This window comes from Streptomyces sp. NBC_00442 (assembly GCF_036014195.1).
Classification (GTDB): Bacteria; Actinomycetota; Actinomycetes; order Streptomycetales; family Streptomycetaceae; genus Streptomyces.
On record NZ_CP107918.1, the window covers coordinates 5,080,852 to 5,196,194 of the forward strand.

General features: G+C 71.0%; 91 protein-coding genes and 4 tRNA genes (1 of these 95 running past the window's edge). 68 read left to right on the forward strand and 27 right to left on the reverse strand.

The features are described 5' to 3' along the window. Positions 1-2,296 carry the 5' portion of a beta-N-acetylglucosaminidase domain-containing protein gene (locus OG432_RS22685; protein ID WP_328312786.1) on the reverse strand. It extends 755 nt beyond the left edge of the window, so only the first 2,296 of its 3,051 coding nucleotides appear in the window; it begins with the start codon at positions 2,294-2,296; its stop codon lies off the left edge, out of view. Positions 2,297-2,421: 125 nt separating this feature from the next. Here OG432_RS22685 and OG432_RS22690 point away from each other — a divergent pair, with 125 nt between their 5' ends. The 3 genes from OG432_RS22690 to OG432_RS22700 all read left to right on the forward strand — a co-directional run bounded on the left by OG432_RS22690 (position 2,422) and on the right by OG432_RS22700 (position 5,096). Then, positions 2,422-2,706 (forward strand): hypothetical protein, encoded by a 285-nt coding sequence (locus OG432_RS22690; RefSeq protein ID WP_328312787.1) that lies wholly within the window; start codon positions 2,422-2,424, stop codon positions 2,704-2,706. A gap of 4 nt (positions 2,707-2,710) precedes the next feature. Next, positions 2,711-4,741 carry a 4-alpha-glucanotransferase gene (malQ, locus tag OG432_RS22695; protein ID WP_328312788.1) on the forward strand — a complete coding sequence of 677 codons (2,031 nt, stop codon included), beginning with the start codon at positions 2,711-2,713 and terminating at the stop codon, positions 4,739-4,741. A gap of 115 nt (positions 4,742-4,856) precedes the next feature. Beyond that, on the forward strand, positions 4,857-5,096 hold the full coding sequence (locus OG432_RS22700; protein WP_328312789.1) for a hypothetical protein: 240 nt from the start codon (positions 4,857-4,859) through the stop codon (positions 5,094-5,096). Between the two features lie 97 nt (positions 5,097-5,193). On the opposite strand, the gene OG432_RS22705 is transcribed toward OG432_RS22700, so the two are convergent. Next, positions 5,194-5,718, reverse strand: a complete 525-nt coding sequence (locus OG432_RS22705; protein WP_328312790.1) for a MarR family winged helix-turn-helix transcriptional regulator — start codon at positions 5,716-5,718, stop codon at positions 5,194-5,196. Between the two features lie 135 nt (positions 5,719-5,853). Here OG432_RS22705 and OG432_RS22710 point away from each other — a divergent pair, with 135 nt between their 5' ends. The 4 genes from OG432_RS22710 to OG432_RS22725 all read left to right on the forward strand — a co-directional run bounded on the left by OG432_RS22710 (position 5,854) and on the right by OG432_RS22725 (position 10,407). Next, the gene (locus tag OG432_RS22710) at positions 5,854-7,233 is read left to right on the forward strand and encodes an MFS transporter (RefSeq protein ID WP_328312791.1); all 1,380 of its coding nucleotides are present in this window, start codon (positions 5,854-5,856) and stop codon (positions 7,231-7,233) included. A gap of 267 nt (positions 7,234-7,500) precedes the next feature. Further along, positions 7,501-8,508: an EamA family transporter gene (locus OG432_RS22715; RefSeq protein ID WP_328312792.1), complete on the forward strand. Its 1,008-nt coding sequence runs from the start codon at positions 7,501-7,503 to the stop codon at positions 8,506-8,508. A gap of 38 nt (positions 8,509-8,546) precedes the next feature. Further along, positions 8,547-9,470 carry a DMT family transporter gene (locus OG432_RS22720; protein WP_328312793.1) on the forward strand — a complete coding sequence of 308 codons (924 nt, stop codon included), beginning with the start codon at positions 8,547-8,549 and terminating at the stop codon, positions 9,468-9,470. Positions 9,471-9,504: 34 nt separating this feature from the next. After that, positions 9,505-10,407 carry a LysR substrate-binding domain-containing protein gene (locus OG432_RS22725; RefSeq protein WP_328312794.1) on the forward strand — a complete coding sequence of 301 codons (903 nt, stop codon included), beginning with the start codon at positions 9,505-9,507 and terminating at the stop codon, positions 10,405-10,407. A 214-nt stretch (positions 10,408-10,621) separates the two neighbouring features. Here the strand turns inward: OG432_RS22725 and OG432_RS22730 are convergent, their stop codons facing one another. Beyond that, a complete protein-coding gene (locus tag OG432_RS22730) occupies positions 10,622-11,533 on the reverse strand; it encodes an aldo/keto reductase (RefSeq protein WP_328312795.1) in 912 nt (303 codons plus the stop codon). A gap of 187 nt (positions 11,534-11,720) precedes the next feature. Here OG432_RS22730 and alc point away from each other — a divergent pair, with 187 nt between their 5' ends. Further along, on the forward strand, positions 11,721-12,869 hold the full coding sequence (gene alc / locus OG432_RS22735; protein ID WP_328312796.1) for an allantoicase: 1,149 nt from the start codon (positions 11,721-11,723) through the stop codon (positions 12,867-12,869). Between the two features lie 98 nt (positions 12,870-12,967). Here the strand turns inward: alc and OG432_RS22740 are convergent, their stop codons facing one another. Then, positions 12,968-13,174, reverse strand: coding sequence for a DUF397 domain-containing protein (locus OG432_RS22740; RefSeq protein ID WP_328312797.1), 207 nt, complete (start codon positions 13,172-13,174; stop codon positions 12,968-12,970). Continuing rightward, positions 13,171-14,007, reverse strand: a complete 837-nt coding sequence (locus OG432_RS22745) for a helix-turn-helix domain-containing protein (protein WP_328312798.1) — start codon at positions 14,005-14,007, stop codon at positions 13,171-13,173. The genes OG432_RS22740 and OG432_RS22745 overlap by 4 nt, the downstream gene beginning before the upstream one ends. A 250-nt stretch (positions 14,008-14,257) precedes the next feature. Between OG432_RS22745 and OG432_RS22750 the strand changes: the two genes are divergently transcribed. Both OG432_RS22750 and OG432_RS22755 read left to right on the forward strand, forming a co-directional pair. After that, positions 14,258-14,581, forward strand: a complete 324-nt coding sequence (locus tag OG432_RS22750; RefSeq protein ID WP_328312799.1) for a hypothetical protein — start codon at positions 14,258-14,260, stop codon at positions 14,579-14,581. Positions 14,582-14,741: 160 nt separating this feature from the next. Continuing rightward, a complete protein-coding gene (locus OG432_RS22755; protein ID WP_328312800.1) occupies positions 14,742-15,935 on the forward strand; it encodes a methyltransferase domain-containing protein in 1,194 nt (397 codons plus the stop codon). A gap of 148 nt (positions 15,936-16,083) precedes the next feature. On the opposite strand, the gene pepN (OG432_RS22760) is transcribed toward OG432_RS22755, so the two are convergent. Together pepN (OG432_RS22760) and OG432_RS22765 are read right to left on the reverse strand one after the other, a co-directional pair. Continuing rightward, positions 16,084-18,657, reverse strand: a complete 2,574-nt coding sequence (gene pepN / locus OG432_RS22760) for an aminopeptidase N (protein ID WP_328312801.1) — start codon at positions 18,655-18,657, stop codon at positions 16,084-16,086. Between the two features lie 803 nt (positions 18,658-19,460). Next, positions 19,461-20,477, reverse strand: coding sequence for an aspartate-semialdehyde dehydrogenase (locus tag OG432_RS22765; protein WP_328312802.1), 1,017 nt, complete (start codon positions 20,475-20,477; stop codon positions 19,461-19,463). Positions 20,478-20,730: 253 nt separating this feature from the next. Here OG432_RS22765 and OG432_RS22770 point away from each other — a divergent pair, with 253 nt between their 5' ends. Then, the gene (locus OG432_RS22770) at positions 20,731-22,200 is read left to right on the forward strand and encodes a M28 family metallopeptidase (RefSeq protein ID WP_328312803.1); all 1,470 of its coding nucleotides are present in this window, start codon (positions 20,731-20,733) and stop codon (positions 22,198-22,200) included. A gap of 103 nt (positions 22,201-22,303) precedes the next feature. On the opposite strand, the gene OG432_RS22775 is transcribed toward OG432_RS22770, so the two are convergent. Then, positions 22,304-25,630: a S8 family serine peptidase gene (locus OG432_RS22775; protein ID WP_328312804.1), complete on the reverse strand. Its 3,327-nt coding sequence runs from the start codon at positions 25,628-25,630 to the stop codon at positions 22,304-22,306. Between the two features lie 230 nt (positions 25,631-25,860). Between OG432_RS22775 and OG432_RS22780 the strand changes: the two genes are divergently transcribed. Then, positions 25,861-26,334 (forward strand): NUDIX hydrolase, encoded by a 474-nt coding sequence (locus OG432_RS22780; RefSeq protein WP_328312805.1) that lies wholly within the window; start codon positions 25,861-25,863, stop codon positions 26,332-26,334. A 66-nt stretch (positions 26,335-26,400) separates the two neighbouring features. Here OG432_RS22780 and OG432_RS22785 read toward each other — a convergent pair whose 3' ends face one another. Both OG432_RS22785 and pepN (OG432_RS22790) read right to left on the reverse strand, forming a co-directional pair. Beyond that, a complete protein-coding gene (locus tag OG432_RS22785; RefSeq protein ID WP_328312806.1) occupies positions 26,401-27,444 on the reverse strand; it encodes a hypothetical protein in 1,044 nt (347 codons plus the stop codon). A 137-nt stretch (positions 27,445-27,581) separates the two neighbouring features. Next, positions 27,582-30,161 (reverse strand): aminopeptidase N, encoded by a 2,580-nt coding sequence (gene pepN / locus OG432_RS22790; RefSeq protein WP_328312807.1) that lies wholly within the window; start codon positions 30,159-30,161, stop codon positions 27,582-27,584. 179 nt (positions 30,162-30,340) lie between these two features. Here pepN (OG432_RS22790) and OG432_RS22795 point away from each other — a divergent pair, with 179 nt between their 5' ends. After that, the gene (locus OG432_RS22795) at positions 30,341-30,991 is read left to right on the forward strand and encodes a DsbA family protein (protein WP_328312808.1); all 651 of its coding nucleotides are present in this window, start codon (positions 30,341-30,343) and stop codon (positions 30,989-30,991) included. Between the two features lie 349 nt (positions 30,992-31,340). Here the strand turns inward: OG432_RS22795 and OG432_RS22800 are convergent, their stop codons facing one another. The 3 genes from OG432_RS22800 to OG432_RS22810 all read right to left on the reverse strand — a co-directional run bounded on the left by OG432_RS22800 (position 31,341) and on the right by OG432_RS22810 (position 35,080). Continuing rightward, on the reverse strand, positions 31,341-31,982 hold the full coding sequence (locus OG432_RS22800) for a superoxide dismutase (protein ID WP_328312809.1): 642 nt from the start codon (positions 31,980-31,982) through the stop codon (positions 31,341-31,343). Positions 31,983-32,152: 170 nt separating this feature from the next. Then, positions 32,153-33,562: an amino acid permease gene (locus OG432_RS22805; RefSeq protein ID WP_328312810.1), complete on the reverse strand. Its 1,410-nt coding sequence runs from the start codon at positions 33,560-33,562 to the stop codon at positions 32,153-32,155. 150 nt (positions 33,563-33,712) lie between these two features. Then, complete coding sequence (locus OG432_RS22810; RefSeq protein WP_328315205.1) at positions 33,713-35,080, reverse strand: amino acid permease; 1,368 nt, start codon at positions 35,078-35,080, stop codon at positions 33,713-33,715. A 260-nt stretch (positions 35,081-35,340) separates the two neighbouring features. Between OG432_RS22810 and OG432_RS22815 the strand changes: the two genes are divergently transcribed. Together OG432_RS22815 and OG432_RS22820 are read left to right on the forward strand one after the other, a co-directional pair. After that, the gene (locus tag OG432_RS22815) at positions 35,341-35,928 is read left to right on the forward strand and encodes a biotin transporter BioY (RefSeq protein ID WP_328312811.1); all 588 of its coding nucleotides are present in this window, start codon (positions 35,341-35,343) and stop codon (positions 35,926-35,928) included. 211 nt (positions 35,929-36,139) lie between these two features. Beyond that, entirely contained in the window at positions 36,140-36,751 is a 612-nt protein-coding gene (locus OG432_RS22820) for a Uma2 family endonuclease (protein WP_328312812.1), read from the forward strand. Between the two features lie 89 nt (positions 36,752-36,840). Here OG432_RS22820 and OG432_RS22825 read toward each other — a convergent pair whose 3' ends face one another. Further along, entirely contained in the window at positions 36,841-38,310 is a 1,470-nt protein-coding gene (locus OG432_RS22825) for an amino acid permease (RefSeq protein WP_328312813.1), read from the reverse strand. A gap of 181 nt (positions 38,311-38,491) precedes the next feature. Here OG432_RS22825 and OG432_RS22830 point away from each other — a divergent pair, with 181 nt between their 5' ends. Continuing rightward, complete coding sequence (locus tag OG432_RS22830; protein WP_328312814.1) at positions 38,492-38,980, forward strand: ribose-5-phosphate isomerase; 489 nt, start codon at positions 38,492-38,494, stop codon at positions 38,978-38,980. Positions 38,981-38,989: 9 nt separating this feature from the next. Next, positions 38,990-39,799 carry an Fpg/Nei family DNA glycosylase gene (locus tag OG432_RS22835; RefSeq protein ID WP_328312815.1) on the forward strand — a complete coding sequence of 270 codons (810 nt, stop codon included), beginning with the start codon at positions 38,990-38,992 and terminating at the stop codon, positions 39,797-39,799. On the opposite strand, the gene OG432_RS22840 is transcribed toward OG432_RS22835, so the two are convergent. After that, complete coding sequence (locus OG432_RS22840) at positions 39,787-41,016, reverse strand: GNAT family N-acetyltransferase (RefSeq protein ID WP_328312816.1); 1,230 nt, start codon at positions 41,014-41,016, stop codon at positions 39,787-39,789. The two genes, OG432_RS22835 and OG432_RS22840, sit on opposite strands and share 13 nt — an antisense overlap. 116 nt (positions 41,017-41,132) lie before the next feature. On the opposite strand from OG432_RS22840, the gene OG432_RS22845 reads away from it, so the two are divergent. The 3 genes from OG432_RS22845 to OG432_RS22855 all read left to right on the forward strand — a co-directional run bounded on the left by OG432_RS22845 (position 41,133) and on the right by OG432_RS22855 (position 43,289). Then, the gene (locus OG432_RS22845; RefSeq protein ID WP_328312817.1) at positions 41,133-42,278 is read left to right on the forward strand and encodes a PP2C family protein-serine/threonine phosphatase; all 1,146 of its coding nucleotides are present in this window, start codon (positions 41,133-41,135) and stop codon (positions 42,276-42,278) included. Between the two features lie 304 nt (positions 42,279-42,582). Beyond that, positions 42,583-42,777: a hypothetical protein gene (locus OG432_RS22850; RefSeq protein ID WP_267053209.1), complete on the forward strand. Its 195-nt coding sequence runs from the start codon at positions 42,583-42,585 to the stop codon at positions 42,775-42,777. Between the two features lie 206 nt (positions 42,778-42,983). Beyond that, positions 42,984-43,289 (forward strand): hypothetical protein, encoded by a 306-nt coding sequence (locus tag OG432_RS22855; RefSeq protein ID WP_328312818.1) that lies wholly within the window; start codon positions 42,984-42,986, stop codon positions 43,287-43,289. 199 nt (positions 43,290-43,488) lie between these two features. On the opposite strand, the gene OG432_RS22860 is transcribed toward OG432_RS22855, so the two are convergent. Next, positions 43,489-43,559: transfer RNA gene (locus tag OG432_RS22860), tRNA-Gly, on the reverse strand. 161 nt (positions 43,560-43,720) lie between these two features. Between OG432_RS22860 and OG432_RS22865 the strand changes: the two genes are divergently transcribed. The 5 genes from OG432_RS22865 to clpX all read left to right on the forward strand — a co-directional run bounded on the left by OG432_RS22865 (position 43,721) and on the right by clpX (position 48,451). Beyond that, positions 43,721-43,797, forward strand: a tRNA-Pro gene (locus OG432_RS22865). Positions 43,798-43,995: 198 nt separating this feature from the next. Then, positions 43,996-45,384: a trigger factor gene (gene tig, locus OG432_RS22870; RefSeq protein ID WP_328312819.1), complete on the forward strand. Its 1,389-nt coding sequence runs from the start codon at positions 43,996-43,998 to the stop codon at positions 45,382-45,384. 253 nt (positions 45,385-45,637) lie between these two features. Beyond that, on the forward strand, positions 45,638-46,246 hold the full coding sequence (locus tag OG432_RS22875; protein ID WP_100579696.1) for an ATP-dependent Clp protease proteolytic subunit: 609 nt from the start codon (positions 45,638-45,640) through the stop codon (positions 46,244-46,246). 46 nt (positions 46,247-46,292) lie between these two features. Continuing rightward, on the forward strand, positions 46,293-46,982 hold the full coding sequence (locus OG432_RS22880) for an ATP-dependent Clp protease proteolytic subunit (protein WP_328315206.1): 690 nt from the start codon (positions 46,293-46,295) through the stop codon (positions 46,980-46,982). A gap of 176 nt (positions 46,983-47,158) precedes the next feature. After that, entirely contained in the window at positions 47,159-48,451 is a 1,293-nt protein-coding gene (clpX, locus tag OG432_RS22885) for an ATP-dependent Clp protease ATP-binding subunit ClpX (RefSeq protein WP_100579698.1), read from the forward strand. 77 nt (positions 48,452-48,528) lie between these two features. Here the strand turns inward: clpX and OG432_RS22890 are convergent, their stop codons facing one another. Then, positions 48,529-49,512, reverse strand: a complete 984-nt coding sequence (locus tag OG432_RS22890; RefSeq protein WP_328312820.1) for a hypothetical protein — start codon at positions 49,510-49,512, stop codon at positions 48,529-48,531. Positions 49,513-49,649: 137 nt separating this feature from the next. Between OG432_RS22890 and OG432_RS22895 the strand changes: the two genes are divergently transcribed. After that, positions 49,650-52,274, forward strand: coding sequence for a valine--tRNA ligase (locus OG432_RS22895; RefSeq protein WP_328312821.1), 2,625 nt, complete (start codon positions 49,650-49,652; stop codon positions 52,272-52,274). Positions 52,275-52,362: 88 nt separating this feature from the next. Here the strand turns inward: OG432_RS22895 and OG432_RS22900 are convergent, their stop codons facing one another. Further along, on the reverse strand, positions 52,363-52,929 hold the full coding sequence (locus OG432_RS22900; protein WP_328312822.1) for a vitamin K epoxide reductase family protein: 567 nt from the start codon (positions 52,927-52,929) through the stop codon (positions 52,363-52,365). A gap of 131 nt (positions 52,930-53,060) precedes the next feature. On the opposite strand from OG432_RS22900, the gene OG432_RS22905 reads away from it, so the two are divergent. After that, the gene (locus tag OG432_RS22905) at positions 53,061-54,221 is read left to right on the forward strand and encodes a sensor histidine kinase (RefSeq protein ID WP_328312823.1); all 1,161 of its coding nucleotides are present in this window, start codon (positions 53,061-53,063) and stop codon (positions 54,219-54,221) included. A 152-nt stretch (positions 54,222-54,373) separates the two neighbouring features. On the opposite strand, the gene OG432_RS22910 is transcribed toward OG432_RS22905, so the two are convergent. Beyond that, entirely contained in the window at positions 54,374-55,381 is a 1,008-nt protein-coding gene (locus OG432_RS22910) for a rod shape-determining protein (protein WP_328312824.1), read from the reverse strand. Between the two features lie 101 nt (positions 55,382-55,482). Between OG432_RS22910 and folC the strand changes: the two genes are divergently transcribed. From folC to galE, 24 genes are all read left to right on the forward strand, one after another. Beyond that, positions 55,483-56,988 (forward strand): bifunctional tetrahydrofolate synthase/dihydrofolate synthase, encoded by a 1,506-nt coding sequence (gene folC / locus OG432_RS22915; RefSeq protein WP_328312825.1) that lies wholly within the window; start codon positions 55,483-55,485, stop codon positions 56,986-56,988. A gap of 4 nt (positions 56,989-56,992) precedes the next feature. Then, positions 56,993-57,343, forward strand: coding sequence for a DUF4233 domain-containing protein (locus OG432_RS22920; RefSeq protein WP_328312826.1), 351 nt, complete (start codon positions 56,993-56,995; stop codon positions 57,341-57,343). 88 nt (positions 57,344-57,431) lie between these two features. After that, positions 57,432-57,845 (forward strand): nucleoside-diphosphate kinase, encoded by a 414-nt coding sequence (gene ndk / locus OG432_RS22925; protein WP_328312827.1) that lies wholly within the window; start codon positions 57,432-57,434, stop codon positions 57,843-57,845. Between the two features lie 267 nt (positions 57,846-58,112). After that, positions 58,113-59,132 (forward strand): rod shape-determining protein, encoded by a 1,020-nt coding sequence (locus OG432_RS22930; protein WP_053727412.1) that lies wholly within the window; start codon positions 58,113-58,115, stop codon positions 59,130-59,132. Between the two features lie 123 nt (positions 59,133-59,255). Beyond that, positions 59,256-60,380, forward strand: a complete 1,125-nt coding sequence (gene mreC, locus OG432_RS22935; RefSeq protein WP_328312828.1) for a rod shape-determining protein MreC — start codon at positions 59,256-59,258, stop codon at positions 60,378-60,380. Positions 60,381-60,392: 12 nt separating this feature from the next. Further along, a complete protein-coding gene (gene mreD, locus OG432_RS22940; RefSeq protein ID WP_328312829.1) occupies positions 60,393-61,067 on the forward strand; it encodes a rod shape-determining protein MreD in 675 nt (224 codons plus the stop codon). 19 nt (positions 61,068-61,086) lie between these two features. Next, a complete protein-coding gene (gene mrdA, locus OG432_RS22945; protein ID WP_328312830.1) occupies positions 61,087-63,309 on the forward strand; it encodes a penicillin-binding protein 2 in 2,223 nt (740 codons plus the stop codon). Positions 63,310-63,313: 4 nt separating this feature from the next. After that, complete coding sequence (rodA, locus tag OG432_RS22950) at positions 63,314-64,507, forward strand: rod shape-determining protein RodA (RefSeq protein WP_328312831.1); 1,194 nt, start codon at positions 63,314-63,316, stop codon at positions 64,505-64,507. 103 nt (positions 64,508-64,610) lie between these two features. Further along, positions 64,611-66,170 carry a CYTH and CHAD domain-containing protein gene (locus tag OG432_RS22955; RefSeq protein ID WP_328312832.1) on the forward strand — a complete coding sequence of 520 codons (1,560 nt, stop codon included), beginning with the start codon at positions 64,611-64,613 and terminating at the stop codon, positions 66,168-66,170. A 71-nt stretch (positions 66,171-66,241) separates the two neighbouring features. Next, on the forward strand, positions 66,242-68,173 hold the full coding sequence (locus OG432_RS22960; protein ID WP_328312833.1) for a TIGR03960 family B12-binding radical SAM protein: 1,932 nt from the start codon (positions 66,242-66,244) through the stop codon (positions 68,171-68,173). Between the two features lie 291 nt (positions 68,174-68,464). Beyond that, positions 68,465-68,860 carry a hypothetical protein gene (locus OG432_RS22965; protein ID WP_328312834.1) on the forward strand — a complete coding sequence of 132 codons (396 nt, stop codon included), beginning with the start codon at positions 68,465-68,467 and terminating at the stop codon, positions 68,858-68,860. A 51-nt stretch (positions 68,861-68,911) separates the two neighbouring features. Beyond that, entirely contained in the window at positions 68,912-70,546 is a 1,635-nt protein-coding gene (locus OG432_RS22970) for a hypothetical protein (RefSeq protein ID WP_328312835.1), read from the forward strand. Further along, entirely contained in the window at positions 70,543-71,202 is a 660-nt protein-coding gene (locus OG432_RS22975) for a hypothetical protein (protein WP_328312836.1), read from the forward strand. The genes OG432_RS22970 and OG432_RS22975 overlap by 4 nt, the downstream gene beginning before the upstream one ends. Positions 71,203-71,302: 100 nt before the next feature. Further along, positions 71,303-72,277 carry a hypothetical protein gene (locus OG432_RS22980; protein ID WP_328312837.1) on the forward strand — a complete coding sequence of 325 codons (975 nt, stop codon included), beginning with the start codon at positions 71,303-71,305 and terminating at the stop codon, positions 72,275-72,277. A gap of 405 nt (positions 72,278-72,682) precedes the next feature. After that, positions 72,683-73,045 carry a hypothetical protein gene (locus tag OG432_RS22985; protein WP_328312838.1) on the forward strand — a complete coding sequence of 121 codons (363 nt, stop codon included), beginning with the start codon at positions 72,683-72,685 and terminating at the stop codon, positions 73,043-73,045. Between the two features lie 57 nt (positions 73,046-73,102). Continuing rightward, positions 73,103-74,281: a hypothetical protein gene (locus tag OG432_RS22990; RefSeq protein WP_328312839.1), complete on the forward strand. Its 1,179-nt coding sequence runs from the start codon at positions 73,103-73,105 to the stop codon at positions 74,279-74,281. 132 nt (positions 74,282-74,413) lie between these two features. Beyond that, positions 74,414-75,193, forward strand: a complete 780-nt coding sequence (locus OG432_RS22995; protein ID WP_328312840.1) for a TIGR03936 family radical SAM-associated protein — start codon at positions 74,414-74,416, stop codon at positions 75,191-75,193. 237 nt (positions 75,194-75,430) lie between these two features. Next, on the forward strand, positions 75,431-79,423 hold the full coding sequence (locus OG432_RS23000) for an Rne/Rng family ribonuclease (RefSeq protein ID WP_328312841.1): 3,993 nt from the start codon (positions 75,431-75,433) through the stop codon (positions 79,421-79,423). 204 nt (positions 79,424-79,627) lie between these two features. Continuing rightward, positions 79,628-80,500 (forward strand): UTP--glucose-1-phosphate uridylyltransferase GalU, encoded by an 873-nt coding sequence (gene galU, locus OG432_RS23005; RefSeq protein ID WP_328312842.1) that lies wholly within the window; start codon positions 79,628-79,630, stop codon positions 80,498-80,500. 170 nt (positions 80,501-80,670) lie between these two features. Then, on the forward strand, positions 80,671-80,991 hold the full coding sequence (rplU, locus tag OG432_RS23010) for a 50S ribosomal protein L21 (protein ID WP_010062939.1): 321 nt from the start codon (positions 80,671-80,673) through the stop codon (positions 80,989-80,991). A gap of 14 nt (positions 80,992-81,005) precedes the next feature. Then, the gene (gene rpmA / locus OG432_RS23015; RefSeq protein ID WP_267053230.1) at positions 81,006-81,260 is read left to right on the forward strand and encodes a 50S ribosomal protein L27; all 255 of its coding nucleotides are present in this window, start codon (positions 81,006-81,008) and stop codon (positions 81,258-81,260) included. 146 nt (positions 81,261-81,406) lie between these two features. Then, positions 81,407-82,846, forward strand: a complete 1,440-nt coding sequence (obgE, locus tag OG432_RS23020; protein WP_328312843.1) for a GTPase ObgE — start codon at positions 81,407-81,409, stop codon at positions 82,844-82,846. 260 nt (positions 82,847-83,106) lie between these two features. Next, a complete protein-coding gene (locus OG432_RS23025) occupies positions 83,107-84,741 on the forward strand; it encodes a glycosyltransferase family 2 protein (protein WP_328312844.1) in 1,635 nt (544 codons plus the stop codon). A 16-nt stretch (positions 84,742-84,757) separates the two neighbouring features. Beyond that, positions 84,758-85,738, forward strand: a complete 981-nt coding sequence (gene galE / locus OG432_RS23030; protein WP_328312845.1) for a UDP-glucose 4-epimerase GalE — start codon at positions 84,758-84,760, stop codon at positions 85,736-85,738. Positions 85,739-85,814: 76 nt separating this feature from the next. Here the strand turns inward: galE and OG432_RS23035 are convergent, their stop codons facing one another. The 3 genes from OG432_RS23035 to OG432_RS23045 form a co-directional block, all read right to left on the reverse strand. After that, entirely contained in the window at positions 85,815-87,689 is a 1,875-nt protein-coding gene (locus OG432_RS23035; protein WP_328312846.1) for a glycosyltransferase family 2 protein, read from the reverse strand. A 255-nt stretch (positions 87,690-87,944) separates the two neighbouring features. Next, a complete protein-coding gene (locus tag OG432_RS23040) occupies positions 87,945-89,111 on the reverse strand; it encodes a glycosyltransferase (protein WP_328312847.1) in 1,167 nt (388 codons plus the stop codon). Further along, positions 89,108-91,978 (reverse strand): bifunctional glycosyltransferase/CDP-glycerol:glycerophosphate glycerophosphotransferase, encoded by a 2,871-nt coding sequence (locus tag OG432_RS23045; RefSeq protein ID WP_328312848.1) that lies wholly within the window; start codon positions 91,976-91,978, stop codon positions 89,108-89,110. The genes OG432_RS23040 and OG432_RS23045 overlap by 4 nt, the downstream gene beginning before the upstream one ends. Positions 91,979-92,279: 301 nt before the next feature. On the opposite strand from OG432_RS23045, the gene OG432_RS23050 reads away from it, so the two are divergent. The 3 genes from OG432_RS23050 to OG432_RS23060 are packed head-to-tail and all read left to right on the forward strand — an operon-like array spanning position 92,280 to position 96,282. Next, positions 92,280-94,862 carry a YfhO family protein gene (locus OG432_RS23050; RefSeq protein ID WP_328312849.1) on the forward strand — a complete coding sequence of 861 codons (2,583 nt, stop codon included), beginning with the start codon at positions 92,280-92,282 and terminating at the stop codon, positions 94,860-94,862. A 2-nt stretch (positions 94,863-94,864) separates the two neighbouring features. Continuing rightward, positions 94,865-95,854 (forward strand): glycosyltransferase family 2 protein, encoded by a 990-nt coding sequence (locus OG432_RS23055; protein WP_328315207.1) that lies wholly within the window; start codon positions 94,865-94,867, stop codon positions 95,852-95,854. After that, positions 95,854-96,282, forward strand: coding sequence for a GtrA family protein (locus OG432_RS23060; RefSeq protein ID WP_328312850.1), 429 nt, complete (start codon positions 95,854-95,856; stop codon positions 96,280-96,282). The genes OG432_RS23055 and OG432_RS23060 overlap by 1 nt, the downstream gene beginning before the upstream one ends. 107 nt (positions 96,283-96,389) lie before the next feature. Here the strand turns inward: OG432_RS23060 and OG432_RS23065 are convergent, their stop codons facing one another. Beyond that, positions 96,390-98,597, reverse strand: coding sequence for a PIG-L family deacetylase (locus OG432_RS23065; protein ID WP_328312851.1), 2,208 nt, complete (start codon positions 98,595-98,597; stop codon positions 96,390-96,392). Positions 98,598-98,903: 306 nt separating this feature from the next. Here OG432_RS23065 and proB point away from each other — a divergent pair, with 306 nt between their 5' ends. From proB to OG432_RS23090, 5 genes are all read left to right on the forward strand, one after another. Continuing rightward, positions 98,904-100,031 carry a glutamate 5-kinase gene (gene proB / locus OG432_RS23070; protein WP_328312852.1) on the forward strand — a complete coding sequence of 376 codons (1,128 nt, stop codon included), beginning with the start codon at positions 98,904-98,906 and terminating at the stop codon, positions 100,029-100,031. A gap of 153 nt (positions 100,032-100,184) precedes the next feature. Next, on the forward strand, positions 100,185-100,643 hold the full coding sequence (locus OG432_RS23075; RefSeq protein WP_328312853.1) for a hypothetical protein: 459 nt from the start codon (positions 100,185-100,187) through the stop codon (positions 100,641-100,643). A 459-nt stretch (positions 100,644-101,102) separates the two neighbouring features. Continuing rightward, on the forward strand, positions 101,103-102,404 hold the full coding sequence (locus OG432_RS23080) for a glutamate-5-semialdehyde dehydrogenase (protein WP_328312854.1): 1,302 nt from the start codon (positions 101,103-101,105) through the stop codon (positions 102,402-102,404). A 200-nt stretch (positions 102,405-102,604) separates the two neighbouring features. Further along, entirely contained in the window at positions 102,605-103,315 is a 711-nt protein-coding gene (locus tag OG432_RS23085; protein ID WP_328312855.1) for an SCO2584 family spore wall biosynthesis protein, read from the forward strand. Positions 103,316-103,469: 154 nt separating this feature from the next. Then, the gene (locus tag OG432_RS23090) at positions 103,470-104,552 is read left to right on the forward strand and encodes an SCO2583 family membrane protein (RefSeq protein ID WP_328312856.1); all 1,083 of its coding nucleotides are present in this window, start codon (positions 103,470-103,472) and stop codon (positions 104,550-104,552) included. 96 nt (positions 104,553-104,648) lie between these two features. On the opposite strand, the gene OG432_RS23095 is transcribed toward OG432_RS23090, so the two are convergent. Further along, positions 104,649-105,776 (reverse strand): M48 family metallopeptidase, encoded by a 1,128-nt coding sequence (locus OG432_RS23095; RefSeq protein ID WP_328312857.1) that lies wholly within the window; start codon positions 105,774-105,776, stop codon positions 104,649-104,651. A 116-nt stretch (positions 105,777-105,892) separates the two neighbouring features. Between OG432_RS23095 and OG432_RS23100 the strand changes: the two genes are divergently transcribed. From OG432_RS23100 to OG432_RS23135, 8 genes are all read left to right on the forward strand, one after another. Beyond that, on the forward strand, positions 105,893-106,075 hold the full coding sequence (locus OG432_RS23100; RefSeq protein WP_328315378.1) for a hypothetical protein: 183 nt from the start codon (positions 105,893-105,895) through the stop codon (positions 106,073-106,075). Positions 106,076-106,156: 81 nt separating this feature from the next. After that, the gene (locus OG432_RS23105; RefSeq protein ID WP_328312858.1) at positions 106,157-106,318 is read left to right on the forward strand and encodes a hypothetical protein; all 162 of its coding nucleotides are present in this window, start codon (positions 106,157-106,159) and stop codon (positions 106,316-106,318) included. A gap of 37 nt (positions 106,319-106,355) precedes the next feature. Further along, positions 106,356-106,973, forward strand: coding sequence for a nicotinate-nucleotide adenylyltransferase (gene nadD, locus OG432_RS23110; RefSeq protein ID WP_328312859.1), 618 nt, complete (start codon positions 106,356-106,358; stop codon positions 106,971-106,973). Positions 106,974-107,019: 46 nt separating this feature from the next. Beyond that, a complete protein-coding gene (locus OG432_RS23115; protein WP_328312860.1) occupies positions 107,020-108,759 on the forward strand; it encodes an LCP family protein in 1,740 nt (579 codons plus the stop codon). A 207-nt stretch (positions 108,760-108,966) separates the two neighbouring features. After that, the gene (rsfS, locus tag OG432_RS23120) at positions 108,967-109,404 is read left to right on the forward strand and encodes a ribosome silencing factor (protein WP_328312861.1); all 438 of its coding nucleotides are present in this window, start codon (positions 108,967-108,969) and stop codon (positions 109,402-109,404) included. Further along, positions 109,401-110,057: a histidine phosphatase family protein gene (locus OG432_RS23125; protein WP_328315208.1), complete on the forward strand. Its 657-nt coding sequence runs from the start codon at positions 109,401-109,403 to the stop codon at positions 110,055-110,057. The genes rsfS and OG432_RS23125 overlap by 4 nt, the downstream gene beginning before the upstream one ends. 112 nt (positions 110,058-110,169) lie before the next feature. Continuing rightward, positions 110,170-110,242: transfer RNA gene (locus OG432_RS23130), tRNA-Ala, on the forward strand. 231 nt (positions 110,243-110,473) lie between these two features. Next, entirely contained in the window at positions 110,474-110,644 is a 171-nt protein-coding gene (locus tag OG432_RS23135) for a hypothetical protein (protein WP_328312862.1), read from the forward strand. A gap of 120 nt (positions 110,645-110,764) precedes the next feature. Here the strand turns inward: OG432_RS23135 and OG432_RS23140 are convergent, their stop codons facing one another. After that, positions 110,765-112,105 carry a glycosyltransferase 87 family protein gene (locus tag OG432_RS23140; RefSeq protein WP_443058437.1) on the reverse strand — a complete coding sequence of 447 codons (1,341 nt, stop codon included), beginning with the start codon at positions 112,103-112,105 and terminating at the stop codon, positions 110,765-110,767. 116 nt (positions 112,106-112,221) lie between these two features. On the opposite strand from OG432_RS23140, the gene OG432_RS23145 reads away from it, so the two are divergent. Further along, a tRNA-Ala gene (locus OG432_RS23145) sits at positions 112,222-112,294 on the forward strand. Between the two features lie 182 nt (positions 112,295-112,476). Here the strand turns inward: OG432_RS23145 and OG432_RS23150 are convergent. Both OG432_RS23150 and OG432_RS23155 read right to left on the reverse strand, forming a co-directional pair. Continuing rightward, positions 112,477-114,036 (reverse strand): NADH-ubiquinone oxidoreductase-F iron-sulfur binding region domain-containing protein, encoded by a 1,560-nt coding sequence (locus OG432_RS23150; protein ID WP_328312863.1) that lies wholly within the window; start codon positions 114,034-114,036, stop codon positions 112,477-112,479. A gap of 28 nt (positions 114,037-114,064) precedes the next feature. Next, positions 114,065-115,240 (reverse strand): hypothetical protein, encoded by a 1,176-nt coding sequence (locus OG432_RS23155; protein WP_328312864.1) that lies wholly within the window; start codon positions 115,238-115,240, stop codon positions 114,065-114,067. Between the last annotated feature and the right edge of the window lie 103 nt (positions 115,241-115,343).

A 115,343-nucleotide genomic window follows, 5' to 3' on the forward strand; every position in this document is an offset into this window, starting at 1 on the left:
TCGCCCCGCCCGCCACCCGCACCGCGTCGGCCCGTACGCCGTGGGCCGCGATCTGCGTCCAGCCGGAGGCGTCGAGCGCGCCCAGGGTGTGCCAGGCCCCGCCCGGGGTGCGCGCCTGGACCTCGCCCGTGGTGTTGGGCTGCGCCAGCACGGTGAGCGCCTCGACCGGGCGGGCCGCGGCGGTGCGGGCGCCGGGCGGTGCGGTGGCCGTGCCGCCCAGGGCGACGGTGACGGCGTCCGGTGACGTGGTGACGCCCACCGGCGGATGGTCCGCGCCCGTCCAGGCGTCCGCCTCGCGCGCCGCCCGGTCGAGGAACGCGTCCAGGACGCCCTCACCCACGGTGACCGGTGCGTCCGTGACCGCCGAGCGCAGCGGATCCAGGGCGAGCGAGGCCCGCCAGGCCCCCGCGCCGTCCCCCGCCGACTGGGCCTGCAACAGATCGACGGCTACCTCGCCGGCCCGCCCGTAGCGCGCCAACTGATCGAGCCACGGCGCGAGTTCACCGCCCAGGGCCGTGCCGGCGAGGCACCGCGGAGCCCCGCGCAGCACCGTGAACGCCGCCCTCAAGGCCCCGGCCGCACGATCGCGCGCCACCGTGTCCGGGCCCGCGCGGTAGGACCAGAACGCGGCGACGAGCGGACGCAGGTACGCCGACTCGGGGCCGCCGAGGACGGAGGACGCGTCGTTTCCGGCCACCGCCGCGAGCGCCTCGCGGACCCGCGCGTCGCCGCCCGCCAGATCGTCGATCGCGGCACGCCAGGAGTCCCGCGGCCGGTAGCCGCCCGGGTTCCACGCGAAGTCGGCGGCGGTGAACAGCGCGATGCGGGACGCCACGGGTTGCCGCATCGCGTTGGCCAGCAGGGCCGCCGAGCCCGACGCCACGGCCGGATCGCGTCCGGAGACCGGTCCGAGGAAGACCCGGCGCGGCGCCCAGTCGTTCACGGGATAGTTGTCCATCGTGACGAGCGGATGCCCCAACACGGCTGCGGTGCGGGCTAGTTGACGTCCCGTGATGGTGCGCGGCACGACGCCGACGCCGGTCCAGGCGACCTGGACGCCCGGCGCGAGCGCGGCCGCGAGTGCGCCTCGGTACGCGGTGTAGCCGTCCTGGTAGTACTCGGCCGGCAGCAGCGACAGGGGCTCGGCGCCGGGGTGTGCCGCGGCGAGGTGGGCGGCGACCGCGTTCGCGACCCGGGCGTGCGCCCGCGCCGCGGCCGCCGGACCCGAGCCGAACGCCTCCTCGTCCGCGCCGCAGTGCCACTCGCTGTAGGACACGTCCTGGAACTGCAGCTGGAACGCCCGCATCCCGAGCGCCCACATCGCGTCGAACTTGGCGTTCAGCGCCGCGACATCCGTGTCCGAGGACAGACAGAGCTCCTGGCCGGGCGCCACCGCCCACCCCGGCGTCACATGCGTGCGGGCGGCCCGGTCGGCGAGCGCCCTGAAGTCCGCGCGCCGCCCGGCAGGATAGGGATCGCGCCAGCGGGCCTGGCGGAACGGGTCGTCGCCCGCCGCGTACAGATAGCGGTTCTGCTTGGTGCGGCCCATGAAGTCGAGCTGGTCCAGGCGCTGCCGGAGGCTCCAGGACTCGCCGTAGAAGCCCTCCGTGACGCCGCGCACCGGCGTCGCGGGCCAGTCGCGCACCGCGACCCCGGGGACGCCGGAGCGCCCGCCGACCTCGCTGATCAGCTGCCGCAGCGTCTGGACGGCGTGGAAGAGGCCGTCCGCGCCCGTCCCGTCGAGCGCCACCGTGTCCCGGCCGTCCACCCGGCCCACCCCGACGCGGTACCCGCCGGCCGGCAGGCCGTCCCGTCCGGGCACCCCGAGCGCGCGCAGCGCGTCGTCGGCGCCGGCCCCGCCGACCCGCACCACCGGCCCGCGGCCCGGCAGCCCGCGCCGCGGGGCGCGCACCCCGGCCGCCTTCAGGACGTCCTCGGCGGCCCGCACGGCGTACGGATCGGCTCCGGGCCCCGCGAGGAGCACCGCGGCCCCGTCGAACACGGCGGCCGCCCCGCCGAACCGCACCGACCGCGGACGGGGCCACACGGTGGGGAGCGCCGGCACGTGGGGTGAGGCGCCGACGGCCGGATCCGCCGATACCGGTCCGGGGACGACGGACGCGGAAGCGGGCGCCGGGGTGGGCCCGCCGTCCGGTCCCGGGGCGGTGCGCGCCGCCGCCGTCGCGCCGGGCGGTCCGTACGGCGCGGCGCCGAGCAGCCCGCCGGACACGGCGATCGCCAGCGCTGCCGCGACCGCCCCGGCCCGCTTTCTCCCCCTCCCGCGAGCGAACCGCACGGCCACCGATCCCCCTCACCCGACGCTGAGTAACCGTCACTTGACACTGTGTGAGGAGTGAGCCCATCACCCGTCTGCCGCGGGTGTCAACGCGAGTGGCCGATGTGTCTGATATGCCTGGTGCGATGGACTCGGTACGAGCTTGTGCGCGACGGCACGTCTGGGGCGCCGCCCACTGGGTAGGGCATCTTCTGTCCCTGCCGCCCACCCCTCTGGAGGCCCCCGTGGTCGCCCTCGCCCCCGAGCCGCCGCTGACCAGCGAGCCCCCGATGGCCGACGCCGAGCCCCTGATCAGCGAACCTCCCATGGCGGAGGTCACCCCGCTGACCAGTGAGCCCACTCCGGTCGCCGCTCACCTGACCAGCGAGCCCGTCCCGGTCGCGGCCCTCGCCGCCGCCGCGGGGTTCTGAGGCAGTGACCCTGGCCCGGCTGGCCGCCCGGCACGGCGTCGCCACGTCGTACTCCCCGTCGCCGGACGTCACCGTAGAGGTGCCGGACGCCACGGTGGTCGCCGTCCTCGCCGCACTCGGCGTCGACGCCTCGACCCCGGCGGCGCTGAGCCGGGCCCTCGCCGACGCCGAAGCCGCCGATGCGGACCGGCTGCTGCCCCCCACGCTGGTGCGATGGGGCGGCGCGCCCGGCCCCGGCCTGCCCGACGGGCTGACGGTCATCGGCACCCCGATCGAGCAACTCCCGCTCGGCGTACACCGGTTGGACGTGCGCCACCGGGACGGGCGTACCGCGTCCGCGACGCTCATCGTCGCGCCCGCCGGTGTCCCGCAGCCTCCCGACCGCGTCCACGGCTTCCTCGTGCAGCTGTACTCCCTGCTCTCCACGCGCTCGTGGGGCATGGGCGACCTCGGCGACCTCGCGGAACTCGCCGGATGGTCGGCCCGCGCCTTCGGATCGGGCTTCGTGCAGGTCAACCCGCTGCACGCGGCGGTACGCGGCACCCCCACCGACCCGTCTCCCTACCGGCCCTCCTCGCGCCGCTTCCCCGACCCCGTGCACCTGCGCGTCGAGGACGTACCCGAATACGCGTACGCCACCGACCGCGCCGCGCTCGACGCGCTGTCCGACCGGGCGGCCACCCTGCGCGAACAGGTCCTCGACAAGGGGGAGTTGATCGATCGCGACGCCGTGTGGGAGCTCAAGCGGGAAGCCCTTGACCTCCTGTACCGGGTGCCGCTCGCGCCGGGCCGCCGCGCCGCCTACTGCGACTTCCTCGCCGAGCAGGGCCAGGCCCTCGAAGACCACGCCACGTGGTGCGCGCTCGCCGAACGGTACGGGCCCGAGTGGCGCCGCTGGCCCGCAGGGCTGCGCGACCCCGCCTCCGCGGCGACCGCCCGCGCCCGGCGTGAACTCATCGACCGCGTCCACTTCCACTCCTGGCTCGCCTGGCTGACCGACACCCAGCTCGCCGCCGCCCAGCGCGCCGCCCGCGAGGCGGGCATGCCGGTCGGCCTGGTCCACGACCTCGCCGTCGGAGTGCACCCCGACGGAGCCGACGCCTGGGCCCAGCAGGACGCCTTCGCGCCCGGCATGTCCGTGGGGGCGCCCCCCGACGCGTTCAACGCGCTCGGCCAGGACTGGGGGCTGCCGCCCTGGCGCCCCGACGTCCTGGCCGCCCGCGGCTACGCCCCCTACCGCGGCCTGCTCCAGGGCCTGCTGCGGCACGCGGGCGCCCTGCGCATCGACCACGTGATGGGCCTGTTCCGGCTGTGGTGGGTGCCCGCGGGCCACCCGCCCACCGACGGGACGTACGTCCACTACGACGCCGAGGCCATGCTCGCCGTCCTCGCCCTGGAGGCGCACCGCGCGGGCGCCGTCGTCGTGGGGGAGGACCTCGGCACGGTGGAGCCCGGCGTGCGCGAAGCCCTCGCCGCGCGCGGTGTGCTCGGCACGTCGGTCCTCTGGTTCGAGCGCGACTGGGCGGGCGACGGGCGCCCGCTGGCCCCCGAGTCCTGGCGGCCCGGCTGCCTGGCCACCGCCACCACCCACGACCTGCCGTCCACCGCGGCCCGCCTCACCGGCGAACACGTCGGGCTGCGCCACCGCCTGGGCCTGCTCACGAGCCCGCTGGCCCAGGAGCAGAGCGCCGCGCGCGCCGAGGTGGGGGAGTGGCTCGGCCACCTCGAACGGCTCGGGCTGCTGCCCGACGCCCCCGGCGACGAAGAGGCCGAGGTCCGGGCCGTCTACCGGTTCCTGCTGCGCACCCCGGCGCGGATGGTCGGGGTGTGGCTGCCCGACGCGGTCGGCGACCGAAGACCGCAGAACCTGCCCGGCACATGGGACCAGTACCCCAACTGGCGCCTCCCGGTGGCCGGCCCCGACGCCCGCCCCCTGACCCTGGAGGACCTCACGGCCTCGCCCCGGCTGCACGCCCTGATGCGGATCTTCCCGCGCGGGGGGCCGGGGGCCGCGAGCGGCGACGGCACGGGGTGACACCGGGCCGCGCCGCGCGGCTCCGGCATCCTCGCCGTACGCGCGCCCGCCCGCGCGGACCCCGTACGGCACCCCCGGGCGCGCGGTGCTCTCGGGCGTTCGCTACGTTTGCTCCGTGGACAAGAACAACGCCCTGCGCGCCGGCGCCGTAGCAGCCGGTACGACGCTGATGATGCTGCTCATGTCGTCCCCCGCGCTCGCGCTCACGCGCGACGACGGCGACGACCCGGGTCACGGCCTGAGCGTGATCGACACGATCGGTCTGTTCGTGCTCGCGCCCCTCGCGCTGTTCGCGATCATCGCCGGACTGGTGATGGTGCTGGACAAGTCCCGTAAGACGGCGAAGAAGGCGTAGCCCTTCGCGGAACACGCGTCCCCCGCGTCTCCCCCCATCCGGGAGGGACGCGGGGGCTTCCGTGCGTGCCCGCCCCCCACCTGGGGGCACCCACTCTTCAGTGTGCGGCCAGCAACTTCCGCAGCAGCACCGAGAGTTGAGCGGCCTCCGTTGCGTCGAGGGCGGAGGTCAGCACCTCGGTCTGGGCGGAGAGGCCCGCGGTCACCGACTCGTCCACCAGCTTCAGTCCGCGCTCCGTCAGTGTCACCCGCAGCCCGCGCCGGTCCGTGGGGTCGGGGCTGCGCGCGAGCAGGCCCGCCTTCTCCAGTTTGTCCAGGCGCCCCGTCATCCCGCCCGTCGTGAGCATCAGCGTCCCCGAGAGCTGGCGCGGTGACAGCGTGTACGGCTCGCCCGAGCGGCGCAGCGTCGCGATGACGTCGAACTCCCCGCGCCCGATGCCGAAGCGCGCGTACTCCTTGTCCATCCGGTCGCCCATCGCCCGCGCGATCCGGTAGATCCGCCCGTACACCGCCATCGGCAGGGTGTCGAGGTCGGGCCGGACCGCGCCCCACTGCTCGGTGATCGCGTCCACCGCGTCCGCGGATGTCGTGCTGCCGCTGGTGGCAGTCGTGGGGCCAGTCATGGGACCAGTATCCGGACCATCTCGGTCGGACGCAAGAAAGTTGCTTGACGGAAAGTAGCTTACGAGTAAGCTACTTTCAGCTAAGTCACTTGCCAAGCCGCTTACTGCCCTTTCGTGGCCGGAGACGGAGTTCCCATGCGTACGTACCGCAGTCGTGCCCGCACCCCACGCATAGCCGGGGAGCGGCGGATGCTCGTGGCCATGGCGGTCGACGCGACCGGCTCGGGGATGTACGTGCCGTTCAGCCTGGTCTTCTTCCACCACGTCACCGGGCTGCCGTTCGCCACGGTGGGCCTCGTGCTCACGGTCGTCGGACTGCTCGGGCTCGGCGCGCTGCCGCTCGCCGGGGCGGCCGTCGACCGGTACGGCGCCCGGCGCGTCCAGCTCCTGCTGTACGGGGTGCGCGGCACCGGCTTCCTGCTCTACCCCTTCGCCCACTCACTGCCCGCCTTCGCGGCCGTGGCGCTCGCCACCGCCTTCGGGGACCGCGCCTTCCCCGCGGTCCAGCAGTCCCTCGTCGGCGAGGTCGCCCAGGGCGCGGACCGGGACCGGTTGCAGGCCTCCTCGCGGGCCCTGCGCAACGGCGGCCTCGGGGCGGGCTCGCTGCTCGCCTCGCTCGTCGTCGGATTCGGCGGCGACGCCGGATTCACCGCCGCGGCCTGGCTGAACGCGGCCAGCTTCGCCCTCGCCGCGTGCCTGATGCGCGGCGTACGGCCCGAACGGCGGGGCACCGTGACGCCGACGGCGTCCGGCGCGTCCGGTGAGGGGCTCAGGGGGGCCGGCGCCACACGGCCCGCGGGCTACCGGCAGGTCTTCGCCGACCGGCCCTTCCTCGGGCTCACCGCCGTCAACTTCCTCAACGCGCTGGGGTATTCGGCCCTGTCGGTGCTCTTCCCGTTGTACATCACGACCTGGCTGCGCGGGCCGCAGGCCCTGACGGGCACCGCGTTCACGCTCAACACCGTGATGTGCGCGGCGGGCGGGGTCGTGGTCGGGGCCCGGGTCCGCTCGCGCGGGGCCAGGCGCACCCGCTCCGCCGCGCTCGGCTCGCTCCTGTTCGCCGCCGCGTTCGCCGCGCAGATCGTGCTCGGTACGTTCCGGCCCGGCTCGGGGATCGTGCTCGGCGGGGCGCTGCTGATCATCGTGGTGCTGTACACGCTGGGCGAGCTCGTCCACAGCCCGTCGGCCGGGGCGCTCTCGGTGGCGGCCGCGCCGGACGCGCTGCGCGGGCGGTACCTGGCGGCGTACCAGCTGTCCTGGTCGCTGGCCGCGGCGGTCGCGCCGTCGCTCTTCACCGGGCTGATGGCGGTGGACGGGCGGATGCCGTGGGTTGTTCTGGTGGTGACGTCCATGGTGGCGGCAGGTGGTCTGGTGCGGCTTGAGCGGAGGTTGCCGCGGCGAGCGGTGCATGTCCCCACCCCGGCCCTCCCCGCTGTGACACTCTGCGGCTCCGCCGCGTGGCCTCCGGGGGCTGAAGCCCCTGGGGCTCCGCCCCAGACCCCGGTTCGCGCCTGAAGGGCGCTTGTCCTCAATCTCCCCCAAGGCCTGAGGGTCAGGGGGGACCCCATGACGGGCCGGGGTCGCCCATGCCGCCCGGCACCGCGTAGTTGAGGGGCGCGGGGAACCGCGCGAGAAGCGAGCACGGTCCGCACACGAAAGCCGGGTTCAAGGGGCGCGGGGCTGTGACTTTGCGCGGCTCCGCCGCAGTGGGCGCGAGCGGCCACGCACGGTCCGAACGCGCCCTCGGCCCGCACCCACCCGCCCCCGAAAGGGACCCATTCCATGAACATGAAGCCGAACCTGAAGCTGAAGCCGCACCACCGCCTCACCACCCCCGCCCTCACCGCCCTCGCCCCCATCTCCTGGGGCTCCACCTACTTCGTCACCACTCAATTCCTCCCCGCCGACCGCCCGTTGTTCACCGGCATGATGCGCGCCCTGCCCGCCGGCATCGCTCTGGTGGGGCTCACCAGGCGGCTGCCGCGCGGCGCCTGGTGGTGGAAGTCAGCCGTGCTCGGCGCGCTCAACATCGGCGCGTTCTTCCCGCTCCTCTTCCTCTCCGCCTACCGGCTCCCCGGCGGAATGGCCGCCGTGATCGGGTCGGTCGGGCCGCTCTGGGTGGCCGGGCTGGCCGCCCTGTTCCTGGGCGAGAGGCCCACCCGGCGAACCCTGCTCACCGGCATCGCCGCGGCCCTCGGCGTCAGCCTGGTGGTCCTGAAGGCGGCCGGCGCCTTCGACGCGATCGGGGTGATCGCCGCACTCGGCTCCTCCGCCTCGATGTCCGCGGGGACGGTGTTCACCAAGCGGTGGGGGCGCCCCGAAGGTGCGGGGCCGCTGGTCCTGACCGGCTGGCAGCTCACCGCGGGCGGACTCCTCATCGCGCCCGTCGCCTTCCTCGCCGAAGGCGCCCCGCCCGCGCTCGACGCACGCAACCTCGCCGGATACCTCTACCTCGCCCTGGTGAACACGGCCGTCGCGTACTGGCTCTGGTTCCGCGGCATCGGCCGCATGACCGCGACCTCCGTCACCTTCCTCGGCCCGCTCTCCCCGCTCAGCGCCGCCGTCATCGGCTGGGCGGCCCTGGGTCAGGCCCTCGCCCCCGTACAGCTTCTCGGGATGGCGATCGCCGTCGCCGCCACCCTCGCCGGGCAGGCCACCCGGGCCGCGGCCGCTCCCCGGAAGCTCCCCTCCGGGGACCCCGCCCAGGATGCGACACCACCATTCAGTTCTGCTGAATATAATCGCCGTAAACTTTCGATGGACGTGACCGTTCCTGCGGTGCGACCTTAGGGGCACACCCCACCCCGCCGCCCCGAAACGGAGTCATCGTGACCGCCCTGGACCACGTCCGCAGCACACCGCGCACCACCGCGGCCGGGAAGGCGGGCGGAGCCTCCGGGCTCGGGCTCGCCCTCGCGGCCGTCGCGACGGTCGTCTGGTCCGGGAGCTTCGTCGCGAGCCGGGCGCTGCACGACTCGGTGCCGCCCGTCCAGGCCGCCTTCTGGCGCTGGCTGATCGCCATCGTCGCCGTCGCACCGTTCGCCGCCCGCGAGGCCTGGCGCCAACGCGCCCTGATCCGACGCCACTTGGGCTACCTCACGATCGCCTCACTGCTCGGCATCACCGTGTACAACACCCTCGTCAACCAGGCCGGCACCTCCACGTCGGCCGGCAACATGGGCATGATCATGGCCGCGTCGCCGGTCCTGATGGCCGTCCATGAACGCCTCACCGGCGGCCGGCTCGGTGCGCGGCGCACCGTCGGCCTGCTCGTCGCCGTCGCCGGCGTGCTGCTCCTGGTCAGCAAGGGCTCGCTCGATCTCGACCTCGCCCCAGGCGACCTCTGGATGGTCGCGGCCGCCCTCAGCTTCGCCTCGTACAGCGTGCTGCTGCGCCGCCGCCCGGCCGAACTCGGCTCCCTCACATTCCTGTTGACCACCTTCGTGCTCGGCGCGCTCATGCTCGCCCCGGCCTACGGCATCAGCCTCGCCGTCCAGGGCGGCTTCGCCGCGACGACCGCCACCGTCGGCCCGCTCGTCTATGTCGGGGTGCTCTCCTCGGCCGTCGCCTTCTTCGCCTGGAACAAGGCGATCTCCCTCATCGGCGCCGCCCGCGCCGGCGTCGTCTACTACCTCCAGCCGGTCTGTGTGGCCCTGCTGTCCTACCCCCTGCTCGGCGAGTCCATGGGCCCCGCGCAGCTGGTGTGCATGGCGCTCATCCTCGGCGGAGTGGTCCTGGGAAGCCGCAGGTGAGCCGCGCCGTGGCGGCGCCGGTATGTTGCGTCCCATGAGCGAGTGGGACATCAAGAAACTCCACATCCTGCGGACCCTGCGCGAGCAGGGCACCGTGACCGCGACCGCCGAGGTGCTGCTCATGACGCCCTCGGCGGTCTCGCAGCAGCTGTCCAACCTCGCCAAGCAGCTCGGCGTGCCCCTGCTCGAAGCGCACGGCCGCCGCGTCCGCCTCACCGACGCCGCCCACCTCGTGCTGCGCCATGCCGAAGCAGTCTTCGCCCAACTGGAGCGTGCGGACGCCGAGTTGGCGGGCTATCTGCAGGGCGAGGCGGGGGAGGTGCGGGTCGGGGCGTTCTCGACCGCGGTGCCCGCCCTCGTCGTCCCCGCCGTGCAGCAGCTGCGCCGCAGCCATCCCGCCCTTGAGGTACGGGTACGGGAGGCCGAGGCGGCCGAGGCGTACGAGCTGCTCTCGGCCGGGTCGGTGGATCTCGCCCTGTCGCTCGCGGCCCACGCGCCGAGCGCCCGCGACCCCAAGTTCGCCCTCCTGCCCCTGCTCACCGACCCGCTGGACGTGGCCCTGCCCGCCGGGCACCCGCTCGCCGCCGAACCGGGCCTGCGCCTCGCCGACCTGGCGCACGAGGCATGGATCTTCGGCGGCAGCGGTCCCTGGTCGGAGATCACCACCGCGGCCTGCGAGGCGGCCGGATTCGTCCCGGAGCAGGCGCACAGCGCGGCCGGATGGACCGCGATCCTGGCCATGGTGGAGGCCGGGATGGGGGTGGCGCTCGTGCCTCGCATGGCGGCGGCGGACCGTCGCGGGGGCGTTGTCACGCGGGTGCTCAGTGCGGATCAGCCGCGGCGGCATGTGGTGGCGGCGGTGCGGCGGGGTGCGGAGGGGGGGCCGGCTCTGGCGCGCGTGCTGGGCGCGCTGCGGGATGTGGCCGCCGACGCGTAGGCGCTCCGCGGGGGGGTGGACCTTCAAGACCGGGCCACCCGCGCAGTGCCCCGCGCCCCTGGGAACCCCGCTTTCGTCTGCGGACCGTGCTCGCTTCTCGCGCAGTTCCCCGCGCCCCTAACGGGGCTCGGTAGAGGCCACCTCAGCCTGTCATGGAGGTCCCCCCCTGGCCCTTGAGGCCTTGGGGGCCCCGGCGTTTGCGTGCGGGTCGTCCCTACGGGTGGTGCGTGTCGAGGCGGGTCAGCTCGCCTGGCGTGAGCCGGAGCGCGCCCGCCGCCACGTTGTCGGCGAGGTGGGCCACGTCCCCGGTGCCGGGGATGGCCAGGACGTGCGGCCCCCGGTGCAGCGTCCACGCGAGACGGATCCGCGCCGCGCTCACCCCGCGCTCCCGCGCGACCGCCAGCACCTGCTCGCTCTCCGCGCTCTGCGCCCCACCCGCGCCCGCCTCGCGCCCCGCACCCGCGATCGCGTAGAACGGCACGAACGCGATGCCCCGCTCGCCGCACAGCCGCAGCATGTCCTCCTGCTCGGCGGACGCGCCGATGCCGTACGGATTCTGTACGCAGACGACCGGCGCGATGGCCAGCGCCTCGTCGAGGTGGGCAGGGCCCACGTTGGACAGGCCCAGGTGGCGGATGAGCCCGGCCTCGCGCAGCTCGGCAAGCGCACCGAAGCGCTCGGCGACCGAATCGGGCCCGACGACACGGAGGTTCACCACGTCCAGGTGGTCCCGGCCGAGCTGGCGCAGGTTCTCCTCGACCTGCCCGCGCAGCGCCCGCGGCGTCCTGGCGTGCTCACCCCACTCTCCCGAGGGCACGCGCGCGGGCCCGACCTTGGTGGTGATGACGAGCCCTTCGGCGTACGGGGCGAGCGCCCGGTTGATCAGCTCGTTCGAGGAACGCAGCGGGGAGAAATAGAACGCCGCCGTGTCGATGTGGTTCACGCCGAGCTCAACCGCCTTGCGCAGAACGGCGATTGCTTCCTCGCGGTCCCGGGGGACGGCGTCGGCGCGCAGAGCCGCGCCCCGCTGCGGCAGCCGCATCGTGCCGAAGCCGATCCGGTTGACGTCGAGGTCGCCGAGCTTCCAGGTGCCGGCGTCCGCCGCGTTGATCTTCTCCGCATTCATGCCGGGAGTATGGCAACGGCCGCGGGCCGTTCCGGGAAGTGGCCACAAGTGGCCAGACGGCCGCCCGGACGAGAGCCACCCGCCCGAGCCGACCGAATCAACCGCGGTCGAACCGTTCAGTAATCGCGAAAGGACTGTGCGGAAACATTCGATGGACGTGAGCTGTCGAGTGGCGGAGAGTCAAGACATGACTTCCGCCACCGAGAACCTCGCCCACGCATCCGAAGCGGACCCGCACGCCAACGACGCCGCGCCCTACGGCGGCGGCGACCCGTACGCCGACTACCGCTCGGGGGAGTTCTCCTTCACCGAGCTCGTCGACCTCGCGGACCGCAGGCTCGGCGCCGGAGTCATCGCCGCCAACGACGAGTTCTTCGCCGAACGCGAGAACCTCCTCGTCCGTGAGCGTGCCGTCTTCGACCCGGAGCACTTCGGGCACAAGGGCAAGATCATGGACGGCTGGGAGACCCGCCGTCGCCGCGGGGCCGACGCCGACCACGTCTTCCCCGCGCCCGGGGACCACGACTGGGCGCTCGTACGCCTCGGCGCGCCCGGCGTGATCAAGGGCATCGTCGTCGACACGGCGCACTTCCGCGGCAACTACCCGCAGCGGATCTCCATACAGGCCACGGCCGTCGAGGGCTCGCCCAGCCCCGAGCGGCTCCTCGCGGACGACGTGAAGTGGGACGAGATCGTCGCGCCGACGCCGGTGCGCGGCCACGCGGAGAACGGCTTCGAGATCACCACCGGCCGCCGCTACACCCACATCCGGCTCTGCCAGCACCCCGACGGCGGCGTCGCCCGCCTGCGTGTGCACGGCGAGGTCGTACCGGACCCGGAGTGGCTCGACACGCTCGGCACGATCGACCTCGTCGCGGTCGTCAACGGCGGTTCGTACGAGGATGCTTCGGACAAGTTCTACTCCTCGCCGACGCAGATCATCCTGCCCGGCACCTCCCGCAAGATGGACGACGGCTGGGAGAACCGCCGTCGCCGTGTCCGCGACACCAATGACTGGGTGCGCTTCCGGCTGGTCGCACAGGGGGCGATCAGGGCGGTCGAGATCGACACGGCGTACCTGAAGGGGAACTCGGCGGGCTGGATCGCGCTGAGCGGGCGCAACGGCGAGACGGGGGAGTGGTTCGAGATCATCCCGCGTACGCGTCTTCAGCCCGACACCCTGCACCGGTTCCGCCTCCCGGCCCAGGCGGTGGCGACCCATGTCCGTCTGGACGCGTTCCCCGACGGCGGGGTGGCCCGGATGCGGCTGCACGGCTCCCTCACGACCGAGGGTGCGGCCGAACTGCGCCGCCGCTACACGGAGTTGACCGGCTGACCTCGGTCCCTCCCCCTCCACCCCCGCCCGGCGGAACGGTTGCGCATCGACGCCCGTCCGCCGGGCGGCTTCCATGGGGGGGCCACACGCTCACCCCGTTACGCGCCGGCCCGCTTGGCGAAGTCCACGAGGCCGAGGAACGCGCCCGGGGTGAGGCGCAGGGTCGGGCCGTTGGGGTTCTTGCTGTCCCGGACGGGGACGACGCCGTGGCCGGCGAGGGCCAGGTTGGTGGCGACCTGTATGCACTGGCCGCCGTTGTCGCTGTACGAGGATGTGAACCAACGGGGGGAGGGTTCGGGTGTCACGGGGTGCCCCTTCGTATCTCGCTGATCATGGCCACGGACGCCGCTTGGGAGAGTGACTCCGCCTGTAGTTGATGGTAAGTGCGCAGCATGGGGAGAACCGCAGTGGATTCCCGCTCCAGGTGGCCTCGTTGGGACGACTCCGCGTACGACATGAGCGAGCGGTCGGCGCTCGTCAGCACGGTGACGGGCAGGTTGAACGGTCGGCGTTCTCCCATGCTGAACGGCGCGACTTGAAGGACGGTGTTCGGGAGCTCGGCAAAGCTCAACAACCGCTCGCACTGGGCATCCATGACAGCGGCACCGCCGACAGGCCTGCGTAGGCAACTCTCGTCCAGCACCACGAAGACCATCGGTGGTGGCGTCCTGGCGATCGCCGCTTGGCGTTCGGCGACGAGCTCCATGCGTTCCGCTGCCTGTTCGGGCGTGATGGCGCCCCGTTTTACGGCGCTCCCCGCGAGGACGGCCGCGTACTCAGGTGTCTGTAGCAGGCCGGGGACGATGCCCACCTCGTACAGACGGATCTCCGCCGCCCGGCTCTCGTGGCCCACGTACTCCGGGAACCCCTCCAGGAGCGAGCCGTGCCGGATCTCGCGCCAGTCGCGCTCGAACGTGTCGAGGGCGCCCACGAGGCCGAAGGCGACGTCGGCCCTGCGCGAGAAGCGCAGAGTTGGCATCTTGCGGCCGGTTTCGACGGCCGACACGTGCGTACCGGAGTACCCCATCTGTTCGCCGAGGTCCTCCTGCTTCCAGCCGCGTGCCTCCCGCGCGCTGCGCAGACGCGCCCCGAACGCGGCTTGAGGACTGGCGTCGGGCTGCAACTCCTTGCGGTTCACCGGGACTTCACCAACCTTCCGTGCGTGTTTGCCACGTTGATTGGTTCCCGACCCTAGGACACGCTGATGGCTCCTGGTAGTGAAACCACTACAGAGAGGAGTGATCGACTCATGGCTCAGCCCCTTCCTCCGCACCCATCACACCCTTCGCATCCGTCGCACCCCGCCGGCCCGCTCGACGCTGTTCCCGTGTCCGGCTGTGACACCTGCGGGGCGGCGAGCCGGGCGCGGGCGCGCGCCCACATGGCGGGTGACGCCGACGGTGTGGCGCGGGCCAGTTGGCGCCTTCGGTGTCACCCGCACGACCGCGACGACGCGTGCTGAGCGCAAGGGCGTCGTGCTGAACCCGGCCGCCGTGCGAGCCACGGACTTCATGAGGCCCCGGCCGGGTCCGATCGACCCGCGCTCCTGCCCGGCCTGCGCGTTGGTCAAGTCGATCGCCATCGAGGCGGCCGAGACCAGCGACCGGGAACTGGCGGTCCAATGGGTCGAACTCGCCTCGACGCACGCCCGGTTGGGGCACCCCCGGGATCCCCGGGTGGCCCCATCGGATCCCGCGGTGAAACCCCTGTAGATCCCTGTAGATCATTGTCATGGCAGAGGAGAACAGCATGAGTGCCACACTGGCCAAGGGCGGCGACAAGCTCCCCGGTACGCCGTACCCCGGTCCGCATCAGCCCCCAACTCCCGATGGGGGACCGGGAGTTCCGAACCCGCCGAAGGCCGGCTGACCGATGAACCCCGACGCACAGCAGGAGCGCCCCAGCCGTACCGGGCTGGGGCGCGCCCTCATGTCCGGCGGCGTGCTCACCTCGGACTGGGCGCCCTCCTTCGCCGCCGTTCCGCGCGCGGCCTTCCTGCCCGACCTCGTCTGGCCCTTCGACATGGAGACGGGGCGGAGCGTCGCCGTCTCCCGGGCGGAGGAACCGGACCGCTGGTATCAGTACGCCGACGCCGACGGGCCGATCGTCACGCAGTGGGACGACGGTGCTCACGTCGGCCGTGGGCCCGGACGTGCCGCGACGAGCTCGGCATCCATGCCCAGCGTCGTGTTCTCCATGCTCCGGGACCTGGACGTGCGGCCCGGGAACCGGGTGCTGGAGATCGGTACCGGCACCGGATGGAACGCGGCGCTGCTCGCCCATCGGCTGGGCGCCGTGAACGTCGTGACCGTCGAGGTGGACGCCGCCGTCGCGGCGGCCGCACGAGCCGCCCTGGCACGCTTCGGCATGGCTGGGGTTCGCGTGGTCCACGGTGACGGATTCAAGGGGTGCCCGCAAGGGGCGCGCTACGACCGCACCGTGGCCACCTGCGGGCTTCGGTCCGTCCCCTACGCGTGGGTGGAACAGTCCGTGCCCGGCGGGATCATCGTCGCCCCCTGGGGAACGCACTTCGGCAACGGGGATGCCGTCGCCCGCCTGGTCGTCGCCGACGACGGGGAGAGCGCCTCGGGGACGTTCACGGGGCCGGTCGAGTTCATGAAGCTCCGCGAGCAACGCCGGCCCGACGTGTCCCACTCCTCGTACGTTCCGCACGGTGTCGTCGACGGCGACGAGTCGGTCACCGCGATCACGGAGGAACACTTTGCGCGGGGACCGTTCAGTCCGCAGGACTTCGCCGTCGGCCTGTGCGTACGGGACTGTGTGCGGACGGTCGCCGAGAAGGACGAGGGAGCGCGGGCCGTCTGGTTCTACGCGTTGTCGGGCTGCCGCTCCTGGGCGTGCGTCCAGTTCCGGGACGGTGGCGGCACGCGCGTCTGGCAGTCGGGGCCCCGCCGGCTGTGGGACGAGGTGGAAACCGCTCTGCGATGGTGGGACGGGCAGGGGCGCCCCGGGTTCGACCGGTTCGGGCTGACCGTGGACGGCGCGGGAGAGCGGGCCTGGCTGGACACGCCCGGCCATCCCCTACCGGACGTGGCGGCCGGGTGACGCCGGCGGCGGGAGGCCGCGGCGCGGGGGACGGGCTGGCCGGGGTAGGGCGCGGGCCGGGGCAGGGGGACGGCGCCCCCTGCCCCTTTCCGTAACGCGGACTCCCGTACGCGGACTCCCGTACGCGGACTCCCGTACGCGGACTGCCTTACGCGGACTGCGCGTCGGCCGCCCTCGCCCGCAGGGCGCGCTCGATGCCCGAGCGGGACTCCGACATCAGGCGGCGCAGGGACGCGTTCGGCGCGGCCGAGGCGAGCCAGGCGTCCGTGGTGTCCAGGGTCTCCTGGGAGACCTGGAGCGCCGGGTACAGGCCCACCGCGATCTGCTGGGCGATCTCGTTGGAGCGGGACTCCCACAGGCCCTTGACCACCTCGAAGTACGACGAGGTGTACGGGGCGAGGAGCTCGCGCTGGTCGGTCTGGACGAAGCCGGCGATGACCGCCTCCTGGACCGCGTTCGGGAGCGTGTTGCTCTCGACGACCGACTCCCACGCCTCGGCCTTCGCCTCCGGCGTCGGCCGTGCGGCCCGCGCCGTCGCCGCGTGGCGCTCGCCCGCCGCCGTCTTGTCGCGCTCCAGCTCCGCCGCGATCTCCGCCTCGTCCAGGATGCCGGTCGCGGCGAGCCGCTCCACGAACGCCCAGCGCAGCTCGGTGTCGACGGTCAGGCCCTCGATGACCTCCGCGCCCGTCAACAGGGCCTGGAGCAGGTCGAGTTGCTGCGGGGTGCGGGCGGTCGCCGCGAAGGCGCGGGCCCACGCGAGCTGGTGGTCGCTGCCGGGCTCGGCGGTCCGCAGGTGCGCCAGCGTCGCCTCGGTCCACTGGGTCAGACCCGTGTCACGCCACTCGGGCGCCGCGTACAGGTCGATGGCCAGCTTCACCTGGCGGTGCAGGGACTGCACCACACCGATGTCGGACTCCTTGGTGACACCCGACAGGACCAGCGCCAGGTAGTCGCGCGTGGACAGTTCGCCGTCGCGGGTCATGTCCCACGCCGACGCCCAGCACAGGGCGCGCGGCAGGGACTCCGTGAAGTCGCCCAGGTGCTCGGTGACGACGCGCAGGGACTCCTCGTCGAGACGGACCTTCGCGTAGGACAGGTCGTCGTCGTTGAGCAGCACGACCGCGGGGCGTGCCTTGCCCACCAGGGCGTCCACGGCGGTGAGTTCACCGTCGATGTCCAGCTCGATGCGGTCGGAACGCACCAGCTTGCCCGCCGCGTCGAGGTCGTACAGGCCGATCGCGATGCGGTGCGGGCGCAGGGTGGAGGTGCCCTTCGCGCCGGCCGGCAGCGCCGGGGCCTCCTGGCGGACGGCGAAGGAGGTGACGACGCCGGAGTCGTCCACCGCGATCTCGGGGCGCAGGATGTTGATGCCGGCCGTCTCCAGCCACGCCTTCGACCAGGTCTTCAGGTCGCGGCCCGAGGTCTTCTCCAGCGCGCCGAGCAGGTCGGGAAGGCGCGTGTTGCCGAAGGCGTGCGCCTTGAAGTAGGCCTGCACGCCCTGGAAGAACTCGTCCATGCCGACGTAGGCGACGAGCTGCTTGAGGACCGAGGCACCCTTGGCGTACGTGATGCCGTCGAAGTTGACCAGGACGTCGTCGAGGTCGTTGATCTCGGCCATGATCGGGTGCGTGGACGGCAGCTGGTCCTGGCGATAGGCCCAGGTCTTCTCGGAGTTCGCGAACGTGGTCCACGCGTTCGGCCACTTCGAGCCCGGCGCGTGGGCCTGGCAGGCGACCGAGGTGTAGGTGGCGAACGACTCGTTCAGCCACAGGTCGTTCCACCACTCCATGGTCACGAGGTCGCCGAACCACATGTGGGCCAGCTCGTGCAGGATGGTCTCGGCGCGGCGCTCGTACGCGGCGTCCGTCACCTTGGAGCGGAACACGTACTGGTCGCGGATGGTGACCGCGCCCGCGTTCTCCATCGCGCCCGCGTTGAACTCCGGCACGAAGAGCTGGTCGTACTTGGCGAACGGGTAGGCGTAGTCGAACTTCTCCTGGAACCAGTCGAAGCCCTGCCGGGTGACCTCGAAGATGTCGTCCGCGTCGAGGAACTCGGCGAGCGAGGGGCGGCAGTAGACGGCCAGCGGCACGGTCTGGCCGTGCGGGCCCTCGTAGGAGGAGTGCACCGCGTGGTACGGGCCCACGATCAGCGCGGTGATGTACGAGGAGATGCGCGGCGTGGGCTCGAAGACCCAGAGGTCGTCCTTGGGCTCCGGGGTCGGCGAGTTGGAGACCACCGTCCAGCCGCTCGGTGCCTTCACGGTGAACTGGAAGGTCGCCTTCAGGTCGGGCTGCTCGAACGAGGCGAAGACGCGGCGGGCGTCGGGGACCTCGAACTGCGTGTACAAATAGGCCTGTTGGTCCACCGGGTCCACGAAGCGGTGCAGGCCCTCGCCGGTGTTGGTGTAGGCGCAGTCGGCCACCACCTTGAGCTCGTTGCGGCCCGCCGTCAGCCCGGTCAGGGCGATCCGCGAGTCGGCGAACACGGCGGCCGCGTCCAGGGCGGCGCCGTTCAGGACGACCTCGTGCACGGTCGGTGCGACCAGGTCGATGAAGGTCTCCGCCCCGGCCTCGGCGGCATCGAAGCGCACGGTGGTGGCGGAACGATAGGTTCCGCCCTCTTGTGCGCCGCTCAGGTCGAGCTCGATCTCGTACGAGTCAACGGTGAGCAGGGCCGCGCGCCGCTGCGCCTCTTCACGGGTCAGATTCGTGCCAGGCACCCGGTCATCTCCTTCAGATGCTTCAGTTCCATCAGATCGTGACGTTCCGGCCATCCTTGCACGCGGATTGCGGGCAGCGCGATGGCCGTTTTTGGCGGGTGAACGAGCGCCGTCCAGACGCGACGAAGGCCCGGGGCCGACCCCCGGGGACCCGCCCGCGCGGTTCCCCGCGCCCCGGACTGCTCGATGCCGGGCGGCCTGCGCATCTCCAGCCCGTCCGGCTCCGCCCCCGCGTTCGTCCGCGGACCGTGCCCGCGTCTCGCGCGGTTCCCCGCGCCCCTGACCTACTCGGCGCCGGCCGGCATGGGCATCTTCAGCCTGTCCGGCTCCGCCCCGCGTTCGTCTGCGGACCGTGCCCGCTTGCTCGCGCGGTTCCCCGCGCCCCTAGTGGGGCACCCGGTGTGGGGTGGTGGCGCTCACCGTGGCGGAGTCGCGCACGTGTCACGGCTCCGGGCCCCTGACCTACTCGGTGCCGGCCGGCATGGGCATCTTCAGCCTGTCCGGCTCCGCCCCGCGTTCGTCTGCGGACCGTGCCCGCTTGCTCGCGCGGTTCCCCGCGCCCCTAGTGGGGCACCCGGTGTGGGGTGGTGGCGCTCACCGTGGCGGCGCCGCGCACGTGTCACGGCTCCGCGCCCCTGACCTACTCGGCGCCGGCCCGCATGGGCATCTTCAGCCTGTCCGGCGTTTGAGGACGAGCGCCCTTCAGGCGCGATCGGGGTCTGGGGCGGAGCCCCAGGGGGCTGGGCCCACCCGGCCCCGCCGCACGGGCGGGTGGGCGGGTGGGAAGACGGGCGAAAGGGGGGTCAGGCCTTCAGCTCGGCTGCGACCAGTTCCGCGATCTGGACGGCGTTGAGCGCAGCGCCCTTGCGGAGGTTGTCGTTGGAGACGAAGAGCGCGAGACCGTTCTCCACGGTCTCGTCGACCCGGATGCGGCCCACGTACGAGGCGTCCTTGCCCGCCGCCTGGAGCGGCGTCGGGATCTCGGAGAGCTCGACGCCGGGCGCGTCCTTGAGGAGCTCGTACGCGCGCTCCACGCCGAGCGGACGCTCGAAGCGGGCGTTGAGCTGGAGCGAGTGGCCCGAGAAGACCGGCACGCGGACACAGGTGCCGGACACCTTGAGCTCCGGGATCTCCAGGATCTTGCGGGACTCGTTGCGCAGCTTCTGCTCCTCGTCCGTCTCGAAGGAGCCGTCGTCGACGATGCTGCCCGCGAGCGGGAGCACGTTGAAGGCGATGGGCCGCTTGTAGACGGCGGGCTCGGGGAACTCGACGGCCTCGCCGTCGAAGGTCAGCCGGTCCGCTTCGGCCGCCACCTTCTGCGTCTGGGTGTACAGCTCGGCCACGCCCGCCAGGCCCGAGCCGGAGACGGCCTGGTAGGTGGTGGCGACCAGCGCGGTGAGGCCGGCCTCGGCGTGCAGCGCGCGCAGGACCGGCATCGCGGCCATCGTGGTGCAGTTCGGGTTGGCGATGATGCCCTTGGGGCGGTTGCGGACCGCGTGCGGGTTGACCTCGGAGACCACGAGGGGCACCTCGGGGTGGCCGCGCCAGGCGGAGGAGTTGTCGATCACGACGGGGCCCTGCGAAGCGACCTTCTCGGCCAGGGCGCGCGAGGTGGCGCCGCCCGCCGAGAACAGCACGATGTCCAGGTTCGAGTAGTCGGCGGTGGACGCGTCCTCGACGGTCACGCCGTCCAGGACCGTGCCCGCGGAGCGCGCGGAGGCGAACAGACGCAGCTCGTCGATGGGGAAGGCCCGCTCGACGAGGATCCTGCGCATGACTGAGCCGACCTGCCCGGTGGCTCCGACGATTCCGACCCTCACGGTGACTCCTTTGTTGCTCACGTGCAGCTCACGTGGTCTTCGAACGACTCCGGCACACCCATGATGCGTCGGCGCCCGGCGGACTTGTCCAATCCATTGTCCGGGGTGTGGGACACCTGCCCACTTGTGACAAGTCCATGGCATCCGTGTTGCATCCGCCCCGAAATGCCCCACGGGGCCGTTTTTGCTGGCTACGGTCCTGGCAAGCCGGTCGATCATCGGCGACACCGCACCGCATTCCGGAGGATTTCCCGTGTCCGTATCCCGCCGCAGCCGGGCCATAGCCGCCCTCGCCGCCGCCCCCGTGCTGCTGTCCCTCGCGACACCGGCCGCCGCCCGGCCCGGACACGATCCGCATCTCGCGAGAAAGCTGGTCAAGGAGGCGTCCGGACAGAGCGCCTACCGCCACCTGGAGGCCCTCCAGAAGATCGCCGACGCCAACGGCGGCAACCGCGCCGCGGGCACCCCCGGCTACGACGCCTCGGCCGCCTATGTGTACGGGCAGCTGAAGCGGGCCGGGTACGACGTCTCGTACCAGGACTTCACGTTCTACGAGTCGAGGACGCTGCGCGAGAAGCTGACCCTGGACGGCCCCGGCGGGCGCCAACTGCCCACCGCGGCATTCCAGTTCAGCAAGGCCACCCCCGCCGGCGGGCTCACCGCGGAGGTGAAGGCGGCCCGCGTCGACGACACCCCGGGCTGCTCGCCCGACGACTACGCCTCGGGCTCCTTCACGGGCAAGATCGCTCTGGTCAAGCGCGGCAGCTGCACCTTCAAGGAGAAGGAGGCCGTCGCCGCGCAGGCGGGCGCGGCCGGTGTCCTCCTCTACAACCACTCCGGGACGGACCCGGTGCACGGCACGGTCGAGGCGCCGCAGAACGCGCACATCCCGGCCGCCGGGATCTCGCTGGCCGACGGCGAGGCCCTCGCCGGGCAGCTCGCCAGGGGCCCGGTGAAGGTCACCCTGGACGTGGCCACCGAATCCGTCGCCAAGAAGACCCGCAACGTGATCGCCGAGACCCGCACCGGCAACCCCGACAGCGTGGTCGCGCTCGGCAGCCACCTCGACTCGGTGCCCGCGGGACCCGGCATCAACGACAACGGCTCCGGCTCGGCCGGTCTGCTCGAAGTGGCGCTCAAGCTCGCCGATGAGACCAAGCAGACCCGCAAGCATCCCAAGGCGCTCCCCAACAAGGTGCGCTTCGCCTGGTGGTCGGGCGAGGAGCTCGGCCTGCTCGGCTCGGACCACTATGTGAAGAGCCTCACCGACGCGCAGGAGAAGCAGATCAAGCTGTATCTGAACTTCGACATGATCGGCTCGCCCAACGCCGCCCAGCTCGTCTACGACGGCGACGACTCCGACAAGAAGGGCGCGGGCCCGGGACCGGCCGGATCGGCCGGGATCGAAGGCCTGATCAACACCTACCTCGACCGGCGGGGCGTCCCGCACGAGGGCTACGACTTCGACGGCCGCTCCGACTACGGCCCCTTCATCGAGGTCGGCATCCCGGCGGGCGGCACCTACACCGGCGCCGAGGAGATCAAGACGCCCGAGCAGGCGAAGAAGTGGGGCGGCACGGCCGGCGAGGCCTTCGACCCCAACTACCACGCGAAGGGCGACACCCTGAAGAACATCGACAAGAAGTACTTCGACCTCAACATCGACGTCATCGCGTACGCGGTCGGCACGTACGCCTACGACCTGGGCTCGCTCAAGGACTGACCGGGCGCACTGGAAACCGGCGTACGGAAAAGGCGGCGTACGGAAAAGGCGGGGCGGGTGCTCGTGATGAGCGCCCGCCCCGCCGTCGTTCCCGCCGGGTCCGTTACTGCGTGACCTTCCCGATGATCACGTTGCCGGTGCCCGCCGCGGTGCCGCGCTCGTTCAGGAGCTGCACGGTGCCGAAGAACTGGCGTCCCTCGGGAGCCGCGCCCGCCGCGACGACATCCGCCGTGACCTGCGCCGAAGCGCCGCCGGCGAGCTTGACGGTCGTGCTCTCGTCGACCTTGACGGTGCCGAGCGAGGGCGCGAAGTACACGTCCTTGTAGGCGTACGTCGTCGACCCGGCCGGAACCGAGTAGCCGGCGACCTGGATCGTGTACGTGCCCGCGGCCGGCTTGGCCAGGCTGACGGCCTCGTCGGCGCTGCTCGTCGCGGCCTGCGCGACGACCTTGCCGCTCTGGTCGAAGACGTACAGGTCGAGGTCGGCGCCCGCGTCCGAGGTGGAGCCGATGGAGACGTCCAGGTGCTCGACGCCCGCGCCGATGGTGACCGTGCTGGTCTGCGTCTCACCGGTCTTGATGGTGGGGGTCGCGACCTTCGCCGAGCCCAGCGAGCCGCCCTTCAGCTTGCCGTCCAGAGCGGCGAAGTTGTTGGTGACCTTCCACTGCACGGGAGCCGCGGTGCCGGCCTTCGCCTCGGGCACCGTCTGGGTGGCCGGGTCGAAGGTGACGCCGAGCGCCGAGACGTCCAGCTTGAAGGAGTTGTCCAGGTACGGCGACGTACGGCGCGCCTCGACCTCGATCTCCCAGACGCCGGCCTGCGGGTTGGCGTACGACCGCAGGTCGGGACGGCAGGTGTTGGCCGGGTTGTCGTAGTTCGGGTAGCAGTTCGGCGTCGCCGTCGTGTCCAGGGCCACACCGTAGGGGTGGATGGAGATGAAGCGGGTCTGGCTGCCCGAGCGCAGCGCGCTCATGCGGACCTCCAGGTTCTTCGCGCCCGCCGGGACGGTCACGAAGTACGACTTGGTCGAGTTGCGCTGCACCGTCGAGGACGCCGAGAAGGTGTAGCCGGGGCCCGCGACCGGGGTCGAGACGACGACCGTGGCCATGATCTGCTGGTCGACGCCGACCGTCTTGGCGTCGTCGGCCTGGAGGATCGCGCTGTGCACGCCGCCGGACGTCGGCCGCGCCTGCACCTTGACGGTGACGGGCTTGCCGAGCGGCAGGCTCACCTCCTTCGCGCCGAGGATCGTGAACGTGCCGTCGTCGTTCTTCAGCGACAGCTTGTGCTTGACGTTCGCGTCCGGGCCCGTGGTGCGGGTGATCGTGACGTCGTACGTCTTCTTCTGGCCCGCCTTCAGGCCGCTCTCGCGGTCGTAGATGCCGGTGCCGACGTTCGGGGTCTTCAGCGCGAAGCCGAGCGCGCTGGAGACCGGCGCGGTGACCGTGTACTCGTGCGCGGGGGCGTGCTTCTTCGCGGTCTGCTTGACCGCGTCCCAGGCGCCCACGATGTTGATGAGGCCCGCGCCCTCGGCGTAGGACTGGGTGTTCTTGATGTGCTTGGCCGTCGACGTCAGCGCGGTGCGCAGATCGGCCGGAGGCAGGTCGATGCCCTGCTGCTTGGCGGCCGAGATGAGCAGCGCCGATGCGCCGGTCGCCTGCGGGGAGGCCATCGAGGTGCCCTGGAGCATCGAGTAGCCGGCCGGCAGGCTGTAGCCCGCCTCCTTGACCGGGCTGCCGGGCAGCCAGGTCTCGGTGGAGTTGATGGCCGCGCCCGGGGCGGTCAGGGTCGGCGTGAAGCCGCCGTCCTCACGCGGGCCGCGCGAGGAGAACGGCATCATCTGGTAGTCCGTGGAGACGCCGGAGCCGTAGTTGGCGGCCCAGGTGTCCTTGGAGATGCTCGCGCCGACGGAGATGACGTGGTCGGCGAGGCCGGGGTCGCCGATGGTGTTGACGCCCGGACCGTCGTTGCCGGCCGAGATGACCAGCTGGACGCCGTAGGTGTCGATGAGGCGCTTGTAGAGCTCGGCGCGCGCGTTGTTGCCGTCGTTGAGCGCCGGCAGCCCGCCGATCGACATGTTCACGATGTCGACGTGACGGTTGGTGACGAGGTCGATCATGCCCTCGGTCAGCGCGATGTTGGTGCAGCCGCCGTCCCAGTTGCAGGCACGCGAGGAGACGATCTTCGCGCCGGGCGCGGCACCGCTCATCTTGCCGCCGAACAGGCCGTTCGCGGCGGTGATGCCCGCGACGTGGGTGCCGTGCTCGGACTCGATGACGCCGATGTTGACGTAGTCCGAGGTGTGCCCGGCCGCGTCGTACACGACGTTCTTGCGGATCTCCACGGTGAACGGCACCCGCTCGACGACGTCGGTCGCCGGGTTGTCGGTACCGAAGTAGCCGATCTGGTAGCCGTCCTTGTACGGCTTCATCGGGGCGTCGTCCGAGAAGTCGTTGTTGTTGTTCAGGTCGACGCGGACCGTGCCGGCGGCCGGGTCGTAGAGCACGCCCCAGCTGTCGGTGGTGTCGCCGTCCCGGTTCAGGTCGCCGGCCGCGTCGCCGCCCTTGGTGACCTTCTCGGCGAAGGTGGAGAAGTCGTAGGAGCCCGCCGGGGCCGTCCACGTCTTGCCGCCGGCGGTGAACGTCGGCCCGGAGACGGCGGTGTTGGCGCGCAGCCAGGTGCCGTCGTTGTCCTGCACCGGGTCGGTCGAGGTGACCCAGTCGACGATCTTGCGTTCGCCGGTGGTGGTCTTCTGGAGCGCGGGGTGACCGAGGTCGACACCCGAGTCGAGGACGCCGATCGTGACCCCGCGGCCGTCCGCCGTGGGGTGCTGCTTGACGAAGTCGACCGCGCCCGTCTCGAAGTTCGGGTTGTACGGGTTCTTCGCGGGCGTGTTCTTGCCCGGCGCCGGGTAGCCGTTCGAGGTCCGCAGCTGCTTCGCGGACGTGGCGGTGTCGCCCGACGGCGTCGGGTCGTCCAGCTGAATGTCCTGCTTGAGGTCGATGCCGTGCACCGAGGGCAGCTTCGCGGCCGCCTTCAGGGCGGCTTCGGCCTTCGCGGTCGGCAGGGTCGCGCGGACGTAGCCGAGCTTGTCGTCCTGCTTGCCCACGGTCGCCCCCGCGACCGAGTGCAGCTGGCCCGAGACGGCGGCGGTGCCGCCCGGGGCGGTCGCCACCATGACGGTGACGCTCTTGTCGCCCTTGGCCTGCGCCTCGGCGAGACGCTGCTCGTCGGCCTTGCCGAGCTTGTCGTCGGCGGTCTTGGCCGGAGCGGTCTTCACCGGGGGCGCGGTCGTCGGGTCGCTTCCGCCGGTGGCGGCGAAGGCCGGGGCCGCGCCCGCCGTGACGAGCGCGGCCACCAGGCCGGCCGCCGCCGCTATTCGGGCCGTGCGTCTCGCCCCGGGTGCGGGGCGCGGGGATTCAGTGGTCATTCAGCATCCCTGTGAAGTGGGTAAGGGTCCGGCTTGTGAAAGACGGTTCGTATTTCGGTGCCGGATGACCGCTGAGCATTGCGTATATGACTGTTGTTTGTGGAGAGTTGACCGTTACGTGATGTGAACATGGCACATTCCCGCCAGGGTGCGCACCCCGCCACGACACCCCCGCGAACCCGTTCGCACAGAGACCGCCACCCGCGCGCACCGACCCGTAATCTCACCCAATGAACACGGAGTTGCGGGTGGCGGCCTACGCCATATGCGTACGGGAAACGGACGGCGTCCACGAGCTCCTGCTCGCGCGCTGGGTGGCCAGGGACGGCACCAAGCGGTGGACGCTGCCGGGCGGCGGCATGGACCACGGCGAGGACCCCCTGGAGACCGTGGTGCGCGAGCTCGACGAGGAGACGGGCTACGCCGTCGAACCGGTCCGGCTGCTCGGCATCGACTCCATCAACCGGCGCTATCCGCGCAAGCTCGGCCGCTTCGCCGACTTCCAGGGGCTGCGCATCGTGTACGAGGGCCGGATCACCGGGGGCGAACTCCGCCACGAGACCAACGGGTCCACCGACCTGGCCGCCTGGCACCCCCTGGAGCGCGTCGAAGACCTTGAACGCGTCGAACTCGTCGACGTGGGGCTTGAGTTGTGGCGCACCAGACCTCCTACGGGCAAGGCGCACCACCAGGCCGCGGACTGAGCCGGGCCTTCCGGTCGCCGGCGGCGGGCCGTTCCCCTCCCGAAGGCCCGCCGCCCGCGACCGGCGTCAGCGCGGCAGGACCACCACATAGGCGGCGGGCTCCCGTTCGGCGGACGCCATCAGGGCGGTGCGCACCACCGTGGCCTGCTGCTCAAGGGCCTCGCGGAGCTTCTTCGGCGTGATGTGTACGACGGTGATCCCGAGCCGCTCAAGGGCCTCGCGCTTACGGCTGCACTCCGACCACAGCGCGGCTTCCTCCTCACCGCCCTGCCGCGGCGCCCGGGTGTCCAGTTCGAGCGCCACCCCCTGCTCGGGCCAGTACGCGTCGAGGCCGCCCAGGTGCGGGCCGCCCGGCAGTCGCAGGTCCACGTTCCACAGCGGGGCGGGCAGGCCGAACCCGCTCACCATGGCGTACAGCCGGTCCTCGGCGATGGAGCGGCCCTCGGCGAGCAGCGCGTCCACCGCGTCCACCACATGGGCCCGGGTCAGCAGGCGCGCCTGCGTCAACTCCCGTACGACCGCAGCCGGTTCGGTGTGGCCGCAGCGCACCGCCTCGGTGAGCAGCCGGCGTACGGACTCGGCGTCGTCCAGGACCGCGACCGCGTCGGCGAGCGCCCGAGGCACCGGCGCCACCGGCACCCCCGCGATCATCTCCGCGCCGGGCATCGCCTGGGCCCGCACCAGCTGGACGCAGCCTGTGGAGCGCAGCCGCCGGGTGCGCGGCACCAGGATGTCGATCCGGTCGAGGGAGAGCAGGGGGGGAGCACAGGAGAACCGGTGCAGCGCGAGCGCCGCGAGCCCCGTCACGATCGCCGCCGGCGGCTCGGAGTGGGCCTGGCCCTGTGCCGGAATGGACTTGGCGCGCCCGGAGGCCGGCCAGCCCGCGTACAGCAGCGCCGCGTGGAGGCGCTCCTCGCTGGTGGCGGGCCCCGGATGCAGGACGTACACGCCCGGCAGAAGCTGCTGCCAGGGGCCGCCGGGCCGGCACTGGGCGGCGGCGCGCGCGGCCGAAACCCCGTGGGCGCGCAGCTGGTTGGCGGAGAGCACGCGCCGCTGGACGTCGGTGAGGTGGCTCAGGGGGCGGGGGGAGAGCGGGGTGTTGTGGTTCATGCCGCAGGGTTTTCCGCACCCGGACCGCCGGCTAACCGCTGTTACAAGCCCGTCGACAAATCCGGACAACCCCGTCCTAAAGTACGGGCGTTCGAGTGCCGATCAGGGGGCCCGGCGACCGGGCCCCCGAACGGGCGTCAGCGGGCGGCGGCCGCCGCGTCGCAGACCTGGCCGCGCAGGGTGCGCGCCAGGTCGTCGCGGGCTTCGAGAACGAGCCGGCGCAGCGCCGGAGCGGCGCCCTCGTGCGCGGCGAGCCACGCGTCGGTCGCCTCCAGCGTGGCCTCGTCGCCCTGGAGCCCGGGGAACAGGCCCTTCACGATGTCCATCCCGATCTGGATCGAACGCTCGGCCCAGACCCGCTCGATCACCTCGAAGTACCGCGCGGCGTACGGAGCGGTCAGCTCGCGCTGCGAGGGCTGGCCGAACCCCGAAATCGTCGCCTCCACCAGCGCGTTGGACAGCTGGTCCGACTCCACGACCTGCGCCCAGGCCTGCGCCTTGACCGCCGCCGAGGGGCGCGCGGCCAGGCAGCGCACGTGGTGGCGCTTGCCGGACGCGGTGTCGTCGCGGGCCAGCTCGGCGTCGATGGCGCTCTCGTCGACGACACCGTGCGCGGCCAGCGGTTCCAGGAGCGCCCAGCGCAGCTCCTGGTCCACCTCAAGACCGTCGATCTTCGCCGAACCGGCGAGCAGCCCCTGGAGGAGCTGGAAGTCGGAGCCGGAGGTGGCGCTCGCGGCGAAGAAGCGGGCCCAGGTGAGCTGGTGCTCGCTGCCCGGCTCGGCGAGGCGCAGCTCGTGCAGGGCGCCCGCGGACAGCAGCGGCCCGCCCTCGGCGCGCCAGGACGGCGCCGCGTAGTGCACGACCGCCGACCGGGCCCAGGAGTGCAGCATCTGGAGCACGCCGATGTCCGACTCGCGGCCCGCGTGCGCGAGGACCAGCGCGACGAAGTCACGCGCCGGCATGAGCCCGTCCCGCGTCAGGTTCCACAGCGCCGACCAGCACAGGGCGCGCGCCAGGGGGTCGGTCATGTCGCCGAGGTGGGCGCGGAGCGTGGTGAGCGAGCCCTCGTCGAAGCGGATCTTGCAGTAGGTCAGGTCGTCGTCGTTGACCAGGACGAGGTCGGGGCGCTCGGCCCCGGCCAGCTCGGTGATCACGGTGCGCGGGCCCTCGACGTCGGCCTCGGCGCGGGCGTACCGCACCAGCGCGCCCGCCTCGTTGCGGTACAGGCCCACCGCGACCCGGTGCGGACGCAGCTCCGGGTGCGAGGCGGCCGCCTCCTGCACCACGGCGAGCTCCGTGATCCGGTCCCCGGCGTCATAAGTGGCCACCGGTGTAAGGGAGTTGACGCCCGCCGTCTGAAGCCAGGAGCGCGACCAGGTCGCCATGTCGCGCCCGGAGACCTCTTCGAGGACCGAGAGCAGGTCGCCGAGGCGGGTGTTGCCGTAGGCGTGCCGCTTGAAGTAGCGCCGGGCGCCTTCGAGGAAGTCCTCCCGGCCGACGTAGGCCACGAGCTGCTTGAGCACCGAGGCGCCCTTGGCGTACGTGATCCCGTCGAAGTTGAGCTTGGCGTCCTCCAGGTCACGGATGTCGGCCGTGATCGGGTGCGTGGACGGCAGCTGGTCGGCCCGGTAGGCCCACGCCTTGCGGCCGTTGGCGAACGTCACCCAGCTGTTGGTGAAACGGGTGGCCTCGGCCAGCGAGAACGAGCCCATGAAGTCGGCGAAGGACTCCTTCAGCCACAGGTCGTCCCACCACACCATGGTGACCAGGTCGCCGAACCACATGTGCGCCATCTCGTGCAGGATGACGTTGGCCCGGCGCTCGTAGGAGGCCCGGGTCACCTTGCCGCGGTAGATGTACTCCTCGCGGAAGGTCACCAGGCCCGGGTTCTCCATCGCGCCCAGGTTGTACTCCGGCACGAACGCCTGGTCGTACTTCCCGAACGGGTAGGGGAAGTCGAAGTTGTCGTGGAAGAAGTCCAGGCCCTGCTTGGTGACCAGGAAGATGTCGTCCGCGTCGAAGTGCTTGGCGAGACCCTTGCGGCACATCGCGCCGAGCGGGATCTCCAGCGTGCTGCCGTCGTCGAAGGCGCGCGTGTAGGAGTCGGTCACGTAGTGGTACGGGCCCGCGACCACGCAGGTGATGTACGTCGAGATCGGCTCGGTCGCGGCGAAGCGCCACACACGGTCGGCCTCCTGGCCGCCCGCGCCGTTGGACCACACCGTCCAGCCCTCGGGGGCCTGTGCCTCGAAGGTGAACCGGGCCTTGAGGTCGGGCTGCTCGAAGTTGGCGAACACCCGGCGCGAGTCGGCGGGCTCGTACTGCGTGTAGAGGTAGACCTCGCCGTCCTCGGGGTCGACGAAGCGGTGCATGCCCTCGCCGGTGCGGCTGTAGGCGCACTGCGCGTCCACGACGAGGACGTTGTCGGCGGCCAGGTCGTCCAGGGCGATCCGGTTGCCGTCGAACACCTTGGCCGGGTCGAGCACGCGGCCGTTGAGTGTCACCGACGTCACCGACGGGGCGATGAGGTCGGCGAACGTCGACGCGCCGGGGCGGGCCGAGCGGAAGCGGATCGTGGTCAGGGACCGGAACGTGCGGGGCCCGTCCGGGGCGTCCCCGACCGCGGACCGCAGGTCGAGAGAGACGTCGTAGCCCTCGACGGACAGCAGCTCGGCCCGCTCACGGGCCTCGTCGCGGGACAGATTCTCACCGGGCACGGGCACTCCTTTGTGTCTCGTTCGAACGGCTTCGATCCTCCCATGCCGGGCAGGCGGCGGCCGAGCGGAAAGAAGACCGGCCGAACGGGGCCGGGGCGGAATGCTTTCGGCGGGTGCCGGTGTTCGCCCGTACAGAGGTCTGTTTGGCCCGCCCTTGCCGCAGTTGCCCGAGGAGAGACATGTCCGAGACCGCCAAGACCCCCGTCGACTTCTGGTTCGACCCGCTGTGCCCCTGGGCCTGGATGACCTCGCGCTGGATGCTGGAGGTCGAGAAGGTCCGCGACGTCGAGGTGCACTGGCACGTGATGAGCCTCGCCGTCCTGAACGAGGACCGCCTCGACGACCTGCCCGCCGAGTACGCCGAGAACATGCGGCCCGGCGGCAAGGCGTGGGGCCCCGTGCGCGTGGTCGCCGCGGCGCGCGAGCTGCACGGCGACGACGTCGTCGGCCCGCTCTACACCGCGCTCGGCACCCGCTTCCACAACGAGGGCCTCGGCGTGACCCGCGAGGCCGTCGCCGCCGCGCTCAAGGACGTGGACCTGCCCGCGGACCTCATCGACTACATCGACCGGGACACCTACGACACCCAGCTGCGTGCCTCGCACAAGAAGGGCATCGAGATGGTCGGCCAGGACGTGGGCACGCCGGTCATCGCGGTGCCGGGCGCCGACGGCGAGCAGATCGCCTTCTTCGGCCCCGTCGTCACCCCCGCCCCCCAGGGCGAGGCCGCGGCCAAGCTCTGGGACGGCACGCTGCTCGTCGCCGCGACGCCGGGTTTCTACGAGATCAAGCGCAGCCGCACGGTGGGCCCGGACTTCAGCAACCTCTGACCGGCAGCCGGGGTTCCTGGGGCTCCGCCCCAGACCCCGGTTCGCGCCTGAAGGGCGCTCGTCCTCAAGCTCCCTCAAGGCCTCAAGGGCCAGGGGGCACCCCCATGACGGGCTGACTATGCCCGTGCGGGGGCCGGTACCGAGTGGGCCAGGGGGCGCGAGGAACTGCGTGCTCAGCCGTGCACGGTCCGCAGCCGGGGTTCCTGGGGATGCGCCCAGGAGCCGTGCGCGGCCGGCCCCCGCGAGTCACGTCCTCGCGGGGGCCGGCCGTTTCCATCCGCCCGCACGTGAAGGTTGAGAAGACGATCACGAGCAGGACGCCGGGTCGCGCCGAGAGCGGCGCGCGGTGCTACGGGGCCAGGATCAGGTTGTTGCCGGCCTGCTTGGCGGCGACGTAACGCCGCGCCACGTCCTGCCAGTTGACGACCCGCCACATGGCCTCGATGAAGTCGACCTTCTGGTTCTTGTACTGGAGATAGAAGGCGTGCTCCCAGGCGTCGAAGACCAGGACCGGCGTCGAGCCCTGCCCCACGTTGCCCTGGTGGTCGTAGATCTGCTCGACCACGAGGCGACCGCTGACCGGCTCGTAGGCGAGGACGCCCCAGCCCGAACCCTGCGTCGTCGCCGCGGCCTTGGTCAGCTGGGCCTTGAACTTGGCGAAGGAACCGAAGGAGTCGGCGATGGCGTCGGCCAGCTCGCCGGTGCCGTCCTTCTCCAGGGGCTCGCCGCCGCCGTCGCCCGTCATGTTGTGCCAGTAGATCGAGTGCAGGATGTGGCCGGAGAGGTGGAACGCGAGGTTCTTCTCCAGGCCGTTGATCGAGCCCCAGGCGTCCTTGTCGCGCGCCTCCGCGAGCTGCTCAAGGGTGTCGTTCGCGCCCTTCACGTACGCCGCGTGGTGCTTGTCGTGGTGCAGCTCGATGATCTCCGGACTGATGACGGGTTCGAGCGCCGCGTAGTCGTACGGAAGTTCAGGAAGCGTGTAAATGGCCATGTCCGAGCCCTCCGACTGCTCACTGCAAATGCTTATTGCAATTGATGTGCAAGTGCACGCTACCAGCAGCAATGCGGGTTCGCAGGTAAGGGTGACCTCAGCGAAAAGCCCTGCGTCCCCGGGCGTAGGGCCCGGGGACGCAGGACAGTTGGCAGAGGAACGGCGCGTGGTCAGGCGTCGATCGGCGTCCGCGGCGACGTGCGCTGGCGGATGTAACCGACGATCGCGAGCACCAGCGTGAGGCCACCGGTGTAGTACAGCTGGACGCGCGTGCCGTCCTCGCGGGCCATCAGGACGAAGACCACGGCCATGCCGAGCAGCGCGATCCAGGTGAGCCACGGGTACAGCCACATCTTCACGACGAGCTTCTCCGGGGCCTCGCGCTCGGTGCGGCGGCGCAGCAGCAACTGCGAGGCGGCGATGAAGAACCAGACGACCAGGATGATCGCGCCGATCGTGTTCAGGAGCCACTGGAAGATGTCGTTGGGGCGCCAGTAACTGAGCAGCACGCACACGAAGCCGAACACGGAGGAGGTGAGGACCGCGACGCGCGGCACCCCGCCGGAGATCTTCCCGAGCACCTTCGGTCCCTGGCCGCGCGAGACGAGCGAACCGGCCATGCGGGACGCACCGTAGATGTTGGCGTTCATCGCCGAGAGCAGGGCGACCAGGATCACGACGTTCATGATGTCGCCGGCGTGCGGGATGCCGAGCCGGTCGAGGGTCGCGACGTAGGGGCCCTTGCCGACGATGTCCTTGCCGGTCCACGGCAGCAGCGTCACGACGACCGCCATCGAGCCGACGTAGAAGATCGCGATCCGCCACATCGCGGTGCGCACGGCCTTCGCGACGCCCTGGACGGGGTGTTCGGACTCGGCCGCGGCGATCGTGACCGTCTCCAGGCCGCCGTACGCGAAGACGGAGGCGAGCAGTCCGACGATGAGGCCCTCGCTGCCGTTGGGCATGAACCCGCCGTGGCCGGTGAGGTTGGTCAGGCCCGGGGCGCTCGTGTCCGGCAGCACGCCGACGATCGCGAGGACGCCGATGGCCAGGAACAGGACGATCGCGCCGATCTTCAGCGCGGCGAACCAGAACTCGAACTCGCCGAAGTTCTTCACGGCCGCCAGATTGGTGCCGCAGAACACCAGCATGAACACGGCGACCAGGGCCCACTCCGGGACGCCCGGCAGCCAGCCGTGCACGATGCCCGCGGCGCCGATGCCTTCGAGGCCGACGGCCACGCACAGCAGGAACCAGAAGGCCCAGCCCGCGGTGAACCCCGCCCACGGCCCCATCGCCCGCTCGGCGTGGACCGAGAAGGACCCGGACGCGGGATTGGCCGCCGACATCTCGCCCAGCATGCGCATGACGAGCATGACCAGGGCGCCCGATATCGCGTAAGCGAGAACGATCGACGGTCCGGCCGCGGCGATCGCCGTGCCGGAACCGACGAAGAGACCCGCGCCGATGACGCCGCCGAGGGCGATCATCGAGAGGTGGCGCTGCTTGAGGCCGTGCGTGAGGGGAGAGTCGGTCTTCTGCCGGCTGTCGTCCTGCACGGGCGCGGTTGTCCGAGACATGGGCATGCCCTGTTCAGTAGCTGATCCACCGGGGCGGCGGCACGGGCCCACAGTCTCAGGGCGGCCCCGCTCAGAGGGAACACCCGACCGCTATGCGGACACTCGACTCACACAGAGTGAAGGGCCCCGTGCGTTTTGTTTACGCCAGCTTCACACGCGGCGCGTGCGCAACTCCCGTACCCCTGCCACCGCGAGAACCACCGCGGTCGCCCCCGCCGACCACAGCACCTGCGGACGGGCCGAGGCGTCGAACAGCATCAGGACGAGCACCGCGGCCATCGCGGCGAGCGCCGCCCAGGTGAGGTAGGGGAAGGCCCACATCCTCAGCGTCAGCGTCTCGGGCGCCTCGCGTTCGATGCGGCGGCGCAGCCGCAGCTGCGACAGGGCGATCAGCGCCCACACGAACAGGAGCACCGCGCCCACCGCGTTGAGCATGTAGAGGAACACCGAGTCCGGCCACTTCAGGTTCAGCAGGACCGAGACGAACCCGAAGGCCACCGACGCGAGCACCGCACGGCGCGGCACCCCGCCGCCCGCCACCTTCAGCAGGCCCTTGGGCGCCTCGCCCCGCTCGGCCAGCGAGAAGATCATGCGCGAGGAGCCGTACAGGTTGGCGTTCAGGGCGGACAGCAGTGCCACGAACACCACGATGTTCATGATCCGGCCGGCCGAGGGGATGCCGATCGAGTCCAGGACCGCCACGTACGGGCTCCGGCCCGGCGTCATCGACGTCCACGGCAGCAGCGTCACGATGACCAGCATCGAGCCCACGTAGAAGAAGAGGATGCGCCACACCGCGCTGCGCACCGCGCGCCCGACCGCCCGCACCGGGTCGTCGGACTCGGCGGCGGCGATCGTGACGACCTCAAGACCGCCGAAGGCGAAGATCACCGCGAGCACCCCGGAGACCACCCCGCTCACCCCGGCGGGCAGGAAGCCGCCCTGCCCGGTCAGGTTGGACAGGCCCACCGCCGACGTGTCGGGCAGCACTCCGAAGATCGCGAGAAGCCCGAGCGCCAGGAACGCGACGATCGCGAAGATCTTCAGAGCGGCGAACCAGAACTCGAACTCGCCGAAGTTCTTCACCGAGGCCAGATTGGCGGCCGTGAACACCACCATGAAGATCAGCACCCAGGCCCACTGCGGCACCCCCGGCGCCCACCCGTTCGCGATCTTCGCGGCGCCGGTGGCCTCCACGGCGAGCACGACGACCAGCAGGAACCAGTAGAGCCAGCCCACGCTGAACCCCGCCCAGCGGCCCAGCGCCCGCTCCGCGTGCACCGAGAACGAACCCGACGCCGGCATCGCGGCCGACATCTCGCCCAGCATCCGCATCACCAGCATCGCGATGGCACCCGCGATCAGATACGACACGATGATGCCGGGCCCGGCCACCGCGATACCGGCGCCCGACCCCACGAAGAGCCCCGCGCCGATCACCCCGCCGAGGCCGAGCATGGTCAGATGGCGCTGCTTCAGCCCGTGCGAGAGGGGTTCGGCGGGCAGGGGATCGTGCATGGCGCTCGTCACGTTCGGTTTATGGGGAACCTACAGTCTCGCCCAGCAGTGCCTCCTGGCGCAAAAGGGGCAGTCGGCCCCACAGTCGTAGTGACGCGGGTCACGCCGTCCGGCGCCCGAACCCCCTCCTTTGTCCGGACCCGACCAAGGCTCCAACACCCGCTTTGTGGGCGGCTGCTGGTGATCCAGCGAGATTCCGTGGGCTAACGTCACCGTGTCCCCAGCACGTCCCGCTGTCCCCACCACCTGCCGGAGTTCCGATGAGCACTGCGTCCGCCGCCGCCCCCCGTACCGGATCGGTCCTCGCCGACCTGCTGCCCTCCTCCCGCACCCGGGACGTCGCGCTCGTCGTCGGCGGCGCCGCGCTGACCGGACTCGCAGCCCAGATCGCCGTGCAGGTCCCGGGCTCGCCCGTCCCGGTCACCGGCCAGACCTTCGCCGCGCTGCTCGTCGGCGCGGGCCTCGGCGCCGGCCGCGGCTTCCTCTCGCTCGCGCTGTACGCCCTGGTCGGCATGGCCGGCATGCCGTGGTTCGCGAGCGGCACCTCGGGCGCGGGCGGCGCCTCGTTCGGCTACGTACTCGGCATGCTGCTCGCCTCCACCGTGGTCGGCGCCCTCGCCCGGCGCGGCGCCGACCGCTCGGTGCCGCGCACCGCGGGCACGATGGTGCTCGGCTCGGCGATCATCTACGCGGTGGGCGTGCCCTACCTCGCCGCCTCCACCGGCATGTCCCTGACCGCCGCGGTCGCGGCCGGCCTCACCCCGTTCCTGATCGGCGACGCGCTGAAGGCCGCCCTGGCGATGGGCCTGCTCCCGGCCGCGTGGAAGCTGCTCGGCCGCCGCGGCTGAACCCCGCCACGCACCACACCGAAGAAGAAGGGCCCGGCTCGCGCCGGGCCCTTCGTGTTCCGCCCCCTGTGCGCAGGAAGGATCCTCCGCTCCCCGAACGGGTGAACGTCTCCCATGGCCGTGGCGGAGGGGCCATTACCTCCACCACGCTCCTGCTCGGGGCCGCCCACCGGGCGTAGCCTGACACCAGCGACGAGGGAGGAACGCCAGCATGAGCGCCGACCCCATCACCGAGCCGGTGAACGAGGCACAGGACCCCATCGACCTGTTGATCGAGTTCGAGAAGGCTTCCAAAGAGCCGATTCGGGCCGAGTACGTCGAGGGAATGGTGATTGTGCCGCCTCAGCCCGACCACAACCACAACCGCGCGGCTTACAAGCTGTGCGTTCAGCTCACCATGGCCGGGTGGGAACACGCCGGCATCGGCAACGGCTACCGCACCGGTGTGACGGCCGAGAAGACGCTGAGCCTGCTCGTCCCCGACTTCTACGTCATGCGGCGCGAACCGAGCGATCTGGACGAGGCGTACCGCAGGACCAACCGGGGCTGGTACCCGATCGAGCTGCTGCACCTCGCGGGTGAGGTCACCTCGACCAATCACGAGACCGACACCGGGCCCAAATACCGCAGTTACGCCGCCGCCGGGGTCCCGCTGTACGTGATCGTGCATCGCTACGAACGCAAGGTGTACGTCCACTCCGAGCCGGTGCCGGACAAGAAGCAGCCCACCAAGAGCCACTACCGGACGACGACGGTCACCGAGCTCGGCGGCACGTTCCCGCTGCCCGCCCCGTACCCGGCCCTGGACACCTCACGCCTGTAGCCCCGGCAGCACGGCGGACCGACCCCCCTGCCGGGAGGACCGGTCCGCGCGACGCCGGGGCGGGAGACGCGGCGCGCCGCCCGTGACGGCTATGCCACCGTGACGTCGTCCTTCGTGCCGCCGTAGGCGGGGGCGCGCCGGGCGAGGACCTTCTGCTTCACCAGAGCGATCACGATGACGATCGCCGCGACGAGCAGGGAGAGCAGCACCTGCTCGCGCCCCGACTTGTCGAACAGCATGTAGACGAGGACGAAGGAGATCATTCCGATCGTCAGCCAGGTGAGATAGGGGAAGCCCCACATCTTCACCGTCAGCTTCTCGGGCTGTTCGCGCAGGATGATCCCGCGCATCCGCAGCTGGGTGCAGCAGATCACCAGCCACACGAACAGGGCGACCGCGCCCGAGGAGTTCAGGAGGAACGCGAAGACGGTGTCCGGCCACTTGTAGTTGAAGAAGACCGCCACGAAGCCGAAGACGACCGACGACAGGATCGCGATCTGCGGCACGCCCCGCTTGTTGGTGCGGGCGAAGGCCTTCGGCGCGTCACCGCGCTCACCGAGCGAGAACGCCATCCGGGACGCCGTGTAGAGGCCGGAGTTGAGGCAGGACAGGACCGCCGTCAGGACGATCACGTTCATGATCTGGTCGGCGTGCGGGATGCCGATCGTCTTCAGGGCGGCGACGTACGAGCCGTCCGCGACGATCGAGGGGTCGCTCCACTTCAGGAGCGTGAGCACCACGAAGATCGAACCGAGGTAGAAGACCGCGATCCGCCAGATCACGCTGTTGGTCGCCTTCGTCACGGCCCGGCGCGGGTTCTCGGACTCGCCGGCCGCCAGGGTGACGATCTCGGAGCCCATGAACGAGAACACGACCATCAGCACACCGGTGAGGATGGCGCCGTAGCCCTTGGGGAAGAACCCGCCCGCGTCACTGAGGTGAGCGAAGCCGGCCCCCGGATTGTCGGAGCCCGGCAGCACGCCGAAGACGGCGAGCAGCCCGACGATCACGAAGGCGCCGATCGCGACGACCTTGATCCCCGCGAACCAGAACTCGAACTCGCCGTAGGAGGAGACCGAGGCCAGGTTGCTCGCGGTCAGGACCAGCATCACTATCAGCGCCCAGCCCCACTGCGGGACCCCCGGCACCCAGTCGTGCAGGATCTTGGCGCCGGCCGTGCCCTCGACCGCGAGGACCACGACCCAGAAGAACCAGTAGAGCCAGCCGATCGAGAACCCGGCCCAGCGGCCGAGCGCGCGGTCCGCGTACGCGGAGAACGAGCCCGACGAGGGGCGCGCGGCGGCCATCTCGCCCAGCATCCGCATCACGAAGACGACCATCACGCCGACGAGCGCGTACGAGAGCAGAATGGCGGGCCCGGCCGCGGCGATGCCGGAGCCTGAGCCCACGAACAGGCCGGCGCCGATCACGCCACCGATGGCGATCATGGACAGATGACGGTTCTTGAGGCCGGCCTTCAGGCCGCTGTCGGGAACCTGCGAATCCCCGGGTTCACCGGGCACGCGGTCTTCCTTCGCAAGGGACGGTTGCGAGGTCATGGACGCTTCCTTAAGTCTTCGGAGCACTCGGGTTGCGAGCCCGGGTATTCAAACCTGGACCGCTTCGGGACGGAAGGCCTGAATCCGGATCGTTAGACGGGGCCGAAGGTCCCCGGCGACCGGGACCATGGACTCCACCCCGCTCAGCCCTGCCCAGCGCCGCGCATGCCACACTCGGTACATGCGCGTGTACCTCGGCTCCGACCATGCCGGCTTCGAACTCAAGAACCACCTCGTCGAGTGGCTCACCGCCCACGGGCACGAGCCCGTGGACTGCGGTCCGCACATCTACGACGCCCAGGACGACTACCCGCCGTTCTGCCTGCGCGCCGCCGAGAAGACGGCCGCGGACCCGGACGCCCTCGGCATCGTGATCGGCGGCTCCGGCAACGGCGAGCAGATCGCCGCCAACAAGGTCAAGGGCGTCCGCGCCGCACTGGCCTGGAGCGAGCAGACCGCGGCGCTCGGCCGCGAGCACAACGACGCCAACGTGATCTCCATCGGCGGCCGGATGCACACCGAGGAGGAGGCGACCAAGTTCGTCGAGATCTTCCTCGCCACCCCGTACTCGGGCGAGGCCCGGCACACCCGCCGCATCGAGATGCTCACCGCGTACGAGACCACCGGCAAGCTCCCCGAGATCCCGGCCCACCACCCACAGCAGGGCTGAGCGCGGCCCATGCCCGAGGGCCACACCATCCACCGCCTGGCCGCCGACCACGACCTGAGGTTCGGCGGCCGGCCGCTGCGCGCGTCCAGCCCCCAGGGCAAGTTCTCGGACGGCGCGGCCCTGGTCGACGGCCAGGTCCTGGAAGGCGCCGAAGCCCACGGCAAGCACCTCTTCCTCGGCTTCGGCCCCTCGGGCTGGGTCCACATCCACCTCGGCCTGTTCGGCAAGTACGGCTTCGGCGACGCCCCCGCCCCGCCGCCGACCGACACCGTCCGGCTGCGCCTGCTGAACGACACCGGCTACGCCGATCTGCGCGGGCCCACGACCTGCGCCCTGATCACCGACGGCGAGAAGCAGGCGATACACGACCGTCTCGGCCCGGACCCGCTGCGGCCCGACGACACCGGCGACAAGGCCTGGCAGCGGATCTCGAAGAGCCGCACCACCATCGCCGCCCTGCTCATGGACCAGAAGATCATCGCGGGCGTCGGCAACGTCTACCGCGCCGAAGTCCTCTTCCGGCACGGCATCGACCCCTACCGGCCCGGCAAGGACCTCACCCGCGCCGCATGGGACACCATCTGGGCCGACCTGGTGGAGCTGATGCGCGAAGGCGTCCGGCTCAACCGCATCGACACCGTCCGCCCCGAGCACACCCCCGAGGCCATGGGCCGCCCGCCGCGCGTGGACGACCACGGCGGCGAGGTGTACGTCTACCGCAGGGCCAACATGCCCTGCCACCTCTGCGGCGCCGAGATCCGCACCGCCGGCCTCGCCGCCCGCAATCTGTTCTGGTGCCCCCGCTGTCAGAAGCCGTGAGGCAGCCACGGCGCGAGCGCGCTGCCGAACGCCGTCGAGGCCTCGGCGAGCGCCCCGGGCCGAAGCTCGCGCACCCGGCCCGCCCCCGCCAGTGAGGCGAGCGTGACGCCACCGAGGTAGGCCGCGCCCAACTCCCGTACGGACAGGGCGAGTTCGGCCGTGTCCTCGGTCCGCACGCAGGTCGCCCCCTTCGCGTCGCCGGTCAGCCGCCAGCGGCCCGCGTTCCACGGACAGAACGCGTCCTCGACCTCCAGGACCACATCCACGGGCGCCGCGTACGTCCGCGCCTCCAGGGCCGCGCCCACCTCGACCAGGCGTACGTGCAGCGAGTCCCGCAGCCGGATCCCGCAGCGGCGCACATCGGACACCAGGTGCTGGAAGGGGTCGTCGACCGGCCGGGTCTTCATCTTCAGGGTGCTCGTCAGATCGATCTCGAACAGATAGCGCCACAGTGTCGCGGCCACCGCCGGATCCTCGGCCTCCAGATCCTTCAGCATCACCGTGCCCTTCACACCCCCCGGCTCCGCCTCCATGGCAACCCGGTAGCGGGCGTACCCGGCCAGCTCGCCGTCGCGCTCGGCGAGGACGCACTGCAGCGGGGAGCCGCCGTCCCGATAGGACTCCGGGTCGATCGTGTTCAGCCGGTCCCAGCCCGGAATGCGGGCCAGCATGCCCGGCCGGCGCGGCACCAGGCGCGCGTACAGCTCCTCGCAGCGGGCCAGCGACTCGTCGACCTTCGCGTACCGCAGGCTCACCTCTTCGGCGCCGGGCGGCAGCTCGATGCGGACCCGGGCCGTGTCGATCTCGGCGGACAGGCTCATCGAGCCGATGCCGTACCCGAACCGCCCGTAGATCGCGGGCTCCGACGCGGTCAGGACGGCCAGCGCCTCGCCCCGCTCGCGCAGGTCGTCGAGCTGGCGCCGCATCATCGACGTGAGGATGCCGCGCCGGCGGTGTGTGCCCATGACACCGACCGCCGTCACGCCCGCGGCGGGCACCACGGCGCCGCCCGGCACGCTCAGACGGAACGGGAAGGTGCTGGTGGCGGCCACGCACGTCGAGCCGTCCCACACGGCGATCGAGCGCTCGGGATCGATCAGCTTGCGCCACCAGCCGGCCTCTTCGGGGTCGTCCGGGATCCCGCCGAAGGCGACCACGAGGGCGCCGTACCACTCATCCCACTCGGCCCGGTCCAGCACGCGCAGTTCGATCGTCATATGCCATGCCTAACAGGGACGCGCCTCACGGGCGACCGAATTTCAGGCTGCCCGTCCGGGTCGCGCGTCAGGGGCCACCTGCGCGCGACGCCACCGGCTGGATAGGGTCCTCGGCAATGGCACGTGCGATGAGAGCGGACTCGTTCAGCGCCCGGTGGCGCAAGGCGCTGCACCGGGTCCGCACCGCGGTGCGCAGATCGGGCGTCGACTACTTCCGCGGCGACGGCTCCGACTGGATCGCCCTGGCCGGGCTGCTCCTCACCATCCCCGCGATCACCTGCGCCACCCTGTTCGCCCCGGTGTGGTGCGCGCCCTCCGCCCTCGTCCTGCCGATCGTGGCGGGCGGCCTCCTGCTGCGACCCGCCAACCTGCTCGGCCTGTACGCGGCCGCCGCGACCGCCCTGATCGTGGAGTCGGTACGGCTCGGCCCGTACAGCGCGGGGCCCTCCCGGGTCACCCCGGGCATCGTCCTCGTCGTAGCGGCGTGCGGCCTGTTCGGGCTGCTCATCGCCCAGTTCAGGGCGCGGGTCGGGGTGCCCTGGCGGCGCGGCGGAACCATGCTCTTCGACCTGCGCGAACGCATCCGGGTGCAGAGCGCGCTGCCCCAGCTCCCCAAGGGCTGGCACCGCGAGATGGCGCTGCGCCCCGCGGGCGGCCAGTCCTTCTCCGGCGACTTCGTCGTCGCCGCGCGCACCGGCGGAGGCCGCACCCTGGAGATCGTCCTCACCGACGTGTCCGGCAAGGGCATGGACGCGGGATCGCGCGCCCTGCTGCTCTCGGGCGCCTTCGGCGGCCTGCTCGGCTCGCTGCCCCCGCACGCCTTCCTGCCCGCCGCCAACGGCTATCTGCTCCGCCAGGACTGGGACGAGGGCTTCGCCACCGCGATCCACCTCGTGCTCGACCTCGACTCCGGCGACTACGAACTCCTCTCCGCGGGACACCCCCCGGCGCTCCAGCTCCACGCGGGCTCCGGCCGCTGGCAGGAACAGGCCGCCGAGGGGCCCCTGCTCGGCGTCTACGACGGCGCGGAATTCCACCCCTCCAAGGGCTCCCTCGCCCCCGGCGACGTCCTCATGCTGTTCACGGACGGCCTGGTGGAAACCTCGGAACGCGACATCAGCGAAGGCATCGACCGCCTCACCGGCGAGGCCGACCGCTACGTCTCCACGGGCTTCGGCGGCGCGGCCTGGCATCTGATCGAGGCGGTGGCCAAGGACGTCAACGACGACCGGGCGCTGCTCCTGATCCGGCGGGACGCCTGACGCCGGCCGGCGACACCCCTTGCCCCTGGCCGGATCCCGCCGAACTGCCGTGCCAGGTGAGGTAATTGACGCTCGCCGTGACGCAACGGCCGCACGGGGCGCGGGAGTCGTACGCCGGGCGCATCCGGCCGCCGAAAGCGCCCCGCTAAGGCCCGGTTGGCCTGATCCGTCCGATCCATGGCGTTGGCGATGTGTCACCGGGGAACAACCACAGGGGTGTTGGTGGCACGATAGTCACCGTGGGGGTGTGGGCGGCATGCTCCCGGGCCGGCAAGGCGGACCGACCAAGGGTGTGTGATCAGTTGTGGCCATCTCACTGTCAGTGGTGCTGTTGTTGGCGGTCGTCCTCGTGGTGCTGATCCGCGGCGGCTCCATGAAGGCCGGCCCGGCCATCGTGGCGATACTTTTCGGCTTCTTCCTGGCCTCGACGGGCATGGCCCCCTCGATCCAGCACTTCCTCGACTCGATAGCTCAGTCGATCAACCAGATCAAGTTCTAGCCCACCAGGAAGAGCCGGTCTCCGCGTCACGCGGCCACCGGCTCCGACCTGCTGATTGCTGCTTCGAGCGGGCGACGGGAATCGAATCCGCGTAGCCGGTCCGGAAGATCTCCGTCGCTGTCGTGGTGCATCGGTGCTGCCGGTTCGCTCGCTCGGCCATTCCGGCCATGCCGGTCGTCCCGTGATGCAGACCGAGTTGGAGAACCATGCCGCGCTACATCCGCGTCAAGATCGTCACGCCCGAGGAAGAAGCTCGGGAGCGAAGGGCCGGCCTGTACGTGGCTCTGACGTCGGCAACCTGGGTCGTTCAGGCCGGGGGAACCATCTCCTTGTCCTTCGCTCTCAAGGATCAGCGCATGGGGGCGGCCGTTGTTGCGGCGCTATGTGCCGTCCTTGGTGCCTGGGGGATGGTGTACGTGGATGCCAAGGGGTTCCGCCGCCCGTTCCGGACGTGGCGATTCTTGACCAGCGCGTTGCTCTCGATCGTCCTGGGCTGCGTCATCGGCATGTAGGCGTCCCAAGCCAACGCCACCACACGCGAATTGATGACCGGCCCGGTCCCAGCTCGACCCGTGCGGCACGCCGGCCGAAGGGGCACGTGGCGTGCACAGGGGGCTGCACGTGGCGTACACGGGGGACTGGACGGGCTCCGGAACCGTCGAAGGCCCAGGAAGAGGGAAATGACCTCTCACCTGGGCCTTCGACGTGAAGAGCGGGCGACGGGAATCGAACCCGCGTAGCTAGTTTGGAAGACTAGGGCTCTACCATTGAGCTACGCCCGCAAGCACCGCGCCGCAGGTCATGGCGACCGCGGCACGTAGAGCATCGTAGCGGGTCTCCCCCCGCCCGCGCACACCGCGCCCCGGTGACCGCCGTGGGCCGGGGCGCCGGACAAAGCGAACGACGCGCTCCCCGCGGCCATGTACCCTACGTCTCGCACCGACGGGGTGTGGCGCAGCTTGGTAGCGCGTCCGCTTTGGGAGCGGAAGGCCGTGGGTTCAAATCCCGCCACCCCGACCACATAGCCGGCGTCCGATCGCCGTGTTCCGCGCCCATCGAGCGCACATCAAGATCGCATTGTGGGTGGCATCCCGCTTGCGGTTACTATGCAAGCTGCGTGCCCGTGTGTCTGATGAATCCGATGTACCGGGCCCCATCCGCTCCAGACCGTCGGTCTGCGGCAGAACCCCAAGAAGTCAGCCACAAGGAGACCGAACCGTGAAGAGCGCCGTGGAGACCCTGAACCCGACTCGGGTTCGGCTCACTGTCGAGGTGCCCTTCGAGGAGCTCAAGGACAGCCTCGACGCGGCGTACAAGAAGATCAACCAGCAGGTCACGGTCAAGGGCTTCCGTAAGGGCAAGATCCCGGCCCGAGTGATCGACCAGCGGTTCGGTCGTGGCGCCGTGCTCGAAGAGGCCGTCAATGACGCGCTTCCGAAGTTCTACACCGAGGCGATCAACGAGGCGGAGCTCAACCCGCTGGGTCAGCCCGAGGTCGACATCACCGAGCTGAAGGACGGCGAGACGCTGAACTTCACCGCGGAGGTCGACATCCGCCCGACCATCGAGATCCCGGACTACTCCGGCATCGAGGTCACCGTCGACGCCGTCGAGGTCAGCGACGAGGACGTCGAGAAGTCCGTGGAGCAGCTCCGCGACCGCTTCGCCTCGACCTCCCCCGTCGAGCGTGCCGCCGAGGACGGCGACGTCGTGACGATCGACCTGCAGGCCAAGGTCGACGGCGAGGTCCTGGAGGACGGCGTGGCCGAGGGTGTCTCGTACACCATCGGTTCCGGCGAGCTCCTCGAAGGCATCGACGAGGCCGTGAAGGGCCTGGAGGCCGGTGGCGAGGCCACCTTCACCTCCGAGCTCAAGGGCGGCTCGGCCGAGGGCAAGGAGGCCGAGGTCACCGTCAAGGTCACCCAGGTCGCCGCCCGTGAACTGCCCGCCCTGGACGACGACTTCGCGCAGCTCGCGTCGGAGTTCGACACCCTGGACGAGCTCAAGGCCGACAGCCGCAAGCGCCTCGAGAACATGAAGCAGTACGACCAGGCCACCCAGGCCCAGGAGCGCGTCCTCGACGAGCTCCTGAAGCTGGCCGAGGTCCCGATCCCCGAGAAGCTCCTCGCGGACGAGATCCAGACCCGCAAGCACAACCTCGAGCACCACCAGCTCGGCCAGATGGGCATCGACCTCGCCAAGTACCTGGAGATCCAGGGCAAGACCGAGGAAGAGTTCACCGCCGAGACCGAGGAGCAGGCGGTCAAGGGCATCAAGACGCAGTTCATCCTGGACGAGCTCGTCAACAAGGAGAAGCTGAACGTCAACCAGGAGGAGCTCACCGAGCACCTCATGCGGCGCGCGCAGTCCTCCGGCATGTCCCCCGACCAGTTCGCCCAGGCCGTCGTCGAGGGTGGCCAGGTCCCGATGCTCGTCGGCGAGGTCGCCCGCGGCAAGGCGCTCGCCGTCGTCGTCGAGGCCGCCAAGGTCACCGACACCAACGGTGAGGTCGTCGACCTCGAGGACGACGCCGAGGACGAGGCCGCGGAGGCCGCCGCCGACGCCGAGCCCGCCGAGGCCGAGGCCGCGGAGAAGACCGAGGCCTGAGCCTCGTCACGACCCGCGCAAGGGCCCGTACGCAAGCGCGTACGGGCCCTTGTCCGTAGCCGATTGAGCTTCAACCACCTTGCGCTCCGAGCGAACAGTTCGGGAACCGGGATGGCGTTGTCCCACCTGCGCGTTAGGGTCCATGAATACGAGGGTGGTGGAGTCTGGCGAGCCGGAGTCCGCGCCCCCGGAACGAAGACGCTGAGACGGCCGAAGCCGTCAGAGACGAGCAGGTGGATACGTGACGAATCTGATGCCTTACGCCGCCGGTGAGCCGTCCCTCGGTGGTGGCCTCGGTGACCAGGTCTACAGCCGACTGCTCAACGACCGCATCATCTTCCTCGGCCAGCAGGTCGACGACGAGATCGCCAACAAGATCACCGCCCAGATGCTCCTCCTGGCCGCTGCCGACCAGGACAAGGACATCTACCTCTACATCAACAGCCCCGGTGGCTCGGTGACCGCCGGCATGGCGGTCTACGACACCATGCAGTACATCCAGAACGACGTCGTCACCATCGGCATGGGCATGGCCGCCTCGATGGGCCAGTTCCTGCTCACCGGTGGTGCCGCGGGCAAGCGCTTCGCGCTCCCCAACACCGACATCCTGATGCACCAGGGCTCCGCCGGCATCGGTGGCACCGCCTCCGACATCAAGATCCAGGCCGAGTACCTGATCCGTACGAAGAAGCGCATGGCGGAGATCACTGCCGCGCACTCCGGCCAGACCGTCGAGACGATCATCCGCGACGGCGACCGCGACCGCTGGTACACGGCGGAGGAGGCCAAGGACTACGGCCTCATCGACGAGATCATCTCCGCCGCCTCGGGCGTTCCGGGTGGCGGCGGCACCGGGGTCTGATCCCCCGACCCGCACCGCTTCCCTCGCCCACTTGAACGCCACCAGGATGGTGAACACCCCCATGAGCAACTTCTCCGGCCTCCCGGCCAACGCGAGCGGCCTCTACACCGGTCCGCAGGTCGACAACCGCTACATCGTCCCGCGCTTCGTCGAGCGCACCTCGCAGGGCGTGCGTGAGTACGACCCGTACGCGAAGCTCTTCGAGGAGCGCGTGATCTTCCTCGGCGTGCAGATCGACGACGCGTCCGCCAACGACGTGATGGCGCAGCTCCTGTGCCTGGAGTCGATGGACCCGGACCGCGACATCTCCATCTACATCAACAGCCCGGGTGGTTCCTTCACCGCCCTCACGGCGATCTACGACACGATGCAGTTCGTGAAGCCCGACATCCAGACGGTCTGCATGGGCCAGGCGGCCTCCGCCGCCGCCGTCCTGCTCGCCGCCGGCACGCCGGGCAAGCGCATGGCGCTGCCGAACGCCCGCGTCCTGATCCACCAGCCCTCGGGCGGCACCGGCCGCGAGCAGCTCTCCGACCTGGAGATCGCGGCCAACGAGATCATCCGGATGCGCGCGCAGCTGGAAGACATGCTGGCCAAGCACTCGACGACGCCGATCGAGAAGATCCGCGACGACATCGAGCGCGACAAGATCCTCACGGCCGAGGACGCGCTGTCCTACGGCCTGGTGGACCAGATCGTCTCCACCCGCAAGACGACGACCTCCGCGGCCGCCTGAGCCGCTTCGGCGACCTTGGCGCGGTCCACGCACAAGTGAACCGCGCCAAGGGGGGCCCGAACGAGGGGCTCGGCAAGGTACCGTCGGTAGGGGGTCTGGGGGCGTCCCCCCGGAAAACGCAGTAGGCACCAGGAGGCGGCGCACATGGCGCCTCCCAGGCGAAGGGGAAGCACCTCGTGGCACGCATCGGTGACGGCGGCGACCTGCTCAAGTGCTCGTTCTGCGGAAAGAGCCAGAAGCAGGTGAAGAAGCTCATCGCAGGCCCCGGGGTGTACATCTGCGACGAGTGCATCGACCTCTGCAACGAGATCATCGAGGAGGAACTCGCCGAGTCCTCCGAGGTGCGGTGGGAGGAACTTCCCAAGCCGCGCGAGATCTACGAATTCCTTGAGGGCTACGTCGTGGGGCAGGAACCCGCGAAGAAGGCCCTCTCGGTGGCGGTCTACAACCACTACAAGCGCGTGCAGGCCGGCGAGAACGGCGGCGGCACGGGCCGCGACGACGCGATCGAGCTCGCCAAGTCCAACATCCTGCTCCTCGGCCCCACCGGCTCCGGCAAGACGCTGCTCGCGCAGACCCTGGCGCGCATGCTCAACGTGCCGTTCGCCATCGCCGACGCCACCGCGCTCACCGAGGCGGGCTACGTCGGCGAGGACGTCGAGAACATCCTGCTCAAGCTGATCCAGGCCGCCGACTACGACGTCAAGAAGGCCGAGACCGGGATCATCTACATCGACGAGATCGACAAGGTCGCCCGCAAGAGCGAGAACCCGTCGATCACGCGCGACGTCAGCGGCGAAGGCGTGCAGCAGGCCCTGCTGAAGATCCTGGAGGGCACCACCGCCTCCGTCCCGCCGCAGGGCGGACGCAAGCACCCGCACCAGGAGTTCATCCAGATCGACACGACGAACGTGCTGTTCATCGTGGGCGGTGCCTTCTCGGGCCTGGAGAAGATCATCGAGTCGCGGGCCGGCGCCAAGGGCATCGGCTTCGGCGCGACGATCCGCTCCAAGCGGGAGATCGAGGCCAGCGACCAGTTCCAGGAGGTCATGCCGGAGGACCTGGTGAAGTTCGGGATGATCCCCGAGTTCATCGGCCGCCTGCCCGTCCTGACCTCGGTCCACAACCTCGACCGCGAAGCGCTCCTGCAGATCCTGGTCGAGCCGCGCAACGCGCTCGTCAAGCAGTACCAGCGCCTGTTCGAACTCGACGGCGTGGAGCTGGACTTCGACCGCCCCGCCCTGGAGGCCATCGCCGACCAGGCCATCCTGCGCGGCACCGGCGCGCGCGGCCTGCGCGCCATCATGGAGGAGGTCCTCCAGTCGGTGATGTACGAGGTCCCGTCCCGCAAGGACGTCGCCCGCGTCGTCATCACCGCCGACGTGGTCCGCAACAACGTCAACCCGACGCTGGTCCCGCGCGAGCCGCGCATCGTCAAGAACGACGGGCGGCACGAGAAGAGCGCGTAGCGCTCACCCCGGCAGAGCAGAGGGGCGCCCGGTCAACTACCTTGACCGGGCGCCCCTTTGGCGTGTGCCGCGTGCGGCTATGCCTTCTGGCGGGCCGAGTTGTAGAGCGCGGCCGTCAGCTTGGCCACTTCCTCCTGGCTCGGGCCGCCACCGGTCGCGGCCTTGGCCACGTCCACCTCGTCCACGACGCCGTACGTGCTGTAGTCGGCCCAGACGCAGATCGGGATCAGGAGCTCCTTCGGCCCCTTGGCCGCCCCGTCACCCTCCGCGTTGTTCATCTTCATGTTCTGGCACTTCATCAGCGCGCCCGAGAACCCGGCCGGCTTGACGGCCTTCGCCTCGCCGACGAGCGAGACCGTGACGCCCGGCTGCTTGCTGACGGAGGCCTTGGCGTTCTGGAACGACGCGTCGATGACCTTGGCCGGATCGGTGATGTCACCCCAGACGCCCTGGAAGGTGAGCGCCTTGGTCGTCAGGCCGTCGCCGGACTGGTACTGCGCGCCGGTCTGCTGCGGGTTCTTGACGCCGAGGGCCTCGGCCTTCGACTTCTGCTCCGCGGTCATGGGCTTCGTCGTGTCGCCCGCTGCGGTCTTCTTGAAGTCCTCGACCGTCGCCGGCGGGACGATCTTGTAGCCCTTCGTGCTCGCCGACACGTCGCTGTTGCTCGCTCCGCCGTCCTTCGTGAGGAACCACACGCCGCCGCCGATGACCGCGACCGCCACGACGGCCGCCGTGATGATCAGGCCCGTCTTCTTCTTGGGCGCCGGGGGCACGGGCTGCATCGGGCCGCCGTACGGGGGCTGCTGGCCGTACGGGGGCTGCTGGGGCTGCTGGCCGTAGGGGCCGGGCTGCTGCTGCGGGTAGCCGTAGGGCTGCTGCGGGGGCTGCTGGCCGTACGGGCCCGGCTGCTGCGGCGGCACGCCCTGGGGGGCCTGCTGCGGATAGCCGTAGCCGGGCTGCGGCTGGCCGGGCTGCCCGTAGGGCTGCTGCGGAGGCTGCTGGCCGTACGGGCCGGGCTGCTGGGGCTGGCCGCCGTACGGGCCCGGCTGGTTGTGACTCATTGCTGGGTTCCCCCTAGGAATGCTTATCCGATCCAGACATCCTGACCGAAGAGCCGCTGGGGCGGTGCATCGGGGGGCCCACCGTTACCAAAGATTCCCGTTTCGGTGCGAGCCGGTGACACCCCTAAACTGGCCCGGTGACCGAGAACACTCAGCAGCAGAATCCAGCGCCCACGACCGACCTGCCGACCCAGTACGCGCCGGCCGAGGTAGAGGGGAAGCTGTATGAGCGCTGGGTAGAGCGCGGGTACTTCGAAGCCGACGCGAAGAGCGACAAGCCCGCGTACACGATCGTCATCCCGCCGCCGAACGTCACCGGTTCCCTCCACCTGGGCCACGCCTTCGAGCACACGCTGATCGACGCGCTGACCCGCCGCAAGCGCATGCAGGGCTACGAGACGCTGTGGCAGCCCGGTATGGACCACGCGGGCATCGCCACCCAGAACGTGGTCGAGCGCGAACTCGCCAAGGAGGGCAAGTCCCGTCACGACCTGGGCCGGGAAGCCTTCGTCGAGCGTGTCTGGGAGTGGAAGGCGGAGTCCGGAGGCCAGATCGCCGGGCAGATGCGGCGCCTCGGTGAGGGCCTGGCGTGGAGCCGGGACCGCTTCACCATGGACGAGGGGCTTTCGCGCGCCGTTCAGACCGTCTTCAAGAAGATGTTCGACGACGGCCTGATCTACCGCGCCGAGCGCATCATCAACTGGTGCCCGCGCTGCCTGACGGCCATCTCGGACATCGAGGTCGACTACCAGGACGACGACGGTGAGCTCGTCTCCATGAAGTACGGCGAGGGTGACGACTCCATCGTCGTCGCGACGACCCGCGCCGAGACGATGCTCGGTGACACCGCTGTCGCCGTCCACCCGGACGACGAGCGGTACGCGCACCTGATCGGCAAGCAGATCAGGCTGCCGCTGACCGACCGTACGATCCCGGTCGTCGCGGACACGCACGTCGACCCCGAGTTCGGCACCGGCGCCGTCAAGGTGACCCCGGCGCACGACCCGAACGACTTCGCCATCGGCCAGCGCCACAGCCTCGAATCCATCGAGGTGCTCGACGAGCGCGGTGTGATCACCGTCCACGGCCCCTTCGAGGGGCTCGACCGCTTCGAGGCGCGCTCCGCGATCGTCGCCGCCCTGCGCGCCGAGGGGCGGATCGTCGCCGAGAAGCGCCCCTATGTCCACTCCGTCGGGCACTGCTCGCGCTGCAAGACGACGTTGGAACCGCGCCTTTCGATGCAGTGGTGGGTCAAGGTCGAGACCCTCGCCAAGGCCGCCGGTGACGCGGTCCGTGACGGGCGGGTCGACATCCACCCGGCCGACATGTCGCAGCGTTACTTCGACTGGGTCGACAACCTCAACGACTGGTGCATCTCGCGCCAGTTGTGGTGGGGCCACCGCATCCCGGTCTGGCACGGCCCGGACGGCGAACTGGTCTGCGTCGGTCCCGACGAGGAGCCGCCGACGGGTGAGGGCTGGACGCAGGACACAGATGTCCTCGACACCTGGTTCTCTTCCGGCCTGTGGCCGTTCTCGACGCTCGGCTGGCCCGAGCAGACCCCCGACCTGGAGAAGTTCTACCCGAACTCCGTCCTGGTCACCGGCTACGACCTGATGTTCTTCTGGGTCGCGCGGATGATGATGTTCGGTCTGTACGCGATGGACGGTCAGGCGCCGTTCCGCACGATCGCGTTCCACGGCATGGTCCGCGACGAGTTCGGCAAGAAGATGTCGAAGTCGTTCGGGAACACGGTCAACCCGCTGGACTGGATGGACACGTACGGCTCCGACGCCCTGCGCTTCACCCTGGCCCGGGGTGCCAACCCGGGCGTCGACGTCCCGATCGGCGAGGACTGGGTCCAGGCGTCCCGCAACTTCACCAACAAGATCTGGAACGCGACCCGCTTCGCGCTGATGAACGGCGCGACCATCGAGGGCGAACTCCCGCCCGTGGAGCAGCTGTCGGCGACCGACCGCTGGATCCTGTCGCGTCTGAACAAGACCGTGGCCGAGGTCGACGCGTACTACGAGGACTACCAGTTCGCGAAGCTCAGCGAGGCGCTCTACCACTTCGCGTGGGACGAGGTCTTCGACTGGTTCGTCGAGTTGTCCAAGACGACGTTCTTCGCGGGCGGCGAGCAGGCGAAGGTCTCCGGGCGGGTCCTCGGCGAGGTCCTCGACGTGACGCTGCGGGTCCTCCACCCGGTCGTCCCGTTCGTCACCGACGCCCTGTGGACGACGCTGACGGGCGGCGAGTCCCTGGTCGTCGCCGACTGGCCGAAGGACAGCGGTTTCCGTGACGAGGCCGCCGAGCGAGAGATCGAGCTGGTCCAGCAGGTCGTCACCGAGGTCCGCCGGTTCCGCAAGGAGCAGGGCCTGAAGGACGGCCAGAAGGTCCCGGCCGCGTTCACCCTGACCGGCACCGCGCTCGCCCCGCACGAGGCCGCGATCCGTCAGCTCCTGCGGCTCCAGCCGGCCGGTGAGGACTTCCACGCCACCGCCTCGCTGCCGGTCGCGGGCGCCACGGTCGCGCTCGACCTGTCCGGCACCATCGACGTCGAGGCGGAGCGCAAGCGTCTGACGAAGGACCTCGGGGCGGCCGAGAAGGAGAAGGCGGACGCCAACAAGAAGCTCGGCAACGAGGCCTTCCTCGCCAAGGCCCCGGACAACGTGGTCGACAAGATCCGCGCGCGGCTCTCCAAGGCCGAGGCCGACATCGAGCGCATCAGCAACCAGATCGCCGGCCTGCCCCAGGCCTGAGGTCGGGCGAAGGGCCCCCGGAGCATCCCGCTCCGGGGGCCCTTTCCCGTATCTGAGCCCCCCGCGGCGCCCGGCACGGCTGTACGGGTCAGAACAGCCGGTCGCCGAGCTCCGCCCACACCAGGGCCGCCACCACCGCGTACATCGCGAGCGGCACCAGCCAGTGCGGCACCACCCGGCGCACCCAGGAGCGGGGCCGGGCGACGTGCCGGGTGACGTACCAGAACAGCGGGATCATCACCGCCCACACCAGCAGGCACCACGGACACAGCGCCCCGATGACGTACAGGCACTGGCCGATCAGCCACACCGTGAACGCGAAGCCCGTCGTGACGCCCGCCCGGATGCCCAGCCACAGCCAGCGGGGGAACTCCGCGCCCGCGAGCAGGGCGAGGCCCAGCGCCGAGAGCGCGGCGAACGCGCCGACGCCGAGCAGCATGTTGGGGAAGCCGAGCAGATTGCCCTGCCAGGTGTCCATCACGTCGCCGCAGCTGAGGACCGCGTTGATGGTGCAGCCGGGAGAGAAGGCCGGGTTCTCCAGGGTGTGGACGCGGTCGGCGGTCAGGACGGCGGAGGCGAGCGTGCCGAGCAGCCCGCCGATCAGCAGGAGCGGGGCGACGCCGCGCGCCGGGCGGCCGGAGGAGGGGGCGGGCATGACCACCACGCTAGGGAGCCGGGTGGCCGTCGGGGGAGGGCCGAACGGACAGGAGCGGCGTGCGACATATCACTAAATTTGGGCCGTTCGGCTTGGCCGTCCGGGTCCAAAGACCTTGGATGATGGAAGGCATGCACACCCCGCCCGCCCCCTCCGCGCCGCAGCGCGCGCTGGCGGCGGCGCGTGCCGCGAGCGCGCGCTGGGTGGGCGAGGACCGCGCGATGGACGTGCTGATCGCGCTGAGCTGTTTCGCCCTGATGGTCCTGGACGTGCCGGGCCTCGCCAAGGCCGACAACTCCCTCAACAGCTACACCGCGCCGCCCGTGCTCGCCCTGGGCGCGGCGACCCTGTTGTTCCGGCGCCGCTGGCCGTGGTTGCCGTATCTGGTCTCGCTGTTCTTCCTGGGCTGGCTGCACCAGCTCACCCTGGTGCAGTTCGCGCTGTACTCGATCGGCCGCTTCCGGGGCCGGCGCGCGGGCATCCTCGCCACCCTCGGCTACATCGCGGTCGCGTACGTGCTGTTCAACCTGCCGGGCTGGCCCGACACCCGGGGCGAGACGCTCAGTTCGTTCCTGGCGATCGTGGTGCCGGTGGGGGTGCTCGCCTCGGGCGTCGGCATCTCCGCCTACCGGCACGACCTCGTCCACGAACTGGAGGTCCAGCGCGCCGAGAGCGCGGCCCTGCACGCCGTGCAGGCCGAGCGGGTCTCGGTGGCCAGGGACGTGCACGACATGGTGGGCCGCGAGCTGACGATGCTCGCGGTGCGCTCCGAGGTGCTGTCCGTGCGGGCCAGGAACGAGCCGCACCACAAGGACTTCGAGGAACTCGCCGACAGTGCGCGCCGGGCCCACCTGATGCTGAACGAGATCATCGTGCGGCGCGCCGACGAGCGCACCGCGACGCCGGGCCTCGACGGACTGCCGTCGCTCGCCGAGGAGAGCCGCCTCGCGGGCACCCCGGTGGGTCTCGACATCGAGGAGGCCGCGCACCGGCTCTCGCCGCTGCGGCAGGCGGCGGTGTACCGGGTGGTCCAGGAGTGCCTGACCAACTCGGTCAAGCACGCACAGGGCGAGCCGGTCGCGGTGACGATCCGGCTGGTCGCGGGCGACCTCGTGGTCACCGTGCAGAACCCGCTGCCGCGCTCGGCACCGCTGAAGGCGCCGGTCTCCACGGGGACGGGGACGTTCTCGATGCGCGAGCGGGTGGAGAGCATGGGCGGCTCGCTGGCGACGACCCGTACCGACACCACGTACGAGGTGCGGGCGACGCTCCCGGCGGGTGCGGTGGGCTGACCGGCCGGCCCCAGGACGGCCCGGGGCGACCGGGGCGACCGGTGGCGGCCGGGGCGGCCCGGCGGGGCCGGCATCCCGCGCCCGCCGGGAGCGTCGCCCGCGCCCATCCGCCCTCCGCTCGCCCGCCCCGCCGCGTCTACGCCCCGCCGCGCCTACGCCCCGGCGAGCAGCTTCTGCAGCTGGTCGAAGTCCTCCACGCACTTGCCCGCGCCCAGCGCCACGCAGTCGAGCGGCTCGTCCGCCACGAACACCGGGATGCCGGTCGCCGACGCGATCCGCAGGTCGAGGCCCGGCAGCAGCGCGCCCCCGCCGGTCAGCACGATGCCGTGCTCCATCACGTCGCCGGCCAGCTCCGGCGGGCACTCCTCCAGGGTGACCCGCACCGCCGCGATGATCGCCTCGACGGGCTCGTCGAGGGCGGCCCGCACCTCGCGTGTGCCGAGCGAGAGCGACTTGGGGAGCCCGCGCACCTTCTCGCGGCCCCGAACCGTGAACGTCCGCTCCTCCAGCTCCTCCTGGCCCGGCACCGGCCACGCCGACCCGATCGCGCACTTGACGTCCTCGGCGGTGCGCTCGCCCATGAGCAGCGAGTGCTCCTTGCGTACGTAGTCGATGATCGCGGTGTCCAGACGGTCGCCGCCCACCCGCAGGGACTGCGACGTCACGATGCCGCCGAGCGAGATCACGGCGACCTCGGTGGTGCCGCCGCCGATGTCCACCACCATGGAGCCGCGCGGTTCCGCGACCGGAAGGCCGGCCCCGATCGCCGCCGCCATGGGCTCCTCGATGAGGTGCACGGCCTTCGCCCCGGAGCGCTGAGCGGCGTGCACGATCGCGCGCCGCTCCACCGGGGTCACCCCGCTCGGCACGCACACCACCATGCGGGTGCGCGGGCGGCGGCCCGGCACGGCCTTCTTCACGAAGTGGCGGATCATCTCCTCCGCCGCCTCGTAGTCGCTGATCACACCGTCCCGCAGCGGCCGGATCGCGGTGATCGAACCGGGGGTGCGGCCGATGGTCTCCTTGGCCTCCGTGCCGACGGCGAGCGCCGCGCGACCGCCCTCCTTCATCGCCACCACGGACGGCTCGTTGAGCACGATGCCCTGCCCACGGGCGTAGAGAAGCGTGTTGGCGGTGCCGAGGTCGATCCCTATGTCCATGATCGCCAAGTTTGCCCGGAGAGCCTGTGGGACCCGGGGGCCGAACGTCCCGAAAGGGGCGGGTCCAAGGTCCTGTCGGTACCCCTCCGTAGACTGGTCCCGTGACCGAGCAGCCCGACCCCAGTGAAGCCGATGACTTCGACGAGATCGTCGAGGCCGAGACGACCAGAGACCCCGACCTGGCGGTGATCGAGGCCGGCAGCCGCACCCTGCGCACCCACGGCGGAGCGCCCCAGGGCGACGCCGTCCCCGGCCGCCCCGCCGACCCCGAGGTCGACGCGGCGCTGCGCGCGGTCGAGACCGAGCTGGCCGACCGCTGGGGCGAGACCAAGCTGGAGCCGTCGGTCCGCCGGATCGCCGCGCTGATGGACGTCCTCGGCGAGCCGCAGCGCGCCTACCCGACGATCCACATCACCGGCACCAACGGCAAGACCTCCACCGCCCGGATGATCGAGGCCCTGCTCGGCGCCTTCGAGCTGCGTACGGGGCGCTACACCTCGCCGCACGTCCAGTCGATCACCGAGCGCATCAGCCTGGACGGCCTGCCGATCCCCGCCGAGCGCTTCGTCGAGGCGTACGAGGACATCAAGCCGTACGTCGAGATGGTCGACGCCAAGGAGGAGTTCCGGCTCTCCTTCTTCGAGGTCGTCACCGGCATGGCGTACGCGGCCTTCGCGGACGCCCCGGTCGACGTGGCCGTCGTCGAGGTCGGCATGGGCGGCACCTGGGACGCGACGAACGTCATCGACGCGGGCGTCGCCGTCGTCACCCCCATCGACCTGGACCACACCGACCGGCTCGGCAACACGACCGCCGAGATCGCCACGGAGAAGTCCGGGATCATCAAGCAGGGCGCGACGGTGATCCTGGCCCAGCAGCCCGTCGACGCGGCGCAGGTCATGCTGAAGAAGGCCGTCGAGGCGGACGCCACGGTGGCCCGCGAGGGCATGGAATTCGGCATCGCCGGGCGCGAAGTCGCCGTCGGCGGCCAGCTCCTGACGCTGCGCGGCCTCGGCGGGGAGTACGAGGAGATCTTCCTGCCGCTGTACGGAGCCCACCAGGCGCACAACGCCGTGGTGGCCCTCGCCGCCGTCGAGGCGTTCTTCGGCGTCGGCTCGCAGCAGCCGGGCCCGCTCGACATCGACACCGTCCGCAAGGCGTTCGCCTCCGTCGTCTCGCCCGGCCGTCTCGAGGTCGTACGCCGCTCGCCCACGGTCGTCCTGGACGCCGCGCACAACCCGGCCGGCGCCCGCGCCACCGCCGACGGCCTGACCGAGGCGTTCGGCTTCTCGCGCCTGATCGGCGTGGTCGCCGCCAGCGCCGACAAGGACGTCAAGGGGCTGCTCGAAGCGTTCGAGCCGGTCTTCGCCGAGATCGTCGTCACCGCCAACACCTCCCTGCGCACCATGGACGTGGACGAGCTGGCGGCGCTCGCCGTCGAGGTGTTCGGCGACGAGCGCGTCGTGGTCGAGCCGCGCCTGGACGACGCGATCGAGGCGGCCATCACCCTGGCCGAGGAGGAGGACGAGTACGCGGGAGCGGGCGTCCTCATCACCGGCTCCGTGTACACGGTCGGCGACGCCCGGCTCATGCTGAAGAGGGGCTGACCCGATGCGTACGCTCTGCGCGTCCACCCTGATCGGTGAATTCTTCGTGATCGCCTTCGCGGGCCTGGTCGCGATGAAGGACCCCGACCTGGCCACCACCACCGTGTGGACGGTGTGCGGGATCGGCATGCTCCTGTCGGTGCTGCTCTGCGGGATGCTCGGCCGGCGCGGCGGCGTCGAGCTCGGCTGGGCGCTGCAGATCGCCCTGATCGCGAGCGGTTTCGCCGTGCCGCTGATGTTCTTCATGGGCGTCCTGTTCGGAGCCCTGTGGTGGGCGTCGGTGCACTACGGCCGCAAGATCGACGAGGCGAAGGCGAGGTTCGCGGCCCAGGCCGAGGCCCAGCCGCAGGTCTAGGCGGTGGCGGGCGGTACCGGGTGACGGGCCTTCGGCTACACCCGGTAATCTCGGCGGACCGCACACGTTTGCCAAGGAGCCGCACACCATGACGCAGCGCACCCTCGTCCTCCTCAAGCCGGACGCCGTCCGCCGCTCGCTGGTCGGGGAGATCATCGGCCGCATCGAGCGCAAGGCCGCATGGCGGATCACCGCAATGGAGCTGCGCACGCTGGACCAGGACACGCTGGAGCAGCACTACGGCGAGCACAAGGGCAAGCCCTTCTACGAGCCGCTGATGGAGTTCATGGCCTCCGGCCCGGTCGTCGCCCTGGTGGTCGAGGGCGAGCGCGTGATCGAGGGCGTACGCCAATTGGCGGGTCCGACCGACCCGATCGCGGCGGCCCCCGGTTCGATCCGTGGCGATTTCGGCACCATCGTCCGGGAAAACCTCATTCACGCCTCGGATTCCGAGGAGTCCGCCGAGCGGGAACTGAAGATCTTCTTCCCGGGCCGCAGCTGATCGCATACTGACGCAATGTCAGCCATATAGCGCTCACTACCTGGGGCGACCGAAGGAATTTCGGTCGCCCTTGGGCATATGCGGGCCGACTTCGGGAACGCATCGCCCCGACACGACGTCACCCATACTGAGGTGGACCACCGCGCCGTGTTCGCGCAGGCCGGACTACGATGGGGCCTCACGCTCAACGCACCCACCTCGCCGACCTGAGAAGCCGTCAACGCTCGAATAGGGAAGGCCGGACGCATCCTCATGGGGAGCAACAAAATGTCGTTCATCGGCCGTGACATGGCTGTCGACCTCGGGACCGCCAACACGCTGGTGTACGTCAGGGGCCGCGGAATCGTCCTGAACGAGCCGTCCGTCGTCGCCATCAACACCAACACCGGCGGCATCCTCGCGGTCGGCGCGGAAGCCAAGAAGATGATCGGCCGTACGCCGGGCAACATCGTTGCCGTACGGCCGCTGAAGGACGGCGTCATCGCCGACTTCGAGATCACCGAGCGGATGCTCCGCTACTTCATTCTGAAGATCCACAAGCGCCGGTACCTGGCCCGCCCGCGCGTCGTGGTCTGTGTGCCCTCGGGCATCACAGGAGTCGAGCGCCGCGCCGTCATCGAGGCCTCCACCCAGGCGGGCGCCCGTCAGGTGCACATCATCGAGGAGCCCATGGCCGCGGCCATCGGCTCGGGTCTGCCGGTCCACGAGGCCACCGGCAACATGGTCGTGGACATCGGCGGCGGCACCACCGAGGTCGCCGTGATCTCGCTCGGCGGAATCGTCACGGCGCAGTCGATCCGCGTCGCGGGCGACGAGCTCGACAACGCGATCATCCAGCACATCAAGAAGGAGTACTCCCTCCTTCTGGGCGAGCGCACCGCGGAACAGATCAAGATCACGATCGGTTCGGCGTACGACCTCGACAAGGACGAGCACACCGAGATCCGCGGCCGCGACCTCGTCTCCGGGCTCCCCAAGACCGTGGTGATCTCCGCGGCCGAGGTGCGCAAGGCGATCGAGGAACCCGTCAACGCGATCGTCGACGCCGTGAAGACGACCCTCGACAAGTGCCCGCCCGAGCTCTCCGGCGACATCATGGACCGCGGCATCGTGCTGACCGGCGGCGGAGCCCTGCTGCGCGGCCTGGACGAGCGGCTGCGCCGCGAGACGGGCATGCCGATCCACATCGCCGAGGACCCGCTGGACTCCGTCGCACTGGGCTCCGGCAAGTGCGTGGAGGAGTTCGAGGCGCTCCAGCAGGTGCTCGACGCACAGCCCCGCCGGTAGCCTCCGCACTCCGCCGTCCGCCGTATGGGTCACTGCCAACCCGTACGGCGGATCGTTGGTATACAGATCGAAGAGATCTTGTAGATCACCCACATTCCTATGAGGAAGGCACGGCCGCCGCACGTGAGGGACACACGAGAGAGCCGGCTGCTCCTGGTGCTGCTGATCGCCGTAGCGTTCGCGCTGATCACGGTCGACATCAGAGGCGGGGCGAATTCACCGGTGGACGGCGCCCGGCAGGCCGCCGCCGCGGTCTTCGGACCGGTGGAGAACGGGGTCGCGTCCGCAGTCGACCCGGTCGGCAACGCGATCGGCGCGGTCCGCGACTCCGGCAAGCGCCACGACAGGATCTCCGCGCTCCAGGCCGAGAACGAGGCCCTCAAGCAGCGGCTCGGCAGCGACGCACGCAACCGCAGCCGCCTGGGCCAGCTCGACTCGATGCTGAAGACCGCGGGCGAGGGCCAGTACGGCATCAAGGCCGCCCAGGTCGTCGCCATAGGAGCGGCCCAGGGCTTCTCCTGGACCGTCACCATCGACGCCGGGTCCAACGACGGCATCCAGCGCGACATGACGGTGCTCAACGGCGACGGGCTCGTGGGGCGGGTCACCACCGTCGGACCCTCCACCTCGACCGTCCTGCTCGCCAACGACCCCGACTTCACCGTCGGCACCCGGATGGAGAAGAGCGACGAACTCGGCTTCGCCACCGGCCACGGTGACCGGCCGCTCTCGGTCCAGCTGCTCAACGGCAAGGCCAAGGTCAGCCCCGGCGACCGGCTCGTGACCTTCGGCTCGCAGTCCGACAAGCCGTTCGTGCCCGGCGTCCCGGTCGGCGAGGTCGTCAAGGTCGACCCCTCGGGCGGCGACCTCACGCGCACCATCTACGTACGCCCCTACGTCGGCTTCACCAAGCTCGACATCGTCGGCGTCGTCGTCCAGGCCCCGCGCACCGACCCGCGCGACCAGGTGCTGCCCGCCAAGCCCAAGCCCACCCCGACCCCGACGGTCACCGTCACGGCCACCCCGTCCGGCAACCCGACCCCCAACGGGCAGGGCAACACCGACATCGCCAACCAGAACGCGATCCCCGACCCCAACGCCGACCCGAACGCGAAGCCCAACCCCCGGGCGGGCAACGCCAACCCGCAGGGCGGCAACGCCAATCCTCCGAACGGGAACGCCAATCCGAATCCGCCCGACCCCAACGCCGATCCGGCCGGCAACGCCAATGCCGACGGCGAGCAGTAGGAGCTGATCCAGATGCGTGTCAACAGGGTCATCCTCTCCGCCGCCCTGATCGTCGTCGCCCTCGTCATCCAGGTGAGCGTCCTCGCCCGCCTTCAACTCCCCGGCGCCGTACCGGACTTGGTGCTCATGACCGTTCTCGGTCTCGCCCTGGTCTACGGCCACCTGGGCGGCGCCTTCGTCGGGTTCGCCGCGGGCCTGCTCGCCGACCTCGCACCCCCCGCCGACCACGCCGCCGGGCGCTACGCCCTCGTGCTGTGCGTGATCGGCTACCTCGCCGGCCTCGCCAAGCCCGACCACGGGCGGCTGCGCAGCGCGGCGGGCCCGATGATGGTGGTGGTCGGCGCGGCCATCGGCTCGACGTTGCTCTACGCCACGGTCGGCGCCCTGGTGGGGGACACCGCGGCCCGCCATGTCGGCCTGCCCAGCCTGCTGTTCACGGCCACGCTCTACGACCTGCTGCTCGCGCCGTTCACCGTGCCGCTGATCATGGCGATCGCCCGGCGTGCCGAGAACGACCCGCTCGCGGACACCACCGCCAACGGCAGCCCCAAGAACAACATCGCCTCCGGCTGGCTCTCCGGCGGCACCGGCCTGCGCATCGGCAGCCAGCGCGGCGGCCTGCGCATCAAGGCCGCCAGGAACAGAGCGGCCCGCGCCGGCCGCATCAAGGGCGTCAAGCGACTGTGAACCAAGGGGTCGGCACAGCATGAGCAACATTCCCGAGACGGGCCGCACCCCGCGGGTGCAGATCCGGCTCGTCATCATCCAGGTCCTGGTCTTCTCGCTCCTGCTCACGCTGGGCGGACGCCTGTGGTACCTCCAGATCCGCAACGGCCAGGAATATCAGGACGAGGCGAAGAACAACCACGTCCAGCAGGTCGTCCAGCCCGCCGTGCGCGGCTCGATCCTCGACGCCCGCGGTGTCCCGCTCGCCGACAACGAGACGCGCCTGGTGGTCTCGGCCTCGCGCACCGACCTCTCCAAGATGCCCGACCGCGGCAAGGCCGTCCTGACCCGGCTCGCCGGGGTGCTCGGCATGAAGCCGCAGGACGTCATGGACAAGGTCAGGCTGTGCGACGCCAAGACCCCCAAGCCCTGCTGGAACGGCTCCCCGTACCAGCCGATCCCGGTCACCGACAAGGCCACCACCCAGCAGGCCCTCCAGATCCGCGAGCGATCCGAGGACTTCCCCGGCATCACCGCCGACCCCACCGCGGTGCGCCGCTACCCCGCGCCCGGCAAGGCCAACACCTCCCAGGTGCTCGGCTACCTCTCGCCCGTCACCGACGACGAGATCACCAAGGCCAAGGACACCGACTCGCCCTACCTGCGTTCCGACCAGGTGGGACGCTCGGGTCTTGAGCGCACCTACGACCGGCAGCTGCGCGGCAAGGCCGGCGTCACCCGGTACGAGGTCGACAACCTCGGCCGGGTCATCGGACAGGCCGAGAGCGACAAGGCCCAGCCCGGCGCCAACGTCATCACGTCGATAGACGCACGCGTGCAGGCGGTCGCCGAGTACGAGCTGAACAACGCGATGGTCGAGGCCCGCCAGCAGTACGACAAGATCACCAACGAGAACTACAAGGCCGACTCCGGCGCGGTCATCGTCATGGAGGCCAAGACCGGCCGGGTCGTCGCCATGGCCTCGGCGCCCACCTACGACCCGAACGTCTGGGTCGGCGGCATCTCGGGCAAGGACTACCAGGCCCTCACCGGCAAGGACAGCGACTACCCGCTCCTGAACCGGGCCATACAGGGTCAGGCCGCGCCCGGTTCGACGTTCAAGGTGGTCTCCACGGCCGCCGCCGTCGAAGCCGGCTACAAGTGGGACGGTGGCTACCCCTGCACCAGCTCGTACTCCGTGGGCGGGCAGGTCTTCAAGAACTTCGAGGGCGAGAACTTCGGCCCCATCTCGCTCGGCCGCGCCCTTGAGGTCTCCTGCGACACCGTCTTCTACGGACTCGCCGACAACGAGTGGAAGAAGGACGGCGGGATCAACCCCAAGAAGGGCCAGCCCAAGGACTACTTCTACAAGGCCGCCCACCAGTTCGGCCTCGGCAAGATCACCGGCGTCGACCTGCCCAACGAGGTCACCGGCCGCGTCCCCGACCGCCAGTGGAAGGAGAACCTCTTCACGGCGATGAAGGACAGCTGGTGCAAGACCGGCAAGAAGGACGGCAGTTACGTCGAGAAGATCGCGTACGAGAACTGCCTCGAAGGCAACAAGATGCGCGAGGGCGACTCGATCAACTACTCCATCGGCCAGGGCGACACCCTCGTCACGCCGGTCCAGGAGGCCATGATCTACGGGGCGATCGCCAACGGCGGCACGATGCACGCCCCCACCATCGGCAAGGCGATCATCAGCGCCGACGGCAAGTCCGTGCAGGAGATCAAGCCGAAGGTCAACGGCAAGCTGCCGGTCACCCAGGCCACCATCGACGGCTTCAACAAGGCTCTCGCGGGCGTCGTCACCAGCGGCACCGCCGCCTGGAAGTTCCAGGGCTGGCCGCAGGACAAGATCGAGCTCCACGCCAAGACCGGCACCGCCGAGGTCTACGGCAAGCAGACCACCTCCTGGCTCGCCACGTACTCCAAGGACTACACGGTGGTCATGACGATCGCCCAGGCCGGTACGGGTTCCGGCGCCTCCGGTGAGGCCGTCCGCAAGATCTACGAGGCGATGTACGGCATCGACGACGCCGGCAACCAGGACCTCAAGCGCGCCCTGCTCCCGCAGCCCGAACAGTCCCTGCCCAAGATCCAGCCCGACGGCTCCATCGACGCGCCGGCGATCGCCGCGTACGACCCCAACGCGGGCAAGACCAAGGACAAGGGCAAGGACCCCAAGCAGCCCGACGGCCAGCCGCAGCCGAACAACAGCCCGGCGACCGACGTCGACAACCGCAACCCGCGAAGGGACTAGCGCCATGGCAGGCTTCTCCGTCCAGCGCTACGCCCCCAAGGAACGCGGCGCCTTCGCCAAACTGACCGCACGCGACTCCGTGGTGCGCAGGCTCGACTGGCCGCTGCTCCTGTCGGCCGTCGCCCTCTGCCTCATCGGCTCGCTCCTGGTGTGGTCGGCGACCCGCAACCGCACCAGCATCAACCAGGGCGACCCGTACTTCTTCCTGATCCGGCACATCATGAACGCCGGCATCGGGCTCTGCCTGATGATCGGCACCATCTGGCTCGGCCACCGCACCCTGCGCGGCGCCGTGCCCATCCTGTACGGGCTCTCCATCCTGCTGCTGCTCGCGGTGCTCTCGCCGCTGGGCGCCACTGTCAACGGCGCGCACTCCTGGATCGTGCTCGGCGGCGGATTCTCCCTCCAGCCCTCCGAGTTCGCGAAGATCGCGATCATCCTGTGCATGGCGATGCTGCTCGCCGCGCGGGTGGACGCGGGCGATCAACTGCACCCCGACCACCGCACGGTGCTGAAGGCGCTCGGGCTCGCGATGGTGCCGATCGGCTGCATCATGCTGATGCCCGACCTCGGCTCCACCATGGTCATCGTGGTGATCATCCTCGGCGTGCTGCTGGCCTCCGGGGCGTCCAACCGGTGGATCTTCGGGCTCGTCGGCGCCGGAGTGCTCGGGGCGGTCCTCGTGGCGGCCCTCGGGATACTGGACAAGTACCAGATCAACCGCTTCGCCGCGTTCGCCAACCCCAACCTCGACCCGGCCGGCGTCGGCTACAACACCGGACAGGCCAGGATCGCGATCGGCTCCGGCGGCCTCACCGGCACCGGGCTCTTCAAGGGCTCCCAGACCACCGGCCAGTTCGTCCCCGAACAGCAGACGGACTTCGTCTTCACCGTCGCCGGCGAGGAACTCGGCTTCGTCGGCGCCGGGTTGATCATCGTCCTGATCGGCGTCATCCTGTGGCGCGCCTGCCGCATCGCCCGCGAGACGACCGAGCTGTACGGCACGATCGTCGCCGCCGGCATCATCGCCTGGTTCGCCTTCCAGTCCTTCGAGAACATCGGCATGACCCTCGGCATCATGCCGGTGGCCGGCATCCCGCTGCCGTTCGTCTCCTACGGAGGGTCCTCGATGTTCGCGGTGTGGGTGGCCATAGGGCTCCTCCAGTCGATCCGGGTCCAGCGGCCGATAACGGCATAGGACCGGCCGGCCGCCGACAGCGGCACGGACACGGGCGCCCGGACCGGCCAGTGCCGGTCCGGGCGCCCTGCCGTTCGGCGCCGATCGCGTCTAGATTCGGTACATGGCGGACACGAAGCGCGAGATCGAGCGGAAATTCGAGTTTCCCGCGTCGGACGGGGCCCGGCCCCGGCTGCCCGGCCTGACCGCGGTCCCCGGTATCGCCGAGGCCGCCGACCAGGGCATCGTCGAACTCGACGCCGTCTACTACGACACCCGGGACCTGCGCCTGGACGCCGACTCCCTCACCCTGCGCCGCAGGACCGGTGGCGCGGACGCGGGCTGGCACCTGAAGGTCCCCGTCTCCGCCGGCATCCGCGACGAGATCCGCGCCCCGCTCAGCGACGACCCGCCGCGCCCGCTCCTTGCCCTGCTGCGCTCCCGCGTCCGGGGCGGCGCGCTCGTTCCCGTCGTACGGCTGCGGTCCTCGCGGGACGTACGCCACCTCCTGGCCGAGGACGGCGCCTTCGTCGCCGAGCTCAGCATCGACACCGTCCGCGCCGAAGGGCTCCGCGAGGGCTCCTCGTCCACCGACTGGACCGAGATCGAAGTCGAACTCGCCGACGGCATCCACGACGAGACCGTCCTCGACCGCATCGGCGAGGTGTTCGCCGAGGCCGGCATCCTGCCCTCCACCAGCGCCTCCAAGGTCGCCCGCGCCCTGCGCGAGACGGCCCCCGAAAAGCGGCCCGGCCCCACCGGGCGCGCCCCCGGCCCCGCCCTCGCCGACGGCACCGCGGGCGCCCACGTGCTCGGCTACCTGCGCACCCAGCGCGATGCCATCGTCGCCCTCGACCCCGCCGTCCGGCGTGAACTGCCCGACTCCGTCCACCGGATGCGCGTCGCCACCCGACGCCTGCGCAGCGCGTTCACGTCGTACGCCAAGGTCGTCGACCGGGCCGTCACCGACCCCGTCGGCGACGAACTGAAATGGCTCGCGGCCGAACTCGGCGTCGACCGCGACCGGGAAGTCCTCACCCACCGCCTGCGCTCCCACCTCAAGGCAGTGCCCCGCACCCTGCAGCTCGGCCCCGTCCGCGCCCGGCTCCGCATCTGGAGCGCGACCCGCTCCGCCGGCACCCGGCGCCGGATCCTCGCCGCCCTCGACGGCGAGCGCTACCTCGCCCTGCTCGACACCCTCGACGTGCTCCTCGCGGCGCCGCCCCTGCGCCCCGCCGCCGCCCGGCCCGCCGCCGAGGTCCTGCCCAAGGCCGTGCTCAAGGACTACCGGCGCCTGGCCGGCCGCATCGCCACCGCGCTCGATCTCGACCCCGGCCGCGACCGCGACGTCGCCCTCCACCAGGCCCGCAAGGCGGCCAAGCGCGCGCGGTACGCCGCCGAGGCCGCCGCACCCGCGCTCGGCACACCCGCGAAGAAGATCACCAAGCGCCTGAAGGCCGTGCAGAACGCGCTCGGCGACCACCAGGACAGCGTCGTCGCCCGTGAGACCCTGCGGCTCCTGGCCGCCCAGGCCCACGCCGCCGGCGAGTCCGCGTTCACCTGGGGACTCCTGTACGGCCGGGAGGAGGCGACGGCCGCCCGGCGCGAGCGGGACCTGCCGGGACTCTGGGCCCGCGCCGCCCAGGCGAAGCTCCGCAGACGCCTGCGGGCCGCCGGGGCGTGATCGTCGTGCGAGGGGGCGACCCGGCTCGCGTTACGCTAGAGAGTCGCCCCCTGCCGCCCACGAAGGTCGAGATGTCTGCCGAGTCCGTCTTCCCACAGCTCGAAGCGCTGCTCCCGCATGTGCAGAAGCCGATCCAGTACGTCGGCGGTGAGCTCAACTCCACCGTCAAGGCCTGGGACGAGTGTGACGTCCGCTGGGCGCTCATGTACCCGGACGCGTACGAGGTCGGGCTGCCCAACCAGGGCGTCATGATCCTCTACGAGGTACTGAACGAACGCGAGGGCGTCCTCGCCGAGCGCACGTACAGCGTGTGGCCGGACATGGAAGAGCTCATGCGCGAGCACAAGGTGCCGCAGTTCACCGTGGACTCGCACCGCCCGCTGAAGGCGTTCGACGTCTTCGGCCTCAGCTTCTCCACCGAGCTGGGCTACACCAACATGCTCACGGCCCTGGACCTCGCGGGCATTCCGCTGGAGTCCAAGGACCGCACCATCGACGACCCGATCGTCCTCGCGGGCGGCCACGCGGCCTTCAACCCCGAGCCGATCGCGGACTTCATCGACTGCGCGATCATCGGCGACGGCGAGCAGGCCGTGCTCGACATGACGGAGATCGTCCGCGGCTGGAAGGCCGAGGGCCGCCCCGGTGGCCGCGAAGAGGTCCTGTTCCGCCTGTCGCGGACGGGCAGCGTCTACGTGCCCGCCTTCTACGACGTCGAGTACCTGCCGGACGGCCGCATCGCCCGTGTCGTACCGAACAGGTCGGGCGTGCCGTGGCGGGTCTCCAAGCACACCGTCATGGACCTCGACGAGTGGCCCTACCCCAAGCAGCCCCTGGTCCCGCTCGCCGAGACCGTCCACGAGCGCATGTCCGTGGAGATCTTCCGCGGCTGCACCCGCGGCTGCCGCTTCTGCCAGGCCGGCATGATCACGCGCCCCGTGCGGGAGCGAAGCATCACCGGCATCGGCGAGATGGTGGAGAAGGGTCTCAAGGCCACCGGCTTCGAAGAGGTGGGCCTGCTCTCCCTCTCCTCCGCCGACCACACCGAGATCGGCGACATCGCCAAAGGCCTCGCGGACCGCTACACCGACGACAAGATCGGCCTGTCGCTGCCCTCGACCCGGGTGGACGCCTTCAACGTCGACCTCGCCAACGAGCTGACCCGCAACGGCCGCCGCTCGGGCCTCACCTTCGCCCCCGAGGGCGGCTCCGAGCGCATGCGCAAGGTCATCAACAAGATGGTCTCCGAAGAGGACCTCATCCGCACCGTCGCCACCGCGTACGGCAACGGCTGGCGCCAGGTGAAGCTGTACTTCATGTGCGGCCTGCCCACCGAGACCGACGACGACGTCCTCCAGATCGGCGACATGGCGGTCAACGTCATCGCCAAGGGCCGCGAGGTCTCCGGGCAGAACGACATCCGCTGCACCGTCTCCATCGGCGGGTTCGTGCCCAAGCCGCACACCCCGTTCCAGTGGGCGCCGCAGCTGTCGGCCGAGGAGACGGACGCGCGCCTCACCAAGCTCCGCGACAAGATCCGCGGCGACAAGAAGTACGGCCGCTCCATCGGCTTCCGCTACCACGACGGCAAGCCCGGCATCGTCGAGGGCCTCCTCTCCCGCGGCGACCGCCGCGTGGGCGCCGTCATCCGCGCCGTCTACGAGGACGGCGGCCGCTTCGACGGCTGGCGCGAGCACTTCAGCTACGACCGCTGGATGGCCTGCGCCGACAAGACGCTCCCCGCCTTCGGCGTGGACGTCGACTGGTACACCACCCGCGAGCGCACCTACGAGGAAGTCCTGCCCTGGGACCACCTCGACTCGGGCCTCGACAAGGACTGGCTGTGGGAGGACTGGCAGGACTCGCTCGACGAGACCGAGGTCGAGGACTGCCGCTGGACGCCGTGCTTCGACTGCGGGGTGTGCCCCCAGATGGACACGTCCATCCAGATCGGGCCCACGGGGAAGAAGCTGCTGCCTCTGAGCGTGAAGACACCTTCCTGACCTGTCGGCGAGCAGCCCGGCGCCATGGCTGAACGGCTCGTCCCAGCCCGGAAGACAGCGCGGCTGGGGTCCGAGGTCGCAGGGTATGGCCGGAGGAGGCGTCCGGAGCGAGAGCTCCGGGCGCCTCTTAGCTGTTTGCGGACTTCTCCAGCTACTGACCCCGCACAGCCGCAGGGAGTGAGGCATACCGCGGCGGCATGGCTGCGAACCGGCTTCAGTATGCTGGCGCGTACATATGTCCGACGGCCAGGGGGGCGGAGAGTCATGACACCAGGGAACCCCTCACCTCATATGCGGATCGATCAGGTTCCGGCAGATGCGAGCGGCATAGTCACCCCTGGTGCCTCAGGTGGTCAGAAGGACCTGGCTTCGACGCCTGCTGAGAAGCGGGCTGCAGCCGAGGCGATCGAGCGACACATCGAGCCGGACACGAGGACGGCCGGGAACTGGACGGACGAGCAGACCGCCGCGGTCGTCAAAGCATTCGGCGCCAAGGACGGCCACGGCTGGGTGACGTCGTCCGCGGTGAAGGCCGCCCACAAGCAGTGGGACGAGCAGGTGAGTGGCCTGATGAAGAGGCTGGCCTCGGAGAAGGCCGCCCTGCGGAGTACCTACACCGTCTTGCAGGGCACGGACTTCGGCGTCCTCGCCCAGGTGCGCGCCTCGTCATCCCTGGACGCCTACTGAGTCCATCCAGCCCAGCTTAATGGCCGACTCGGCAGCATCCGGGGGGAAACCATGCCGACGTATCACGAGATCCTCACAGCAGACCTGACTACGCTCACCACCGCGGCCGAGCGGTGGGATGGTATGGCCACAGAATTCCACAAGCAGGCGACGGCCTATCGCCGGGATGTTCACGGCATATCCATGGGACAGACGTGGTCGGGGCTGAGCGCGGACGCTGCCCATCACACCTTCGACATCACGCTCAAGGAATTCGAGAAGGCACAGGTCGAGAGTAAAGCCATTGCCTCGCTCTTCCGCGATGCGCATGCGCAGTTCGTAGACTTGCAAAAGAAGCTGCAGACAGCCCGGGATGAAGCGCTCAAGGCCGGCATGAAGGTGTCGGACCAAGGCGTCGTCGCATACGACTACACCAAGCTCACTCAAGACGAGCACCAGGCTCTCGTGCATGACCCTGACTACCAGGCGAGCGTCAGGAATTCAGTCGCCTCGTGGCAGCATCGCATCGATCAGTGTGTCCAGGATGCGACCGATGCTGACGAAGGTGTTGAGATCGCCTTCAAGGCTGCCGTTGCCGACTCCGACCTCTTGGATGGCACGCCGAATGGCTTCAACGGCGAGGCCAAGGGCGACATCGAACAGTACGAGGCGGACAATGCCGCGGACATCGCCACCCGTATCAACAACGGTGGGCATGTCTCCGCCGCCGATCTCGCCGAGCTTCGGCGGTCCTTCCGTGACAACTCCGACAACAAGGCGTTCAGTCAAACCTTGCTGTCGGACTTGGGCCCCGACGGAACCATCAAACTCACCAACGCCCTGAACGATCGCGCCTACGCATCCGACAAGGCGAACAAGTCCGAGTACATGGAACTACAAGGCGGGTTGGCCCACACCCTCGCGACCGCCACGAATGTTCCTGACACGGTGAAGGGCATGCCGCCCGGCTCAAAAGCGTTCGCCCACTGGCTCGCCGGCGAAGACGGTCGCTTCTACAAACAGTGGAGCGAGAGCCTCGACAAGTTCGGCACGAAGAACTACGGCTCAGAGACCAATCCGCTGTACGGCTACCAATCGCTGGCCAGCATGATGGAACAGAGCGACAAGAAGTTCGACGATCAGTTCCTGTACCAAGTGACTGACGACATGATCGCTGCCGAGAAGAAACACCCAGGGATATTCACGGAATGGGGTCCCGGACACGACGGTACCCGGGCCGATGCCCTTGATTCCACGCTCAACGTGATGAGCCGCAACCCCGAGGCAGCCACGGCGTTCTTTGACCCCGCGGGGAACGGCCCCGCGAGCGACCACGTCGGCAACGACCACCTGCACTACCTCGCGGGCCATGGAGACGGTACCCGCGACTGGCCCAAGCACGTCTATACCGGTGTTGCTTACCTGGAGCAGGACGACCCACTGAGCCGGACGGGTCTGGCTGCTGCCCTGCAGGCCGGGGCGACGGGCACGTGCCCTGTCCCGTCGCGCAGGAACCACTGCCGACGTTTACACACACGGCGGAGCAGACTCGCGTCATGGACGGCATCCTCAGGGCTCTCGACCAGGGACCGTCGACAGAGGTTCACCACAACCTTCAGGTGCCAATTGCGCGGGCGATCGCTGAGTACACGCCGGACAGCCACGAGATCCTGGGCGGTCTCGACGGTGACTATGCGACGCACATGAAGAACGGCTACTTCATGGACTCCGACCACCCCGACAGGGCGCACCTGTCCACCCCGATGGACACCATGATCCACGTGATGCGAGGGGTGTCCGAAAACCCCGACGCCTACGCCACGATGGACAAGGCGGAGACGCGGTACATCAACGCCGAGCTGGACAAGTTGCCGCATGGTGCCGCGGGTTACTCCGAGAGCAACCCACTTGCCAAGTCGGGGGCAGCCCTCGGCGCGTACGACGCGATCCGGGAAGACGTGCTCAACGACGAACGGACGGGGGCCTACAGCGCAGCGGACTGGAAGTCGAAGGTCGCCTACCACATCATCGGCGGCGCCATCACCCCCATGGCCATCCCCACCGCGGGTGGGTCCATCGCCGTGGGGGATGGTTTGCAGCGTGGCGTGGACACCTTGGCGTGGGTGTGGGGAAACGACATGAAGGCAGACGCCGACGCCAAGGCCAATGAGGCCATCAACGACCGATACCTGGACACCAACACGAGGATGCAGGTCTTGGTCGACGGCTGGGGCAGGGAGCGTTACGACATGGACACCCCGGAAGGCAGAGACCACGTCCAAGGACTGACCAAGGAGATCCGCTCGGGGCACACCACAGGCGTGGCAGACGCGCGTGCTTATCTCACTGACACGACCAACTGAACGCCCTATGGATGAGACAGGCCGGATGACTGCCCCCGCATCTCCTGAGACACCGACTGCCCCGCCGTGCCCCAAGCGGCTCGGACGTGGAGCCTTGCCCGTGCTGGTTGTCGGGTTGCTGGTCGTGGCGGCAGCGGGCTCAGGGGTGTGGTGGTGGGGGATGGTTGACGACGCCGACGGGCCGGTCGACTGTTCGGCGCTGCTTTCCAACGTCAAGATCAAGGACGCTCTGGGAGCCGGGTATCAGAAGGGCATGTCCTGTTCGGAGTTGGGCACGGCCTTGCAGACGGCTGCAGGCGGGAAGGGTACCGAGGGGCATACTGCGGCGCAGGTGCGAGCCATGCGGGAAATTCTGCAGGGCACGGACGATGCCCTCACCAACTCCGGGCAGAAGTCGATCGACCCGTCTCTCCGTCTTCCCCTCGCGGAACTGATCGCGGACTACGCGCCGGACACCTACGAGATCTTCAAAGGGCTCGACGCCCGCTACGTCGAGCACGCTTCGGATGATCGGCCTTGGAGCGATGCTGCCGGCGTGCACATGGCAGTCTGGGACGACACTCTCATCCGCGTCACCCGGGCGGTTGCGGCCAGTCCGAACGCGTACGCACGCGTCCGCGATGCTCAGACTCGCCAGTCCGCTCGCATTTTGACCCGCATCCCGCACCCAGCTCGCGGAGTGACACTCACTCTGCCCCCCGTCGGCAACTCCGTGGCCCTCGGAGTGCTCGACGCCATTGCGCACGATGTCAGCCAGAGCTCTTCGGCGGGGGCAGGGAAAAAGTGGAGGAGCGATGTCATCGAGGCGCTGAAGCAATCGGCACCGAACCCACCACCGAGCTACGAATCCGATCCGGTCGGCTACATCCGTGGCAATTGGGCGGCTCAACTGGACGCTGCTGACACGGCGGCCGAGTCCAAGGGCTTTACCGAACAGGGTGTACGACTCCTCGACATCTGGGCCAAGGGGCGTGCGGACGGCTTCAAGGCCTCCGAGAGTCTCCGCGCTGACTGCCGTAATAGCCAATACGACAGGTACAGCGACGTGGTGCACGCGCTGAGTAAGAAGCCGTGAGTTCGAGGGCACTGTCGCGACAGACCCCGAGCGTCAGCTCGGAGCGCCGAGCTGACGCTCCTGTGTGAGGTAGGAACGTACTCGCCGGGGCCCGGAGAAGGCCCAGTAGCGCCTGGGCCAAGGAGCGGTACACGTCCACCTCGCCGGACGCGGACTGGAACAATCCGTAACCCGAGTCTGTATGTACACGCCGACGGATGACTTCTGGATGGGCGGCATCCTCGGCCCGACCAACAAGGCGACCGGCGAGGGGTGTCGTGGCGATCTCCGTCACGTCTCCGTGCTGCGCTGCGGATTCACCCGAGGGCTCGGCAACGAACGAGCTACTCTCACAGCCCTCTCCGCAGCTCTCAGGCATACGCGGCGGCGTCGACCGCGAGCCGACGAAATCAAGGAGATCCCGCGATGAGCGGTCGCGCCCGTCCCTCCGCCTCCCGGGCGCCGACAGGTACGGTCGGACGAATATCCGGCAACCGGCCCCTGTTGAGCGCATCGGCGTGCGGCCTCGTCCTCGTTCTGGGGCATCCGGGCGCGGCCTACTTCGTCTTCCTCGCCTACATGGCCAGGCCCGCCGGCCCCTGGGACAGTGAGACCGTCGCCCACTCCGGTTTCGCCGCGGGTCTTGCCCTGGTCCTCTCGGCGGTGATGGCGGCGCTGACATGGCCCTGTGTCAGGTTCGCCTGGCTGCGCGGATGGTGGTACACCCTTCCAGCGGTGCTCGCCGTCGCCGCACTGCTGCGGCTCACCCTGCTCGCCCCCCACCTCTGACGCAGGTCAGGAGGCCGGGCGAGCAACGTTTGGACCCCTTCGTGCGTCCTGGACGGCATGGAGAACCGTCCGTCCCCGCAGCCCTCCGAAGGCTGCCTCACCGTCGTGGTCCGCGTGCCCGTGCGGATCGTCGTCTTCGTGCTCGTCGTGCCCGTGCGAATGGTCTGGGACCTGCTCGTGGCCGGTGCGAAGGTGCTGCGGCGAAGGGTGTTCACGCCGCTGTGGCGGGTGCTGGTCGTGATCCCGTCCGGGTGGTCGTACCGGGTCGTGCTGACGCCGGCCGGGCATGCGATCGCGTGGCTGGGGAGGGTGGTCGGGGCGGGGCTCGGTGCGGTCGGGCGGGGACTTGCGGCCGCTGGAGCGTGGGGTGTGCGGATGCTGCTCGTGGCGCCCTCGGTGTGGGTGTACCGGGTCGTGCTCGCGCCGGCCGGGCGGGCCGTCGGGTGGGTGCTGAGCGGGGTCTGGCTCGGACTCGCGTGGGTGGGGCGGGGAGTCGGGCGCGGGCTCGTCCGGGCGGGCCGGGGGATCGGCGCCGGGCTTGCCCGGGTGGGCAAGGGGGTCGGGGTCGGCCTCGTATGGGGCCTTCGGGCCCTGTTCGTGTGGCCCTGGAGTGCGTTGTGGCGCCGGGTGCTCGCGCCCGTGCTGCGGTACGGGCTCGTCGTGCCGGCGGCATGGCTCTACCGGTACGTGCTCATCCCGGTCGGGCACGGGACCGCCCGGCTCGTGACGCTGGCCGGGGCCGGGCTCGCCGCGCTCGGTGTGCTGCTCCTCGTGGTTCCCGCCCGGTGGCTGTACCGCGCGGTCCTGACGCCGCTCGGGCGGGGCGCCCTCGTCGTCGTGCGCGAGATCGGCGTGGCGATCGGGTTCGCCTGGCGGGCCGCCGGGTTCGTTTCGCGGGCCGTGGGGCGGGGGCTCGCGTGGCTCGTCCGGAATTTTGTCGGGCTGCCGGTGCGCTGGGTGTACGCGACCCTGCTCACGCCCGTCGGGCACTGGGTGCGGGACGCCGTGCTCCGACCGGCCCGGCGGGCCCTGCGCGAGGCCGGCCGGGCCGCGCGCCAAGCGCTGGTCTCGGCCCGCGAGACCGTGCGCACGGCCCGGCGCGACGCCTGGCGGGCGCTGGTCGGCGGGCCGGCGCGGGAACTACCGGAGCACCGGGCGCGTACTCTGGGTAGTACAACTACTGCCTCCGGCGCGGTGCCCGCCCCCGAGATCTCCCTCAGCAAAGCGGAGGGATGAGCCGGGCGGCGGACGGGCCGTGACCGGAGGGGCCCCCACAGGACGGTGGGCGGCGCTCGCCGCGCCCGCCCCGCACGAGGAGAAGAACCACTGGGCAAGCGACAGCCCGAAGGCCCGCCGCCCGCACCCGCGGTGCAGCGCATCCGCCTGCGCTACACCAAGCGCGGCCGCCTCCGGTTCACCAGCCACCGAGACTTCCAGCGCGCCTTCGAGCGCGCCCTGCGCCGCGCCGAGGTGCCCATGGCGTACTCGGCGGGCTTCACCCCGCACCCCAAGGTGTCGTACGCCAACGCGGCCCCCACCGGCGTCGGCTCCGAGGCCGAGTACCTGGAGATCGCGCTCACCGCACAGCGCGACCCCGAGAAACTGCGCGCCCTGCTCGACGAATCGCTGCCCACCGGGCTCGACGTCATCGACGCGGTCGAGGCGCGCACCTCCGGTCTCGCCGACCGGCTGACCGCCTCCGTCTGGGAGCTGCGGCTCGACGGCGTCACCGTCGAGGCGGCCGAGAAGGCCGTCGGGACGTTCCTCGCCGCCGAGACCGTCGAGGTCCAGCGCAAGACCAAGAACGGCATGCGCACCTTCGACACGAGGGGCGCCGTTGCCGAGCTCCAGGCTCTTTCCCCGCAGGCCGATAGGCCTCTCGACGACGCCTGTGCGATACTGCGGCTGGTAGTGCGGCACCTGACACCTGCCGTACGACCCGACGACGTCCTGTCCGGTCTCCGAGCTGTGGCCGACCTGGCGCCGCCGGTCCCCGCAGCGGTGACCAGGCTGGCGCAGGGGCTCTTCGACGAGGAGTCCGGCACGGTGACCGACCCGCTCGCGCCCGACCGCGAGGCAGCCCCGGCCGCTCCACAAACGGCCGCCGGGACCGTCTCTGCGACGGCGCCGGAAGGTCCCGCCGCGTAAGGGCGGCCGTCGTAGCGCAGCCCTGGCACTCGGGAGCCACCTGGGTCGGGCCGCGCACTGACCTAAAAGACTTTCGCCAGGCCGTGCGTACATCGCGCAGGGAACCGGCGAGCCAGACATATCAGCTCCCGTGCGGCGCCCGCGCCCCGGACGGCGGCACCCGCGCACATCACGCGGGACGTGCCGCCGGACCGGAACAGGCGCGGCGCCCGGGAGCGTGACGGGAGCTACGCCCGCATGCTCGAGCAGAACGAACCCGGTACGGCCGGGGACAACACGACCAACGACCAGAACAGCCCCAGCGACACGCTGCCGCCGCGCCGCAGGCGCCGCGCGGCGTCGCGGCCCGCCGGCCCCCCGGCCGGTGCGCAGGGCACCGAGACCGCGGCACCGGCCGCGGAGCAGAACACCGCGCAGGCCGCACCGGCCGCCGACGAGACCGCGGCTCCGGCCCCGCGCACTCGCCGCCGCGCCACGCGCACCGCGAGCGCGCCCGCCGGTGCGCCGCAGGCCGCAGAGGCAGCGCAGACACCGGCAGCGCAGACGCCCGCGCAGACACCGGCACAGGCGCCGGCCTCCGCCGAGGCGCCCGCCGCCCAGGCCGGTGACGACGGCGCCGAGGTGTCCGCGCCCCGTGGCCGCCGCCGTGCCACCCGTAAGGCGACCGCCCCGGCCGGTGCGCCGCAGGCCGCCGAGGAGATCGAGGTCGTCGAGGCCCCGGTCGTCGCCGCGGCGCCCGAGAACGTCGGCGAGGACGAGCCCGCCGAGGCGCCCGCGCCCCGCACCCGCCGTCGCGCCACCCGCAAGGCGACCGCCCCGCAGACCACGGTCGCGGCCCCCGCCGTCGCCGAGGCCGTCGCCCCCGCCGAGGTCGACGAGGCAGCCGAAGCGGAGGAGGACGAGGAGGCCGTCGTCGAGGCGCCCGTCGTCGAGGCGCCCGCGCCGCGCACCCGTCGCCGTGCCACCCGCAAGGCGACCGCCCCCGCCGGATCCCCGCAGCCCGCGGCCGCCGAGCAGCCGGCCGAGGCCCCCGCCCCGGCCGCCGCACAGACCCCGGCCGCGGTCGAGACCCCGGCCGCCGCCGAGGACGAGGCGCCGCGCGGCCGCGGCCGCCGCCGTGCTGCCCGGCCCGTCTCCACCCCGCAGTTCACGCCCGTCGAGCCGGAGCCGCAGCCCGCGCCGCAGGCCGAGGAGCCCCAGCCCGCCGGGCGCTCCCGCCGCCGCGCCACGCGTCCCGCCGTCGCCGTGTTCCAGGCACCGGTCTTCACCGAGCCCATGTTCCAGACGCCGGAGACGGCCGCGGCCGCCGCTGCCGCCGCCCGCGTCGAAGAGCCCGCAGCGCCCGCCGAGGCCGCCCAGTCCGTCGAGGACGACGTGACGGCCGTCCAGACCGCCAACGAGCCGGCCGAGCCGCAGGGCCGCTCGCGCCGTCGTCGCCGTCGTGGCGAGAGCGCCGAGCCCGTCCAGGACAAGCCCGCCGCTGAGCCGGTCGAGGAGCAGACGGAGGAGCCCGCCGAGGCCGACGCCGACGTGGACTCCGACGAGGGCGACGACGACCGTCCCTCGCGCCGCCGTCGCCGTGGCGGCCGTCGCCGTCGCCGCGGCGACTCCGCCGAGGCGGAGGACGCCGCGGAGGAGCAGACGTACGAGCCGGCCGAGCAGGCCGAGCACAGCGACGCCCCCGCCGAGTCCGAGGAAGAGGACGACGAGGACGACGACACCGACGGCACCCCGTCCGCCGCGGGCACCAGCAGCAGCCGTCGCCGGCGCCGCCGCCGTCGCCGCTCCGGCGACTCCGGCCCCGAGGCCGAGACCGGCGCCGACGACCCCGAGCGCACCGTCGTCAAGGTCCGCGAGCCGCGCACCACCCGCGAGCGCATCGATGCCGCGTCCGGCTCCACCTCCGCCGACGAGGTCCAGTCCATCAAGGGCTCGACGCGTCTGGAGGCCAAGAAGCAGCGCCGCCGCGAAGGCCGCGAGCAGGGCCGCCGCCGCGTCCCGATCATCACCGAGGCCGAGTTCCTGGCCCGCCGCGAGGCCGTCGAGCGCGTCATGGTCGTCCGCCAGAGCGGCGAGCGCACCCAGATCGGCGTCCTGGAAGACAACGTGCTCGTCGAGCACTACGTCAACAAGGAGCAGGCCACCTCGTACGTCGGCAACGTCTACCTGGGCAAGGTCCAGAACGTGCTGCCGTCGATGGAGGCCGCGTTCGTCGACATCGGCAAGGGCCGCAACGCCGTCCTGTACGCCGGTGAGGTCAACTTCGAGTCGCTCGGCATGGGCAACGGCCCGCGCCGCATCGAAGCCGCCCTCAAGTCCGGCCAGTCGGTGCTCGTCCAGGTCACCAAGGACCCGATCGGCCACAAGGGCGCCCGCCTGACCAGCCAGGTCTCGCTTCCCGGCCGCTACCTGGTCTACGTGCCCGAGGGCTCGATGACCGGCATCAGCCGCAAGCTGCCCGACACCGAGCGCGCGCGCCTCAAGACCATCCTCAAGAAGATCGTCCCCGAGGACGCGGGCGTCATCGTGCGCACCGCCGCCGAGGGCGCCAGCGAGGACGAGCTGCGCCGCGACGTCGAGCGCCTCCAGGCGCAGTGGGCCGACATCCAGAAGAAGGCCGGCCAGATCTCGACGTCCTCGCCGTCGCTGCTCTACGGCGAGCCGGACATGACCGTCCGCGTCGTCCGCGACATCTTCAACGAGGACTTCACGAAGGTCGTCGTCAGCGGTGACGAGGCGTGGGAGACCATCCACGGCTACGTCGCGCACGTCGCCCCGGACCTCACCGAGCGCCTGACGCGCTGGACCAGCGAGGTCGACGTCTTCGCGACGTACCGGATCGACGAGCAGCTCGCCAAGGCGCTGGACCGCAAGGTCTGGCTGCCGTCCGGCGGCTCGCTGGTGATCGACAAGACCGAGGCGATGATCGTCGTCGACGTCAACACCGGCAAGTTCACCGGCCAGGGCGGCAACCTCGAAGAGACCGTGACGAAGAACAACCTCGAAGCGGCCGAGGAGATCGTGCGCCAGCTGCGGCTGCGCGACCTGGGCGGCATCGTCGTCATCGACTTCATCGACATGGTCCTGGAGTCCAACCGCGACCTGGTCCTGCGCCGGCTGCTCGAATGCCTGGGCCGCGACCGCACCAAGCACCAGGTGGCCGAGGTCACCTCGCTCGGCCTGGTCCAGATGACCCGCAAGCGGGTCGGCCAGGGCCTGTTGGAGTCGTTCTCGGAGACCTGCGTCCACTGCAACGGGCGCGGCGTGATCGTGCACATGGAGCAGCCGGCCGCCTCCGGCGGTGCGGGCAAGCGCGCCAAGAAGCGCGGCCGCGGCGGCGCCGAGCACGACCAGCACACCCACGAGCACGAGGCCCACGAGGCCCCGGATGCCGACGACATCGAGGTCGTCGAGACCGAGGCGGAGGTCGCCGCCGAGGTCGCGGCGCCCGTCGCGCTCGCCGAGCCCGAGTTCGTGCCCGACGAGGAGCTGTACAGCAGCGTCGCCGAGGCGGAGTCCGCGGCCCGCGGCGGCAGGTCCCGCCGCCGCGCCACCCGCAAGGCCTCCGCGCCGGCCGGTGCGCCCCGCGCCGCGGCCGTCGAGACCCCGGCGGCCCCGGCTCCCGCGGTCGAGGAGCCGGAGGCCGTGCAGGCTCCGGCGGCGGTGACGGTCGCCTCGTTCATCGAGGACGACGCGCCGCGCGGCCGGACCCGTCGCCGCGCCACCCGGAAGGCGACCGCCCCGGCGGGCGCGCCGGCCACGGCCGCCGCGGAGCCGGTCGTGGTCGTCACGGAGCCCGAGCACAAGGCCGAGGAGCCGAAGGCGCCGGAGCCCGTGGCCGAGCCCGCCGCGTCGGTGGCCGAACCCGTCGTCGAGGAGGCGCCCGTCGCCGCCCCGCCGAAGGCGCGCCGCCGTGCGACCCGCAAGGCCACGGCCCCGGCCGGTTCACCCTCGGGCGCCGAGGACGCCGCGGTCGTCGTGGTGGAGTCCGCCCCGGCCGCCGAGGAGTCCGCCCCGGCCGAGCCCGCGGACGCCGCCGACGAGGCCGCACCGGCCAAGAAGGCGGCCCGCAAGACGGCGAAGAAGGCCACCGCCAAGAAGGCCGCCACGAAGAAGACGGCGGCCAAGAAGACGGCGGCGAAGAAGACGACTGCCAAGAAGGCCGCCACCAAGAAGACGGCGGCGGCCGAGCAGGCGCAGTCCTCGGTCTCGGCGCCGGCCGACAGCTGACGGCCGCCGGACGTCAGTTGACGGTTGACGGCTGACAGAAGTCAGCTGATGACCGTCGTCCGCCGGTTGCCGGCCGACAGCTGACGGACAGCCTCCGCTCAGCGGACGTACACCGAGCGGTAGTTGGCTGATGCGAGGCCCAGGAGCCCGCCCCCGGAACAACGGGGGCGGGCTTCGTCGTACGAAGGAGAGTCCGCGCCCCGCATGAGTGCGATCAGCAAAGCCGTCATCCCCGCAGCCGGGCTCGGCACCCGGTTCCTCCCGGCCACCAAGGCCACGCCCAAGGAGATGCTGCCGGTGGTGGACAAGCCGGCGATCCAGTACGTGGTGGAGGAGGCGGCCGCGGCGGGCCTGTGGGACGTCCTCATGGTCACCGGCCGCAACAAGCGTCCCCTGGAGGACCACTTCGACCGCAACCACGAGCTGGAGTCCGTGCTGGCCCGCAAGGGCGACGCGGCGCGGCTCGCCAAGGTGCGCGAGTCCAGTGACCTCGCCGCGATCCACTACGTACGCCAGGGCGATCCCAAGGGGCTCGGGCACGCGGTCCTGTGCGCCGCCCCGCACGTCGGCGACGAACCCTTCGCGGTGCTGCTCGGCGACGACCTGATCGATGCCCGCGACCCGCTCCTCGCCCGCATGGTGGAGGTCCGGGAACGCCTGGGCGGCAGCGTCGTCGCGCTCATGGAGGTGGCGCCCGAGCAGATCCACCAGTACGGCTGCGCGGCCGTCGAGCCCACCGGCGAGGACGATATCGTCCGTGTGACGGGCCTGGTGGAGAAGCCCGAGCGGGCCGCGGCGCCCTCGCACCTCGCGGTGATCGGACGCTACGTCCTGGACCCGGCCGTCTTCGAGGCGCTGCGCCGCACCGGGCCCGGCCGTGGCGGCGAGATCCAGCTGACCGACGCGCTCAACCGGCTCGACACCGTGCACGGGGTGGTCTTCACCGGGCGCCGGTACGACACGGGGGACCGGGGGGAGTACCTGCGGGCCATCGTCCGTCTGGCGGGCGAGCGGGCGGATCTGGGCCCGGACTTCCGGTCGTGGCTGCGTGGTTTCGTCGCGGAGGAGTGCGGGTAATGACGCTGGTTTGACCCACCACGCCCGGCCCCGTAGCCTTGTCCCTCGGCGTGTTTATATACGCGCCTGCCCCTGAGCACCTCACCTCCCGGTCCGCCGGGGGAGGCCCCCTGCTTTCCTGCGGGACGGCTGGCTTCAAGGGTTCCGTATCGAGCGAGAGAGAGATCCGCGTGTACGCCATCGTGCGCAGCGGTGGTCGCCAGCACAAGGTTGCTGTCGGCGACATCGTTGAGGTTGACAAGATTTCCACTGCCAAGGTTGGCGACACGGTCGAGCTCTCGACCCTGCTCGTTGTCGACGGCGACGCCGTGACCAGCGACCCGTGGGTCCTTGACGGCATCAAGGTCACCGCCGAGATCGTGGACCACCACAAGGGTGCCAAGATCGACATCCTTCGGTACAAGAACAAGACCGGTTACCGCCGTCGCCAGGGCCACCGCCAGCAGTACACGGCGATCAAGGTCACCGGCATCCCCACGGCTGCGAAGTAAGGGACTGAGGAGACATGGCACACAAGAAGGGCGCATCGTCCACTCGGAACGGTCGCGACTCCAATGCTCAGCGGCTCGGCGTCAAGCGCTTCGGCGGCCAGACCGTCAACGCCGGTGAGATCCTGGTCCGCCAGCGCGGCACCCACTTCCACCCGGGTGCGGGCGTCGGTCGCGGTGGCGACGACACCCTGTTCGCGCTGCAGGCCGGTGCGGTGCAGTTCGGCACCCACCGTGGCCGCAAGGTCGTGAACATCGTTCCGGCTGCCTGATCACTTAGGCATCTGTAGAGCGATTTCAGCGGAGGCGGACCTCACTTCCCTTTCGGGAAGCGGGTCCGCCTTTCGCGTGTTACAGAATAGACATCCCCGTATCTTCCCCCTGGCCTCCGGCTCGGGGGCCTCAGGAGGCACATCCCATGACCACCTTCGTGGACCGCGTCGAGCTGCACGTCGCCGCGGGTAACGGAGGCCACGGCTGTGCCTCCGTCCACCGTGAGAAGTTCAAGCCGCTCGGCGGCCCTGACGGCGGCAACGGCGGCCGTGGCGGCGACGTCACCCTGGTCGTCGACCAGTCCGTGACGACGCTCCTCGACTACCACCACTCGCCGCACCGCAAGGCCACCAACGGCCAGCCCGGTGCCGGCGACAACCGCTCCGGCAAGGACGGACAGGACCTGGTCCTGCCCGTGCCCGACGGCACCGTCGTCCTCGACAAGCAGGGCAACGTGCTGGCCGACCTGGTCGGCGAGGGCACCACGTACGTCGCGGGCCAGGGCGGCCGCGGCGGCCTCGGCAACGCGGCGCTCGCCTCCGCCCGCCGCAAGGCCCCCGGGTTCGCGCTGCTCGGCGTGCCGGGCGAGTCCGGGGACATCGTCCTCGAACTCAAGACCGTCGCCGACGTGGCACTCGTGGGTTACCCGAGCGCCGGCAAGTCCTCGCTGATCTCCGTGCTCTCGGCCGCCAAGCCGAAGATCGCGGACTACCCCTTCACCACCCTGGTCCCGAACCTCGGTGTGGTGACGGCCGGCTCGACCGTCTACACCATCGCCGACGTTCCCGGGCTGATCCCCGGCGCCAGCCAGGGCAAGGGTCTCGGCCTGGAGTTCCTGCGGCACGTCGAGCGCTGCTCGGTGCTCGTGCACGTCCTGGACACCGCGACCCTCGAATCCGACCGCGATCCGGTCTCCGACCTCGACATCATCGAGGAGGAGCTCAAGCAGTACGGCGGGCTCGACGACCGGCCGCGCATCGTAGTCCTCAACAAGATCGACATCCCGGACGGACAGGAGCTCGCGGACATGATCCGGCCGGAGCTCGAAGAGCGCGGCTACCAGGTCTTCGAGGCCTCCGCCGTCGCCCGTACGGGCCTAAAGGAACTGTCCTTCGCGCTCGCCGGGATCGTGGCGCAGGCGCGGGCCGCCAAGCCCAAGGAGGAGGCGACCCGCATCGTCATCCGGCCGAAGGCCGTCGACGACGCGGGCTTCACCGTCACCTTCGATCAGGTGAACGAGGTCTACCGGGTGCGCGGCGAGAAGCCGGAGCGCTGGATCCGCCAGACCGACTTCAACAACGACGAGGCCGTGGGCTACCTGGCCGACCGCCTCAACCGCCTCGGCGTCGAGGACGCCCTCATGAAGGCCGGTGCCCGTACGGGTGACGGCGTGGCGATCGGGCCCGAGGAGAACGCGGTCGTCTTCGACTGGGAGCCGACGATGATGGCGGGCGCCGAGATGCTGGGCCGCCGTGGCGAGGACCACCGCCTGGAGGCCCCGCGACCGGCCGCGCAGCGTCGCCGGGACCGGGACGCGGAGCGGGACGAGGCGGACCAGGAATTCAAGGAGTTCGGGCCGTTCTGACGGGGTTCCGGTGCGGGGTGCGGCGCTTTCGCGCGGCTCCCCGCACCCCTTTGAAGCGACCCGGTGTCGACGGGTCGCGCCCGCCGTGGCGGAGCCGCGCAGTGTCGCAGTCCCGCGCCCCTTTGAGGTGACCCGGTGTCGAGCGGTCGCGCCCGCCGTGGCGGAGCCCCAGGGGTGGGGGGCGTGGGAATCGGCCACTGCCTGGGGGCGGGGTGCTGGGCGGGGCAGGGGGCACAGCCGGCTCCCGTAGGATGCGGCGCGTGACCCAGAGCCCCACCTCTTTGGCCAACGCCCCGGGCGTCAGCGTCGTCGTCATCGCCTACAACGACGCCGAGCTCGTCGCTGCCGCCGTGCGGTCGGCGCTCACGCAGGGGCCGGCGGTCAAAGAGGTCGTGGCCGTCGACGACTGCTCGGGCGACGGCACCGCCGCCGTCCTCGACCAGCTGGCCACCACCGAGCCCCGCCTGCGCGTGGTGCGCCGCAAACAGAACAGCGGCGGCTGCGGAACGCCCCGCAACGACGGGATCGCCGCCGCCACCGCCCCGTACGTGATGTTCCTCGACAGCGACGACGTGCTGGCGCCCGGCGCCGTACCCGCGCTCCTGGCCGCGGCCGAGGAGCACGGCACCGAGGTCGCTGTCGGCCGCGTCGTGCGTCGCGAGCTGCCCGCCGGAACCGATGTGCGGTGGATGCCGGGCCTGTACCGGGAGGCGGCCGTGTACGAGACGCCCGAGGACGAGCCGGGCCTGCTCCACGACACGCTGTGCGTCAACAAGCTGTACCGGCGAGACTTTTTGACGGATCGTCAACTTCGTTTCCCCGATGGCAGGTTCGTCTACGAGGACTTCGTCTTCACGGCCCGCGTGTACGCGGAGACCCCCCGCGTGGCGGTCGTTCCCGAGCTCGTCTACGTGTGGCACGTGCGCCGTTCGGCCGCCGATGTCTCCCTCTCGCTGGCCCGCAAGGACGTCGCCAACTGGCAGGCGCGCATCGCCGCCCACACCGAGGCCGTCGAGGCGTTCGGGGCGACCGGCCACAAGGGGCTCGCGGCCGCCTGCCGCACCAAGTTCGTCGACTACGACCTGGGTCTGTACCTGCGCGAGCTGCGCGTGCGCGACGTCGGCTACCGGGCGGACTGGTGGCGGCTGACCCGCGACTACCTCGCCGGATTCCAGCCCGCCGAACTGGCCGCCGCCGCCGCCCCGGCCCGCTGGCTCGCCCACGTGGTGCTCGCCGCCGATCAGCCCCGCGACCTGGACCGGCTGGCCCAGCTCGCCGCCGACCCGGCACGCCTCATCCCGCCGTACGCCACTGCCGGCGCCGCCCCCGTGTGGGCCGAGGACCTCGCGGACGTACCGCTGGACGGTCTCGACGCGCTGCCGGCCCAGCGGCTCCCGGTCACCGTCGACGCGACCCTGCTCGCCGGCCGGCGCGGCGTCCTCAGGCTGCGCGTGCACGAACTGTACGGGCGGCTCGCGGCGAGCGGCGCCCCGGCGAGGGCCGACGTGGAGTTCGTGCCGCGGGACGGCGAGGAAAGCGTACTGACGGTCACCGCGCCGCTGCGCGCGACGCGAGCGGGCTGGGCGGGGCAGACCCTCGTGCCGCTGGCCCGCCTCGCCGCGCTGGGCGGCCGCGGCACCCAGGTCTGGGACCTGCGGGTCCGCCTCGACACCGCGTCGGGTCCGGGCGTGTGCACGTCACTCAGGGCGCGGCCGCCAGGACTGCGGCGCACGGCCGTCCCCGGCAGCCGGTACGGTGTTCTGCTGGTGCAGCCGTACCGGACGTCGAGCGGATCGCTCTCGGTGCGGCTCGCCTCCGGAGTGCAGGGGGCCTTCGGGGTGGTGCGCGGGAAGCTGCGCAGACTGGCCCGGACGGCCCGTTCAAGGCGACGATGAGGACGTGGACTCGCATATGACATTTCTGATCACTGGCGGCGCCGGATACATCGGTTCCCACGTCGTGAGGGCCATGACGTCGGCGGGCGAGAGCGTGGTCGTCCTCGACGACCTCTCCACCGGTGACAAGGGCCGCGTGCCGCAGGACGTGCCGCTGGTGGTCGGCTCCGTCCTGGACCGCGAACTCCTCGACCGCACCTTCGCCGAGCACGCGATCACCGGCGTGGTGCACCTCGCGGGCAAGAAGCAGGTCGGGGAATCGGTCGAGATCCCGCTGCACTACTACCGCGAGAACGTGTTCGGCCTGACCGTGCTCCTGGAGGCCGTCGCCGCCGCGGGCGTACGCACCTTCCTGTTCTCCTCCTCCGCCTCCGTGTACGGCATGCCGGACGTCGACCTCGTCACCGAGGACACCCCGTGCCTGCCGATGAGCCCGTACGGCGAGACCAAGCTGGCCGGCGAGTGGCTGGTGCGCGCCGCCGGAAAGGCGCACGGCATCTCCACCGGATGCCTGCGCTACTTCAACGTGGCGGGCGCCGCCGCCCCCGAACTCGCCGACACCGGCATCTTCAACCTCGTACCGATGGTGTTCGAGAAGCTGGAGGACGGGCAGCCGCCGCGCATCTTCGGCGACGACTACACGACCCCCGACGGCACGTGTGTGCGCGACTACATCCACGTCGAGGACCTCGCCGACGCCCACCTGGCCGCCGCCCGCAAGCTCGCCGAGGCGGCGGAGGCCGGCGAGTACGGCGACCTGACGGTCAACATCGGCCGCGGCGAAGGCGTTTCGGTGCGCGAGATGGTCGACCTGATCAACGAGATCAGCGGCCGCGGCATCGCCCCCGAGGTCCATCCGCGCCGCGCGGGCGACCCGGCGCGCGTGGTCGCCTCCGCCGACCGCATCGCCGCCGAACTCGGCTGGAAGGCGCACCACGACGTGCGCTCGATGATCTCCTCCGCGTGGGACGGGTGGCGCCACCACCGCGACGGCTGACCCCGGCACGCACACGACGAGAAAGGCCCCGCCGACCGGCGGGGCCTTTCTCGCGTGCGCCGAGCAGCCGGTGCGGTCAGCGTCCGCGCAGCACCCCGGCCGCCCTGCGGCGCACCTGGCGGACCAGCGGCACCGGCACGGTCAGCCGCACCGGTTCGCCGGAGGAGTCGGTCACCGCGAGGTCCCGGCTGAACCCGCCGGCGGCGAGCCGCAGACGCAGTTCCCAGGTGCCCGGTGCGGCCCCTTCGGCGGTGGCGCGGGCCGAGACGCGGCCGTGGGCGTCGACCTCGGTGGGCGTGGGGGCGGTCAGGGTGCGCCCGCCGGAGACCAGGAGCAGCCGGGCCTCGCCCGTGCCCGGCAGCCAGCCCGGCACCGTGACGCGGGCGGCGGCCTCGACCCGGCCGAAACGGGTGCGTGCGACCGTGCCCCGCGCCGTGGTGGGGAGCAGCTTGCGGGTGTCGCCGATGTCGAGGTTGAGGTGCTGATGGGCGACCGAGTGGAACAGCGCCGCCGCGCCGGGACCCGCCGCGCCCCGGTCGACGATGCGGGGCTCCGGCGAGACGTCGTAGTCGCTGCCCTCCGGCCGCGCCAGCCACGCCTCCTTGCGCAGCTCGCCCGCGCTCACCACGATCCGCATGCTCCATATGCCGTCCGGCAGCGGTTCGCCGTCCGCGGCCCGGCCGACGTCGACGGACAGCGTGTACGTGCCGTCGTCGGCGACATCGGCGGGCACCCAGTACGTGTAGCCCTGGCGGCGCAGCAGCACGCCGGCCCTCTGGCCCGCCGCGGGGATCTCGGCCAGCAGGGCGGAGCCGGTGAGCCGCAGCACCGGCCCGTCCCAGGCGTAGGAGTCGACCCGCTGGTTCAGCCGGACCCGGGTGGTGGTGTCGTAACAGGAGTCCGGGATCGCCCGCTCGGGGTCGCGGAAGTAGGGGTAGGCGGCGTACGCGCGGTCGCCCTCCAGGAGCGCCGGGGGCAGCGCGCCCTCGGTGTCGGCGCGGACGATCTCGGTGAGTTCGTCGAGCAGGCCGTTGCGCAGGCAGTGCACCCGCAGGCGCAGCCGCGGCGGCAGCGCCTCCACGATCGGCTCGGTGGTCCACTCGTCGAGCAGCACCCGGGCGGCGTCAGCGATCTCCTTGCGGCCCGCCTCGTCGCGGGCCAGGTAGGGCTCGGCGAACATGCTGAGGACCTCGCCGTGGAAGTGACGCTCCATCAGTTTGTCCCGCTCGCGGCCGGCCGGCACCAGGTCGGCGAGGGTGCGCAGAATGCCGCCGACGAAGGCGAGTTGGTCGACCCAGTCGACGTCCTGGCTGCTGGCGTTGGTCCCGTCGCCGCGCCCTTCGAGGTAGTAGCAGTCATGGTTGGCGACGACGGAGATCTTCCGGGCGTGCAGCACCGCGGGGACGGCGAAGGCCACGTCCTCGTTGAGCAGCCGGTGCTCCGCGAACCGCAGCCCGTGCTTCTCGATCAGCGAGCGGCGCCACAGCTTGTACGGGGCCAGCGTCCAGTACACGGGCGAGTCGTAGAGGCTGACCTCGGGGCTCGTGGTCCGGAACTCCACCGGCGCGGTCCGGCCGACGCCCACGATCCGGCCGTACACGACGTCCGAGTCCTCGCGGTCGGCCATCGCGACCATCCGACGCAGGGCGTCCCGGCCGAGGTAGTCGTCGGAGTCGAGGAAGAAGAGGTAGGTGCCGCGGGCCATCGTGATGCCCACGTTGCGGGGCTTGCCCGCGCCGCCGGAGGGCTCCTGGTGGACCACCCGGACGTTGTCGTGGGCGCGCGCCCACGCATCGAGCCAGTCGCCGCTGCCGTCCGACGAACCGTCGTCCACCGCGATCACTTCGAGCTTGCGCCGCCCGAGGGTCTGGGCCTCGACGGACTCCAGGCAACGCTCCAGGTATCGCAGAGTGTTGTGCACCGGGACGATCACGGTAACAACGGGGTCCATCGGCACACATCCTCGACTGGAAGCACGACTGCGGGACGCCACGGCCGCGGGTCGCGGTGCCGGTACGCCGATACAGCTTTTCTTTTTTATTGGACGACGTGTGGGGGAGCTGTGTCAAAGGGGTGTGAGTATTCCGCCTGTGTGGGTTCTTCGCAGGTGAGGGCGGCGAAAGGCCCCGGCACACACACCGTGTGCCGGGGCCTTTTCGATCAGTGGCCGCGCCCGTCGGGGCGCCACCGCGTGCCGCGGTGGACTTCAGCGCTCCAGGAAGGTGAAGAGCTCCTCCCAGCGCCGGACGATCTCCTCGGTCCGGTACCGCTGGATGTTCTCGCGGGCCGCGTCGCCGAGCCGGTCGCGCAGCTCCTGGTCGCCGAGGAGGCTGTCCAGACGGCGGGCGAAGGCGAGCGTGTTGCCGGGCGGCGCGAGCAGGCCGTCCTCGCCGTCCCTGATGATCTCGCGGATTCCCGGGGCGACGTCGAAGGCCACGCACGGCACCCCCGTCGCCATCGCTTCCAGGAGGGACAGCGGGAAGCCTTCGCCGCGCGAGGCCAGGGTGAAGACCGAGCCGTCCCGCAGCGCGGCCGCCGGGTCGTCGGTGCGGCCCATCCACTCCACCGAGCCGTCGAGACCGAGCTCCGTGCACTGGCGGCGCAGCGCCGCCTCGTCGGAGCCGTTGCCGTACACGCGCAGCGTCCAGCCCGGGTGGAGCGGGGCCACCTCGGACCAGGCGTCCAGGAGCAGGTCGGTGCCCTTCTCCTCGTGGAGGCGGCCGATGCTCACCACGTGCTTGCCGGTGCGCGGCGACGGCGTCCCGGGGAAGAACGGCAGCGGGTTGGGCATGAAGTCGACGTTGTCGAGCCTTTGCTGGGCCCACAGGTCGGCGTCCTCGCGGGTCAGCGCGAGCAGCCGGTCGACGCCGCCGTAGTACCGCTTGACGCGGCCGAACCGGGAGGACTTGCGGCACGCCTCGAACGACTCGTGCGTCATGCCGATGACGGTGACCGAGGAGGTGTCGGCGAGCGCCACCCACTCCATCGCCCACACCTGCGTGACGATGACGACCGCGCCGGGCCTGGCCCGGCGGAACATCCGGGTCAGCTTGGCGGCCTGCTCGTGCATGGCCGCGGTGCGGGCGGCGCGGCGCCGGTGGTCGGCCACGTTCAGCTTGCCCTTGATGCCGCGCGGCCCCGGCACCGACGGCGGGTGCACGTCGTACAGCGTCGTCGTCCCGTACGGCAGGTCGTCGCCGAGGTCGAAAGGGTGCGAGGGCGGCGTGATGCCCACGATGTGCACCAGGTTGCCGCGGGCCGCGAAGAGCCGGGCCATCTGGTGCGACCAGGTCGCGACGCCGCCCAGCTCGTTGACGGCGTTGGAGACGAAGAAGATGTCACGGCCGCCGTCCTTGGCGGGCTGCTCGGTCACTTGCCGCTCCCGGGTGTGAAGAACTTGGCGACGATGCTCTGGGCCGCGGTGCCCTGGTCGTACTCGCCGAACTCGGCCGTGAAGCGCTCGCGCGCCGCGGCGTACTCGGTGTCCGCCGCCTTGAGCCCCTCCACCGCCGCGAACAGCTCGCCCTCGGTGGCGACGACCGGTCCCGGCGCCTTGTCGCGCAGGTCGAAGTAAGTGCCCCGGCTCTCGTCGGCGTACTCGTCGTAGTCGTACGCGAAGAAGACCATCGGGCGGTCCAGGAGCGCGTAGTCGAACATCAGCGACGAGTAGTCGGTGATCAGGCCGTCGGCGAGGACCAGCAGCGGCGAGATGTCGTAGCCGCTGGACACGTCGATCACCTTGCCGCGCACCGACGGCGGCAGGACGACCTGGTTGAGGTAGTGCGAGCGGATCAGCAGCGTGTACTCGTCGCCGAAGCGCTCGGCGAACGCCTCGACGTCGAAGGGCAGCTCGAAGCGGCGCACCGCGCCCTGCGGCGTGGCCCGGAACGTCGGCGCGTACAGCAGGACCTTCTTGGCCGGGTCGATCTTCAGGGCCTCGGCGACGGGGCCGCGCTCGCGCTCACCGGAAGCGGACTCCGCCTCGCGGGCCTTGACCAGCTCGTCGTTGCGCGGATAACCGGCGCGCAGCAGCCTCTCCTCGCGCAGCCGGAAGCCGCGGGCGAGGGTGCGCACGTCGTGCTCGGAGCGGACGAGGAAGTGGTCGAAACGGTCCAGGGCCCTTTGGTGGCGCTCCCGCTCGCCACGGCCGAGCACCTTCATCTGCGGCAGGTCGAAGCCCATCCGCTTGAGCGCGCTGCCGTGCCAGGTCTGGATGTACGTGGTGCCCGCCCGCTTGGCCAGCGACGCCGGGAAGCCCTGGTTGTCGATCCAGAACTCGGCCTGCGCCAGCGCCCGCAGATAGGCGTAGCTCCAGCGCCGCACCAGCGTGGCGTCCTTGGGGAAGCCGGCCGGCTTGCTGCCCTCGTAGGACCAGACGGCCTCGAAGTCGACGCCCTGGCGGCGCATCTCGTCGTAGATCGCCTTCGGGCTGTCGCTGAACTGCTTGCCCATGTGGCTCTCGAAGACCACCAGACCCTTGCGGATCGGCAGCTTGCTGAGCACCTCGTCGTAGACCCGGACCTTGGTGGCGCCCGAGCTGAGGTCCTTCTTCGCCCGGCGGGCCTTGCGCAGGCCCTTCTTGGCGACGCCGGCGGCCTTGCTGCGCAGCGCCTCCTCGATCAGGCCCTGGGCGCGCACGGTCGCCGCGCCCTGGGCCGTCAGGACGTAACTCAGGTTGCCCTTCTTGGAGACCGAGGGCTCGATGCGGTCGGAGACGAGACGGGTCAGCCGGGGCCGCACGTGGAGCGGGTGCCCGCTGTTCACGTCGATGCTGCCGGCCGAGACGCGCGTGGCGACCGCGTCACCGTCGATGTCCAGGTTGAGCCACACGTCCCAGACCACGTCGATGATGCCCAGCGGGCGCAGCTTGCGGGCGATGTCCGCCTCCGCCTTCCAGTCCAGCGTGCGCCCCGCGTGGGTCAGCGAGGTGAGCGGGAAGTGGAAGGACTGCAGGCTGGTGCGGCGGGCCCGGAACTCCAGGGAGCCGCGCAGCTCGGCCGTGGGCTTGACGCGGCCCAGCGGGTTGACCACCGAGCCGCCGAGCCGGACCTTGCCGTGGCCGTCGTCGGCGTAGGAGGTGAGCCGGTTGCCCAGGGACAGCTTGGCCAGCGGGCGGGTGTGGTACCCGGCGTCGGTGACGTCGAGGATGCGGGCGCCGTCCGGGTCGTCGAGGTGCTCGCCGCACCAGTAGACGCGGCCGTTCTTCTCCACCAGCGGGGCGGTCAGCTTCCCCGGGCTGATGAGGGCGTCCGCCGCCGGCATCAGGTTGGCCCAGTCCTCCTGGCCCAGCAGATACGCGCAGATCGCCTGGATGGGCTGGACCTCGGCGTAGGCCTGCGGCGAGATGGTCGCCAGATAGCTGTTGGCGAGCTCGGCGAACTCGTGCCGGTACTCGTTGTCGAGCAGCGGGAGATCGCGCAGATGGAGGACGAGGTCGTGCTTGAGGAACTTGACGTCCTTGCGGAACTTGAGGTCGTCGTAGCCCTTCGAGTCGAGCAGGTCGTCGACGCGCCGGTGGATCTCCATACGGTGCACGAAGTTGGCGATCTCGTGCCGCCGGTTGCTGATCGACTTCGCCGCGGAGTTCTCCACGACGTTCCAGAAGTACACGTGGTTGGGGATCAGCGTGATCCGGCGGGCCGCGACATAGGCCTGCGCCGAGAACAGCAGGTCCTCGTAATGGATGCCGACCGGGAAGGTCAGCTCCTGTTCGAGCAGGAACTCACGCCGGTAGCACTTGTTCGTGGACAGGGTGTCGAAGACCAGCAGGTCCGGCATCTCGGTGATCGATTCGAGCGTCCGGGTCGCCGAGTAGATCCACGGATACCACTCGACGGTCTTGCCGTGGCGGCTGTCGACGTGGACGCGGACGCACATGCCGGAGACGAGGTCGGCCCCGGTGCGCTCGGCCGCGGCGACCATGTTCCGGCAGGCGTTCTCTTCCAGGACGTCGTCGCTGTCGAGGAATATCACGTACGTGCCGAGGGCCTCGGAGATGCCGTGGTTGCGCGGTGCCCCGCAGCCGCCGCTGTTCTGCGGCAGCTGGAATGCCCGGACCCGTCCGGGGTTGGCGGCCTGGAGCTCCTGCGCGACCTGGAAGGAGCGGTCCTTGCTGCAGTCGTCGACGATCAGGACCTCGACGCTCTTGTGGGTCTGGTCCAACACGGACTGGACGGCCGTCGGCAGTCGATCGGCATCGTTGTAGACGATGACGATCACGGAGACGTCAGGCACTGGCACCTCAATCCATTTGCGCTCATGGCATGCGGTTCAACGCTACCTGGTGCGGGGGCCCCTCAAAGCAGCCGCCCACGGGGGCGCCGGACCGCTCCGGCCGGGATGTCCGCGCCCATCGGCACCGTTCTTTACGCAAATGTGAAGAGGGCCGGGCAACCGGCGGCGCGCCGAGCGCATCTCCCCAAGGGGCGAGACCATGGCCCGCTCGCCCACCGGAAACGTCATACTTCACCTCGAACCCATGGCTGGCACGCCAGGATGCGGCGGGCGAAGTGGACACACGGCGAGCGAACGAGAAGGCACGGTGCTGAAAACCTCCCCCGCGGGACCGGCGACCACCGAGGAGACCAGCCGTCCGCGCAGGAAGCTGCCCGGGACCCAGACGATCGCAGCGACCCTGTCGGCCGTGATCTCCATGGGTGCCTACTGCCTGGCGATGGCCGCCCACGGGACCTATCCCTTCGGTTCGCGCTCACGGGCCGTCAACGACCTGGGCAACCAGTTCGTGCCCTTCCACGCGCACCTGTGGGACCTGTTGCGCGGGAACACCTCCGGGGACCTGCTCTTCAACTGGAGCAGCGGCTACGGCGTCCCCTTCCTCGGGGACTTCTTCACGTACCTCATGAACCCCTTCTCCTGGCTCGTCGCGCTCTTCCCGCGCGACCAGGTCGAGGTGCCGGTCTTCCTGGTCACCCTGCTCAGCGCCGGCCTCGCCGCGTTCCTCATGACCGTTCTGCTGGGCCGCCTGAGACCGGGCTCGCCCTGGCTGCGCGCCCTGCTCTCGGTCGGCTACGCCGTCAGCGCGTGGATGATCTCCGACGGCTTCTCCGACCCCATGTGGATGTGGGGCCTGGCCGCCTTCCCGCTCCTCGGCATCGCCTCCGACTGGTGCCTGCGCGGCCGCCACTGGATCCTCGGCACCCTCCTCGTCTTCACCGCATGGGCCGGAAACTTCTACATCGCCGCCATGGCCACCATCGGCATGGGCCTGGTCTTCGTGGTCCGCCTGCTCCTTGAGGACACCCCGGCCGGACAGCGTCTGAACGCGCTGCTGCGGGCCGGCGCCATGACCGCCACCGGTGTGCTCCTCGCCGCCCCCGTCCTCACCGTCGGCCTCAAGGCCAGCAAGCTCTCGCAGCCCGCGCCCGACGCCACCTACCCGGGCCCGCCCGGCTACGCCGACTACCTGGCGCACCTGCTCCCCGGCGGACTGCTCGCCCCCGCACCGCAGGTCTCGGTCGGCATCCTGCCGCTGCTGCTCGTGTTCACCCTTCCCTTCGTGCGGCGGGTGCCGGGCAAGGAGCGGATCGCCTGGTGCGTCCTGCTCGTCCTGGTCGCGCTCTCCTACACCTGGACGCCGACGATCCTGCTCTGGCACGGCCTCGCCATGCCGAACGGCAGCCCCTACCGCGCATCCGTCGCCCTCACCGCGATGCTCGTGATCGTCGCCTGGATGGCGCTTGCGCGCCGCCCGCGCCCGCTGGAACTCCTGGGCGGCGCCGCGGTGACCGCCGTCGTGGTGGCGCTCGGCGCCCGCAGCATCTACATGGTGCGCGCGTCCTGGCTGCTCACCATCGGCGGCGGGGCACTCGTCCTGGTGCTGCTCGTGCTCCTGTACCGCCACCGCGGTGACCGCGGGCCCCGCATCGCGCTGACCGGCCTCCTCGCCTGCACGGTGTTCGTGTCCACCGCGTACACCGTCTTCTCGGTCACCTCGATCCGCGACAGCAGCGCCTGGTGGGCCCCGAAGCGGACCCTGGACGCCCACTCGCTCGCCGCCCGCGACGCCGTCACGGCGCACGCCGACTGGCCGGCCACCCGCAGCGACACCGGGCCGCACGAGTTCGCCAACAACGACCCGATGCTGCTCGGTGGCGAAGGCGGCTCGTACTACAGCAGCTACGTCCCGGCCAGGACCGCCGAGGCGCTGCACTCCCTCGGCGCCGGCTGGTACATCCAGGGCCGGCACACCCTGAGCTTCACCGACCCCGTCGGCCGCGCGATCATGGGCGTCGGCAGCTACCTGGACTGGGCCAAGAACCCCGACGGTTTCGTGCGGCGGTCCGTGGCGGCGCCGCCCGTCGTCACCCTGCGGCCGGGCGCCCCCACCGACGCCCACGCCGACGACGCCTCGGTCTTCGCCCGCCAGGAGCGCGTGCTGGGGACCACCGTCTACGACGTGCCCGCCCTCACCCCCGCCGGCGGCCCCGCTGCCACCACCCGGCCGAACGGAGAGCGGCGCCTGCCCGGCAACGAGACGGGCTCCAAGTGGACGTCATTCAGCGCCAGTTGCACCCCCGGTACCCAGGCCTATTGGTACGCGCCCTGGTACGCGGGCAGCGTCCAGGCGCTCGGCAGGACCCAGGAGCAGCACGGCCGGGCCACCATGACCAGCAACACCCTGCTCGCGCTCGGCACCGTCCCGGCCACGGGCAAGTTCACCGTCGCGTTGGGCACTCACAAGGTCCAGGACATCCCGGCGTTCCCGGTCGGGTGCCTCGACCCTGCGAAGCTCAAGGCCGCCGTCCAGGAACTCAAGGCCACGGCGCCCGTGAAGGTGACGGCCGGCGGACACTCGATCGCCGCCACCTTCCGCGAGGGCACCACGGGAACCGCCGTCATCTCCACGCCCGCCGCCGCCGGTTGGATGTGCTCGGTCGACGGCGGTGCCGCACGGCCCCCCGCTACGCTGGGCGGGCTGATGGCGGTGAGTCTCGACGACGGCGGAACCCGGGTGTCGTGCTCGTTCCGGACCCCTGGGCTCACGTCCGGGCTCCTCGCGAGCGGCCTGGCTCTGATGGTGCTCATCGCCGTGGGGGTCGGCGGCGCGCTCCGCACCCGGTCATCCCGTATCTCCGCCACCTCCTCTCCCCACGGAAAGCGCTGATGATGAAGCTGTCGGTCGTTGTCCCCTGTTACAACGAAGACGCGGTCATTGACCAGTTCGACACCAAGACCCGCAGCGCGCTCGACGCCCTCGGGCTGGAGTACGAGATCTGCTACGTCGACGACGGCAGCCGCGACAAGACGCTCCTGCGCCTGCGGGACCTGGCCGAAAAGCACCCCGACGCCACCCGCTACGTCTCCTTCAGCCGCAACTTCGGCAAGGAGGCCGGCATGCTCGCCGGGCTGCGCGAAGCCACCGGCGACGCCGTGGTCATCATGGACGCCGACCTGCAGCACCCGCCGGAGCTCATCGGGCGCATGATCGACCTCTACCAGCTCGGCCACGACCAGATCATCGCCCGCCGCACCCGCGAAGGCGACAAGAAGGTCCGCTCCGCGCTGAGCAGCATCTACTACCGCGCGGTCAACAGGTGGGTCGACGTCGAACTCACCGACGGCGTGGGCGACTTCCGCATGCTGTCGCGCCCCGCCGTGGACGCGCTGCTCTCGCTCGGCGAGTACAACCGCTTCTCCAAGGGCCTGTTCTCCTGGATCGGCTTCGACACCGTCACCTTCGACTACCAGAACGCCCAGCGCGAGGCCGGCGAGACCAAGTGGAAGTTCGGCTCGCTCCTGAACTACGGCATGGACGGTCTGATCTCCTTCAACAACAAGCCGCTGCGCCTGGCGATCTGGCTCGGCGTCCTGCTCGCCGGCGTCGGCGCGGCCTACGCCCTGTGGATCACCGTCGCCGCCATCGCCTACGGCGTGAGCACCCCCGGTTACGTCACCCTCGTCGCGATCATCGTCGGCCTCGGCGGGGTGCAGATGATGATGCTGGGCCTGATCGGCGAGTACATCGGCCGCATCTACTACGAGACCAAGCGCCGCCCGCACTTCCTGGTCAAGGAGGCGCACGGCTTCCCGGGCAAGCCGGAGGGCGTCCAGCGCCGCGCCGCGCTGCGCGCCGACCAGAGCGACCAGGTGGTCTGATGCCGAGTCAGCTCGCGCAGGTGATCCGGTTCGGCTTCGTCGGCGGGGTCAACACCTGCACCTTCTACGCCTTCTACTGGCCGTTGCTCCACCTGGCGCACCTGCCGTACTTCATCGCGTACACCATCGCCTTCCTGCTGAGCATGGTCGGCTCGTTCTTCCTGAACACCTACTTCACCTACCGCACCAAGCCGAGCTGGAAGAAGTTCCTGCTGTTCCCGCTCACCAACGTCACGAACTTCGTGGTGCAGAGCGCCGGGCTGTTCGCGCTCGTGCACTGGGTCGGGATGAACAAGACGATCGCCCCGCTGGTCGCCGCCGTGGTCGCGATCCCGTTCACTTATGTGCTGTCCCGTCGGATCCTGGTGCCCCGCAAGGACGGGACGGACGAGGCCGAGGCGGCGGCGCCGAAGATCCCGGTGAAGTAGCGGGCGTTCGGCGTCCGCCGTCCGGGGTCCGCCCTCCAGGGCCCGGCGTCCGGCACGTGCGAAGGGGCGGACACCGCGGTGTCCGCCCCTTCGCACGTGCCGGACGCCTACACGCGGCTGCCGGCGCTCTCCCGCACCGCCGCGCCCCACTCGCCGAACCGGGCGCCCGGCCTGCTCTGGCGGGCGGCGTACAGCTGGCCGTCCGTGCCGAGCACCACGAGCACACCGCGGCCCGCCGCGTCCTGGGTGACGCCCGGTATCCCCACGAACGGAAGCCCCGGGGCCTCCCAGCCGTCCGGCCGCGCCGAGTCGTGCGAGGAGGGGACCACCCGGCCCTGATCGTCCCTGGCCGCGAGCACCATCGGGGTGCCGTTCCCGGTGAGCCGGGACACCGCGATCCTCCCGTAGCCGCCCACCGGTGCGCGCCGCTCCACCTTCCACAGCCCGGACGGACCGGCGGGGGAGGCGACGGCCACCTGTGCGGTGCCCGCCTGGCGGTAGACCGCGCACACCCCGCTCTTGCCGTCCGCGGCCAGGCTCACCGCGCTGCCCGACGGCGTCAGACCCGTCGGCGCCGTCAGCGCCGGCAGCTCACCGGGGGCGGGGGACATCCAGTGCAGCACCGTTTTGGCGATGGGGGCCACCACGTGGAGCCGGCCCGAACGGTCGACCAGCGCGTCGATCCCCTCCACCACCAGCGGGTGCAGCGGCGGCTTGCCCCCCGGGTGGTCCAGGAGCCGCCAGGGGCTCCAGCCCTTGCCGCCGCGGCCGCTGCGCAGCGCGATGTCGCCCGCCCAGTTCCGCGCCACCACGTGCACCGTGCCGTCCGGGCCGACCGCGGTCGCGGGGAAGCCCGTCTCCAGCGTCTTCTCGGCGGCCGTGTCCGGCGCTCCCAGCGAGCTCCACGCGCCGAACGTGGGCACCCCGTCGGCGCCCACGCCGACCTGCGAGACGCAGACCAGCTCCTTGTGGTGCTTGCGCCCGCCGAACGGCAGCACCGTACGCACCGCGAACAGCTGAAGCGTTCCGTCGGGGTGGCGCACGACCTCCACCTGGGGCTCGACCGGCCCGCCCGCGCTGCCCACCGCGTCGAACGGCCCCACCCACGGGCCCTTGCCCGCCGCCTGCTCCACCCAGCACCGCACCGCGCCGTTCAGCACCGCGAACGCCGCGAGCCGGCCGTCCTTCAGCGGCGCCACCCAGCGCGACGTGCCCGGGGCGCGGGTGCGGGTGCCGCGCGCCCAGCCGGCGCCGCCGCCCTTCAGGCCGTTGGGCCCCACCTTGAGGTCGCCGCAGCCCGCGGGATCCCCGCAGTCACGGTGGTCGGCCCAGCCGTAGGCGTTGAGGAGCTGGGAGTTGCGCCGGGTGGTCGCCGCGTCCAGGGACGGTGGCGTGTAGTTGGTGGGGTAGCCGACGTAGTTGGACACCGAGGCGGCGCGGCGCGTGCCGCTGCCCCAGTACCGCTCCATCGCGGCCTGCATGAACTGGGCCGACGAGGTGTGGTCCTGATGGTCCAGATAGCTCAGGCCCCGCAGTATCGTCGGCGCGCTCATCATCGCCACCGTCTCGCGCGGCGCGTGCATGGGCGTGGGGTCAAGGGTCCGTATCACCGTCGGGTTGACCCGCGCGATCGTCGCCACCAGCGCGTCGATGATCTGGTCGCGGGTGTAGGCGCGCGGCATCCGCACCGTGCTGCCCGTGCCCGGCAGCGTGGGCAGCTCCTTGACGGCGCCCAGCCACAGACCGCGCATGCTGACCGGGCGGGGCACGCTCACGTAGCGCGCCTCGCACAGCCCCATGTAGATCAACTGCACGTGCGGCGCGGCCTGCAGATAGTGCAGCTCCGAACGGAAGCCGGGCAGCAGCTCCACCGGCTCCACCGTCCACGGGCTGTTGTCGTCACCCGTCGCCATCAGGGCGTTGGCGGCGCGCAGTCCATTGATCCTGGCCCGCGCGAACCCCGGCCGGTCGGTGCGCATCGTCTTGAAGTGGGAGGACTTGCCCGGCGCGTTGCGCCCGTCCGACTCGCCACTGGTCATGCACACCGTGACCGAGAGGGAGCCGCTGCGTATCGACTGCTCCAGGTCCGGGTTCATGAAGTAGATGCTGTCGTCGGCGTGGGCGATCACATGCAGATACGCCTGATCGGCCGAGTCGGACGCGGGCTTTCCGGTCGTGGTGCCCGTGGAGGAGGCCGAGTCCCCGGAACCGCCGCGTGGCGCCAGCCACTGCCACCCGCCGTAGGCGAGCGGCGCCGCCACGAGACCGCCCCCGGCGACCCGCAGCAGACGTCGGCGAGGTGGTGACGACGGCATCCGGCACGCTCCTTGTTGCATCCATGCGCCCCGAATCCCCCGGAGGCTCCGCCATGGAGTTGATCGACCAGTCATCAGAAGGGAGGGGGTACCAGCGCCAGAGGTTTCACTTCCGACCTTAAATTTGCCTCGCCGGTACAAAGCCGCACGGCAGGGCCGTGTGGGCTTCAACACCCCATCGGGCCATGGCTTCCCCGGTTTTCATACTTTTTCGATCTTAATGAGTCTCCGTCCGGTCCCGTTGAGGCTGTCCGCCGGTTGGGACTTCCAAGCGCCGCCCCGCCGTCCTGGCATAGATTTCGCCGTGTGACAGTGGCAAGGCAGCAGGTGGCACAGGCCCGCCGCATCGTAGTCAAGATCGGGTCCTCCTCACTCACCACCGCGTCCGGCGGCCTCGACGCGGACCGCGTCGATGCCCTCGTCGACGTGCTCGCCAAGGCGCGCGGCGGCGGCGAGAAGGACATCGTCCTCGTCTCCTCCGGCGCCATCGCCGCCGGCCTCGCCCCCCTCGGCCTGCGCCGCCGCCCCAAGGACCTCGCCCGCCAGCAAGCGGCCGCCAGCGTGGGCCAGGGCCTCCTCGTCGCCCGCTACACCGCCTCCTTCGCCCGTTATGGCGTACGCGTCGGACAGGTCCTGCTCACCACCGACGACACCAGCCGCCGCGCCCACTACCGCAACGCCTACCGCACCCTGGACCAGCTCCTGGCCATGGGCGCGCTCCCCGTCGTCAACGAGAACGACACGGTCGCCACCGACGAGATCCGCTTCGGCGACAACGACCGCCTCGCCGCCCTCGTCGCCCATCTGGTCCGGGCCGACCTCCTCGTCCTGCTCTCCGACGTCGACGGCCTCTACGACGGCGACCCGTCGAAGCCCGGGACCTCGCGCATGGACGAAGTGCACGGACCTGAGGACATCGCCCACGTCCGGATCGGCAGCGCGGGCAAGGCCGGAGTCGGCACCGGCGGCATGGTCACCAAGGTCGAGGCCGCCCGTATCGCCGCCGCCGCGGGCATCCCCGTCGTCCTCACCTCCGCGAGCCAGGCCGCCGACGCGCTCGCCGGGCGCGCCACCGGCACCCACTTCCACCGCACCGGACGCCGCTCGGCCGACCGGCTCCTGTGGCTGGCCCACGCCTCCACCCCGCAGGGCGCCCTCATCCTCGACGACGGAGCCGTACGCGCCGTCGTCGAAGGCCACAAGTCCCTGCTCCCGGCCGGAATCGCCGCCGTCGAGGGCGAGTTCGCGGCCGGTGACCCCGTCGAACTGCGCGATCTCCAGGGCCGTGCCGTGGCCCGCGGCCTCGTCACCTTCGACGCGAAGGAGATCCCCCAGCTGCTCGGCCGCTCCACCCACGACCTCGCTCGCGAACTCGGCCCCGGCTACGAGCGCGAAGTCGTACACAGGGACGATCTGGTCGTCCTGCACCCCTGAAACGGCTGAAAGTCCAGCCTCAGGGCAGACACCTTCAGGAAAACCGCCCCGCGCCCGGCCTCGGGCTGGTCAACTTTGAAGCGGTGGTACGCACGGAACGGCAATCCGCGCAGTACCGCACCGCATCGCACACAGCAGCGCAGGAGGCCGCCGGTGAGACGAGCGCGCCCGGGGGCGGCGCCCCGAGGGACGACGGCTGAGCGGACCCTGACCAGCGTGGGTACGGGGGCCGACGCCGAACGCGGAGAAGCACCCGACGAGCCGGGGGACACCCCCAGGCTGTGGCACATCACGCTCAGCGTCTCGGGAGCCGAGGCGCAGCTGACCGAGGTCCGCCGAGGCCTCGAACAGCTCGCCCACGACCACCCGTTCCTGCTGACCAGCCGGTATGCCAACGACCACGCCGAGATCCGCTACTGGGAAGAGGCCCGCGACCTGCACGACGCGGCGGCCGTCGCGCTGCGCCTGTGGGGCGAGCACCGCTCCACGGCCAAGCTCCCGCCGTGGGAGATCGTCGGCCTGGAGGTCATCGACCGCGGTACCTACCACCAGCGGCTGGCGGAGGGATACGGCCCACCCCCGGCCGCCCCCATCGGCGTCCACCCGTTCTGACCCGGTTTCCGCCGGCCTGCGGGGCTTCGGCGGGTGGACGTGGTTGCCGTCGGCCTGCGGGGCTTCGGCGGGTGGACGTGGTTGCCGTCGGCCTGCGGGGCTTCGGCGGGTGGACGTGGTTGCCGTCGGCCTGCGGGGCTTCGGCGGGTGGACGTGGTTGCCGTCGGCCTGCGGGGCTTCCGCGGGCGGATGCGGTTTCCGCCGGCCTGCGTGGGCTTCCGCGGGCCGACGCGGTTGCCGCCGGCCGGTGTGGTTTCCCGGTGCCGGTGCCGGTGCCGGTGCCGGTGCGGGTGCGGCTTAGGCCTGGCGGCCCGGTTCCGCCCTGCGGGCGTGGCGTCCGCCGGCCGGAACCGGATCCCGCGGCCCGGCCCGGCGCCGGCGTCCGGCCCGGCCCCCGCTCCCGTCTCGGGGAGTGGAACCGGGGCGAAACGCCCGGGGGCCGCCCATTAGTCTGCGGACATGGCTTCGCACTCCTCGCCCTCCCCGGCCTCCTCGCCCGACGACACGTCCCCGGTCACCCGGACCGCCCACCGGGCCCGCGCCGCGGCCGCCGAGATCGCGCCACTTCCGCGCGCGGTCAAGGACGAGGCGCTGCTCGCGATCGCGGACGCCCTCGAAGCGCGGACCGCCGAGATCGTCGAGGCCAACGCGGCCGACGTGGCCAAGGCCCGCGAGGCCGGCACCAGCGAGACCGTCATCGACCGGCTCACCCTGACGCCCGAGCGGGTCGCCGCCATCGCCGCCGACGTACGCGACGTGGCGGCCCTGCCCGACCCCGTCGGCGAGGTCGTCCGCGGCTCCACCCTGCCCAACGGCATCGACCTGCGCCAGGTCCGCGTCCCGCTCGGCGTCGTCGGCATCATCTACGAGGCCCGGCCCAATGTGACCGTGGACGCCGCCGCCCTCTGCCTCAAGTCCGGCAACGCGGTCCTGCTGCGCGGCTCGTCCTCCGCCTACGCCTCCAACACCGCCCTGGTGGGCGTCGTGCGTGATGCCGTCGCGAGCGCGAGCCTGCCCGCCGACGCCGTCCAGCTCGTGCCCGGCGAATCCCGTGATTCCGTACGGGAGTTGATGCGCGCCCGCGGCCTGGTCGACGTCCTCATCCCGCGCGGCGGCGCCTCCCTGATCCGCACCGTCGTCGAGCAGTCCACCGTCCCCGTCATCGAGACCGGCACCGGCAACTGCCACGTGTACGTCGACGCCCAGGCCGATCTCGACATGGCCGTCGACATCCTGATCAACTCCAAGGCGCAGCGCCCCTCGGTCTGCAACTCCGCCGAGACCCTCCTCGTCCACCAGGACATCGCCGACGCCTTCCTGCCGCGCGCTCTGGACGCCCTCGCCGACGCCGGGGTCACCGTCCACGCCGACGAACGGGTGCGGGCCTTCGCCGACGCCTCCAAGGCCACCGTCGTCGCGGCCACGGTCGAGGACTGGGAGGCCGAGTACCTCTCGTACGACATCGCCGCCGCCGTCGTCGACTCCCTCGACGCGGCCGTCGCCCACATCCGGCAGTGGACGTCGGGGCACACCGAGGCCATCGTCACCACGTCACAGGCCGCGGCCCGGCGCTTCACCCAGCTCGTGGACTCCACGACCGTCGCCGTCAACGCCTCCACCCGGTTCACCGACGGCGGCCAGTTCGGATTCGGCGCCGAGATCGGCATCTCCACCCAGAAGCTGCACGCCCGCGGCCCCATGGGCCTGCCCGAACTGACCTCCACGAAGTACATCGTGACCGGCGACGGCCACATCCGATAGCCGAGCACGGGCGGACTCGTGGCCGACCACTGGCTGACTCGTGCCCGCTCACTGGACGACCACGGGACGACCACCGGCCGACCACTGGCGGGCCTCCTGTCGGCTGCCGGCCGGCCGCCGGGTGACGACAACTCGCCTCCGGTACGGCCGAGTTCGGCCACCGACTGCCCAAATCGACCGCTCGGGTCTACGCTGAACGGGTGCCGGACGACGCAGGGGGCGGGCCGTTCCCGGACGGCTGGGAGCCCGACGACGACCGCGGGGGCGCGGACGATGACTTCGCCTCCGTGGTGTTCGACGAGGACTTCGTGCGCGCCGCCGCCATCCACGAACCCACGGCCGTCGAGCGTCTGCTCGCCGCCGCACAGGCCCGCGCCGACGCCGAGGCTGCCCGCGCCCGTGCCGGTGCCGGTGCCCCCGACGACGATCCCTACGACGACGGCCACGACCCCTACCGCCCCGGCCGAGATCCGGACGACCTCGGCGGCCCCGGCCTGTCCGGCGGCGCCGAGGCCGGCCCCTACGGCCGTTTCGGCGGTGTCCTGCGCCCGTATCGCGGCAGCGCCCGCTGGCACCGGCCCATCGCCTGGCTGATGGCCGTGATCATGGGCATCGGCATGGTCGCGCTCGCCTTCTCGGCCGTCTACCGGGGCGCCTCCTCCGACCACGAGGACAAGGCCCCGCCCCCGGCCACCAGCAACGTGGACAACCCGACCAACGCCGCGGGGCCCGGCGCCGCGGTGGCTCCGGGCACCGTAGCGACCCCGCGCCCCGGCGCCGCCCCCGCCCCCGGCGGCCTCCCTCTGCCGCCCCCGGCCGCCGCCCCGCGCTCCTCCGTACCCGCCTCCGCACCCGCCTCCTCGCTCGGCTTCGACGCCTCGCCCGTGCCGGCCGCGCCCCGGGTTCCCTAAGGCTCCCCGGCCCTCCCCGGCCCCGTGGCGCAGGCCGGGCCCGGCCCTTCCCTCACGCCTCCTGAGCAGCACCGGAACCATCGCGCGGGAACTCGTCGGAACTTGTCGCGCACCAGCGCGTTTACCTTCCCCCCGGCAGACCTACCCTGAAGGTATGGCAGGGCGTGGAGTGCCACCCGAGGGGACACCTGAGGGCCTCCCCGGCGGAGGTGACGACGAGTATCGGTCCGTCGTCTTCGACGAATCGTTCGTCCGTGCTGCCCGCCTTCAGGAGCTCTCCGCCCAGGAGCGCATGCGCGAACACGCACAGGCCGTACGCTCCCGGCCGAGCTGGTCTCTCAGAGCTTCCTCCAAACCCGCCATCGCCTTGGTGCTGCTGCTCCTGATCGCCTTCAGCACCGCCATCTACATGGGCGTACGCCACCCCTACGTGCCCCCGGCCACGAGCCATCCCGACACGATGCGCATGACCGTGGTGCCGCTGGCCCCACAGGGCCCGGTGCCCGGGGGCGACGCCGAGCAGCTCTTCGCCCACAGCCCGGCCGCCGCCTACCGCACCGGTGACGCCGGGATCACCCTGCCCCCGGCCACCAAGACCGCGCACTTCTCCGAGGCCCAGGTCATGGACGCCCTCTCCATCGCCAGGGACTATCTGATCAAGTCGTCCCTCGACCCCGCCGTCCTGGCCGGGGGCCCGGCCCGGCAGATCCGGGTGCTGCTCGACCCGGACCTGATGGGCCAGTTCGACCAGAGCCTGGCCGCCCCGGCCGACGACGGCAGACACGCCGCCACCGGCTGGCTGGTGCGCTTCGACCCGGCCAAGGTGGCCTTGGCCGACCCCCACATCCGCGTCCAGGGCGCGATGACGTACTCGGAGGTCGGCTCGGACGCGCTCGACGTCAGCACCGACTACGTCTTCGTGTACGCCCTGCGCCCGGCCGGCGACGGGCCGCACGCGGGCGACGCCTCGCTGTTCATGGTCCGCCGCGAGGTCCACTTCCGGCTGGACAGCGAGGATCTGCGCCTGGACCGCACCGAGGTGCAGGCCAGCGTCGTGGAGGCCGGGCCGCAGGCATGCTCGGCCGATCTGGCCGGACGGCTGGTCCCGCTCCTGGCGGGGCAGCGGGCGAGCGCACAGGGCCCGGTGGCTACCGATCCGTACGCGACCGGTCCCGCCCCCGAGGGCTTCTGCGCCACCCTGGCCACCGGGGCCCAGCCCTCGACCCCCGCGGGCTGACCCGCGGCCGCCCCTCCTCAGCCCTCCCCGTCCGCTCCCCGGCTTCCCCGTCTGCTCCTCGGCTTCCCCGTCTGCTCCTCAGCCCTCCCCGTCTGCTCAGCCTTCCCTGCCTCCTCGGTCCTCCCCGTCACCGTTGTGCCCCGGCTTGTCGTTCGGCGCCGCGGAATCCGGGCCGGACGCCTTGTCCGTGGGGCGCGTGCCGCCCGCGCCCGTGAACCTGTCCCGCAGCTTGACGCCCAGGTCGGCCGTGCCGCCCGCGATGTCTCCGACCAGCTTCATGAGCGGGTCCTTGCTGCTCTTGACCGCGTCCGCGTAGGAGGCCGCGGACTCCCGGAAGGAGTCGGTCACCGAGGTGTCCTTGTCCTCGTCGCGGCGCGGATAGTGGCCGTCCATGATCCGCTGGTAGTCGCGGCTCTCCGCCCACTTCTTCAGTTCGGCGGCGCGCACCGTGGTGAAGGGGTGGGTGCGGGGCAGCACGTTGAGGATCTTGAGGACGGAGTCGCGCAGATCGCCCCCCGACTCGTACTCCTCGGCCTGCTCCAAGAACGCGTCCACGTTCATCTCGTGCAGGTGGTTGCCGCCCGCTATCTTCATCAGCCCCCGCATCGAGGCCTTCAAATCCTGGCCCACCAGCAGGCCGGCCCGGTCCGCCGACAGCTCCGACTTGCGGAACCATTCGCGCAGCGCCGTCACGATCGCCATGATCGCGACGTTGCCCAGCGGGATCCAGGCGACCTTCAGGGCGAGACTGGTGAGGAAGAGCAGGATCGTGCGGTAAACGGAGTGGCCGGAGAGGGCGTGGCCCACCTCGTGACCGACGACCGCGCGCATCTCCTCCTCGTCGAGCAGTTCGACCAGGCCAGTCGTCACCACGATGATCGGCTCGTCGAGACCGATGCACATCGCGTTGGGTTGCGGGTTCTGCGTGACGTACATCGGAGGGACCTTCTCCAGGTCCAGGATGTAACAGGCGTCCCGCAGCATGGAGTTGAGGTGGGAAAACTGGGCGTCGCTCACCCGCACCGAGTCCGAGAGGAACAGAAGTCTCAGGCTTCGCTCGGGCAGCAGCCCGCTCAGCGCCTTGAAGACGGTGTCGAAGCCGGTCAGCTTGCGCAGCGCGACCAGCGCCGAGCGGTCCGCGGGGTGTTCGTAGGCCCGGGAGGAGATCCCGGGAAACCTGCGCCGCTGCCTGCTCGGCACGTTGTCGTTGATGTCCTCGGTCATGGGTGCCCCCTGTCATGTGTCATTCGAGTGTTGGCTCGTCCCCCTGACGACATCCACATTAGGCGGTGGCGATACCGTGGCCCGGGGGCCTGTGGATAACTTCGAGGAGACCTGTCATGCCCGACGCCATGCCGGACGTCGTCACCGCTCTCGCCGCCGCCTCCGGCCACGGCCCGGGTGCCCTGCTGCGGATCCTGCTCCTTGCCTCCATGGTCGGAGCGGCCCTGCTGGCCTGGTTCCTGCTGCGCGGATACCGGTCGGACGGCGACGCCGACGACAACAACGACAACAACGACTGAGTCGGCGTGAGCGTGCCCGGACCGCCCGCATACGATGTGGGCGAAGTCTCCGCCCCGACTCCCGGATAGGTCCTGCCGAAGATGAGCCTCCACAGCACCGCCGCCAACCTGGTCTCGCTCGCCGAAGGCGCCGAGCACGGTGGCAACCACAACAGCCTGCAGCCCTGGTTGACGGGCGGCGGCGCGCTGTTCGCCCTGCTCCTGCTGCTCTGGATCACCACCCGCTTCAACCGCGACCGCTGATCCGGGGCCGTAAGCCGGGCCAGTAGGCTCTGCACGCATGGGAGAGCAGGAAGTGCCTACCGGTCCGGTGAAGCGACGCATCGGTGTGATGGGCGGAACGTTCGATCCGATCCATCACGGACACCTCGTGGCCGCCAGCGAGGTGGCCTCGCAGTTCCATCTGGACGAGGTCGTCTTCGTCCCGACGGGGCAGCCGTGGCAGAAGAGCCACAAGCTGGTGTCCCCGGCCGAGGACCGCTATCTGATGACGGTCATCGCCACCGCCTCCAACCCGCAGTTCTCGGTCAGCCGTATCGACATCGACCGCGGCGGGGCGACGTACACCATCGACACCCTGCGGGACCTGCGCGAACGCAACAGCGACGCGGACCTGTTCTTCATCACCGGCGCCGACGCGCTGGCCCAGATCCTCACGTGGCGCGACGCCGAGGAGCTGTTCTCGCTCGCCCACTTCATCGGAGTGACCCGCCCCGGCCATGTGCTGACGGACGACGGGCTCCCCGAGGGCGGGGTCTCGCTGGTGGAGGTTCCGGCGCTGGCGATTTCCTCCACGGGGTGCCGGGCGAGGGTCGCGCAGGGCGAACCCGTCTGGTATCTGGTCCCCGACGGTGTGGTCCGCTACATCGACAAACGGCAGCTGTACCGCGGCGAGTGAGACCAGCTGTAGCGCCAGTACGTCGGCGAGTGAGAGAAGGCCACCGGTGAACGACCGCCAGTACGACCCGCACGCGCCCCAGGTGCAGCTGGTCGGGTACGACGAGTACGGCCGGCCGGTGTACCAGCAGGTCCAGCCGCAGCAGCAGGCGTACGACCCCTACGCGCAGCCCCAGGACCCTCAGCGGCAACCGGGGTACGGCTACGACCAGGCGTACGTCCCGCAGCAGTCGACGTACGACCCCTACGCGCAGCAACAGCCGCAGCAGCCACACGAGTTCCCGGGTACCCAGGAGTTCCCCCAGCAGGGCTACGGAACCGGCGACGGCTACGGAACCGGCGACGGCTACGGGCACGGCAGCGACTACGGACGCGGTAACGACCACGGGCAGGACTACGGCACCGCTCAACAGCCTGCCGTCGCCCAGGAGCCGACGGCGTCCGAGCCGGCTCCCGAGCCGCGGTCCGCACCCGTCGTGCCCCAGCAGCGTCGGGACGAGGGCGACGAGAAGGGCGAACGCGACTACCGCACGGAGCAGTTCTCCTTCATCGAGGAGCCCGACGAGGACTCCGAAGACGTCATCGACTGGCTGAAGTTCACCGAGAGCCGCAGTGAGCGCCGCGAAGAGGCCAAGCGCCGGGGCCGCAACCGCGTCGTCGCGCTCGTCGTGGCGCTCGCCCTCGTGATGGTGGGCGGCGTCGGCTACCTCTGGTTCGCGGGCAAGCTGCCGGGCCTGTCGTCATCGTCGGACTCCAAGGAGGGCGCCACCACGGCCGGCCCGCAGAAGCGCGACGTGATCGTGGTCCACCTCCACAACACCAAGGCGGGCGGCACCTCGACGGTGCTTCTCGTCAACAACGCGACCACGAAGCAGGGCACCACAGTGCTGCTGCCCAACTCGCTGGCCGTGACCGACGACGACGGCAACCGCACGACCCTGGGCAAGTCGGTGGACGCGGACGGCTCGCAGGGAACCCGTGAGGCGCTCTCCAACCTCCTGGGCGCCAAGATCACGGGTACCTGGCGTCTGGACACCCCGTACCTGGAAAACCTCGTCGATCTCGTGGGGAACATCGACATCAGTACGGATGTGGACGTTCCCGCCGCCAAACAGGGCGCCGATCCCGTGGTGAAGAAGGGCGACGACCAGACGCTCTCCGGCCCGATGGCCGTCGCCTACGCCACCTACCGCGGCCCCGGCGAGGCCGAGACGAAACAGCTCCAGCGGTTCGGCGCGGTGATGTACGGGGTGCTCCGCAAGATCTCCGACGATCCGAAGGCGGCCACCGTCACCGTCCAGACCCTCGCGCAGATCCTGGACCCCTCGCTGCCCGAGAGCGACCTCGGCGCCTCCCTGGCCAAGCTCGCCGAGCACGCCAAGGTCGGGGCGTACAAGACGGCGGTGCTTCCGGTGCAGGCCGACGGCACGCTGAGCCAGCAGACCAGTGACAGCGTGGTGAAGGACATCCTCGGTGGCCGGCTCGGCGGCGGATCCGATCAGGGCTCCGCCGTGCGGGTCGGCGTCAAGAACGCCAGCGGCAACACCAAGGCGGCCCAGTCCGCCCGGATCACCCTGGTCAACGGCGGCTATGCGTTCGTCGACGCCGGAAACGCCGGAACACAGGCCACCTCGCAGGTCCTGTACGGCGACGCGGCGAAGAGGGGGAGCGCCGTCGAGGTCGCCAAGACGCTCGGCCTGCCGGACGGCGCGGTCAAGCAGGGCGACGCGGCCGCCAACGCCGATGTGTCGGTCGTGATCGGCAAGGACTACAAGGCACCGAAGTGAGCGGCCGCGGGACGCCGAAGCGGCGGGCAGCAGGGCCTCCGGGCGGACGGCCTGCAGGGCCCCGGATGAGGGACCGGAAGGCCCTCGGGTGAGGGGTGGGAAGGCACTGGAGCGACGGCTCGGAGGCAATCCTTTCGGGGCTGTCGGCGGTCCGTGAGATCCTGGAATTCGATCTGATCCGATCTGACCGCCGACGAAAGCCTGCTTGTGACCGCCACGGACCGTTCCATCGAGCTCATCACCGCCGCCGCCCAGGCGGCTGCCGACCGGCTCGCGCACGACATCATCGCGTACGACGTCAGTGATGTGCTGTCGATCACCGACGCCTTCCTGCTCGCCTCCGCGCCCAACGACCGCCAGGTCAAGTCGATCGTCGACGAGATCGAGGAGCGGCTCAACAAGGAGCTCGGCGCCAAGCCGGTGCGCCGCGAGGGCGACCGCGACGCCCGCTGGATCCTGCTCGACTACGTCGACATCGTCGTGCACGTCCAGCACAGCGAGGAGCGCGTCTTCTACGCCCTCGAGCGCCTGTGGAAGGACTGCCCCGAGCTGCCCCTTCCCGACGACGCCATGAAGACCCGGGGCAAGGCCGCCGAGCACGCCACGCTGACCGGCGCCGACGAAACGGACGGTGAGCTGAGCTGAACGGCACCACCACGAGCGGCCGGGGCCGCCGGATAGTCCTGTGGCGGCACGGCCAGACGGCCTGGAACCTGGAGCGCCGCTTCCAGGGCTCCACGGACATCGAGCTGACGGAGACGGGCGTCGGTCAGGCGCACCGGGCCGCCCGCCTGCTGGCCGCCCTGAAGCCCGACGCGATCGTGGCCTCCGACCTCCAGCGGGCCGCCGCCACGGCCGCCGAGCTGGCGGCCGTGACGGGCCTGCCCGTCGACCACGACGCGGCCCTGCGGGAAACGTACGCGGGCGCCTGGCAGGGGCTCACGCACGAGGAGATCGTCGACCGGTACGGCGAGCAGTACGCGGCGTGGAAGCGCGGCGAGCCGGTGCGCCGGGGCGGTGGCGAGCTGGAGACCGAGGTCGCCGACCGGGCCGCCCCGGTCGTACTGCGCCATGCCGACAAGCTGCCCGACGGCGGCACCCTCGTCGTCGTCAGCCACGGCGGCACCATCCGCACCACCATCGGGCGTCTGCTCGGTCTTGAGGCGCACCACTGGGAGGGCCTTGGCGGGCTCACCAACTGCTGCTGGTCCGTTCTCGGCGAGGGCGCGCGCGGCTGGCGCCTGCTGGAGCACAACGCCGGCACACTCCCCGAGCCGGTCCTCGGCGACGACGACTAACCGCTGCTCAGAGGTGGTGAGGGCCGGATTTCACTTTCCGGCAGATCACAGGCTAGAGTTCTTCTTGTTCGCAGCGCGGGACCGCCCAAGAAGCGGAAACAAGGCGAACAGCGGGGCTATAGCTCAGTTGGTAGAGCGCCTGCATGGCATGCAGGAGGTCAGGAGTTCAATTCTCCTTAGCTCCACAATCGGATCCCGTCCCCTCGTGGGGCGGGATCTTCTTGTTGCCCTCAACGTGTTGCCCGGGTCGTCCGGATTGAATGGGTCACACCGGTTCCGTCCGGTCCGTCCGTGCTTGTCCCGACCCTGGTCGCCTGGCCGGTCTCGTATCCCGACAGCACTGACCCTGTTGCGAGGACATGGCAGAATCGGGACGGCCGGAGGGGGACGACGGACCGAACGGGAGGGAGTGCGCGATGCCCGCGAGTCGCGAAGAATTCCCACAACCGCCCGGCGGCCCGACCGCGCCGGTGGCCGGCGCCCGCCTCAACTGCCCGTCCTGCGGCTCCTCCCATGTCGCCCAGATGCTCGGCGACAACGGCGGAGTGTCCTACGTGTGCACGGCCTGCGGCCACAGCTGGAGCTGAACATGGGTGCACACAGGCGGAAATGCGACTGGTGCGGCAGCGGTACGCCCATCGTCAGGGACATGGATCCGGTCAACACCGACTACCAGTACTGGTGCGAGGAATGCGCGCGGGCGCTGATCATAAAGGGCGACCCGATCGAGACGTATCGGGAACTCGAAGGGGAGCCGATCTATGGCCGCCTCCTTGAGGCGCACTGCACGTTGAAGCGGTTCTACTCCTTCGCCACGGCCTGAACCCGAACGCGACCGCCCGCCGCGGCCGGGGTGCCGCCGCCCGCGACAGCCTCAGCGCGGCCAGTACGAGGAAGCCCGCCCCGGCCAGCGGATAGAGCGCGGAGAGCGCCATGTCGCCGCCGCCCTGGGCGAGTTCGGGCCGGCTCGTGCCATGTGGGACCCACCACAGCGCGTACGTGGCGAAGACGGCACCGAGCAGCGCCCAGCGGGGCCTCTCGACGCCGAGCAGGACCACCATCGGCACGCACCACACCCAGTGGTGCGACCAGGAGACGGGGCTCACGAGCAGTCCCGTGACGGCGCAGGACATCGCGGCCCAGGCGCGTTCACCGCGCAGCTCGGCACGGACCGCGACGGCGAGGCCCAGGGCGGCCGTGACGGCCGCGGCCGCCGTCCACCACGGCCCCGGGTCGCCCGTGTGCAGCAGGCGGGCCAGCACCCCGCGCAGCGACTGGTTCGCGGTGTCCTCGGCATGGCCGACACGGCCCGCCTCGAAGACCATGGACGTCCAGAAGCGCACCGAGTCGTACGGCAACACCGCGGCGGCCGCCGCGGTGGCGGCGCAGAACACCGAAGCGGCCCTCAGGGGCACGGCCAGGGACGTGTTCCCGGCGCCGCTCCTCGCCCGGACGATGCCCGCGATCAGCAGGAACAGCGCGAACAGGGCGGGTGTGAGCTTCAGTGCGGCGGCCAGGCCGATGCCGGTGCCCGCCCAGCGGTGTCCCTCCCTGCGGGTGAGGTCCCACAGCACCGCGACGGCGAGCAGCAGATTGATCTGGCCGTAGCGCAGCGTCGTCCACACCGGCTCGCACCACACGGCGAGCGCGCCGATCCACAGGGCGGCCCCTGGCGGCCGTCGCCACCCCGCGAGCCGCAGCGACAGATGGGCGAGGGCGAGCAGCAGCGCCAGGTTGACGACGGTGGCGAGGGCCCGCAGTTGTGTGACGCCGGGCAGGGTGAGCGGGGTGAACAGCAGTGCCGCGAAGGGCGGGTAGGTGGTGGGCAGCCGGGCGTGGGTCGCGCGCATCGCGTACAGGTCGGCGCCGGCCCGTACGGTCCGGCCCTCGGCCCGGTAGACCATCAGATCGATCATCGAGACCCCGGCTGCCCGCTGGGCGGCCCAGAAGGCCGCGAAGGAGAGCAGGCAGACGGCGGCCGCGAGGGGCAGGGTGCGGCGGGTGGAGGGGGAGCGGGCAGCGGTGTGCGCGAGCGCCTTCACGGTCACGAAGGTGGACGTTACCGTCCTTCTTCGTACAGAACGGAAACCGATTTGGTGAAGCACCGGGGTGACCGTGTAATGTTCTCGATGTCGCCGAGGGAAACCGGGCGGCGCGAAAGCAAGGGGCTATAGCTCAGTTGGTAGAGCGCCTGCATGGCATGCAGGAGGTCAGGAGTTCAATTCTCCTTAGCTCCACAGTGAAGAAGGCGGGCCATCCGAATCGGATGGCCCGCCTTCTTGTCGTCGTGCCTGCTGTATGTCGTGGCTGCTGTATGCGGCTCCGACCGATGGCGTGCACAGGCCCCGAAGGGGTGAATGCTCCCGTTCGGGGCCCGTGACGATCAGCAACAATGATCAGAAGCAATCATCGAAAGCGGTCAACTCCGGCCGCTGCCGAGGGCTTTGCGGCTGACCTGGGGGAGTGCGGCCGGGGCCCGCTCGATCCGTAGCGCGAGCGCGGGGCAACGGCGCACGGCCCGCTGTGCGCGTCCCCGCAGATGGGTCGGTACGGCGGCGTCCGGGACCAGGGGATAGCCGTCGGGGCCCAGCCGGATCAGCTCCGGCACGATGTCCGCGCAGAGCCCGTGCCCCTCGCACAGCGTCCAGTCGACCACCACCTTCTCGCCGCTCGGCACGCCCTCGTCCTGCCGGCCGGGGCCGGGCAGGGGAAGTACGCCCATGGTCGGACGCCCGCAGCCCCCGCCCAGCACATGGGCCGCGAGATCGTCCGTGAACGCCGCCAGCGTCGAGGCGAGGAACCGGGCCGAGCCGTCCGGATGCTTGCAGGCGCCGCGGCCCACTACCGCCTGTGTCACCTCGCGCAGCGCCTCCAGGGCGGCCGGTCCGCCACCTCCCAGGACGTCGGCGAGCCCGGCCGCGGCAGCGGGCAGGCCGAGCCTGCACGGGCCGCACTGGCCGGCCGTCTCGGCGGCGAGCCACCTGGCGACCCTCAAGGCCTCACCGAGCGCACACGTTCCCGCTCCGATCGGCAAGATGGCGCCCGCTCCCAGGGCGCCGCCGAGCGCCGACAAGGAGGCGCGGGAGAGGGCCGCGTCATGGGCGGCCACCGCGTTCAGCCAGCTGCCGTGATAGCCGCCGGTCAGGACGCCCTGGGGCAGCGAGGGCGCCCCCGCCAATTGCAGGACGTAGCGCAGCGGCACCCCGGTGGGGGCCTCGACCACCATGGGGCGGGCGACCGCGCCGGAGATGGTCAGCAGGACGGTGCCGGGCTCACTGGAGTCACCGGTGTTGCCGAAGCGGCGCGGGCCGAGCCGGGCGGCCACCGCGAGCTGCGCGAACGTCTCCGCGTTGGAGAGCAGCGTCGGCGCGCCCCCGACACCCGACTCGGCGGCCCGCTCGCGCCGGCCCGGCGGCAGGGCGGGTCCGCCGTCCACCGCCCGGATCACCGCGGACGCCTCGCCGGACACCATGCGCTCGGGGGTGCGGACCACGCGGGCGCGCAGCGGGGAACTGCGCTTGTCGGTGAGGCCGCGCTCCTCGAAGGCGGCCCGCACGGACGCTTCTGTGGAGTCGCGCGTGACGGCGACCACCAGGGTGCGGGCGCCGAGCGCCTCGGCGGCCAGCAGGGCGCCGTCCAGGACGAGATGGGGGGCGCGGCACACCAGGACCGTGTCCTTGCGGCAGGCGGGCTCGCCCTCGCTCGCGTTGACGACCACGACCGGGCGTATCCCGCGCCGGATCGCCGCGGACGCGACCGCGCGAAGCTTGCGGCCGAAGGGGAAACCCGCGCCGCCACGGCCGTTGAGGGCGACGTCGTCGGCGAGCTGGGCCAGACGCTCGCCGTTGATCGGCTCCAGCGCACCGTGCACCTTGAGGTGCATCGGCAGCGCCAGGCGCTCGACGAGATCGAAGCCCGCGGTCAGATGGGGCAGGCCCACGACGCGAACCTCGGGAACATCGGGGAGGGGGCTGTTCATGGTCGTACTCCTGCTGTCGCGGGCTCCGTCACGGGCGTTCTCCGGCGACCGAGCCCGGCGGGGAGTGCCAGGGCTCGCCGGCGGCCGGCGACTGGTAGGGCGTGGCCGGCGCGGGGGAGGGCAGCGGCTCCGGAGGACGCGGCGACGGAGCGGGCCAGCGGGCGGCGGGCGGCGCGGCCGGGGGAGCCGGAACGGGCGGAGGGGCGAGCGAGACCGCGCGGTAGGCCGCCGAGATGCCCGTACCCGCGTCGATGCGGGGCGGCGGGGAGGCGGGGCGGTAGCGGTGCGGCGCCTCGTGCGGGGGCTCGTGGAGGGCATACGTCTCCTCGAACTGCCGTGTCGCGTCGAGGGCTTCGTGAGGAGGCCGGGCCGCCCGCAAGGGAGGTGCGGGCTCAGCCTCATAAGAGGGCGGCCTGACGGGATGGGAGGGCGGTGTGACGGGCCGCGGGGGGACGTCCCCTGTGGCGGGCTCGGCCCGTTCGGCGTCCTGGCCCTGCCGCAGCGGGGCGAGCCGGGCGGAGATGCGGCGCTTCACCGGTCGGGGCAGCGCGCGTACGGCCAGCGCGCCGGCCACGCCCGCCAGGCTCAGGCCGTACATCGTGACCACCCAGGCGGCCGGGGGGCGCCCCGCGAACAGGCCGTGCAGCAGGGCGAAGCACCAGGTGGGATAGGCGAGCATGTGGACCGCACGCCAGCGTCCCGCGATACGGCTCGGCGTGGCGAAGGCGCTGCGCATGGCACCCGTGACGGCCGTGAGGACCATCAGGACCGCGGCGAGCGAACCGAATCCGATCAGGCCCGACGCTCCGGTCACGCCGAGCCCGAACGGCACCACGGCGCCCAGGAGCCCGACATGGCCGAGCGCGACCTTGACGGTGACGTGCAGGAGGAGGAAGCCGACGGAGGCGATCGCGGTGGCGCGGTGGACGGCCTGCGCCATGAGGCGGTCACGCGAGGTGAGGAGCAGCCGGTCGGTGGCGAGCAGGCCCCAGGCTACGGAGGCGGTCAGCGAGACCAGCGAGAGGACACCGGCGGTGAAGTCCAGAGCGGCCCGCAGGCCGTCGGACGAGAGGAGCGCCAGCGGCGGTATGAGCAGGGCGACGACGCCGAGGGCGGCCGCCGAGAGTCCGCCCTTGCGGGCCGGACGGCCCCGTGCGGGGTTCTGACGAAGACGGTGCGGGGTGAGCGGATTGCGAGGTTTCATGGTGGGGCGACTCCGAATGGTTCGGCAAAGCGGTCCCGTGGCGGCATGCTAGGTCGCCCCATACCGGCCGGTACGGGGTTTGAGCGGTTGCCCCAGAAGAGGG

Coding starts and splice junctions, on each gene's coding strand:
- OG432_RS22730 (WP_328312795.1), bottom strand. CDS start 11,533: ATGAATGCGGAGAAGATCAACGCGGCGGACGCCGGCACCTGGAAGCTC.
- mrdA (WP_328312830.1), top strand. CDS start 61,087: ATGAGCAACATTCCCGAGACGGGCCGCACCCCGCGGGTGCAGATCCGG.
- OG432_RS22840 (WP_328312816.1), bottom strand. CDS start 41,016: ATGACGATCGAACTGCGCGTGCTGGACCGGGCCGAGTGGGATGAGTGG.
- OG432_RS22775 (WP_328312804.1), bottom strand. CDS start 25,630: ATGACCACTGAATCCCCGCGCCCCGCACCCGGGGCGAGACGCACGGCC.
- ndk (WP_328312827.1), top strand. CDS start 57,432: ATGACGCAGCGCACCCTCGTCCTCCTCAAGCCGGACGCCGTCCGCCGC.
- OG432_RS22780 (WP_328312805.1), top strand. CDS start 25,861: ATGAACACGGAGTTGCGGGTGGCGGCCTACGCCATATGCGTACGGGAA.
- OG432_RS23065 (WP_328312851.1), bottom strand. CDS start 98,597: ATGCCGTCGTCACCACCTCGCCGACGTCTGCTGCGGGTCGCCGGGGGC.
- OG432_RS22890 (WP_328312820.1), bottom strand. CDS start 49,512: ATGAGTCACAACCAGCCGGGCCCGTACGGCGGCCAGCCCCAGCAGCCC.
- OG432_RS22875 (WP_100579696.1), top strand. CDS start 45,638: ATGCCTTACGCCGCCGGTGAGCCGTCCCTCGGTGGTGGCCTCGGTGAC.
- OG432_RS22755 (WP_328312800.1), top strand. CDS start 14,742: ATGAACCCCGACGCACAGCAGGAGCGCCCCAGCCGTACCGGGCTGGGG.
- OG432_RS22930 (WP_053727412.1), top strand. CDS start 58,113: ATGTCGTTCATCGGCCGTGACATGGCTGTCGACCTCGGGACCGCCAAC.
- OG432_RS22835 (WP_328312815.1), top strand. CDS start 38,990: ATGCCCGAGGGCCACACCATCCACCGCCTGGCCGCCGACCACGACCTG.
- OG432_RS22905 (WP_328312823.1), top strand. CDS start 53,061: ATGCACACCCCGCCCGCCCCCTCCGCGCCGCAGCGCGCGCTGGCGGCG.
- OG432_RS22810 (WP_328315205.1), bottom strand. CDS start 35,080: ATGCACGATCCCCTGCCCGCCGAACCCCTCTCGCACGGGCTGAAGCAG.
- OG432_RS22975 (WP_328312836.1), top strand. CDS start 70,543: ATGAAGAACGGCTACTTCATGGACTCCGACCACCCCGACAGGGCGCAC.
- rodA (WP_328312831.1), top strand. CDS start 63,314: ATGGCAGGCTTCTCCGTCCAGCGCTACGCCCCCAAGGAACGCGGCGCC.
- OG432_RS22805 (WP_328312810.1), bottom strand. CDS start 33,562: ATGTCTCGGACAACCGCGCCCGTGCAGGACGACAGCCGGCAGAAGACC.
- OG432_RS22715 (WP_328312792.1), top strand. CDS start 7,501: ATGAACATGAAGCCGAACCTGAAGCTGAAGCCGCACCACCGCCTCACC.
- OG432_RS22855 (WP_328312818.1), top strand. CDS start 42,984: ATGCCGCGCTACATCCGCGTCAAGATCGTCACGCCCGAGGAAGAAGCT.
- OG432_RS23105 (WP_328312858.1), top strand. CDS start 106,157: ATGAGCCTCCACAGCACCGCCGCCAACCTGGTCTCGCTCGCCGAAGGC.
- OG432_RS22970 (WP_328312835.1), top strand. CDS start 68,912: ATGCCGACGTATCACGAGATCCTCACAGCAGACCTGACTACGCTCACC.
- OG432_RS22710 (WP_328312791.1), top strand. CDS start 5,854: ATGCGTACGTACCGCAGTCGTGCCCGCACCCCACGCATAGCCGGGGAG.
- OG432_RS22800 (WP_328312809.1), bottom strand. CDS start 31,982: ATGGCCATTTACACGCTTCCTGAACTTCCGTACGACTACGCGGCGCTC.
- OG432_RS22795 (WP_328312808.1), top strand. CDS start 30,341: ATGTCCGAGACCGCCAAGACCCCCGTCGACTTCTGGTTCGACCCGCTG.
- OG432_RS22985 (WP_328312838.1), top strand. CDS start 72,683: ATGAGCGGTCGCGCCCGTCCCTCCGCCTCCCGGGCGCCGACAGGTACG.
- OG432_RS22820 (WP_328312812.1), top strand. CDS start 36,140: ATGAGCGCCGACCCCATCACCGAGCCGGTGAACGAGGCACAGGACCCC.
- alc (WP_328312796.1), top strand. CDS start 11,721: ATGACTTCCGCCACCGAGAACCTCGCCCACGCATCCGAAGCGGACCCG.
- OG432_RS23055 (WP_328315207.1), top strand. CDS start 94,865: ATGAAGCTGTCGGTCGTTGTCCCCTGTTACAACGAAGACGCGGTCATT.
- OG432_RS22815 (WP_328312811.1), top strand. CDS start 35,341: ATGAGCACTGCGTCCGCCGCCGCCCCCCGTACCGGATCGGTCCTCGCC.
- OG432_RS22960 (WP_328312833.1), top strand. CDS start 66,242: ATGTCTGCCGAGTCCGTCTTCCCACAGCTCGAAGCGCTGCTCCCGCAT.
- OG432_RS22725 (WP_328312794.1), top strand. CDS start 9,505: ATGAGCGAGTGGGACATCAAGAAACTCCACATCCTGCGGACCCTGCGC.
- mreD (WP_328312829.1), top strand. CDS start 60,393: ATGCGTGTCAACAGGGTCATCCTCTCCGCCGCCCTGATCGTCGTCGCC.
- galE (WP_328312845.1), top strand. CDS start 84,758: ATGACATTTCTGATCACTGGCGGCGCCGGATACATCGGTTCCCACGTC.
- OG432_RS23135 (WP_328312862.1), top strand. CDS start 110,474: ATGCCCGCGAGTCGCGAAGAATTCCCACAACCGCCCGGCGGCCCGACC.
- OG432_RS22900 (WP_328312822.1), bottom strand. CDS start 52,929: ATGCCCGCCCCCTCCTCCGGCCGCCCGGCGCGCGGCGTCGCCCCGCTC.
- galU (WP_328312842.1), top strand. CDS start 79,628: ATGAGTGCGATCAGCAAAGCCGTCATCCCCGCAGCCGGGCTCGGCACC.
- OG432_RS23090 (WP_328312856.1), top strand. CDS start 103,470: ATGGCAGGGCGTGGAGTGCCACCCGAGGGGACACCTGAGGGCCTCCCC.
- OG432_RS23000 (WP_328312841.1), top strand. CDS start 75,431: ATGCTCGAGCAGAACGAACCCGGTACGGCCGGGGACAACACGACCAAC.
- OG432_RS22845 (WP_328312817.1), top strand. CDS start 41,133: ATGGCACGTGCGATGAGAGCGGACTCGTTCAGCGCCCGGTGGCGCAAG.
- nadD (WP_328312859.1), top strand. CDS start 106,356: ATGGGAGAGCAGGAAGTGCCTACCGGTCCGGTGAAGCGACGCATCGGT.
- OG432_RS22965 (WP_328312834.1), top strand. CDS start 68,465: ATGCGGATCGATCAGGTTCCGGCAGATGCGAGCGGCATAGTCACCCCT.
- OG432_RS23155 (WP_328312864.1), bottom strand. CDS start 115,240: ATGAAACCTCGCAATCCGCTCACCCCGCACCGTCTTCGTCAGAACCCC.
- OG432_RS22880 (WP_328315206.1), top strand. CDS start 46,293: ATGGTGAACACCCCCATGAGCAACTTCTCCGGCCTCCCGGCCAACGCG.
- OG432_RS22920 (WP_328312826.1), top strand. CDS start 56,993: ATGCGTACGCTCTGCGCGTCCACCCTGATCGGTGAATTCTTCGTGATC.
- OG432_RS23095 (WP_328312857.1), bottom strand. CDS start 105,776: ATGACCGAGGACATCAACGACAACGTGCCGAGCAGGCAGCGGCGCAGG.
- OG432_RS22990 (WP_328312839.1), top strand. CDS start 73,103: ATGGAGAACCGTCCGTCCCCGCAGCCCTCCGAAGGCTGCCTCACCGTC.
- OG432_RS22705 (WP_328312790.1), bottom strand. CDS start 5,718: ATGACTGGCCCCACGACTGCCACCAGCGGCAGCACGACATCCGCGGAC.
- OG432_RS23100 (WP_328315378.1), top strand. CDS start 105,893: ATGCCCGACGCCATGCCGGACGTCGTCACCGCTCTCGCCGCCGCCTCC.
- OG432_RS23150 (WP_328312863.1), bottom strand. CDS start 114,036: ATGAACAGCCCCCTCCCCGATGTTCCCGAGGTTCGCGTCGTGGGCCTG.
- OG432_RS22690 (WP_328312787.1), top strand. CDS start 2,422: ATGGACTCGGTACGAGCTTGTGCGCGACGGCACGTCTGGGGCGCCGCC.
- OG432_RS22825 (WP_328312813.1), bottom strand. CDS start 38,310: ATGACCTCGCAACCGTCCCTTGCGAAGGAAGACCGCGTGCCCGGTGAA.
- OG432_RS22785 (WP_328312806.1), bottom strand. CDS start 27,444: ATGAACCACAACACCCCGCTCTCCCCCCGCCCCCTGAGCCACCTCACC.
- OG432_RS23035 (WP_328312846.1), bottom strand. CDS start 87,689: ATGGACCCCGTTGTTACCGTGATCGTCCCGGTGCACAACACTCTGCGA.
- OG432_RS23060 (WP_328312850.1), top strand. CDS start 95,854: ATGCCGAGTCAGCTCGCGCAGGTGATCCGGTTCGGCTTCGTCGGCGGG.
- obgE (WP_328312843.1), top strand. CDS start 81,407: ATGACCACCTTCGTGGACCGCGTCGAGCTGCACGTCGCCGCGGGTAAC.
- OG432_RS23080 (WP_328312854.1), top strand. CDS start 101,103: ATGGCTTCGCACTCCTCGCCCTCCCCGGCCTCCTCGCCCGACGACACG.
- OG432_RS22910 (WP_328312824.1), bottom strand. CDS start 55,381: ATGGACATAGGGATCGACCTCGGCACCGCCAACACGCTTCTCTACGCC.
- OG432_RS22955 (WP_328312832.1), top strand. CDS start 64,611: ATGGCGGACACGAAGCGCGAGATCGAGCGGAAATTCGAGTTTCCCGCG.
- OG432_RS22830 (WP_328312814.1), top strand. CDS start 38,492: ATGCGCGTGTACCTCGGCTCCGACCATGCCGGCTTCGAACTCAAGAAC.
- rpmA (WP_267053230.1), top strand. CDS start 81,006: ATGGCACACAAGAAGGGCGCATCGTCCACTCGGAACGGTCGCGACTCC.